Consider the following 115,343-nt stretch of genomic DNA (forward strand, 5'->3'; position numbering starts at 1 on the left):
CTCGATGGTAAGGGCGATGACCTGTACGGGCAGGGCGTGGTGGACACCGAGGGCTGGACGCAGGTCCTGTTGTCGGCCTTCCCCGACTCCGTCACCTGAGAGGGGGCGTGAAGGCCTCGGCACCTGCCGGGGCCTTCCGCATGGTGCGCCCAGCATGGGCGATTGCCTGGGGGTGAAAGTCCCGGGGAGGAAGAGGTGATGCTACCTCCGAGCCGGAGGCAAGGGCGTCGTCGCGAGGCGGGGTCTGGAGGAAGCCCGAGGCGAAACTTCGCACCGAGGGACACGAACCGCGTATGAGGCCGGACTGGGGTCGGTTGCGCTGGCGCCTGCGCCGCGCCGACGGTTCTGGCCGTGAGGTGAGGGCTGACCAGGCAGAAGTCAGCAGAGGCCGTAGTACCGGTGAGGCGCGCACTGGTCGAACGCGCAGAACAGCCCGTCGTGCGCCATCGAGTCGAGCACTTCGGATGCCGAGCACGCGGACACGTCTGGTGGTGTGCTCGATGACCGCCAGGATGTACTGGCGTTGCCCGCTGAGAGTGACGGTCTCGATGAAATCACCGGCCGGCACGGTGTCGGCCTGAGAGCGCAGGAAGTCGGCCCACGTGACGGACGCCCGCTCGGGCGCCGGATCAAGACCTGCCTGCTTGAGGGTCTCCCACGCTGTGGACGGTGTCACCTTGATGCCGAGTGTGGCGAGCTCTCCGTGGTCCCGCCGGTAACCCCAGCCGGGGTTCTCCCGCGGCGGGAACCGGATCGATCCGCGCGGTGACGACGAACCTGCCCGGTGGCCACTCGATCCGCAACGTGCCGCCGGCGCTCTCCACGCGCTCGCGCAGGCGCGCGAGCCCGCGCAGCGGAGAGCCGGCAGCGTCGATCACACCGTCGTTGGACACCTCCACCGCGCCTGGCGACGCCGTGATCGTGACGATCGTGGGGCGCACATGGCGAAGCAGATTGGTCGTGGCTTCGCGCAGCACGTGCGCCAGCAGAGGATGCGCAGACGTGCCGGTTCCGTCATCGAGCCGCGCCTCGACGGTGATGCCTGCGGCCTCGCACAGTCGCTTGGCATTCTCGAGCTCGGCCACCAGGTTCAGCTCGTAGCGCGCGTACGCCAGCGCCCGCGTCTCGGTGATGGTCTCGTCGGCGAGCCGAGCTCCGCCTCAGCTCGGTCTGCGTCCCTGGAGGAGGACGGCACTGGCGAGCTGGTGCGCTGGCTGGTGAATACTCCGCCGCTTTTCGCGCTCACGATCCTCGGGGTCAACCTCTTCCGGCTCAGCGCGCTGACCATCGTGCTTCCGTCACTCATCGTGCCCTTCGCGGGGCTCGTGTTCTCCGGCTACTGGTCGGTCGAGACCGGCATCACGCTCGTTCCGGCATCCCCCCCAGGGGCGGGTGGCACTCATCCCCCACTCGCTGACCCTCGTCGTCGAGTTCCAGGCGTACGTGCTTCTTCTGCTTGGCGCGTACCTCCTGGGCCGGCACTGGTTGTTCCCCCGCACCATCGGCGCGCAGAACCAATGCCAGGGCTATGTCCGAGGCCTGCAGCGGATCGGCCTGCTGGCGCTGCCGGCACTCGCGCTGCTCATCGTCGGCGCGGTGTGGGAGGCGTACTCACTGAGGTACTTCGTGCACCCGCTCAGTCAACTGCTGCTGTGATCCCACCGGCAGGCCGGGTGCTCACAGGCCGCCCGCGCACGCCGGTGGCCCTTATCTCGGCGGCGGTTGGGCCGGTGCCGGCGGCGGACGGGACCTACCAATTCACCGACGCCCCGCCGTCCATCGGGGCGTTCAAGTATCAGGTGTACTGGCCGGGCAACTCATGGTTCCGGGGTAGCGGCTCCTCGGTGACCGTCACGGTGGCCTTGTATGAGCCGACGCTCACCGTGGCCGGACCGACGACGGGCAACGTCGGCGAGCGACTCGAATTCAGCGGCACCTTCGGCGCCGACGGCATCACCTTCCCGCGGACGATCATCACCGTCTCGCGCAAGGTCGTCAGCCCGGATGGCACCGCCACCTCGAAGCACCTAGTGAGTTGATCCCCGCCGCCGACGGGTCGTTCAGCTTCTCCGAGATCGCCAAGGCGGCCATGGGAGTCCGCCTGAGCGCTGGCGCGCCACGACCATCCTCATGGGAGCGCCCATCAGCCTCAGCGGCGCGTGCGGTTCAGCATGACCAGCCCGGCGATGAACGACCCGAGCAGGGCCGGTGACAGGACCGCGAGGGCACCCCACGCGAAGAGGCCGAGATAGCCGAGCGCGGACGAACCGTACGTCGGGTCGGCGTCAGCGGCCGCGAACAGCCCCAGGCCGAGAACGACACCGGCCACCGTGAGCGCGATCGGCGTCCACAGGAGCACGTGGGCCCACACACGATACGTCCGACTGTAGACACGCCGGGCCGACGGCACGTTCGGCTGCGGGGGATAGCCGACGGATTCCCTCATGCCGCATTTGTATCAGCCCGCGTGGCCCCGCTCGTGTTTCTCGGCCACCGGTCACCCGCACCGGCGTCGGCGAGTGCGGTACTTGCTAGGCGAAGGGCTCCACGTCGCGCTCCGACCAGGACCGGCGGCGGCTGCGCTGCCACGCCTGGTAAGCCGGCATCGCCTCCGCCTGCTCCCGGTACGCCGCGGCGAGCACGTCACGGATACCTGGTACGTGCTCGGCGACCGGCGAGCCCGCCGACCACAGGAGCCGCTCCCGTACCCACATCGGGTCGCCGGCCAGTGGCCTGACCACCACGTTCTCGCGCTCGGCTGTGATCGCCCTGCACAGGGACACTCCGTGCCCCTGGCTGATCAGGGAGAACACCAGGCTGGCGTCGGTGCGCTGGATGCGCCGCGGCACGAACCCCGCGCGGCGGCCTGCCCGTGTTGGCGCGCGAGAAGTGGCTGGCCAGTGAACTCGGGCGCCTCCTTGAGTCTCGAGACGATGACGCCGCGCCACCGGTTTCCGGCGGCCGCGCCCAGTTCCGCCTGTACGAGCAGGTCGTCACCTTTATCGGCCAGGCCTCAGCGGAACGGCCGATGCTGCTCGTCATGGACGATCTTCAATGGATCGATGCCACCTCGCTCCAGTTGTTCAGCCATCTGGCGGCCCGGTTACCCACCGGCACCACGATCATCTGCGCCCTTCGCGACCGCGCACCCACGCCCGGCCCCGACCTTTCGCGGGTGCTGGCCACCGCCAGCCGGCTGCCCAGCCACCGCAGGATCCAACTCGGCCCGCTCAGCCTGACCGACGTGGCCGAACTCATCCGCCGCGAGACCGGCCACGAACCCGGCGCGGACATCGCCCGCAACATCCACGTTCGCACCGCCGGCAATCCCTTCTTCGTCCGCGAACTCTCGCGGCTCCTCAGCGACCGCGGCGCGCTCAGCGACGGCGACGCATCGGTCCGGTCCGGGGTGCCGTCGACCGTACGAGACGTCGTCCGCGATCGGCTGGCGAGTCTCGACGACGGCGCTCGCCACCTGCTGCGCGTCGCCGCGCTGATCGGCCGCGACGTCGACCTCGGTCTCCTCGCCCGCGCCGCCGGTGTCGACGTCGCTGACTGCCTCGAACGCCTCGAACCGCCGCGCGCGCTCGGCCTGCTCGAAACGGCGCCGGAGAACCCGTTCTCATGGCGCTTCGCGCACGACCTGGTTCGCGAATCGATCACGGAGACAACGGAGCAACTGCGGGCCGTCCGGCTGCACCTACGTGTCGCGGACGCGCTCGAAGAAAGCCAGGCGGAGGACGAGTCCATCACCGAACGCCTCGCCTTCCACCTGTCGGCCGCCGGCCCCCTCGCCGACCCGGTTCGTACCGTGGAGGCGCTGAAGCGCGCCGGTCGTCGAGCGGCGACCAAGCTCGCGTTCGCCGCCGCTGATCGGCACCTGGAATCGGCCGCCCAGATCGCGCGGACCGCCAAGCTCCCGGAACTTGAGCTCTCCGCCCTCTCGCTGCTCGCCATCGCCCCGCGCCGGCAGGCCGGGTTCGGCGGCACGACGTTCGATCTGCTGGAGCGTGCGGAACACCTGGCCCGCCAACTCGGCCGCGAGGTGGACGCCGCCGGCCTGCTCTTCGCTCGCCTGTTCGGGGCCTACACCTTCCTGGAGTGGGACCGCATGCGGCTGGTCCGCAGGCTGTACGAGCAAGGGGAGGCGTCCGCCGATCCGGTCATCCGTGTGTACGGCCGGCAAGCCTGGGGCCTGCACCAGTGGGACATCGGCGACATCGGCGCGGCGTACCGATGCTTCAGCGAGAACAACCCCGCCCTACTCGACGGGGTCGTCTCCGCGCACAGCGAGACCCCGATCCGGCGTGACGTCTCAGGTGAGTGGCCCGGCTGGCGTGCCGTCGTGACGGCACTGCACGGTGACGTCGGGACGGCGGAGACCATCATCGACAAGTGGAACGGCCCCGACGACTCGTACGCGGTCGCGACCTGGGCCTACTACACCACGATCATCGCGTCGATAGCCGGTGACGCGGGCTGGGTGATGCGCGCCATCGAGCGCTGGATGGCCGTGGGCACCGGCCGCGCGGCCATCCAGCAGGAGCACTACATACGGCTGAACTGGTACTGGGCCCGTGCCCTCACCGGCGATGACCCGGCCGCCATCGCGGCGGAGGCCGACCAGCTCCTGACCGGGACGTTGGTCGACCCGCCGCGGTGGGGCGTCGCCTACCATCACGCACTGATCGCCGAGATGTGGCTGGCCGCGGGGATGCCGGACGAGGCGGGCATCGCCCTCGACCGAGCGGACCAGGCCCTCGACGCCTACGGTCAACGCTACGCCGAAGGACTTGTCCTGCTGCTGCGGGCGCGCCTGCTCAACGCCCGTGGCGAACCCGCGGACGTCGTACGAGCCGCTGCGGAAAAGGCCCGCGACCGGTCCCATGAACGCGGGTCTCACCTGTTCGCCCGCCGTGCCGAGAAGTTCCTCGCGGCATTCGGCCGGGGCGGCGAGTAGACGCTCCAGATGTGAAAGCCCAGCCCGATGCCCCAAAAGGCCATCGACCACACAGGCCAGAAGTGGCTTTTCGCGTCGTAGCGAAACCACACCACGACCTGGGTCAGATTGGACAGGACATAAAGAGCCAGGTGGATCCGTAGACCCCATTTCCTGGCCGTCTCGCTCTTCTGTGTGTTCATGCCCGCAGGCTAGATCGACGTACTTGCCAAAGACTGAGGCGTACTTCCCGAAGACTGACTTACTGGGTTCAGCGATCGTCAACTATTCGAGATCTACTCTGACCAGCGATCGAGGTGCCAATCGCAAACCTTTGAAAGGACCACGCTATGACGACGACCCGCCGAGCGGTGCTGGCCGGATCCGCCGCGGTCGCGACCGGTGCCCTGCTGGGAACGTCCAAGGCGCAGGCGGAAGCCAAGCCCAAACCCACTGTGGTGCTCGTGCACGGCGCGTTCGCCGATTCCTCCGGCTGGAACGAGGTCAGCGCCAGGCTCATCCGCGAGAACTATCCGGTGATCGCCCCGGCGAACCCGCTGCGCGGCGTGGCGGCCGACTCCGCCTACCTGGCCTCCCTTCTCGCCACGCTCAGCGGCCCGATCGTCCTGGCCGCGCACTCTTATGGCGGAATCGTCATCACGAACGCCGCGACTGGTAACCCGAACGTGAAAGCGCTGGTCTACGTGGCCGCGTTCGCCCCTGACCAGGGTGAATCGCTGCTGGATCTGCAGAACAAGTATCCGGGGAGCAAGCTCAATGAGGCTGCGCTGGACTTTCGTCCTTATGGTGATGGGCTCGTCGAGGGATACATCAAGAAGGAGGTATTCCACGGCGTCTTCGCCGGGGACGTGCCGAGGGCGACCACTGAACTGATGCAGGCCGGCCAGCGGCCCGCTGACACGCGCACGCTCGGAGAGCCGTCCGGCACCTCGGCGTGGAAGACCATTCCCTCCTATTACCTGATCGCCAGGAACGATCAAGTGCTCCCCGTCGCGGCCCAGCGGTTCATGGCGCGGCGGGCCGGGTCACGGGTCCACGAGGTCGGCGCCTCGCACGTCGCGATGATCTCGCAGCCCTCCATGGCCGCCGACCTCATCAAAAGCGCCGCGCGCTGACGTCTCAAGGGGTCGAGCCGACGGCCGGTCCCAGTGATTTGGCGCGTCCTACTGTTCCGGCCCGGTACGACGGAGGAACCACATGAACGAGGGTGCGGCGCGGCGCGGGCCGGTCCTGAACGACGAGCAGTTCCGCCGGCTCGCCGCGTACGGGGAGGTGGAACACGCCGAAGCCGGTCGCGATCTGTACGTGTCCGGCGACGACTCCTACGACTTCTTCCTGCTCCTGACGGCGACCGTGGACATTGTCCGGGACGCGACGGCGATCGAGCCGGAACGTCTGATCTTCCACGGTGGCCCCGGCGACTTTCTCGGCGAGCTCAACCTGCTGACCGGTCAGCACGTCTACCTGACCGCTCGGGTGGTGTCCGCCGGGACAGTCGTGCGAATCGGGGCGGCGAAGCTGCGCCGTGCCCTCGCTGAACAGGATGACATCGCCGACCTCGTACTGGCGGCGTTCCGGGAACGGCGCGAGGTCATCCGCTCGGCCGCCGGCGAGGTCCTGGAGATCGTCGGTCAGCCGGAAACCGCGGCGACTTTGGAACTGCGCACCTACGTGACGCAGATGCTCCTGCCCCACACCTGGCGCAGCGCGACCTCCCACCCAGGACGCTCGCTGATGACAGCGGCCGGGCTCACGGCAGACGATCTTCCGGCGGCGATCGTCGGTGGTTCGGTGCTGCGGCGCGCGACGTCGAGAACGGTCGCGGAGCTGCTCGGCCTCATCTACCGGGCCGACGCGTATCCGGTCGATCTCGTCGTGGTGGGCGCCGGCCCGGCGGGGCTGGCGGCCGCCGTGTACGGGGCGTCCGAAGGTCTCGTCACCGTGCTGCTGGATCGAAGTGGGCTCGGCGGCCAGGCCGCCAAGAGCGCCCGGATCGAGAACTACCTGGGCTTTCCGCACGGTGTCAGTGGTGCGAACCTGACCCGCCTGGCGATGATTCAGGCACTCAAGTTCGGCGTACGGATCCACTCGCCGTGCGCGGTGACAGGCCTCGATCTCTCCGACGATCGACGGCCGACCGTCCTGCTGGAGGACGGCGTACGCATTCCGTGCCGCGCGGTGATCGCGGCAACCGGAGCCCATTACCGCCGTCTCGACATTCCCCAGTGGGCGACGTTCGAGAAGTCCGGCTGCATCCGGTACGCGGCGACCGAGCTGGACGTCCGCGAGTACGAGCACCAGCCGGTGGCCGTCATCGGGGGCGCCAACTCGGCCGGGCAGGCAGCCCTGTCCCTTGCCGCTCACGGCGCGACGGTGGACTTGATCGTTCGCGGCGGCGAGCTCGAGGCCGGGATGTCTTCCTACCTGACCCACCGAGTCCGTGCCCATCCGCGGATCCGGACCCACACTCGTAGCACGGTCCGCGAACTGGCCGGAGATGACACCCTCACGTCGATTGTCGTCGAGAGGCCGGGCGAGCGGCCGAAACGACTGGCTTGTCACGCATTGTTCTGCTTCATCGGAGCCGACCCCGTGTCAGGCTGGCTGTCCGGCGTCGCCAAGGCCGACGACGGCTTCGTCCTCACCGACAGTCGGCTGCCCACCGGCTCGTCCGGCCCGCGCCTTCCGTTCCAGACGAGCGCTCCCCGGGTCTTCGCGGTCGGCGACCTCCGCTCGGGCTCGACGAAACGAGTAGCCACGGCAGTCGGCGACGGCGCGAGCGCGGTCTCCTCCGTACACGTGGCGCTCACCGGCGACTGACATGTCCATCGACCGTCCTGACCTCCATGGAACCGACGACCAGCCCATGCGCAACCTGCGCCCTTAAGGAGCATCAAATGCCAACCCGCGTGAACCGGCAGACCGTCGATCTGTCCGCCTATCCAGACCTCCTCGTCCTTTACCTCGGCATGCGAGTGAATCGCCTGTACGGGATCCGGACCTTCTTCAGCTTCGGCCGGAAGATCAGCGGCTCGGTCGCGGGCAAGCCGGACGGGCTGCTGCTGCACGAGCCCGTGTACTACTCGTTCTTCCCGATGAACATGGGGATGCGCCAGTACTGGCGGGACCTGCCGTCGCTGCTCGCCTTCGCCCGCTCCGAGCCGCATCGGGAGTGGTGGCTGGACTTCCTGCGGGACTCGGGCGGCACCGGTTTCTGGCACGAGACGTACTCGGTCAGGGGTGGCATGGAGGCCGTCTACGACGACGTTCCCAAGCCGCTCGGGTTTGGCCGGTTCGCCGGAATCCGGCGCGCTCGTGGACCCATGTTCGGTTCCGCGGCCCGGTTGGGGCGCTCCGATGACAGCAGACCGGTCCTGAGCGAGACGGAACTCTACGAGTCCTAGCCGGCTCGAACTACACCAGCGCCTGCTGAGCCCGCACCGCGGTGCTTGTTCCTTGCGCGCGCCGCTGGGCCTCACTTCGATAGGCCGCTGACGTTGGCGGCCTGAGCGAGCGTACGGTCCGATGGCTCGCCCACAAGCCACCCGGAAACCTCACATTCATCTACAAACACGATGATGAGCTTGAAACCCGCAAACAACACAATGTCGGACGATCAGCAACAAAACCTCCCAAGACTCGCCTCCAGCAAATCTTGGAGGTATGTGTTGGGGTACAGCAGACGCGATTTCCTGTCCGCCGTCGGTGTTTCCGGCGGTGCGGGCGCGCTCTTCGCGACCATGGGCGCGCTCGGGCTCGCGCCGACCGCGGAGGCGTCCGCGAAGGAAACTTTCGACCCGCCGCAGCAGTCTGACTTCTCCCTCACCGGGCGGTCGGCGAAGAAGGTGGTGATCCTCGGCGCGGGGATAGCCGGTCTTGCCACGGCGTACGAGCTGGGCAAGGCGGGCTACGACTGCACGATCCTGGAGGCGCTCGACCGGGTGGGCGGCCGGAACTGGACCATCCGCGGCGGTGACCGCGTGACCGAGCTGGACGGCTCCACGCAGGTCGCGAAGTTCAGTGACGGCGTCTATCTCAACGCGGGACCGGCCCGGCTGGCGCAGTGGATGGTCACCATGGACTACTGCCGCGAGCTCGGCGTGGACCTGGAGGTCTTCACCAACTCCAACGCCCAGGCGTACATCTACCACCAGAACATGCGGGCCCCCGTCCGTTGGCGTACCGCCAAGGCCGACGTGTACGGGTACGTCTCGGAGCTGCTGTCGCGGGCGACCGACGCGGGGGCGCTGGACGCCGCGCTCACCGCGCAGGACAAAGAGCGGCTGATCGCCTTCCTGTCGAGCTTCGGAGGGGTGGGGAACAAGGCGAGCGGATTCAAGTACTCCGGAGGCGACCGCCGCGGCCACAGCGTGAACCCGGGCGCGGGTGAGCAGCCGGGCACGCTCCTTGAGCCGGTGCCGTCGCTGTCGGAGGTGCTGGCGAGTGGCGTCGGGCAGCGGTTCTCGTTCGAGTTCGGCTACGAGCAGGCGATGCTGATGTTCCAGCCAGTGGGCGGCATGGACGCGATCCCGCGGGCCTTCGCCGGCAAGATCGGGCGGCAGCGGATCCGGCTGCGCGCCGAAGTTACCAAGATCACCGATCTGCCGGATGGCGTGGAGGTGGAGTACCAGGACCGCCACGGTCGTACGCAGAAGATCAAAGCGGACCTTTGCGTCGCGGCGATGCCCCCGCACATCCTCGCCAAGACCGCGCACAATCTCGGCCCGGACGTCCAGGCCGCCCTCGCCACCCCGACCGTCACGAACGCGGGCAAGATCGGCCTGGAGTACCGCCGCCGCTGGTGGGAGACCGACGAGGATATCTACGGCGGCATCACCGCCACCGACCTCGACCTGGCCACGATCTGGTACCCCTCCTACGGGTACGGCGCCTCGCGCGGCATGGTCGTCGGCTACTACAACTTCGGCGCCCAGGCCGATGCGTACGCCGCGCTGAAGCACGCGGACCGCGAGCGCCGCGCGATCGAGCAGGGCGTGAAGATCCATGGCGCGAAGTATCGCGACGAGCTGGCCTCGTCGGTGTCCATCGCCTGGAAACTCCAGCCGCACATCGAGGGCGCCTGGGTGGGCTGGCCGTCCCGGCAGGGCGCGTACCAGCTCCTCAACAGACCGGCCGGCCACGTGCACTTCGCGGGGGACTGGCTGAGCTACATGATCGCCTGGCAGGCGGGAGCCCTGGAGTCCGCCCGCAAGGTGGTCACCGAGCTGCACCAGCGCGCCTTGAGCACCTCCTGAGAGGACACCTCCGCATGAAGATCCGCACCATCGCCCTCTCCGCGGCCGTCGTCCTCGTCCTCGGCACCGGTACGGCCGCCGCCAACCCCACCTGGTCGCCCCGGCCGCAGGAGGTCAAGCCCTTCCTCCCGGCCGGCACCACCAACCCCGCGATCGCCGACGGCGTGGCGCTCGGCAAGCAGGTGGCCTCCTACACCGCCAGCGGCCTGGGCCCGGCGGCGGCCAACACCGGGGCTCCCGCCGACTCTCCCGAGCGCTACGTCGACTTCCCCGGCGCTACTTTGCCCCCTGGCGTCACCATCACCGAGGCCCAGGCACTCAACGTGCTCAAGCGCATCAAGGCCAACCTCTCCGCCGCTGGGCTGGGTCTGGCCGACGTCGTCTCCATGCGCGCTTACCTGGAGAAGCCTCCCGGAGCCGAGTCGGCCGACTTCGCCGGCTGGAACCGCGCCTACCGCCAGTTCTTCGCCAACACGGACCTGGCCACCGGCCAGCCCGTACCCGTCCCTCTCGGCACCGCGCCCCCCGCCCTGCCCATGGAGGTCAACCCGGCCCGCCCGGCCCGCGTGACGATCGAGATCGCCAACCTCCCGGTCGCGGGCTGGCTCGTCGAAGTGGAGGTCGTCGCCGCATACAAGCACTGACTTCAAGCACTGACTTCAAGCCCTGACCGCCGCACAGGGCTGCGGGCGTGTCCGGCTGATGGATCCGATCCAGCAGCCGGACACGGATGCTGCCCGGCGAGAACCGCACCGGACCCTCGGGGCGGCCTTCGCCGTGCTCCGCGCGTGCTCGTACGCTCCGGAACGCACCGTCAGGATCCGGCACGATATGACATCGACGCCGGTGTGATGAGGGCCGAATCATCGCTTCCAGGATCGACTCCATCGCCGCGATGTGACTGAACTGCCCGCGCGGCAGGTCTGGCCGTATAGTGACATCACGCGTCGTCCGTATCGATCAAAAGGGAGCTATGGCCAAGGTCGGAATCAGTGACGTCGCCGCTCGTGCCGGGGTCAGCGAAGCGACCGTCAGCCGTGTGCTCAACCGTCGGGGTGTGGTCGCCGCCGGCACGCGCCGTGTCGTGGAGGACGCGATCCGCGAGCTGGGATATGACCGCGGCGGACAGAGTCAGCTCGTCATCGTCCTGACTCCGGGCCTCGCCCAGCCCTTCTTCGGGCGGCTCTGCGAGCTGATCGAGTCGGCGTTGGCGCCCCAGGGGTTCAAGGCCGTCGTGTGCTCGACGACGGTGGGCGGGTTGCAGGAGATCGACTTCATCACCTCCACCATGGATCTGGGCATCGCGGGCGCGGTCTTCGCCTCGGCGAGCAACACCCTGATCGGGGTGGACCCGGCACCATACCGGCTGCTGCAGGAACGCCAGATCCCGTTCGTCTCGATGAACGGCGCGATCGAGGGCCTCCCGGCCCCCAGCTTCTCCACGAATGACAAAGTGGCGGCGGCGCTGGCCGTCGAGCACCTGTGGAACCTCGGCCACCGCGACATCGGCATGATCGTCGGCCCGGTGGGCAACCGGCCCAGCGAGCGGCGCCTCGACGGTTTCGTCGAGGCGATGAGCTCACGTGGCGTGGATGACCCGCGGCGACTCGTCGCGCGCCAGGTCTACAGCGTCGAGGGCGGAATGTCGGCCGCCGAGACCCTGCTCGACCAGGGTGCGACCGCGATCGTCGCCGCGAGCGACTACATGGCCTTGGGTGCGATTCGTACGGCGGGTCGCCGCGGTCTGTCCGTGCCGGGCGACGTGTCCGTCGTCGGCTACGACGACTCCCAGATCATGGGATTCGTCGATCCGCCCCTGACCACGGTCCGGCAGCCGATCGAGCGGATCGCGCAGGCGATCTCCGCCACCATGGTGCATCTGGTCAACAGGCGGCCGGTGCCGGCGGGGGAGCTGATGTTCGACCCCGAGCTGATCATTCGCGGCTCGACGGCCGCCCCACGCGCATAGCTAGTCGCCGATCGATCGCGGCACAGCAGGCCGACCGCTGCCGCTCGCTGATCGCCTAATTCACCGGATTCGCCCCATTCGTCCGATGTCGCCAGCGTGACGGCATCGGCGATCGTACCTGATCGCGGGTTGTGTCCTCCGCCGACGGCTGCCCGGACAGCCGGTCATTGGAGGCTGCCCGCCGCCACGGCAGGCTACGTGACTCCTGCCGAGCCCACGGTGGACTGTCGCCCGCGACGCGGGCTCCCTGAGCGCGTGGCCGTCCTGTAACGCACTGCGTTGCCCTACTGTTGACGTGTTTATGACGTGTATGTAACACTCGCTTTTCATGACGAGGCAGTCACCACCTGCGGCGCTTGCCGCGCAGTCCGGTCAAAACCACCCGCCATGGCACCTTCGAGTTGATTCGAGCATGCACGATCTTGTCGAATCTTTCATTTGGGCGTCACGTCGTTCGCGTGAGTGGGTTCAGACCGGACGGGACCCGAGATATCTCCCGAGTTACTGGGCCGGTTTGACGGACCGGCCGATGTTCTATTCGAGGGACCTCGCCCACCAAATGCTCGGCGCGCATCTGCTGGGACTGGACGCGGAGAACCTTTCGATGCTCCGGCATTTCGCCGGATCGGCGAACGACGCCCGCGGCTGGTATCCGTTGTGGGCGTTCGACTTCGACGGCACGCCGGCCGCCATCGACTACCACTCGGATGACGACTTCGTACGAGAGGTCCCGGCGCCATTCGAACTCGTCGAGAAGGCGGTCGAGCAATATCGCTGGACGGCGGACGACCGATTCCTGCTCACTCCGGAGATCGCGGCGTTCGTACGCAGCACGATGACGTCGTTCGTCGACGCCCATGATCCCCTCGGGACAGGTGTGGCGGGTGAAGGCGGCAGCGGGGACATCTTCCGCGGAACGGCGACCTACAACGAGGGGGAGCGGCCACCGCACCTCCTGGTCGCCGCCGACGGGATCGCCAGCCAATGGGCGGCCCACCTGGCACTCGGCTCCGTCACCTTCGACGAAGAGTTCGCCGTGTGGAATCGTGCGCGGGCCGAGCAGCTGGCCGAGCACTTCTCGACATCGTGGTGGTTGCCCGGCGACCAGCACTACACCGCGGGCTTCACCGCCGACGGACCGACCGGCGGGTTCCGGCTGGAGAGCACCTGGTTCCCCGCGCTCAAGGGGATCATGCGCGACGACCAGCGTTCGAGCGCGCATCTCGACTTCCTGCGATCCGGCCTCGCGGCAACGCCGCCGACCAATATTGAGGCATTCACGTACCTTCCGGAGGCGTTCTTCCGTTACGGGTGGGACGACGAGGCGTTGCGCTGGATGCGCTACCTCGCGGACTCCAGGGCGGACTATCCGGAGGTCCCCTTCACGCACGTCGCCCACGTCGCGGTCGGCCTGACCGGGTTGGAGCCGGGCGCCCGCGAGGGCGTCGTCCACACCCGCTCGCATCTGCCGGCCGGGGAGTGGATCGAGGTCGGAGATGTTCCGGTCGGTGGTTCCGTTGTCGGGCTGCGGCACGAGGCCAGGGAAGCCACCGAGTTCGAGGTGACCGGCGGACCAGGCGTGACCTGGACCTCCGTCTGGGACGACGGGCACGTCACCACGGTCGACGTGCCGAACGGTTCGCGCGTACGCGCAGCTGCCGACGGCAGCGTCGTCGTGCTTCGCGGGCAGCGATAGATCACTGATAAAGGAGACCCCCCTTGCACCGAAAGGCACTCGCTGCCGTCACCGCCGCCTCGTTCCTCGCGCTCGCCGCTTGTAGCAGTGAGACCAGTGGTGGAGGAGGCTCGGCCGGGACCACCACGATCAGTTACGCCTTCTGGGGGACCACCGACGAGGCCGCCACGATGAAGGCGATGATCGCGGCGTTCGAGAAGGCCAACCCGACGATCAAGGTCGAGCCCAACTGGATCCAGAGCGACTACGAGCAGAAGCTCCAGACGTCGATCGCCGGCGGCGACGCCCCGACCGTGGCGGAGATCTCCGACACCTCGCTGCCGAGCTTCGCCAACGCCTTCAAGCAGGTTGAGGTCGACAAGAGCGTCTACTACTCGCCGGCCGTCCAGAGGGCGGGGACGTTCGGCGGGGCCGACTACGCGGTGCCCTTCGTCGCGAAGAGCAAGGTCTTGGCCCTCGGCAAGGACGCCTTCGACAAGGCCGGCGTCGCCGTCCCGTCCGGCGCGACGCCGATGACGACCGCGGACTTCGTCTCCGCGGCCAAGAAGCTGACGTCGGGATCGGGCGCGAAGAAGGTCTATGGCTCCGCGCCCCTCTGGTACGACGGCTGGCTGATCGCGGAGGGCGGCTCGTACTACAGCGCGGACGGCAAGCAGTGCACAATGGGCAACCCCGACGGGATCCGCGCCGCCCAGACCGTGGTGAACGCCGTGAAGACCGACGGCTTCGCGCCCAGCCAGGCCGACGCCCAGGGGCAGGACATGTTCCAGTGGCTCGCCGACGGCAAGGTCGCGATGCTGCCCGACTTCGGCCCGTGGAACATCGCCAAGATCGCCGCGTTGGACTCCTCGAAGTTCCTCATCGTGCCGTTGCCCGGCAAGGGCGAGCCCATGGAGGTCGACAGCCTGGGCATCGCGAAGGACGCGAGCGATGCGGAGACCGCCGCGGCGAAGACCTTCACGAAGTTCATGAGCTCGACCCCCGACGCGCAGAACCTCCTGGCGACGACGGAGTCCGCGCTCGGCATCCCCGTCATCCAGGGATCGCTCGACGCCTTCAAATCCATCGCCCCGAAGGTGAACCTGCAGGCCTTCATCGACGCCGTCAAGAACGCGGTCACCACGCCCGCCGTCAAGGACAAGGTGCGGATCGAAAGAGCCTTCTCAGATGACCTGAACTCACGCACCGCGATCGGCTCCGGCACCGAGGATCCGGCCGTCGTACTGCCGCAGCTTCAGGCCGAATGCCAGAAGTTGCTGGACGCGGCGCAGTGACGGTCACCGAGCGGATGGCGTAAAGGGGGATCGCGGCATGTCAGGCATCATGGATGGGCTTGCGGGATTCCTCGAACGGCTGCGCGTCGCCGAGGGGCTCAGGCCCATCCTCTCCCTGGTCATCATCTTGGCCATCGTGTTCGGCCTCATCGGTGCCGGTCTGTGGGGTGCCCTCCGGGCGCGCTGGATCTCGCGGAACACCGCCGCGTTCTGGCTCTTCGTCTCTCCGTGGATCGTCGGCTTCGTGATCTTCACGGGTGGGCCGATGGTGTACTCCCTGATCCTGTCGTTCATGGACTGGGACCTGATCGATCCGGCGAAGTTCACCGGGCTCGCCAACTACGAGGAAGCGCTCTCGGACCCCGCGCTCGGTCAGGCGATCAAGGTCACCTTGACGTACGCCGTCGTGAGCGTTCCCCTGCAGACGTTGCTCTCCCTGGGCGTCGCGCTCCTGATGAACGTACGGGTCCGCGGGGTCAACGTGTTCCGGACCATCTGGTACCTGCCTTCGCTCGTGACGGGAGTGGCCCAGGCGGTGCTGTTCATCTGGGTCTTCCACCCCAGTTACGGCCTCGTCAACGGGGTGCTCCGCCTGTTCGGCGTCGATGGACCCAAGTGGCTCTTCGACGCCGACTGGGCCCTGTCCGCGGTGATTCTCATGAGCCTCTGGACGGTCGGCGGGAACATGATCATCTATCTCGCCGGCCTGCAAGATGTGCCGAAGAGCCTCTATGAGGCGGCCTCGATCGACGGCGCCGGGCGCTGGCATTCCTTGTGGCACATCACGCTTCCCCAGGTGAGCCCCGTCATCTTCTTCAACGTGGTCACGGGTCTCATCGGTGCGATGCAGACCTTCACCCAGGGCTACGTGGTCACGCACAACGGGGGCGGCCCGTCCGACTCGCTGCTTTTCTACGTCCTGTACCTGTACCAGAACGCGTTCTCCTTCTTCCAGATGGGATACGCGTCCGCCCTGGCCTGGATCCTGTTCGCCATGATCATGGTGCTCACGGCGCTGGTGTTCCGGGGGAGCGCTTTCTGGGTCTACTACGAATCGCAACGGCCGAGGGAGCGGAGACGGCGTGTCCATGTCAGCTAGTGCGGAGGGGGTGCGACCCCGGCCGCTCGGGCCCAGGGTCTTCGCGGTCACCCTGCTCGTGGTCGGGTCCGTCGTCTTCGTCTACCCCTTCCTCTGGATGATCGCGACCGCGCTGCGGACGCAGGCGGGCGTGTCGCAGGGCGGGGTGTCGCTCTGGCCCATCCAGTGGCAGTGGTCCAACTTCTCCGACGGTCTCGGGTCGTTTCCCTTCTGGACCTACCTGCGCAACTCGGTGCTGAGCACGCTCGTCCCGGTCGTCGCGGTGGTCTTCTCGTCCTCGCTCATCGGGTTCGCGTTCGCGCGGATCCGGGTCCGGGGCTCCGGGGTGCTGTTCGCGATCGTGCTGTCGACGATGTTGCTTCCCGGAGAGGTGACGATCGTCCCGCAGTTCATTCTTTTCAAGAATCTCGACATGATCGACACGCTGTGGCCGATCATCATCCCGACCTTTTTCGGCTCCTCGTTCTTCATCTTCCTCTACCGGCAGTTCTATCTGCGATTGCCGGACGCGCTGACGGATGCCGCCCTCATCGACGGCGCGGGCTGGTTCCGCATCTGGTTCTCGATTTACCTGCCGCTTTCCCGGCCCATCGTCATCGCGACCGCGGTGTTGCAGTTCATGTCCTACTGGAACAACTTCTTCCAGGCCGCGATCTACCTTTCGACGGAGCGGTGGAAGACGCTGCCGCTCGCCCTGGCGGGTTTCCAGTCCGTACACGGCACGAACACGCCACTGCTGATGGCCACCACCCTGGTGGTCACCTTTCCCTGCGTTCTTCTTTTCTTCTTCGCGCAGCGTCACATCATCGGCGGAATATCATTCACGGGGATCAAATGACGGAAATCGAAACGCCTGCCACGGGTGCCTCCTGGCTACCGGGGTGGACCCACTCGGAGCCTGAGGAGCCTGTCCCGCTGGGCGCCGATCACTCGGGCGTGGGGCTCCTGCTGCGGGCGACGCGGCCGGGTGACGTGCGCGAACTGCGGGGCGGAGTCTTCGAGGTCGTGTTCAGCACGCTGGGCGAGCCGCTCAGTCTTACCGTGACGATCCCCGCGACCGACGCGAGCGCGTGGTGGCGCCCGGGCAGCACCGAGCCGCACGCGACGATCCCGCCGTCGTGGGGGGCGCCGGTCGACGCGACCGCCCTGCGGGGCCTTCCGCTCGGGGCCCTGCTCGGCTCGCGCGAGGTCACCCGTCTGGTGTACGCGGTCGACACCGGGCATAGCGCGACACAGGTGCTGGCCGGTCTGGTGGAGGAGACCGCCGACTTCGTGATCAAGATCGCCGTCGGCGGCTCTGGTACGACGGGCGACGTGCGGCTTCTCCTGGACGTGTCCGGCGGCACCTTCGCGCGAGCCGTTCCCCAGGCGGGGCGCTGGCTCCAGGGGGAGGAAGGCCATCGCGTGGCGCCGGGGGCCGAGGACCCGGTCCTGTGCACCTGGTATTTCGCGCACCAGCACGTCACGGCCGCCACCGTACTCGCGCAGGCCGATCGCGCGGCCGCGATGGGGTTCGGCACCGTGATCATCGATGACGGCTGGCAGACGAACTCGCACGGCCGGGGATACGGATCGTGCGGTGACTGGGAAGTCACGGAGGACAAGTTCCCCGATGCGGCCGGCCTGGTCGAAGCGTTGCGCGCCCGAGGGCTGCGCACCATGTGGTGGATCGGCACACCGTTCCTGGGCTATCGGGCCAAGGCCCGCGACCTGGGGCTTTCCACGCTGCGCGACAAACCCGAACTGGAGGCGGAGGTCCTCGACCCGCGAGACCCTTTCACCCGCGCCTACCTGGTCGGGCGGATGGAGGAGATCATCGCGCGGACGGGTGCCGACGGCCTGAAGCTCGACTTCCTGGAGGAGTTCCAGGACCAGGGGGCGCCGGGGTCCGTGGCCGCGGCCGTCGACACCGTGTCCGAGATCGTCGACAGGCTACGAGGACTCGGAGCCGAGCCGTTGATCGAGTTCCGGGAGCCGTACATTCATCGAGAGCCCGCCAAGTACGCCTCGATGATCCGCGTCGGCGACTGCCCGCTGAACGCGGTCCAGAACCGCGTCGGCATCTTCGACCTGCGCCTGAGCCGGCCCGGCATGCCGATCCACAGCGACCCGATCATGTGGGCCGAGGGCGACAGCCCGGAGCGGGTCGCCCATCATCTGATCAACTCACTGCTGGGCGTACCGCAGGTCTCCGTGGACCTGACGTTGCTTCCCGATGGCCAGTCCGAGGCGCTCACGTTCTGGATCGGTGTCTGGCGCGAGCACCGCGACCTGCTGCTGCACGGCCGGCTGGTGCCCGAGCGCCCCGAACTGATGTACCCGGTGGCCCGCGTTCACGACGGCGGCCGGCACTTCGTCGTGAGGTACGCGCCGCACGCCATCCGGATTCCGGCCGACGACTGGACAGAACTGCTGGTCGCGAACGCCGACGACAGCTCCCCGATCCTGCTGAACGAGGGGGACGAGGTCAGCGCCCGCCTGGAGATCTGGGACGCCAGGGGGCGGCGGGTCGTCGACGGGGACATCGTTCTGGCCGCCGGGCCCCACGCGCTGGCCGTTCCCTCCGGCGGGCTCGCCCGGTTGCGCCGGGCCCTTTCCTCGATGCCCTCGACATGACGGAGGCGACCTGCGGGCCGCACGCACGGCTTGTGCTCGATTTCGCGGGCGAGGGGGTCTAGCTCGGTGCCGGCGACGCTGGACGTCACCGACTTCGGGGCGGCTCCCGGCAGCCGCTCCGATGCCGCGCCCGCGGTCGCGGCGGCCCTCCGCGCCGCCGGCGCCGTGGCGGGGCCGCTGGTCCTCCGATTCCCGCCGGGTGACTATCACTTCTGGCCGGACGGCGCTCAACGTCGCGAGCTGTACGTCTCCAACACAGTCGGGGACGATCCGCGGTACCGCGAGAAGAGGATCGCCATACTCGCCGAGGCGATGGACGATCTTGTCATCTCGGGGAAGGGCGCCCGCATCCTGCTTCATGGGCTCCAGACGACCTTCGCCGTCATCGACTCGCGGCGGGTGCGCGTCGAGGGACTCGAGTTCGATTTCGCGGTGCCAACGGTCGTCGACGCCACGGTCGTGGACGCCGGCGTCGAGGCGGGGCGGGCGTACCGGGTGATCCGGGTGCCCGAGGTCACGCTGTTCTCCGTCGAAGGACGCTCGATCCGCTGGCACGGTGAGTCCCTCGGCGCGGGTGCCGTCGCCTGGGAGGGGCGTGACGCGCTCGAGTACACGCAGATACATGATCCGTCCGGCCACAGCACGCGGCGCGGCCCGAACCCGCTCTTCGACGACGTCCGGTCGATCAAGGCGGTGGGGGACCGCGAGATCCGGATTGACTACAACTCTGGCGAGGAACCGGCCGACCTCGGCGTCGTCTATGAGATGCGCCTGACGACACGTGATCATCCCGGCGCGCTCGTGCTCGACAGCTCCGGCGTGCGGTTGTCCGGGCTGTGTTTCCGGTTCCTGCACGGCTTCGGCGTCGTGGCACAGGCGAGCCGTGACGTCACGATCGAGGGCTGCGAGTTCCGAAGCCCACCGGACAGCGGGCGGCACACGGCGGGTTTCGCCGACTTCGTGCAGTTTTCCGGATGCTCGGGAGTCGCGGCCGTTCGCGACTGCCTCTTTGACGGGCCGCACGACGACCCGATCAATGTGCACGGCACCTACCTCCGCGTCGCCGATCAGCCTGATCGCCGCACGCTGGCGCTCGAGTACGCGCATCCGGAGACGGCCGGGCTCCCGCAGTTCTCGCCCGGCGACCTGATCGAGATCGTCGAGCGGGCGACGCTCCAGCCGATCGCGACCGCGACAGTGGAGCGCGTACGGCAGCCGAGCGGGCGGGACCGAGCCCACCCGCTCAGGGTCATCGTCCTGACCGTCGCCTCCGAGCTGCCCGGCGACCTCACCGGGCGGGCCGCGGTGGAGAACGTGACCCGGACGCCGGCCGTACACATCGCCCGCAACGTCTTCCGGAACGTGCCCACGCGCGCCGTGCTCGTGACCACGCGGCGTCCGGTGATCATCGAGGACAACCGGTTCGAACGCCCGGGAATGGCCGCGGTCTACGTCTCGGGCGACGCCGCCGAATGGTGGGAGTCCGGGCCGGTACGCGATCTGATCGTCCGCGGGAACGAGTTCGTCGAACCAGGTGGGCCGGCGATCTTCGTCGATCCGCGGACCGACTCCGCGTCCCCGGTCCACCGTGGCGTCGTCGTCGAAGGAAATCGTTTCGTGCTCCGTGACGTCCCGGCACTCGATGCCAAGAGCACCCAGGGCATTCGCTTCAGGGACAACAGCATCGTGCGCTCCGGGCCGGAGGCATGGGACGTCGTCCTCCGATCGTGCACGGACACGGACATCGACGAGCCGACGCTGAGGGTCATCACGTGGCTCCGGTGAGCTGGGCGTGCAGGCGCTTGCACTCGTGGACGAAGCGGATCGTCCGGCCGCTGCGCGCGTACTCGGCGACGACCGGGATCTCCCCGCGCGCGCCGGTCCAGCGGGCCACGTCGGCGGCGAAGGCGACGAGTTCGGCGTGGGTCACGGTGATGCGCTGCCCCTCGCCCGGCAGTATCCCGGGCAGCAGGGCGCGCAGGATGCGCCATACCTCGTGGTGGCCGCCGGCGTCGGCCAGCTCGGTCAGGGCCGCGATGGCGGGGCGGGTCTCCAGCCAGGTGCGACGCAGCACCAGCGCGAGCTGGCGGCCGATCGCCTCGGCGGGCAGCTCGCCCCTTGCGGCCAGGCTCAGGACCAGCGGGATCATGCTGGGCACGTTGTCGGCCAGGAGGAAGGCGAGGATCACCGCCGTGGACTCGCCCATCGGGCCCTGGGCGATCTCCAGGCCGGTGATCTCCGCCGGAGCCAGCCACATGCCCCAGTGGCCGCGCGGTATGAAGGGCAGGAAGTTGACGGCCACGACCTCGCGGTGCGAGGGCAGCATGGCGGGCCACGCCCTGAGCGAACCGCCCAACTCGTCGTGCGTCCAATCGAACGGCTGGCGCAGCAGCACCTCGTCGATCAGCCGATGGCCGGTCGGGGCCGTCACCCGCAACACCGGCTGCAGCCTGACCTCGGTGAAGTGTTCCGGTTCGCCGTCGCCGAACTCGACCATGGACGCGCCGACCATATGACGCCACACGTGACCGCACTCGGGATCGGCCATGCCGCCACCGGCGAGCCAGCGGGCGGCCGAGCGCGCCGCCTCCGAGTCGACCTTGGCGGCCCGGTCGGCCGCGGCCTGGTGGCCGCCTCGGGGCAACCGCAGCAGCGCCTGCGCCAGGTCGGCCGGGAGCGGCTCCACGCCGGCGGCGGCGCAGGTCTCCAGCCGGTCGACCAGTACGTCGGGGTCGAGGTGGCCGCTCAACCAGGTCGGCGTGGCCAGCAGCACCGGCGGCAGGGTGCCGTCGCGAAGGGCCTCGGCGAGTTCCGCGTAGCGGTGCAGCAGGAAATCGTGAAGCGGGGAGACATGATTGGGGTCGGGCAGGCGGTTGCGCCGCCGCCACTCGTCGTTCTCGGGCAGCGCCTCGGGCATGAAGGAACGCAGCCGGGGCGGGACGAAGACGACGGTCACCTGCACAAGCGGCTCGTTCGGGCCTGGCGGGGGTACCTGCTCTTCCGCCCGCATCGCCGCGATCCGGGCGGGGTCCACACCGAGTTCGGCCATGCGCTCGTAGACGTCGTCGAGGACGAAGGACGGCATGGCCTCTTCGGAGTCGTCGTACAAGACGCCGGGCCTCTTCCGCACGGGCCGGAGGTGATTAGGCGGTCCGTCGTCGGTGGAGGAGTCGTACAGGTGGATCCGGCCCTTGGCGAAGGGGATCTGCCGGTCGCCCTCGTGGGCGACCGGCCCGTCCGGGCCGTCGTCGCTGGTCCAGGTGATGGAGAAGGCGCGCAGCGGGGCATCGTCGTCGAGGTAGCGGCCAGGCTGCCAGGCGCCGCCCACCACGATCCGTCGGGGCGACGGCTCCGGCTCGGGCTCCTCGCCACGGGTGAGGGCGCGCACTCTCACGGAGTAGCTTGCGTCGTCCCAGAACTTCTTCGGCCCGATCGGCGGTAGCTCCGGCACGCTGCCGGGGGCCACGAGCTCGGCGGACAGCGCCGACTGCCAGTCATCGGGGTCGAGCCGCACCTTGCTGGACCGCCAGTGGCCCCGGTCCTGCTTGACGTGCGGCTTGAGCTTGCGGCGTAGTTCCGCCCGGTCGTCGGCGATCCCGGCGACGAAGGCCGCCAGCCAGCGCTCCTGGCCGATCCAACGCTCGTGGTAGTCGTGGTTGGGGAAGACCGACGGCTCGGGGAACCGTCGCGCCTCCGGCGGCTCGGGCAGCGGCGGGAACTCCTTCCGCTCCAGCACTTCCTCGACCGGGGTCTCCCCGCCGAACCGCTCGGCCAGCTTCGCGCCCAGGTCGGCGGGGAGGTGGCGGACGCCGTCGAGGATCGCCTCAGTGTGGTCGGCGAGCAGGCCGGCGTGTTTCAGGGTCAGCTCGGCCGCGCGGTTGCGCACGTCGAAGGACTTGTGCGCGTACGCCGTGGTCAGCGCGGTCACGAAGTCGGCGGCCGCCTCGGGCGTGGCCCGGATCGCCCGGTCGAGCCAGCGCAGACCGGTGGCGGCGAGCTTGGCCTCCTCCCGGAAGGTGAGCGCGTCGACCGCCTCGACCAGGTCGGCGTGGTCGATCGGCATCGCTCCGCGTACCTGCCCGGCGGCCAGCTCGGCGACCGTGCCCGGGGCCGACGGCAACAACCGCAGGTAGTCGCGCAGGCGGGGCGCGGACTCCGCTGGCGTGGGGTCGAGCAGCGTGTGCAGCCGGACGAAGAACCGCAAGTCCTGCGCCTCGCCGCCGCGCAGGAAGCGGCTCACGCAACCGTCGAGCAGCTGCTCCCTGGGCAGCTCGCGTACGGCGGCGGCCAGCCAGCGGGTCGGCCGGGGCTCCAGCCGCTCGTCACGGAGGACGCGGCCCGCGCCGTCGGCGTCGAAGACACGAGGCAGCAGTACGGGGGTCAGCGGGTCATCGGCCACGTTCGGCGCGGCCAGCCAGGCGGCCACCAGCGGGTCGTGCTCGGGTGGCACGGCGCCGGACTCGCGCAGCAGCGCCACGGCCAGCGGCGCGACGCGGTCGGCGGGACGGCGCACCCGCTGGGCCAGCCGGACCGCGACATCGCGGCGCCACTCCAAGGGGCGGGTGGCCGCCACCCGGCACACCTGGGCGACGTTGAGGTCCTCGGCCCAGCGGCGGTTGACGTCGCGGCTGGTCATCCACGTCACGGCGGCCGCCGGGCCGGTGATTACGCCGACACCGGTCAGCAGCAGCGCGCCGGCCAGTTCGTCGAGCAGTTCGCCGACCTCCCAGGAGACCTCCTCCTCGAAGTCGTCGGGATACTGGGCCCGCACCTGCTCGGTGCGGGCGCGGCGCAGCTCCTTGACGAGGCCGGGCAACCGCCCGCCCAGCTCGGCGCGCTCCTCCTCGGTGAGCGTGACCAGCCGGTCGGTCAGACGGGTGACCTGGTTGCGAGTGACCAGGTCGCAGATCTCCGTCCAGAGGGTCATCGGGAGACCTCCACGGCGGCGCGGGCGACGATCCGGGCGGCCAGCACGTGTTTGCACGGCCCGCGGGAGCCACGATGGTCCCACCACCACTCGCAGGTGCAGGAGCCGTCGGTCAGCGAGACCCGGCGCGCGCCGCCCGAGGTGTGGACGGTGGCCAGCTCGCCTTCGAGGCGTACGGCGCCCGCGTCGACGAGTTTGCGCGCCTTGGCCAGTCGTGGGTTGAGCAGGAGCACGTTGTCCTTGTCATAGGGCAGCTCACGGTGGAAGTGGGCGGCCTCCGACAGGTCGTAGCCGACCCGGCCGGCGACGCCGAGCTGCGTCAGCGCGGCCCGCACCCGGTCGGCGGGGATGCCCGCGCGGTCGGCCAGCAGGCCGATCTCGATCTCGGGCTCGAAGTTGAGCAGCATGCCCACCACGTCGGCGTCGTTCTCGGCCTCGTCGGTGGCCAGGTCGTCGAGCACCGCGCCCTCGCCGGAGAAACCCCGCCAGCGCTCGGGCGAGAGGGTGAGCGTGTAGCGCATGCCCGGCAGCTCCAGCTCCCAGGCGCTGGAGGCGCCCTCGGCCGGACCGTACACCCGGAGGGACTTCGCGAAGCGCAGCAGTGGCAGGAGGGTGGCGAGCCGGTTGGGGCCGGCGAGCTGGACCGCGCCCGGAACCTGACGGTCGGAGGCCTTCAGCTCGCGCCCCGTCTGCGCCACCCATACCGTCTCTCTCTTGGGCAGCCCGCGCAGGAACCGTACCGCCGCCATGCCGGCCAGCTCACCGCGCTGGTCCATGCCCGAGGCGATGACCTGCACCTCGGCGAAGCCGCGTAACCAGCGCTCGGGCAGCGGCACCTTCTTCTCCACCACCGCGCCGTCCATCGTGGTCACGACCAGCTCGTCGAGCCCGACCCCCAGGTGCAGCGGGTCCCGCGCGCCGATGCGCGCCAGCGCCTCCCGGAGCGGCGCGTTCACGTCGACGTTGGTGGTGCCCCGGTCGAACACCTCACCGTCGAGCGCGCCGTTCAGCAGGTCAAGCCGGGCGTACACCCCGCCACAGGCCGAGAACGACTCGAACCGCAACCGGTCTCCGTTGCACGTCACCACCGGGTCGCGTACCCAGCCGGGCCGCGCCTGCGGCTGGTGGTAGCGGGCCAGCGCCACGTCGGCGACGCCGAGCAGGGCCGCCGCGGCGGGGGCCGCCTGGGTCACCACGCCGCTGAAGAACCGCGGAGCCGCGGCCGGGCCGGACAGGGCACGCCCGCCGGAGGTCGCCAATCCGAGACGACCGTCGACAAGGGAGGAGGGCGCGGCGTAGGTGTACGCCTGCGTCGTTGAGGTCATGGCCGGGACACTAGATCGCCCCACCGACAAACCGGCGTGCCGTGATTCGAAGAGTTCGCGTCGCCCACTCCGGCCAGGGTGCCGACAGGTGTTACAGCAGGGATCCGGCCAGCGGGATGTTCTGTGTCCGCAGGGCACCGGTGACCAGCCGGGCGATCCGACGGGCGCCGTACGCCTCGAAGTGGGTGTGGTCGTTGCAGAAGAACTGTCCGACCGGCCCCGAGGTGTAGTCGCCGTTGTTGGGGCACAGGCCCAGCGAGTTGTAGTAGTCGACGCTGAGGGTCTGCAGGTCGATGATCGGTGAGCCGGTGGCGACGCCGGCGGCGGTGGTCTGGGAGACGAAGCCGCGGTTCTTGACCGCGGTGCTGCCCGAGCAGGTGATGGCCGCGACGGCGGTGAGCAGGATCGGGTGGGCGCCGCGATCCTTCGCCGCCTGCGCCATCATCGTCATCAGCGCCTGGTAGCGCGCGGTGCCGACGTGGCGCGGGCAGGTCGTCGAGCTGTCGTTGATGCCGAACTGGATGAACAGGTAGTCGCCTGCCTTCATGCCGGTGAGCATCTGTTGCCACCGGGAGGAGTAGGTGGTGGAGCTGAGGACGCACTCGCCGTTCGAGCCGATCGTGGAGGTCACGTTCCCCTCGTAGAGCCAGGTCTGGATGCTGCGCCCGGCGACGGCGAGGTTGTCGACCACGATGTTGGTGTGGAACAGCGAGTCGAATTCGGTGGCCCAGCCCACGGGGCAGGTGGAGCTGGGGTTGGCCATGGTCGAGTCGCCGGCCATCCAGACGGTGGTCGTCGCCACCGCGGCGGTCGCGGCCGCGTTGGCGACCCGGGCAGTGCACCCGGTCGCGCTGGTCACCGTGGCCGAGGCGGGGCTCGGGGCGGCCAGCGACAGGGAAGCAACCAGGGCAGAGACGATGGATAAGAGGACCTTACGCATGGTTTCTCCTGTCACCTCAGATGGCGGACTGTGGGCGCGGCTGAGTCAGCACCAGGACAGCAGGGAGGTGTAGCTCGGCAGCGAGATCCGGGCGCCGGCGCTCATCGTGCCGTTGCCGCGCACGACGATTCGGATGGGCTGGCGGCGTGGCGTGCGTCGCTGGAGATTCCAGTCGGCATTGTGAGCGCTAACATTCAAGGGAGTAATCCCTTCGTGGGCGCCATTGAGGGATAGCGGTGATGGCACAGAGCAAATATGACGCCGCCGAGGCTTGTCAATTGCGGTGTCAGATCTCCGGCCCCGGCCGATCGCGAAGGTCTTCTTACCGGGCATTGCCCCGCTCACGCGGGGCGTACCCGATGAAAATTTCAGTGGTCGTGGCAGCAGGCGACCCGGGCTGCCTCAAGCTCGGCGGGGTCGTTCCACCAGTGGCTCGCCGCGCTCTGGTGGACGGGGACGCGGGCCTTGACCTTGCCGGAAGGCGCGGAGGCCGCGGGTGTCGCCTGGTCGGTGGTGGTGGAGGACGGGAAAGGCGCGAGGAGCTGCTCGACGGTGTGGTGTCTCCCGCCGACGACGACGGCGGTGACGTTGGCGGCGTCCTCGATGCGGGACAGCGGATCGCCGTCGATGATGGCCAGGTCGGCGTACATCCCCTTGGCGATCCTGCCCAGCGGGAGGCCGAGGTAGGCCCCGGACGTGCTGGTCGCGGAGGTGAGCGTTTCCCGCGGCGTCAGGCCGTACTTGACCATGGCGCGCAGGTTCATGTGCAGGCTGATCCCGAGGTGATCGATCGGCGCATCGGTGCCTGCGGTGACCACGCCGCCGCCGCGGATCATCGCCGTGAGCTGCGCGACCTGGTTGGCGAGGTTCGTCCGGATCACCTGGACCGCCGTCGGGTCGGCGGTCTGGGCCGTGGTGACCGTCGCCCGCAGCGCGGCCATCCGCCAGTTCGGGTAGAGCCGGCGCACTCGTTCGTCGGTGACCAGCGAGGTGTCGTCCCGGTAGAGGGTCGAGGAGTTGAACAGGGTGGGGGTTCTGGCCATCTTCGAGGCGTTGAACATGGCGATGACGTCCGAGTAGGCGGAGCCGACGTTCGTGACGGTGCGTGAGTAGCCGAACCGGTTGGTGGCGCCGACGTGCTCGGTCTGGTCGCCGCCCATGGCGATCGCCGGATAGTGGTAGTGCGAGCTGACCGGCTTGCCCTGGCGGTGGGCCCAGTCGATGACCTCCTTGTGCCAGACGACCGGTAGCCGTACGTAGCACTTCACCATGTCGTAGTCGAGGGCGGCGGCCCGCCGCAGTTCGAGCAGCAGCTGGTCGTGGGAGTATGTCGGGCGCATGAAGTTGTAATAGATGCGCGGCCCGTCGACGGCCTCGCCCGTGCTCAGGTAGCGCGGTGCCAGCCGGGCGCCGGACTGCACCGACTCGCGCTCCTCGACCATGTGGTACGCCGGTGAGCCAGGTGAGCGCGTCGTGGTGACGCCCAGGGCGAGCCACAGCGGACCCTGTCGCGAACCGTACGCGTAGCCCTGCATCTCACGGTGATGGTGGATGTCGATCAGGCCGGGCATGACGAACCTGTCGCGGGCGTCGATCCGGGTGCCGGGCCTGCCGTCCCGGTGCGGTTCGATCGCGGTGATGCGCTGGCCTCGTACGATGATGTCGACGTCGCGGACGACGCTCTTGGAGACGCCGTCCCACATGCGGCCGGCGTGAATGACGACCTGATCGGGGCCGGTGTCGTTGCGCCAGGTCAGCTTCATCGGAATCGACCGGGCGGGCTTGCCGTCGAGGCGCACGCTCTTGAGACGTCCCTCGTTCAGGTAGAGGAGCGTGGCCGAGTCGCCCGCCCAGACAGGGGCGTCGGAGACCTCCCGGGTGACCTGACGGGCGCTGCCGGTGGGCCGTCCGGTCTTGTCGACGGGCAGGACCCACAGGACCGACTCCATGGCGAAGGCGAGCATGGTGCCGTCAGGTGACCAGACGGGTCCGTCGTCGCCACGGGTCTGCAAGGACCGGTGTGGCGCGGGGTCGATGTACGTGCCGGCACCCGTGGCCCGGTCGACGAGCAGGATCTTGGACAGCCCCTCACGGTAGCGTCGTGAGTACGGCACCACCGCGGCCAGCGCGAGAGTCTTGCCGTCGGGTGACCAGGTCGGGCGGCCTGGTTCGAAGGTGGCGTCGAAGATCTTCTGGATGTCGCCGGAGGAGACGTTCACCGCCCACAGGGCGCCGTCCTGGTCCAGGTAGGCGATCTCCCTCCCGTCGGGTGACCACCGGACCGACAGGGCGGCCGAGTCGGTCAGGTGAGTGATCTGCCGGTCGGCGCCGGTGCTCAGGTCGCGGGCCCAGATGTTGAGGGTGCCGGTGCGGTCGGTGACGAAGGCCAGTTGCCGCCCGTCCGGGGAGAAATCCGGGTCGGCTTTCCACCAGTGGTCACGGAAAAGCGGTTCCGGCGTGCCACCGCCGCGCATCAGATAGATGTCGTTGAGCGCGCGGAAGGCGATGGCGGACCCGTCCGGGGACACGGCCGGGCTGCCGATTCCGACGACGGGGAATGACCCGGGCTCGTCGAATACGCGGACCTTCTTCTTGTACTTCGGCGTCGTCGTCGTCAGCGCGGCGGTGAAGCCGATGGTGCCGACGGACGCGGAGTTGAGGCGGCGGACCTTGATGGTGCCCGCTGAGGTGTAGTAATAGCGTCCGTCCGGGGCGAACCGGGCACGGAACGGGAAGACCTCCTCGCCACTGACGAGGGTGCCCGCGGTGCCGGCCAGATCATTGGCGCCCGAGTGGAAGAGGTGGTAGGCGAGGTCGGTGCCGTTCGGCAGCCAGGACGGCTGGTGAATGACCTGACCGGCCGGGACCGTGACCGCGGTGCCGCGCGTGCCGGTGGCGACCTCGATGACGTCGATCCTGGTGTCGGCGACGACGAACGCGACCCTGCTGCCATCGGGTGACCAGGCCGGCTCGTACTCCTCGGCGGAGGTGTCGGTCAGGACGCGGGTCGCTCCGGTGGCCACGTCGAGCAGGTGGATCCCGTAGCTGCCCCCGGCGTCGGAGGAGTAGGCGATGGTGCGCCCGTCCGGGCTGTAGCGGGGCTCGCGGTGATCGTATGGGCCGGTGGTCAACTGGGTGATCGCGGACCCGTCGGGCCGGATCGTCCACAGGTTGAAGACACCGTCGCGGTACGACTGGAACACGATGGTGCCGCCGTCCGGGGACCAGTCAGGCTGGGCGATGTCGTACAGATCGCTGGTGAGCCTGCGGGCGGTGCCCCCGGAAGCGGAGCAGACCCACAGGACACCGAGCAGGTCGAGGGCGAGCAGGCGGCCGTCGGGGGAGGGCGCGACGGCGTAGTCGGTGCCGGAGGCTACGGCTGTCTTGCCGGCGTTGTCCGCTACGCCTGCCCTCGCCGGCGCGGCTGGGGCGAGCAGGGCGGCACCGGCGCCCACCAAGACGGCCCGGCGGGACGGGCGGGACATCGATCCGGAGGCGGAGGTGAACGCGTCGGGAGAAACCGGCGAGTGAGACATGGGGGGATTTCCACTCCACTATTCACGCATGGTCAGGTGGCCGTCGAGCAGAGGCGGGCTGACGCGTTCAGTGAGGGCGGAGGGACCTGGTTGACCAGAGTGCCTGCATAGGAATGTACATACGTCGGTCAACAGAATTGGTCAAGAGGAGCCGGCGGCTCAGCCTGAGGAGGCTCGCCCGCCCATGCGGTACGCAGGAGTTCGGTCAGAGCTTCCGCGGTGACCTCGACCGGGTTGGCGTACGGGTTGGCGAGCACCTCGTCGACGATCCGGGGGATGTCCGTCTCCGCCATTCCCAGCTGCCGCAGCGACCGCGGGGCGCCGAGTTCGCCGGCGAGCTCCCACAAGTGGCGCGCCGGGTCCGGGGTGCCGCCGAGCGCGCGGCGCAGCGCGGCCACGGCCTGTGGCGCGCCCGGCTGGTTGTAGGGGAGGACGACCGAGTGCGTGGGGGCATGGGGAAGGTTCAGCGTCTCGCCGAGGCTGTGGCACAGCTTGTGATGCAGCGACATCGTGGTGGCGCCGAGGCAGGCGCCGCTCAGCCAGGCTCCGTACTGGGCGTGCTCGCGGGCTTTGAGGTCGCCGGTGTCGCGTACTAGGGCGGTAGAGCGGTGGTGAGGGCTCGGACGCCCTCCTCGGCCATCAGCGAGATGATCGGGCTGGTGTCGGGCGCGTCGGCGATCGTCCGGCCGGTGGACTCCTGCTCGGGGCCGCAGAGGACCAGCGCCCGCCGGTGTCCCAGGTGCTCGATCTCCTGGGGCAGCGACTTCACGGCGCCGACGCCGAAGACCACCCGCATCGGCAGGGCTTGGTAGCTGAACGGGGTCACGGCCGGGGCTCCTCAGGTCGGAGCACCACGTCGAAGTGGACGGTACGGAACGGGTTGGGCAGACCGGCCTCTGCCGCCCGGGCGGGGTCGTCGATGGTGGGAAACTCGCGTACGAGGCTGTCCTTCACGCCGAAGACCGCGTCGGAGTCGATGTAAGGCGTGTCCGCGACGAACAGGTGGGTGACCAGGGGCCGGAAGCCGGTGGCCCGGACGTCGAAGTGCACATGGGCGGGCCGGTTCGGGTGGCGCCCGGTCGCCTGGAGCAGCCGGCCGACGGGCCCGTCGGAGGGGATCGGGTAGTACCGGGGCACGATCGACCGGAACCAGAAGCGTCCCTCGTCGTCGGTGGTGAACAGCCCGCGCAGGTTGCGCTCGGGTTGCCGCTCGGGCTGCTGAACGTCGTAGAAACCGTCCGCGTTGGCCTGCCACACGTCCACGGCGGCGCTGGGCACGGGAGTGCCATCAGTTGCCCTGACCGTGCCGGTGACCAGGCACGGCTCGCCCTTCCCGTCCAGCGCGATGTCGGCGCCGAGCGCACGTGGTGGCGACTCGACCACGTGGAACGGCCCCTCCACGGTCGACTCCGTGGCCTCGCCCGCACGGTTGTTCATGGTCTCCACCAGCATGGACACGCCGAGAACGTCGGACAGCAGGATGAACTCCTGCCGGAGCGGCGTACAGGTCTCGCCCACCTCGGTGAGGAAGCCGATCGCCGCCGTCCACTCCTCGATCGTGGGCTCGACGTCCTTGACGAACGCGTGCAGGTGCCGTACCAGCGAGGTCATGATGTCGCGCAAGCGCGGGTCCGGAGTGTCGGCGAAGGTCGCGGCGACGATCTCGGCGGAGTGCTCCTCGCTGAAGTGCGCCGCAAGTGCGGTCATGTCGGTTCGATCCTCACGTGATGATGCGAACTAGTATTCCGGTTAGCAACTTGAGGTTGTCGCTACACTTTCGCAAGCGGCTACAACCACGCGGCCGAGCGCGACGCGCTGGTCGCCGACTGGTTCGCCGACCACCTGATCTCCGGATCCTGAGGTCCTTCACCCGGCAGGTGATCGACGGGTGGCAATGCGGGTCACCACGGGTCCGAGCCGACCCAGCCGTACCAATGCCCGGTGAGATGCCGGTAGGTGTCGTCGGCCGTCTCCTCCGGCTCGCCTATGGGGAGCAGAACGAAGTTCGTGTTGCTGCCGAAGGCCCATTCCTCGCCGATTAGGCAGACGCTGCCGGGAACGTATTCGCCGTCCTCCGACCGGGGGTAGGGGAATGCGTCGCATATCCGGTACAACCCGAGCCATCGGCAGGAGATGTTTTGTTGTGTCTCGGCTGTCACAGTTCGGGCGTAGGCCTCCATGCTCGGTTTCGAGATCGTGAACCGCAGCCAGAAGGGCGCGTCCGCCACGAGCGCCACCGTGACGCCCGCGACGATGAACCAGGGCGTCATCCAGCGCCCTAACCGGCCGTACGCCGTGCCGTTGCCGGCCGCCGTGGCGTAGCGGACCGTCCAGATGATCAGCAAGGGAAGCCCGACGAAGAAGACGAGCAGGAACATCTCGATGATGTACCAGTAGGGGACGCTGGCAAGGTACAGAATGACGCACGCCATGGCCGAGAGCACGGTGAGGAACAACCATCCGGGCGGCTTGCTGATCATGCGTCACCATAGCGTCCCCGGCTCGGGGGGAGCGGCCCGGGTGCGGGTGTCAGGTCGTGCCGAGGGCCTTACGCAGGACATGGATGGCCTGTTCGACGGCGCCCGTGGTGGCGGCGGTCTGCCGGAGCGGGTTGAGCATCATGAAATCGTGCAGGATGCCGTTGTAGCGCAGGCTCGTCGTACGCACTCCGGCCGCCAGGAGCTTGCGCGCGTACGCCTCGCCCTCGTCCCGCAGCACGTCGTTCTCGTCCACGATCACGAACGCCTCGGGCAACCCGGTGAGGTCCTCCAGGCTCGCCCGCAGCGGCGAGGCGGTGATCTCCGCGCGCCGGTCGTGGTCCGGCAGGTACGCGTCCCAGAACCAGGCCATGGCCTTCGCGGTCAGGAAGGGCCCGTTGGCGAACTCCCGGTAGCTGTCGGTGTCCTGGGCGGCGTCCGTGACCGGGTAGTAGAGCGACTGGTGGACGAACCTCACATCGCCGCGCTGCTTGGCCAGGATGGCCAGGGCGGCCGTCATGTTGCCGCCGACGGAGTCGCCCGCGACCGCGAGGCGGGCGGCGTCGAGCCCCTCGGCGGCACCGTCCCGGGTGATCCAGCGGGCCGTGGCGTAAGCCTGCTCGATCGCCACCGGGTAGCGCGCCTCCGGCGAGCGCTCGTACTCGACGAAGACCACGGCGGCCTTCGCCCCGACGGCCAGCTCGCGGACGAGCCGGTCGTGCGTGCCGGCGTTGCCGAGGATCCAGCCGCCGCCGTGGACGTACAGGACGACGGGCAGCGCGCCGGTGGCGCCCGGGGGCTTGATGATGCGGACCCGTACGTCCCCGACCTCGGCCGGTACGGTGATCCACTTCTCCTCGACGTCGAGCTTGTCGATCGGGGCGGCCTGGATGTCGTCCAGGACCTTCCGGGCGCCCTCGGGGCCCAGTTCGTACAGGAACGGGGGCTTCGAGGTCGCGTCCGCGATCTCCTGCGCCGCCGGCTCCAGAATGTGCTCAGTCATGAGACGTCCCCCCTGGTCGTCATGGATGCTCGAGCCCCCCGGGCTCACGTACCCGCAATCCGGGGGCGAACGCACGGTCATCGTGACCCTTGCCAAGGAGGCGTCTCATTGACCCGGCGTAACTCACGAACCTCCCGCGGAGATCTGGGCGCGTGTCACGAGGATGCCGTCGTCATCACTGAACAGCTCGGCCCCTGGATGGAAGGTGACACCGCCGAAAGCGACAGGGATGTCACGCTGGCCAGTGCCCTCCTTGCCGCTCTTACGTGGATTGGCGCCCAGCGCCTTGACGCCCAGGTCCAGTTCACGCAGGGCGGCGACATCTCGTACCGCGCCGTTGATGACCACGCCGGCCCATCCGCTGGCGACGGCCAGGCCGGCGATGATGTCACCCATGAGGGCGGTGTGCAGCGAGCCGCCGCCATCGACCACCAGGACGCGTCCCTCGCCGGGCTCCCCCAGGACGGACTTGAGCAGCACGTTGTCCTCGTGGCAGCGGACGGTGACGACCGTGCCGGCGAAGGCCCGGCGGCCGCCGTATTGGGAGAGCTGAAGGTCGCAGGAGTCGAGCTCGTCGCCCCGCTCGTCGTAGAGGTCTGCGGTCACGATGGTCACAGCGCGGCCTTTCTGCGAATCGGCGAGGTGCCAGTGGTGAATCGCCGCCGCTGACACCCCGCCGTTGTGGTTTGGTCAAGACGGTGCTCTGGTCAGCGTAGGTGCCCATATGCGGGCATCCGGGCGAAACGCCTGATCAACGGCCAGATGAGGATGATGGCGTAGATGCCGAAGCCCGAGCAGTCCGAGCACGAGCAGCAGGATCAGGTCGAACGGCTGGGCATTGATGGCATAGGCGCCCATGGAGGCGAAGAACAGGATGCCCGCGTACAGGTAGGGGCGCGGGATGCGCAGCAGCCTGGCCCACACGGGCGCGAGCGGCAGATTGAGGACGAGCTGGCGCCGTGGCCGAACTCCTCCGGCCGTTTCTCGGTGGCGTACGACAGGAAGGTAGGGAGCTCGGCGCCGCCGGCGGGCAGGGCGCCGAAGGGGAAGCCGAGCGCGGTGCCGCGCAGCCAGGGCTTCCAGGAGCGCCGCCAGTCCTCCGCACCCATCCACGGCCGTCCGACCGGGACGACGGGGACCGCCTTGCGGCGCAGGTGCGCGGCGACCCACAGTGCCTCGCCGACGGCGAAGATGCCGACGGCGACGAAGGCCAGCAGCATGATGGCGAAGTAGTCGGGACCGCCGAGGCTGATGGCGAAGCTGACCACGAAGGGCGGGACGAGCACGAGCGCCAGCAAACGAGCGCTCCGCGAGACCGGCGGCACGCTGTCGGCCACCGAATGCGCCGCCCAGGTGGGCATCTCCCGAGTCAGCGCCCGCCGCTACCTCGAACACCTCACCGCCATCGGCCAGGTCGAGGTCTCCCTGCGCTACGGCGGCACCGGCCGCCCGGAACGCCGCTACCAGTGGCACCACCCAGCGTAAGACGGTCTCAGGAGGCCGTGGAATGGCAAGCGCGCTCGTCCCCCGTGCGAGCTACCCGCGAGTGTCCACTGCGCGGTGACGATTCCCGGTCGTCGGATCCCTAGCGTTCTCGACGTAGCCGCGGCGCTCCGGTCGCGGAACTCAGGGAACCTCTCAGAGGAGTCGTCATGCGGCTGTTGAAGCAGCTCGTGGCCGTCGCGGTGGTCGCCTTCGTCGGCAGTCTGGGTGTGGGCGCGGTACAGGGGAACGCGTTTCTCACCCTGGTGCTCGGTGTCGCGACGGCCGTGCTCGCAGTGTTCGTGTACGCCCGGGTGGTGCGGTGGTCCGAACACCGCGAGCCGGTAGAGGTGGCCGCGAAAGGTGCCCCCACCGCCGTCGGCCGAGGGGCTCTGGTCGGTATCGGGTTGTTCACGGCTGTCATCGTGAACATCGCCCTCATGGGCGGCTACCGGGTCGACGGCGTTGGCTCGGTGGCGGGCGCTGTTGGAATGGTCGGGTTCATGGCCGCCGCCGCCGTGACGGAGGAGCTGCTCTTTCGCGGCATCCTGTTCCGGATCGTCGAGGAACGCACCGGCACGTGGATAGCGCTGACGCTGACGGGTCTGGTGTTCGGCATGGCGCACCTGTTCAACCAGCACGCCAGCCTGTGGGGCGCGCTCGCCATCGCTATCGAGGGCGGTGGCATGCTCGCCGCGGCGTACGTCGCCACCCGCACCCTGTGGGTGCCGATCGGCCTGCACTTCGGCTGGAACTTCGCCGCGGCCGGCATCTTCAGCACCGAAGTCTCCGGCAACGGCGCGACAGAAGGGCTGCTGCACGGGGTGACGTCAGGTCCGGCCCTGCTCACCGGTGGCGACTTCGGGCCGGAGGGAAGCCCGTACTCGGTCGTCTTCTGCGTGCTGGCGACGATCGCGTTCATGTGGCTGGCCCGCCGCCGCGGCAACCTGGTCCCTCGCCGGCGCGGCGCCCGGCCCGGCACGACCGCTACGCTCTCCCAGTGATCGGTCTCCATCGGGTCCCGGATCTGTGGCGGCGGTGTGACGTCACGGTCCGGGATTCTCCGCTCGCGCTGTTGTTGGCCGTCGCGTCGTTCCTGCCGGGGTTGCAGAGTGCCGGGACGCAGGTGGGCGACATGCCGCTCCGCCCCTACGACGCGCTGGCCGTCGTGGCGGTCGCCCTCCAGAGCCTCCCGATCGGCGTGCGCCGGCGGTGGCCGGCCGTCTGTCTCGTCCTGGTGTCGCTCGGCTTCGCGCTCGACCAGCTGCGCGGCTACCACGCGTTGGCGGGCACCGGGCTGCCCATCGCGCTGATGAGCGCGGGCGCCCATCTGGAGCGTCACCGTCGCGTCATCGTGGTCCTCCTCTCCGTGGCGTACGTGCCGCTGGCGGTCGCGCTGGACCGGCCCGGCGGGCCCGAGCGGCCGGAAGGATTCGTGCTGTTCTACCTGGCGCTGGTGCTCGCTTGGGGCATGGGGGCTTGGCTGCGCTCCACCCGGGCCGCCGAGGCCGAACTCCGCCGCCACGTCGCCGAGGCCACTCGCACCGCCGAGCGCACCCGTATCGCCCGCGAACTTCACGACGTCGTGACTCACCACGTGACGGCGATGGTCGTACAGGCCGAGGCGGCCCGCTACCTGACCGCCGTACCCGATCGCCTCGACGAGACGCTGAGCGCCGTCACCGACACCGGCCGGCGGGCCATCGCCGACCTGCGGCACCTGCTCGACCTGCTCAACCCCGGCCACGACACCGACTTCAGGACGCCGTCCGTCGGCGAGCTTCACACGCTCGTGGAGCAGACGCGCCAGGCCGGGCAGCCGGTGGAGTTCACCGAGGAGGGCCGGCCGGCGGAGTCGGCCGGCAGCGCCGAGTTCGTGACCTACCGAGTCGTGCAGGAGGCTCTGACGAACGCCCTCAAGTACGCCCACGGCAGCCGCACCGTGGTCCGCGTGCGCTATGGCCGGAAGGAGATCAGCGTGGAGGTCAGCACCGATGGTTCCGGCGCACGGAGGGGCTCTCCTGGTGGGAGCGGGCGGGGTCTCGCCGGGCTCCGGGAACGGGTCGACGCCCTGGGCGGCGAGTTCAGCGCGGACCGGCCCGCGGGCGGCGGCTTCGTCGTGCGGGCACGCGTCCCCGCGGGGAGCCCGTCGTGAGCGCTCCGGTTGTTCGGGTCCTGATCTGCGACGACCAAGCGCTGATCCGTACCGGGTTCGCGACGATCATCGGTGCGCAGCCCGACCTCGAGGTGGTGGGGGAGTGCGGGGACGGTCGCGCCGCGGTCGACCTCGCCCGCCGGCTGAAGCCGGACATGGTGGTGATGGATGTGCGGATGCCGGTGCTCGACGGGATCGAGGCGACCCGCCTGCTGGCCGGTGCCGGGGTGGCGGATCCGATCAAGGTGCTCGTCGTGACGACGTTCAACCTGGACGAGTACGTCTACGAGGCGCTGCGCGCGGGCGCGAGCGGGTTCCTGCTCAAGGACGCCCCACCGGCGCAGCTGCTGAGCGGCATCCGCACCGTCGCGACGGGTGCCGCGCTACTGGCACCCGAGGTGACGCGGCGGCTCGTCGGCAGGTACGCGTCGCGGATCCGTCCCGCCGAGGACACCCCTGACGGCATCGCGCTGACCCCGCGCGAACTGGAGGTACTGCGCCTCATCGCCGATGGCCTGTCCAACAGCGAGATCGCCGCGACCCTGGTGATCAGCCAGGAGACCGTCAAGACGTACGTGTCGCGCATCCTCACCAAGCTCGACCTGCGTGACCGCGTGCAGGCCGTGGTCTACGCCTACCGCAGGGGTCTGGTGACCTGAGACGCACCACGCGAGATGTGACGACATCGGGCCAGAGGCGACACCCTCAATCGGCGACGAGCCGGGCTTCGCCGGCCTGCTCGCGCTGGCGCCGCAGCTCGTAAGTGCCCGGTGCGATGCCGGTGAAGGCGTGTTCGGGGTGCGCGAGGTAGGCGGTCGCCCCCTCTGCGACGGTCAGCACACCGAGCACCATTCCACCGCCGAAGCGCTCCGGGCTGAAGAACGCCTTGCCGGTGGCGAGCAGGAGGTGGGTGTTGGCCTCGGCCTGGCCGCGGACGATCGGGACGCCGGTCTCGGGGACGGGGGTGCGGGCCGGATCCCGGTTGGCCGGTACGACGGCGACATCGCCCTGGAACTGCAGGCCGGACAGGACGGGGATCTCGGCGTGCCGGTCGAGGTGCTCGTCGATGGTGACGCCGAAGGTGGCGATGGCCTGTTCGATGGTGGGCATCTTCTCGGGCTCCTTTGCCGGTGGGCGGAGGGTCAGGATCGTCGTTGTGCCGTGATGTACTGCGCGGAGGTGAGGCCGTAGGTCCAGGCGGCGGCCTGGATGGGGTCGGTGCAGTCCGCGGGGACGGTGAGGCCGAAGCGGCGGCGGGTGCCGTCCCGTTCGACGGTGCCGTTGGTGCACAGCAGGACCCGCACGCGTGTGGCGTAGATGTCCGCGGGGACCTCGTGCAGGGTGAGGGTCTGCCCGGGGTTGCCGGGGTCGGGTACTGCGGGGCCGACCTGGGCAAGGCGGGCCTCGGTGATGAAGCGGTCCCAGCCGCGACGTTCGATGGCACAGCGGCGGATCTCGACGTTGGTTTCGCGGAGGATCTCGTCGGCGGTGAGGGTGTCGTCGATGACGGCTCGGGTGACGTGCGTACCGTGCCAGAAGTACAGCCCGAACCCGTCGGCCCAGACGGCCGTGGGGCCGTCGGCGCGGTGCGGCCGGTGCATGGCTCCGGCGCCCTCGCCGACTTGCTCGAGGTACAGCTCGGCCGGGCGCGGACAGAGCATGACAAAGTCCCGGAAAGGCCACCACCACCAACCGGCGCCCTCCAGGTGGGCCCGCCACAGCCGGCGCACCTCGCCGCGGATCGTATCCTGCCGCGGGCCGCCCACCGCCGCGTCCACCGCCGCCCCCACGGCCGCTTCCGACGCCGTGGCAAGCGTGGCCAATGCGCCGGTGGGCACATTCCGGCTCGTCGGCGGTGCCGGCTCCTCGCGGGCAGGTGTGGCGCGCGCACTTTCCCGCATCGCCGCGGCCATCGCGGAGCCCATCGTCTCGGCGATCTCGGTGTGCAGGGCGGTGGCCGCCGCGCCGTGCACCGGATCGCTCACCGCGCCGTCGGCCGCGACCCGGACCGCGGCGCGCACCGCGTGGCCGACGGCCTCACCGGCGGTATCGTCCACCGCGCGGTAGACGGAGTCCAGGACGCGGTTGTTGCGGTGGCCGGTGCTCAGACAGGCGGCGATCGGTGCGGCGAACGCGCCGACGAGCGGTGAGGACACCCACACGACCCGTTCGGGGAACGGGAGCCCGATCTTCTGGTAGCAGGCACGGGCCGCGGACTCCCACGCCCGCCTCTCGGCGGCGGTGTCGTCCCGGCCGCACTCGGCCCGGGGCATGCGCTCCGCATCCCGATCGTCGGCTGCCGAAGGGGCTGAACCCGGTGGATTCACGGTGGAGACCTCCAACTGAGGCGAGCCTCTGACTCCGTCCGAGGACGCCAGAATGCACTCGTGCCGGTTGGGGCCGCCCACCCCAGCGATCATGTACTCGGCGCAGCAGGATACCTGCCCGTGAGGTCGCTCGGGGTCCGTTTGCCGACGGCGTGCGGCGCCTTGACACATCTGTCGATCTCCGTACATTCGTACGAATGCAAGTGACCGCCGTCGAAGACGCGTTACGGGCTCATCCCGATGACCTGGCCTCGTGGCGTGCCTACAGCGACCGGCTGCTGGAGCACGGCGACGCCAGAGGCACGCTGATCCGCCTCGAGCAGAGCCTGGCGCGCACCCGCCCCGCCGATCGCCCGGCCGTGGAGCGCCAGATCGCTGACCTCATCGCGGAGCACGAGGAGGGCTGGGACGACGGGTTGCCGGCGACGGCGCGGGTGCTGGCGCGCCGGTACGGGTTCGCCGCGGAAGTGGTCGTCCAGTGGTCGGACGACGTCCGCGAGGTCGTTGAGCAGGTGCTGCACGGGCGGTTCGTCACCACGCTGAGAATCATGCCGAAGGCGGCGGCCGGCGAGGACGACGACTGGGACGACGAGGACGACTGGGACGACGAGGGGGAAGGCGCCCCGGCGGCCGAGCCGCGCCCTGGCACCTTGGACATGCGGCTTCTCGACGGACTGGATGTCGGGCGACTCGTCGAGCTTGACCTCTCCTATCTGGATCTCGGCCCCGACGGCGCCGAGATTCTCGCCGCCTCGCTCCGCACCGACCGGTTACGGGCGCTGGAACTGCGGTATTGCCGTATCGGCGACGCCGGTCTGGCGGCACTCGGGGCGTCCCCGCACCTGGGCGGACTGCGCCGCCTGCGCCTGCAGCGCAACAGGGTGACCGCCGAGGGCGTGCGTTCCCTGCATCGGTTTCCGGAGCTGACCGAGCTCGACCTGCGCTACAACGACATCGGCGAGGCGGGCGTGGAGGCCCTGCTCGCCGCCCCGTTCGTCGGGTCCCTCGCGCGGCTGTGGCTGTACGGCTCCGATGTGGGCCAGGCCGGCGTGCGGAAACTGGCGCACGCCGCGAACCTTCCGTCGGGGCTGCGTAGCTTGTGGAGGTGCGTGTGAGCATCGAACTTCGGGATCGGTTCTTCGTCCTGTCGACCAGGGATGCGGCCACCGATGAGGCCGCTCGATATCGGGCGGAGGTGGACGCGACCGATGCCGAGCCGGCCGCGACGGTCGATGGATTGGACATCTCGTGGCATCCGTCGGCGCGGTTCAAGGCGGTGCGGTTCATCGACGCCGAGCGAATCGACGAGCGGGTGCGGGATCTGTTCGCCCGTCCCAGCGCGGACGCGCCGTACCTGGCGGCGGTGTTCGTGGATCCGCACGAGTTGTCCTTTCGCACGTTTGAGAACATCGTCCCGCTGGACCGCCTGTTCGAGGACGTGGCGTTGGAGGCGGAACTAACCGAGCGGGTGGAGCACACGGAGGGGGTGTTCTCGTTCTCGCTGCGGTTGCCGGCGCAGGCCCGGGCCCGGCTGGCCCAGCTGGATGAGTTGAACCTGTACGTGCCGCCGCTGAATGCCGCGTCCCGGGGCGGTGAACGGTTCATCTTCCACTCGGCGCTGCTGGCGGAGGCGTTGACCGCGGCGGTGGCCGACGCGTTGCCTCCGGCGACGGCGGAGGGGTTCTCGCACGTGAACCCGGTGTTCAGGTGCAACCGGTTCGAGCCGGGTGACGCGAACTTCCACCGGCATCGGGACACGCCGTATTTCGACGCGGCGCGGCGGCACATCTCCCGGCACACAGTGCTGCTGTACCTGACCGGCGGTACGGGATCGCCGGCGCTTGACCTGGTCGGCGGCGCCGCGCTCAGCGAGATCGGCGACTTCACGTGTGTGATCTTCGATCAGCGGTACGAGCACGAGGGCGCCCCCTACCGCGACGGCCGCAAGGTGTTCCTGCGTACCGAACTCATCTTCACCGCCGACGAGGTCACCGAGGCGCCGGAGATCGGTGAGCTGTTCAGCAAGGCGTGCTACCTGACCGGTGAGAGTGTGTTCGCGCCAGAGTTGGCCCGGTCCGCCGACGCGTACTACAACCAGGTCGCGGCCGCCCACTGGAGCGGCTTGGGGAGAAGCCGCAGCCGCGAGACCTTCGTGCACAAGGAGTTCCGTGGCGCGCACTTCGTGGCCAACGGCTACGACTTCTGGTTCCCCAAGACCGAGGCATTGTCGCTGGCGGAGTGCGCCGCGCTCACCCTTCTCGACTACTTCAACTGCAAGCTCGGCGACACCGCGTTCCGGGCGCTCTGCCGGACAGAGGTGATCGAGTCCGACAATGCCGACTGGATCCCGGAGTTCCTGCGGGCCCGGCATAGCGGGTCGGCCATGACACGGGTCGACAAATCCGTGTTCTTCCCCGAGCCGGAGCGGCCCAACGGCCAGATCTGCTGCCCGTTCCACTCCTCCGGAGGCTACGACCCCACGCGCCACGACGAGATCATCGAGCTCTACACCGACGCGCAGTCCTTCGCCAAAGCGCACATCCTGCCCGCGCCGATCCTCATGCTCGGCGAGGACGTGGCCCTCGACCCCGACCGGTTCGTCATCCAGGACACCCTCATCCACGTGCTCGGCAAGGGCGCGCTCAAGCCGGTGAACTTCGCCGCCTGCTGGAACGACGAATCCATTCCCGAGGACTACGTGATCGTCGCGGGCAAGGTCGGCGTGACGAAGTTCCTCGTCCCGCCCATCATGTACACCGAGTCCGCCGGCTGCTACCACCTCAAGTTCGACTTCTTCCGCAACTCCTGGATGGTCGACCACCGGCGGGCCACCATCCCCATCCCGAGGATCACCGACGAGGATTGGGCCGACCCAGACGAGAGGGGCGCCTGGCGCCGCTCGGTGGACAGTTCCCTCATCGATGACGAGCACCCGCTGGCGGCGAGCGACCTGTGGTGGGACGACGAGGAGGACGACTGGGACGATGAGGACGACGCCGAGGACGACTGGGACGACGAGGACAGCACCGAGGACGATTCGGACGATTCGGACGACGCCGAGGACGATTCGGATGAGCAGGATGATGCGGACGAGGAGGACGGCTGACGCGGCGAGGACCGTCGCGATGCCGCTTCTGCGCGGCTGTCAGTGGCCGGCGCTCATGCCTCCGTCTACGTGCATAATCTCCCCGGTGACGAACGGGGCCGTCTCGAGGTAGACCACCGCGTCGGCGATGTCGCTCACCTCACCCATCCGCCCGACCGGGTGCAGCGCGGCGAGGGTCTGGTGGATCTCGTCCGGGTGCATCGGGGTCTTGATCGTGCCCGGTGAGACGGCGTTGACGCGAACCCCGCGAGTCGCGTACTCGATGGCCAGGGACTTGGTGGCGGACTGCAGGCCGCCCTTCGTCAGCGAGGCGAGCACGGAAGGGACGTTGGAGTCGGCGTTGTCGACCAGGCTGGTGGTGATGTTGACGATGTGGCCGCCGCCTTGGGCGAGCATGTGCGGGATGGCCAGCTGGGTGATCTGGAAGAACCCGGTCAGGTTCACACCGCTCACGGCGGCGTAGTCGGCGGCCGTGTAGTCGGTGAAGGGCTTGGCGATGAAGATCCCCGCGTTGTTGACCAGCGTGTCGATACGGCCGAAGCGCTCGATGCCGGCGGCGATGACGCGCTCGGCGGTGGCGGGGTCGGCGATGTCGCCCTGGACGGTCACGACGTCGGCGTCGTCGGCGGGGGCGATCGTACGGGAGGTGGCGACGACGCCGTAGCCGAGCTTGCGGTAGGCGGCGACGAGTGCGGCTCCGATGCCCTGCGACGCTCCGGTGATGACCGCGACCTTCTGGCTGCTCATGATGACCTTCTTGGTGAGTGAGGATGTCGCCGGACGGATTACTAGCCGACCGGTCGTCTATTTGCAACGTAGACGACCGGTCGACAATCCGTCAAAGTGAGATGGGACACCCCGATGGGGCTGATAGTCGACCGGTCTAGTAAGACGTACACTGAGGGGTATGGGACGAACCAGTGATGCCAAGGAGAGGATCCTCAGCGCCGCGCAGACGCTCATCGAGCTGCGTGGCTACTCCGCGCTGGGCGTGGCCGAGATCTGCAAGGCGGCGGGCGTGCCGAAGGGTAGTTTCTACTACTTCTTCAACTCCAAGGAGGAGCTCGCCCTGGCCGTCATCGACGAGCACTGGGCCGGCCAGCACGGCAACTGGAAGCGCATCCTGGGCAGCGATGACCCGCCCCTCCAGCGGCTGCGGCAGCTGTTCGAGGCCACCGAAGCCGATCAGCGCGCCGGGCAGCAGAGCTGTGGCACCGTCTCGGGCTGTCTTTTCGGGAACCTGACCCTGGAAATGAGCAACCAGACGGAAGCCCTCCGCGAACGCCTGCAGCAGATCTTCGAGTCGCAGGTCGACATGGTGGAGAAGGTCATCACCGAAGCCCAGGAGCGCGGCGAGGTCACGGTCGCCGATGCCCACGAGGCCGCGCGATCCGTCGTCGCTCAGCTCGAAGGTCAGGTGCTCTTCGCCAAGCTCTACAACAACACCCAACGCCTCGACGCTCTGTGGACGAACTGCCTGGCCCTTCTCGGCGCCACCGCTCCCGCCCAGTGATGAACGGACATAAAACATTTGTGTATTTCGCTTAACGAATGAGCTCGGCGAATATGAACAGATGATTTCCGGAGGTGCGGTCGTATCGCCCTTACCTGCGGGTTTTAAATAACAGCCGACGTGGATATCAACGCGGCCGAAACCCCCTATATGGTGGGGTCTCGCATGATCGGGCGGGCATGGCGGCCTGTCGCGATAACTGATAATTGATAGGTCGGGGAGTTATTGGTGAGCGGCGACACCCTCCGCGAGGAACAGGCGATCCGCCGGACCACCGACCACCTGGTGCAGGTCTTCGCCGGCACCCATTCCGCCGAGCACGTCGAGAGTGTGATGCGGGCGGCTTATCGCCGCTTCGACGGCCTTCCCGTCCGTGACTTCGTCCCCGTCATGGTCGAACGCATCGCTCGCGGTGAGCTGACGGCACGGGTGGAGGCGCCCGCGCCCACCGAGCCCGCGCCCACCGAGCCCGCGCCCGCCAAACCCACGCCCGCCGAGGCCGCGCCCCCCAAGGCCGCGGCGTCTCCGGCCGCAGCGCCGTCAGGCAAGCCTGCGGACGTTCGGCCTGAGACGACCACCACAGTCGCCCAACCGGCCGCCGTGCTGGCGAAATTGCCCAGCCGCAAGGTGCTGCTCCCGATCGGCCTGGGCGTCGCGGTCGTCGTGGTCGCCGCCGTGGTGGTCGTGAACCTCGGAAAGACGGAGGCCCCGCCCCCGGCTCCGCCGCTCACGGTCGTGCGCGGCGTGATCGGCTCCGAGAAGAAGGCGTTCTTCGAGGACCCGCAGGTGGTGCGGGCCTTCGCCGACGAGGGCGTGAAGGTCGAGATCGAATCGGCCGGTTCCCGGCAGATCGCCACCTCGGTAGACCTCAGCCGCTTCGACTTCGCGTTCCCGTCGAGTGCGCCGGCGGGTGAGTTCATCCAGCGCAAGCGCAAGGTCAGTACGAAGTACACGCCGTTCTCCTCGCCCATGGCGATCGCGACGTTCCAGCCGATCGCGGACCTGCTCACCAAGGCGGGCGTCGTGAAGCAGGGCCCCGTGCCGACCTTCAACATCGGCCGCTACCTCGAACTGGTCACCACGGACACGAAGTGGGATCAGCTCACGGGCAACTCCGACTACCGCGTCGACAAGAACATCCTGATCTCCACGACGGACCCGCGCACCTCGAACTCCGCGGCCATGTACCTGGCGATCACCAGCTACGTCGCGAACGGCAGCAAGGTCGTGCACGGCGCCACCGCCGAGAAGAACGTGCTGCCCCTGGTGACCCAGCTCTTCACCAGCCAGGGCTACACCGACAACACCTCCGAGGGTCCGTTCAACGAATACCTCACGGTGGGCATGGGCCCGTCGCCGATGGTCTGGATCTACGAGGCGCAGTTCGTCGACGCGGCCACGCGAGGGCAGATCAAGCCGGGGATGGTGCTGATGTACCCGTCGCCGACGGTGATATCCAAGCACACGCTGGTGCCGCTCAACGCGTCCGGCGACCGTGTCGGACGCCTGCTCAGCACCGATTCGCAGTTGCAGCGGCTCGCCGCCGAGCACGGGTTCCGCTCGGCGGACGCCGCCGACTTCGCCAAGGTCGCCGCGGACCACAAGGTAAGCGTCGCGACCGACCTCATCGACGTGGTGGACATCCCCTCCTATGACACTCTGGAGAACCTGCTCGACAGCGTCGGAAAATCGTACGGCTAGCCGCGCCGCCGGCCGCTGCGGCTTCCGGGCATGGACCCCGGCGCGGGAGATCCGCGCCGGGGTCGCGCCTTCCCAGCCGAGGCGAGAGATCAGTCGAGGCGAGAGATCAGCCGAGGCTGAGAGAGATGCGGTCCAGGTCCGGGGCCGGGGTCGTGTCGTTGTGGAGCTTGATGATGTTCGGGCCGGCCTTCAGCGTGACGGGGACGCTGACGGTGTAGAGGGTGTTGTTGGTCGCCCCGTTCACCTTCACCTCGGTCGGCGGGCCGCCGTTGACCGTCACGGAGTACGACTTGGGGCCGTTCACCGTGAAGTCGATGTACAGCGTGTACGCCCGTGCCTCGGGGACCGTGACGTCCTCGAACAGCACATAGGCGTTCGGCTCGCTGCCCTGGTCCGGTCCGCCGCCGATGTTGCGTACCTTCTGACCGCCCGAGCAGGCCGCGCAGGCGGTGATCCCGGCTTCGCCGATCTTGTTGCGTGAGTCCTCGGCCTCCCGCATGAACACCCGGTCGGCGGGGCGCAGACGCACTCCGACCTGGTTCGTGACCGTGTAGGGGCGGCCGAGCGACTGGAAGGTGGCGGTGATCGGGATGTCCGTCGCGGTCACGTCCATGCCAGGGGGCGAGGTGAGGGTCCACGAGCCCGCCAGCGTCTGCCCGAGCCGTACGGCCGACGCCTTGATCGGCTCGCCCTCGACGGTCCAGCCCGCCGGGACGGCCGGGGCGAACGCGACCTGGTCGAGCACGTCCTCGCTGTCCAGACGCAGTGTGGCCGAAACCCGCAGCGTCTGCTGGCCGGGGCTGACCCACTGCAGCCCGGCCGGGTCGACGGTCATGGTGGTCTTGGGGGTGTACGAGGCGGGCGGCATCGGGGCGACGGCCAGGCGGTCCACTCCCGCGTCCCCGGACAGGGTGATCGTGTTGGTGCCCGCCTTCAGCGTGACGGGCAGGGCGCTGGAGGCGGGGACGCCCTTGTTGTCGCCCGGCACCCGCACCTGGAGCGGTGCCGCGCCGTTGACGGCGACCGACAGCGTCGCGGGCGTGGCGGAGGTGTGGTCGATCTGCAGGCGGTACTCGCCCGCCGCCGGGACGCCCACGTCGCGGTAGGTGAGTGTGCCGTCCCGCAGCCCGACCACCTGGGCCCCGCCCGAGCAGGCGGCGCAGGACTCGACGCGGGCCTGGCCCGTCCGCTGCTGGCGCTCCGCCTCAAGCGGCAGGCTGTCGCGCGAGACCGGGTAGGAGTCCGCGACCTGGATCTCGTCGATCCGGAGCTTGCGGTGGAAGCGGGGCGCCTGCGCGCCCGCCCAGGTGTTGAGCACCTCCAGCTTCACGTAGCGGCCGTGCTGCTCGCCGAGGTCGAGGACCTGCGTGCCGCGGGCGCTGCGCATCGCGCCGGCCCGCACCGGCTTGTCCCAGCGGCGGCCGTCGTCGCTGACGTAGACGCGGTAGTCCTTGATCCGGGCGGAGTCCTCGGGCCGCCCGAAGGTCACCCTGGCCAGGACCGGCGACCATTCGCGCTGGTTGACCGCCAGATAGGCGACCTTCTTCCGCTTACCGAGATCCAGCGTCACCGAAACCGGCAGGTTGCCGTCGGAGTCCCAATATTTCGTGAAATCACCGTCTACCAGGGCGGCGGCGGGATGCTCGGCCTGCTCGGCGGACGCGGTGGCCTTCACCCCGGTGAGGAAGCCCTGGCGGCCGGCCGTCTCGACCTTGAACACCGTGTCGTAGTCGTCCCACCGCGTGATGCCGAGGATCGTCAGGGAGCCGCCGGACTGGGTGAACCGCATCCGCTCGCCCGTACGCAGGTCGCTCACCCCGGTGACGCGATAGCCATTGTCGCGCAGGCGTACGCGGTCGGTGCTGGGCTTGGTCAGCACGTGGACGTACTGGACCTTCCCGCCGTCGTCGCGCCGGACGGTGATCACGCCGTGCGCGCCGTCGTTCCAGAAGCCGGGCTGCAGGCCGCCGTACATGTAGCCGCCGCCCTCGGTGGCGTGCAGCGACTCCTTGATCGGCGGGACCCACGTGGACATGAAGGAGTTGAAGGCCTCCTGCTGCGGTGGGAACTTGCCGTTCACCATCGCGGTCTCCGCCATCAGCGACTTCATCGACGAGCCGGCGTTGGTGATGTACCGGCCGGTGGACAGGCGGGCGTCCACGGGGTGGTCGGCGCCGTCGTACCACCAGTCGCCGACCGTGGGCAGCTTGTAGTCCGCCTCGACCAGGCGCGGCATCGGGGTCCACGCCGCCTGCGGGTAGTCGTAGGCGGGGGTCATGCCGGTCTTCTGCTCGTTGCTGACCGTGTCCATGATCGGGGTGTCGGTGTTGTTGTTGCTCAGCAGCCAGTCCGGGCGCCGTTCACGGACCTTGTCGTACAGGCCGTTCTGCTGCCAGTACTCGTTCTCGTTGTCGATCCAGAATCCCGCCAGGTCCGGATATTTCTCCATGACCTCCAGGAAAAGATCCTGGCTGAACATCCCGAAGCCGGGTCGCGTGGTGATGTCGACCTGCCGGCCCTTGTAGGCGGAGTAGGCGGCCGAGTCGAGCATCTCGACGCCGGTGTTGTTGTGCCATTGCGGGTCGTCGGTCATGTAGAGCATGACTCGCACACCCTTCGCCTTCCCGGCGTTCACCAGCTCGCCGAGGAAGTCGCGGCGGGTGGCGCAGCTGCCCGGGATCGCCGACGGCCAGGGGCGGGCGTAGCCCAGCGCGCTGTGGAAGGTGGCCAGGACGATGTACGAGGCGCCGAGGTCGCGGGCCTGGTCGATCCAATAGTCAGGGGTCCAGCCGCCGTCGGTGACGTCGCGCTCCCACGCGGCGCAGTCCAGGTGCCGGGGCGCGGTGAACATGCCCCAGTGCAGGAACAGGCCCGCGGTGGAGTCGCGTAACCACTGCTGGCGAGGATGGACGACTTCGGCGTGGGCCGGTACGGCGGTGAGCAGACCGACCAGCATCGCGAGGGCGAGGATGGCGCGCAGGCGCATACGGATCTCTTCCTACTTGACGCTACTTGGCGCTATTTGACGACGCGCTATTTGGCGACGCGCTGGATGGCGGCGACCGCGGTGGTGGCGGCCTCGCCCGGGGAGGACTGTCCGGCGAGCACGGCGCTCCACGCCTCGGCCACCGGCTTGCGCATCTGCGTCAGCTCGGTGCCGAAACCGGGCAGCAGGTACGGCACGCCGTTCTCCAGCGCCTTGTTGAACTGGGTGTAGATCGGGTCCTTCATGCCCTCGGTGTCGGCCAGGTCCTTGCGCACCGGCATGCTGCCCGCCTCCAGGGCGGCGAGCTCGCCCTCCTTGCTGAGGAACATGGCGGCGATGGCGTCGAAGGCGGCGTCCTTGTCCTTGGTGAACGCGCTGACGTGCACGTTGTCGCCGAACTGGTAGACCTTGGCCGGGGCGCTCCCGTTGGGCACGGGCACGACCCCGTACTTGAAGGAGGCGGCCTTCTTGGCGTTGCCGTACTGCCAGTTGCCGCCGAGCACGAAGGCCATGCCGCCGGCGGTGAACTTCTGGAAGGCGACGTCGGGGGTCCAGGTGGCGGCGTCCCTGGGCACGTAGCCCTTCTCGGCCCAGCCGCCGACCAGCTTGAGCGAGGTCTCCAGGGCGGCGGCGTCGGGCTTGGCGTAGTCGAAGCCGTACGCGGTGATGAAGGAGAAGGCGTTGACGTCCTGGTCGCCCTGGCCGGGCAGGCCGATGCCGACGTACTTCTTGCCGATCTTCTCCAGGGCGGCGGTCAGCTCGTCCATCGTGGTGGGCGGTGTGATGCCCAGCTCGTCGAGGATCGTCTTGTTGTACCAGAGGGCGGTCGTGTTGTTGAAGCCCTGGACGCCGTAGACCTTGCCGTCCTTCTTGATGACGTTCGCATCGGGGATCTGCGCCTTGTCCGGGAACTTGTCGTACTGGGCGGTGATGTCGGCGATCGCGCCGGCCTTGATGAGCTGGAGCAGGTCGGCGCCGCCCTGGACGAAGACGTCGGGGCCCTGCTTGGTGGCCGCCGTGGCGATCACCTTCTGGGTGAGCTGCTCGCCGGGCACGTACACGCTGTTCAGCGGCTTTGACAGCTTGGCCTTGGCGTAGATGTCGCCCAGGTCCTTGGTGAACTTCGCGGTGGCGGGGATGCCCTGGGCGTAGTAGTGCCAGAACGTGACCTTGTTGGCGTCGCCCGAGCCGCCGGAGCCGGAGGTGCCGCACGCGGCGAGGGCGCACAGGGCCGCCGCGGCGGCGACGACGCGGAGTCTTGCAGAGATCAACGAACGCTTCCCATCGTGATACCGCCGACCAGCAGGCGCTGCCCGAACAGATAGATCAATACAGTCGGGACCGAGACCAGGACGGAGACCGCCATGAGACCCGGCCAGTTCACCCCGTAGGAGGACATTTGCTGCGCCAGCAGCGCGCTCACCGGGTACTGGCCCGGGTCGTTGAGAAAGGTGATCGCGTACAGGAACTCGCCCCACGCGCCGATGAAGGTGAGGGTGGCCACGGTGGCGATCCCGTTGCGGGTGATCGGCAGCACGATCTTGACGAACCGCTGCCACCTGCTCGCGCCATCACTGGCGGCGGCCTCCTCGATGGCGATCGGCACGCCGGTGAAGAACGGCCGCAGCAGCAGCATGCTGAAGGGCAGGTTGGTCGCGGCGATGGCGAGCGCGACGCCGTACAGGTTGCCGGTCAGACCCCATTGGGCCAGCAGCCGGTTCAGGGGAATGAGGGTGGAGGTGGCCGGCACCATCTGCAGGATGATCAGCGCGGCCAGCCCGCCGGTCACCACGGCGCCGTTGAGCCGGGCCAGTCCGTACGAGGTGGGCACGGCGACGACGAGCACGATGACCGTGGTGGACACGGCGATGATCACGGAGTTGACGGCGGAGGTGGCGAAACCGCCGTTCCACACGTCGATGTAGGCCTGGAGCGTGGGCTTGAAGATGACCGCCGCCGATCCGGCGAACACGTCCTTGAGGCTCTTGAACGAGGTGGCCAGCAGCCAGTACAGCGGCAGCGCGTAGATCGCCAGCAGGAGGACGCAGCCGAGCACGGTGACCGGGGTGTTGCGCTTGGCGTCGGTCATGAGCCCTCCTTCGTCGGTCTCATGACCAAGGTGCTGTGCTTATTGATGACCTCGACAAGCTCGGTCATGTCTGCTCCTTACGGTTCATCCGCAGGTAGACGGCGCTCAGGAAGAGCACGATGACCAGCGACAACGTCGCGGTGAACGACCCCTGGCCGAACTCGTAGAACTTGAACGCCTGCTGGTAACCCAGGTATGGCAGCGTGGTCGTGGAGGTGCCCGGCCCGCCGCTGGTCATCACGAAGATGAGGTCGAACGAGCGGAAGGCGTTGATCACGACGAGCACGCCGAGGATGGAGATGACCGGGCGCAGCAGCGGCAGCACGATGTGCCTGGTCACCTTCCAGCCGGCCGCGCCGTCGAGCGCGGCGGCCTCCAGCAGCTCCTGGGAGACGTCCAGCAGCGCCGCGCGCAGCACGAGCGCGCAGAACGGCACCACCATCCAGGCGTTGACCAGCCCGAGCACGACGATCGCCAGCGTGCCGTTGGCCAGCCAGGGGATCGGCTGCTGGATCAGGTGCAGCCAGAGCAGCACCGAGTTGACCGGCCCGCCGGACTCAAGCAGAAATTTCCACAGATTGCCGGCGACCACCGCCGGCAGCGTCCACACGAACACCATCGCGCCCAGCGTCACGCCGCTCAGCCGGGTGCGCGGCCGCAGGACCAGCGCGGCGGCGAACCCGCCGGCCAGCCCGACGACCAGCACGATCACGACGATGGCCAGCGTCTGGAGCACCACGTGACCGAACGACGGGTCCTCGATCACCCGCCACATGTTGTCCAGCCCGTTGAACGGCCGCTCGCCCAGCAGGTTCTCGGCGGTCACGTCGGAGAACGCGGTACGGAACAGGTCGATGAGCGGGTAGACCGACAGCACCGCGAGATAGATCGCGCCCGGCAGCAGGAACAGCATCGTCTTGGGGCCGAACAGCGTGCTGCCCGCCCGCTGCCGCGCTCGGCGCGTCGCGACCCGGTCGGCGGCGGCCGTCACCACCGCCCGGCCCTCGTCCGCTGTCCAGCACGAGCGGAGGTCACCATCGCTCGACCCTCGCCCGCTGCCCAAGTAGGGGCGGAGGTCACCATTGTTCGACCCTCGTCCGCTCCCCGGTACGGGCGGAGGTCAGCGCGGCCTCCAGCATCGCGACGCTGTGCGCGTTGTCGGCGGCGGGCGAGGTCGGCTCACCGGTGCCCGCCACGGCGTCGACGAACGCCCGCAGCACCCCGGCCCGCTCGAACAGCGGCAGCTCGGACACCTCGACCGCGCGCACGTTCCCGGCCGCGTCGGTGATCGACACGGCCCGGTGGTCGTCCGGCGCGGCCCCCCAGGTCAGCAGCCCTTCGTCACCGGAGATCCGCCACACGCCGGGCCACGGCGTCTGCGGGCCGACCCCCTGACTCGACAGGACGTAGTCGATCGTGGGCCCGCCGTCCAGCTCGACGATGAGGCTGGCTCCGGGGGTGTGGTCCTGGGCCGAGCGTATGGGCGTGACCGGTACGCAGGTGATCGCCATCCCCTCCCGCCCGAACAGGTACCGCATCAGGTCGAAGTGGTGAATGGCCAGCTCGATCAGTGAGTTGGCGTCCCGGACACCGGCGTGGTCGCGGTGCCATTCGACCGAGACCCGGCGGACGACGCCGACGGCTCGCCGGTCGAGCAGGTCGCGGACGACCGGGGCGCCGGGGAAGATCCGGTAGTTCTGGTCGATGCCGAAGACCAGGCCCTTCCGTTCCGCGAGGCCGGCGAGCTCCCTGGCGCTCGCGGCGTCCAGGGTGAACGGCTTCTCCAGCAGCAGATGCGCGCCGGCCTCCAGGACCTGCCGGGCGACGGCCGCGTGCGCGCCGATCGCGACCGGCGCGATGGCGGCCACGGCGCCGGTGGCCGCCAGCGCCTCCTCAACGGTGGCGAACACGTTGTCGTCGCCGGTCTTGGCGGTGAACGCGGCCCGTGCCTCGGGGGAGGCGTCCACCCAGCCGGTCACCCGGACGTCGGGGAGCCGCGGGAGGATGTTCGCGGCCCAGTCGAGCCCCCAGGGGCCCAGGCCGATCTGGATCAGGTCGGTCATGCCTCGGCCCACCAGTTCCGCGGCCATTCGCCCTTCCTGGTGACCTTCGGCTGGGGCTGGGTGGGCGGCGTGGCCCACTGGACCGCGTTGGCCAGCACGCGCCTGATCTCCGGCTGGAAGTAGATCGGGGACTCCTCGTGGCCGGGGGCGAAGAAGAAGATCCGGCCCTTGCCCCGCTGCCACGCGCAGCCGCTGCGCAGCACCTCGCCGCCCTCGTACGAGCTGATGAAGACGAGCTCGTCCGGCTCGGGGATGTCGAGCGGCTCGCCGTACATCTCGCCCTTGGGGATGACGACCGGGTTGGGGACGCCGCGGACGATGTCGTGGCCGGGCAGGATCGTCCAGAGCAGCTCACTGTCGTCGTGCCGCCAGCTGGCGATCTTGCAGGAGGTGCCCAGCAGGGCCTGGGCGACCTTCGACTCGATGGCGGAGTGCAGGATGAGCAGGCCCATGCCGTCGAGCACCCGCCGCCTGACCCGCTCGACGACCTCGTCACCGACCTCGTCGTGCTTGAGGTGACCCCACCAGAGCAGGACGTCGGTCTCGTCCAGTACGGCCTGGGTCAGACCGTGCTCGGGCTCCTCCTGGAGCGCGACGCGTACATGTGCCTCGGGGCCGAGGTGTTCGGCCAGCGCCTGCCCGAGCACGACGTGCAGCCCGTCGGGATAGACCGACGAGACGCTGGGATACGTCCGCTCCTCATAGAACTCGTTCCACACGGTCACGTTCATTCGTTCGCGCACCCATCCGATGTTTCTGTGAGCCTGCCTCTATTTATGCAAGGCTTCTGCATATTAAGATGGGGTGACTCTAGGCACAATGCCGGGACTTCAGCAAGGTGAAAGGTCTCACATCGTGAGACTTGTGGAAGTTGGTCCGCTCTTCGCGAGTGTGATGATCTTCACTTGAGACATCCGATGACATAACGAAGAAAGGTCAGGATGACGAAGACCTCTGACGCCGCGCGGCACGTCGTTCAGCTCCGAGCCGCCGGCGTGGCCCTGATCCTCGACCTCCGGTCCGCCGGGCTGCCCACGGTCGTTCACTGGGGTGCCGATCCGGGCCCGTGCGACCAGGCCGAGCTGGACGCGATGGCCGAGGCCGCCATCGCGCCGCACGTCATCAACCTCATCGACGGACCCGTCTCGCACTCGGTGCTGCCCGAAGGCCACACCGGGTGGTTCGGCATTCCCGGGCTGTCCGGTTCCCGCTCGGGGGCGGCGTGGGCGCCCCGCTTCACCGTGAGCAAGGCCGTCAAGGAGGAGGGACGGCTCACCGTCGAGGCGGCCGATCCGGGCACCGCGCTCGGGCTGTGCCTCGTCATCGAGCTGACCGGCAGCGGGCTGGTCCGGTTGCGCACCTCCGTACGCAATGACGGGGATGACGACTACCGGGTGGACGCGGTGTCGGCCGTCCTGCCGGTGCCCGAGCGGGCGGCGGACCTGCTCGATCTGGCCGGGCGCTGGTCACGGGAGCGGCAGCCGCAGCGGGGGGCGTTCAACGTGGGTGTGCACCTTCGCGAAGGGCGGCGCGGCCGGACCGGGGCCGACGCGGCGACCGTGGTGGTGGCCGGAGTGCCCGGGTTCGGGTTCCGGTCGGGGGAGGTGTGGGCGGTGCACACGGCCTGGAGCGGCAACCACCGCACCTGGGCCGAGCGTACGGGCGAGGGCTTCAGGACACTGGGCGGCGGCGAGTCACTGCTGCCCGGTGAGATCGTGCTGCGGCCGGGGGAGAGCTATGAGTCGCCCGAGCTGTTCTTCGGGTACGCCGACGGGCTCGACGAGCTGGCCGCCCGCTTCCACCGGCACCTCAGGGAACGGCCGCACCATCCCGGCTCTCCCCGGCCGGTCAATCTCAACGTGTGGGAGGCCGTGTACTTCGACCACGACCTCGGCAAACTCCTCGCCCTGGCCGAGCGGGGAGCCGGGATCGGGGTGGAGCGGTTCGTGCTGGACGACGGCTGGTTCCACCGCAGGAACGCCTCCGACCGGGGGCTGGGTGACTGGTTCGTGGACGACCAGACCTGGCCGGACGGGCTGCATCCGCTGGTCGACCGGGTCAAGGAGCTCGGCATGACGTTCGGGCTGTGGTTCGAGCCGGAGATGGTCAGCCCGCTCTCGGAGCTCGCCGTCAAACACCCGGAGTGGATCATGCGTGCCCGCCCTCAGCTGCCGCCGGCCTCGCGCTGGCAGCAGGTGCTCGACCTGGCGCACCCGGAGGCGTACGAGCACGTGCTCACGCGCATGTCCGAGGTCATCGCCGAGTACGGCGTCGGCTACCTCAAATGGGACCACAACCGCGACCTGATCGAAGCGCCCCACGTCCACCGGCAGACGCTGGCCGCCTACCGGCTGATGGACGAGTTGCGCGCCACCTTCCCCGGCCTGGAGATCGAGTCGTGCTCGTCCGGGGGCGCCCGCGTGGACCTCGGCGTCCTGGAGCACACCGACCGGGTGTGGGCCTCCGACTGCATCGACCCGCTCGAACGGCAGACCATCCAGCGCTGGACCAGCCAGCTCATCCCGCTCGAACTCATCGGCGGCCACGTCGCCTCCACCGTCTCGCACACCACCGGCCGCCGGCACGACCTCGCCTTCCGGGCGATCACCTCGCTGTTCGCGCACTTCGGGCTGGAACTCGATCTGACCAGGCTGGACGACGCCGAGACCGCGGAGCTGGCCGAGTGGATCGGGATCTACAAGCGCTACCGGGCGCTGCTGCACTCCGGCACACTGGTCCGCGACGAGCACCCGAGCACGGGCCGCTGGCTGACCGGCGTGGTGACGCCGCGGCTGGGGCTGTACTCGGTGGCGGCGGTGCGCCGCTCCGATGAGGAGCCGGCGGGGCGGGTGACCTTCCCCGGGCTCGACCCGGCCCTGCGCTACGCGGTACGGCTCGTCGGCCCGAACCGGGACGACCTCGGCCCCCGGCCCGGCTGGCTGGACGCGCCGGGCCTGCTCAGCGGCGCGACGCTCGGCACGGTCGGGGTACGGCTGCCCACGCTACGGCCCGAGACCGCCATGCTCATCGAGATCGCGGCACACCCGACACTTGACGGGCAAGCTGTAGGCAACGCCGCGTTGGAAACAGAGCAGAAAGCGAACGGATGACCTCCTCCAGGGTTCGGCCGAGCACGGGCACGCAGCTCGGTGGCGACACCTCCGCGCTGCGGACGCTCAACCTGCGCTCCGTGCTGCGCGTGCTCTACGGCGGCGGCAGCCACACGATCGCCTCGATCGCGGCGACGGCCGGCATCTCGCGCCCGACCACGACCCAGGCGATCTCCGACCTGCTCGCCGCGGGCTGGATCCAGACCGCCGACCAGGTCATCGACAAGGTCGAGAAGAAGGACGGGCGGGGACGGCCGGCACAACGCTTCGAGTTCCGTCCGGGCGCGGGCCATGTGCTCGGGGTCGACATCGGCGGTCACAAGGTGCTGGTGCTGGTCAGCGACCTGTCCGGGGAGATCGTCGCCGAACGCCGTGAGAGCCTGCGCCCGACCTCTCCTCGCTCCAGGCGCCTGACGATCATGAACGAGGCGATCACCGCGGCCCTGGACGCGGCGGGCCTGTCCGCTGCCGACATCTCATGCGCGGCGATCGCCACCCCCGGCGTCGTCGGCCCGGACGGCAAGGTCGCGCACGCCCCGGCCATCCCCGAATGGGCCGGCGTCGACCTGGGCGGTCACGTACGGAACCGGTTCGGCATCCCGACCCAGGTCTTCAACGACATGCGGATGGCCGCGCTGGCCGAACACTGGAAGGGCGTGGCGCGTGACGCCTCCGACGTGGTGTACATCCACGTCGGCCGCCGCATGGGCACCGGCCTGCTGGTCGCCGGCCGGCCGCACGCCGGTCGCCACGGCGCGGCGGCCGAGATCGGTCTGTGGCGCGGGCTGCCGTGGGCGCACGCGTACGAACGGCTGCTGGACCTGGCACCGGGGCGAAGTACGGACCACGAGGACGCGATCCAGGCCATCTTCGAGGCGGCCAAGGCGGGCGACGCGGCCGCCCAGGCGGGCATAGACGGGTTCGCCGACCTGCTGGTGGAGGGGTTGGCACCGGTGATGGTGACGATCGACCCCGAGCTGGTGATCATCGGGGGCGGCATCTCGGCCGCCGGCGAGGCCATCCGCGAGCCGGTACGCGTCCGCGTCGAACGCGAGACGGACTTCCCGCCCAAGGTGGTCTGCTCGGTGCTGGGCGACCATTCCTCCGCGATCGGCGCCGTGCGTTGCGCACTCGATGTCGCGGAGGAACGTCTCTTCGCCGAGCTCAAGCCGGGTCCGGGAACGCCGGCTCAGCAGGGGGCAGGGGTGGCGGTCAGCAGGGGGTGAAGTAGTACTTCGCCTGGCCGTCCGTCGTCCCCCACTGGCCGGGCGGCTGAGAGCAGCCGGACCAGCGTTGTCCGACGATCTGGTCGCCCACGAAGTAGCTGATGACGAGGAGGAGGTCGCCCCCCGGCGGGGGAGGGGGAATCGCCTGGGCCGGGGTGGAGCCGAGGGCGAGGGCGCTGATAGCCAGCGCCACCACTAAAACGCCGCGCTTCATTTTCATGCAGGTTCCTCCAGATCAGCCGAGTTTCGGGCCAGAGCGAACACCGAAGCTATTTGCCTGAATGAGATCACGATAAGCGCTGTCGATCAAGGTGTCGGCAGCAGTCGCCTCATTTTCGGGACTCGATGAAAGTTTCACCATTTTTGGCGTGTTTCCCCAGCTCAAGCGCATCCCAGCTTGACCGGCGGCCGCTCTGCGAGGACGTTCGTGTCGAACCTTCTGAGTTGGGAGTCCGATGAGTCACCCCCGTCGCCGGTTGCTCGCCATTCTGCTCTCCGCCTTCCTGGTCGCGCTGGGCGCCTTGGCGCCCCTGACGGAACAGTCCGCCAGCGCGGTCAGCGACCCGCCCGGCCCGGTGACGGGCAACGCCACCTACTTCGACGGACTCGGCATGCCGTACGGCGGCTGCGGCCTGCCCCAGGCGAACATCGACTCACCGGACTTCGTCGCGCTCAACGTCTACAACACGCCCGGCGACTACTCCTTCTACCCCCGGCCGCTGACCGGGGCCAACCTCAGCAAGGCCGGGCTGTGGAACAACGGCCTGAACTGCGGCCGCTACGTGCAGGTCGAGATCGGCGATTACTGCACAGGCACCAACGACGGCGCGCAGAACCAGGCGTTCTGCCGCAACGGCTCCTGGGTCGCCGACGCGTACAAGGGCGCGAAGCTGACCATGCTGGTCGCCGACAGCTGCGGCGACTCCAACGCCTGGTGCCGCGACGATCCGTACCATCTGGACCTGTCCAAGGACTCGCTCAACCGGTTCGTGAAGAACGGCGCCCCGATCGGCGACATGTATCCCAGCCATTGGAACAACCGGCACGTCACCTGGTCGTTCGTCCCCGCGCCCAACTACAGCGGCGACATCAACATCGGCTTCCTGCAGTCCGCCCAGGTCTGGTGGCCCGCCATCTCCGTCTCGCACCTGGCCAACGGCATTCATGGCGTCGAGTACTTCGCCAACGGGGCTTGGCAGACGGCCCAGATGAACGGCGACATGGGCCAGTCGTACATCATCGGCGGGGCCACCTCGGGTGGTAACCAGTACCAGATCCGGGTGCGCGACGTCACGGACACGCTGATCAACGGCGGGCGCGTGTACAGTTTCACGCTTCCGTCCACCTGCAACCCGTGCGGCACGCCGTACACCAAGGTCGGCTACACCACCTCGACCGGCTCGACCTCCACCCCCACCCCGACCCCCACCCCCACTCCCACGGGCGGCACCGGTGTCTCGTGCGGCGTGGACTACCAGGTCCCCAACGCCTGGCAGGGCGGCTTCACGACCAACGTCACCGTACGGAACACGGGCACCACGACCTGGAACAACTGGACGGTCACCTGGACCATGCCGTCCGGCGTGACCCTGACCAGCGCCTGGAACTCCACCATCACGCCGTCGGGTACCACCTGGACGATCAAGGCTCCGAGCTGGGCCACGACGCTGGCACCGGGCGCGTCGACCACCTTCGGCTTCCAGGCCAACGGCCCGTCCACACCCGGCCCGACCAACATCACCTGCTCCTAGGCCGGCCATGTCCGCACAGGGCGTCGTCAGCCCGGGAGGCGCCAGTTGCAGAAACCCTTGACGCAGAGCTCGGTGGTCGTCTTGCGGCGGTCCGGCGCCTTGATCGACACCTTGCCACCCCAGCGGCTGTAGCGGGTGTCGACGTGGAAGGTCTTGCCCACCAGTTCGTCCGTGCCTTCGGTCAGGGTGTACGCGCTCCGCACCCGGCCGATCAGTCCCGCCGAGGTCAGCGTGAGAGTGTAGGAGAGCTTCGTATTCTCGCCCCAAGAACTGTGGGTTGAGTGGTCGAACCAGAGGGAGACCTTACGGAGCTCCTTGAAGCGGATCACGCCGGTGACGGTGTTGCTGCTCCGCTGCCCGTGCTTCAGCAAGGCGGCCAGAGTGGCCGGCTCGGCCGGGTTGATGAGCTGCTCGTCGTCACCGAGCAGCTCGGTGTGCCAGAGGTGAAACTGGTGAGAATCCTTCCACCAGGTCTTGCCCTTCGCCAGCCACTTCCCTATGAGGCCGCCGGACCGGTAGCCGGTACCGCCGATGTCATGGTTGAAGCACTGCCGCTCGGGGAGGCCGACCTGATCTGCCGGCGCGGTGTGTGGCTGCTGCAGGTCGCGCTCACCCTGCCGAAGCCGGTGGCGCGTGAGCCGGTTGGCGGCTTCGTCGGGGTGGATCAAGGGGTGGCGAACCTGGCGGTCACCTCCGATGGCGTGGTGCTGCCCGGCCCGGCCCTGCCGGGGCCGGTCGGCGGTAACGGCCACGTCCGCACCCTGCGGGAGCGGCGCCATCGTCAACGCCGCCGGCTGCAGAAGAAGGGCACGTCTGCGGCGCGGCGGCTGCTGCGCCGCCTGTCCGGGCGTGAACACCGGATGATGACCGACCTCAACCACCAAATCTCGAAGTTCGTGGTGCGCGAAGCCGAACGCACCGGCCGCGGCATCGCCCTGGAAGACCTTCAGGGCATCCGCGATCGGGTAAGGGCTCACCGGCTCCAGCGGCGCACCCTGCACAACTGGGCCTTCGCCCAGCAGATCACCTTCACCCGCTACAAGGCCGCGCGAGCCGGGATCGCCTTCGTCCTGGTCGACCCCGCCTACACCTCGCAGGCCTGTCCGGACTGCGGGTATGCCAGCAGGGCGAACCGGCCGGCGCGGGGCCGGTTCGTCTGCACAAGGTGCGGCCTCGCTGGGCACGCCGACCACATCGCAGCCCGCAACATCGCCACACGCGGCGTCGCGGGCTGGGCTGTCATCAACCAGCCACACGCTACCGGCCTCCCTTCCGCCAGACGGGACCGCGAGAGCAAACCACCAGATTCAACCAGTGGTAGTTGATGCCGTTGTACTCGCCCGCGATGTAGATGCTCCACATGCGGTTGAGTTGCTCCCTGGGAAGTGGGCCCAGTCGGCGAGCACCCTGGTGATTGCGTGCTCGGTGGGAGTGTTAACGATCTCGTCGTACCCGTCAAGGCGCCGAGACGGCACTCTCACTCTGACAGTCGTTTTGACCCTTTGAGTACTGGGATTGACCTTATTGATCTATTCACTTCGACGAACGATCATCGAGGGCAGTAGCGCTTCCGCACCTCAGGAAGGATCTTCATGATTCGCCGCGCATCGCTGGCCGTCCTGGTCGCCCTCGGCGCCCTCACCGTCATCAGCTCGCCCGCGCACGCCCGCGCCTGCATGATCGACTATCACTGCGAGACGTACTACTACAGCGACTCCACCCGCACCACGCTGGTGGGGGTCAAGTACGAGAACTGCGTCGGGGATGAGGAGTGGGTGGGCAGACGCGGGTCGTACCCGGTGTTCAACGAGACCCCCTGCTGAGACCTTGTAAAAAGCCCGCTCTCAGTCCAGGTTGAGGCGGTCGCGCTGGGCCGCGTACAGGTCGGTGACCCGGGGTCGGGTGCCGTGGTCGGCGAGCAGGTTCTCCAGGTCCCCGGTGAAGTCGGGAGCCAACTCGCTGACCGTCCCCGTGGTGCCCTGCACCCCGACGGTGAGGCTGCGCGGCGCGACGTCCGCGATCGTGATCGCGTACGGGCTGCCGCCGGTGATCCGGATGTTCCAGTGCGTGATCCGCGCCCCGAACAGCGGGCCCGAGGCCGCCGAGCCGCCGACCCGGCCGTTGTTGACCAGGGTGATGTTCGTCCGCGCGTTCTCGAACGGCAGCGCCCGATGCGAGTCGAACGTGCCCTCCGTCATCGTGCCCCGCCGCCAGACGTTCCCGGATGACAGTCCCTCCAGGTTGAGGCCGTGGTGGACGGCCCCCGCCGGGACGGGCGCGGTGAACGCCTCGATCTCGAAGTCGTCCACGAGGTTGTCGTGCGACTGCATCCGGCAGGCGAAGCTGTGGTGCGCGGAACGGCCGCCGACCGTGACTCGGGTCAGGGTGTTGGACTTGGCGGTGGTGAAGCCGAAGCCGAGGTCGCAGTTCTCCACGCGTACGTCCCTGGCCCAGCAGTCGTGGACGGCCTGGAAGCACACGCCGTTCGAGCCGGGGTGCTTGTTGTGGGCGGTCATCGGGACCAGCTCGTTGCGGATCGTCAGGTCCTCGACGCCGCTGTCGTGCACGGTGGGGCCGAGGGCGCGCAGCCGGGCGGGCCAGCCGGGGCGCAGGTCGTACCTGATCGGCTGGGCCAGCCTGACGAGGCGGGTGCCCAGAACGGCCTCGATCCGCACCGGCCATTGCAGGAGCGCGTACTGGATGTACTGGCCGCCTGATCCGGTGACGAGCTGGGGCGCGCGGCTCGGCCAGTCGTAGGACCGAGTGCCCGGAATGTCGCCCGCCAGGTGCTTCAGCAATGTCGCGTCCGGCGGGTTGTCGCATTCGAGCACGACCAGGTCGCCCGCGCGCAGCTTGCTCGTGTCGGACACCAGCAGGGTCCGCTGGCCCCGCGAGGCCGCGCCGACCTCGGCGAGTGTGTCGCCGAGCAGCCAGCCCTCGGTGCCCGCGTAGTCCTCGGACTCGGAGCGGGCGCGCCGCTCGGCCGCGATGAACCAGACCTGGCCGCCGGTCCACGACCAGCGGCTGTTGCCGTTGGACTGCCTGGCCGGCCGGTAGCCGTCGTCCAGTGTGCGGGTGAAGCGCAGGATGGTGGAGTCGCGCCCGGCGCCGCGCAGGACCACGTTCGACCAGTGCATGAACACCGGCGACGACAGAAGGTAGGTCCCGCCCGGCACCAGCACCGCGCCGCCACCCCGTTCACCGGCGGCGCGGACGGCCGCGTTGAAGGCGGTGGCGCAGTCGGTCGTCCCGTCCGCGCGGGCGCCGAAGTCGGTCACCTTCGCCACCACTCGGGGGCGCGGCGGCCGAGCCCCGTGCCGGTAGCCGGCCCGCGCGATGTCGGGCACCAGCGGGTGCCCGCCTTCCGCCGCCGCCCACTCCTCCAGCAGCGCCGCCGACGTGTCGCCCTGGCGGGCTCGGGTCTCCGCCTTGGCGGGGGACAGGGGAAGCGCCGGTACGGCGGCGACGCCGCCGATCAATGCTCGGCGGCTCAGCGTGAAAGGCTCAGGCACACATCGGAGGATTACATCAGCAATGGTCGCGGTCAAGCCACCATGACCAATGGAACGCGGCAATCCATCGGATGACTTGGCGGTCAGGACGTGGTCATGAGGGTCAGGCTTTCGTCCTCCACGGAAGCCGCGATGTCACGGGTGACGCGGTATCGGGCCAGGTCGGGGCCGTCGCCGTGGGTGATCTCCTGAGCCACGAGGCGGCCGAGCTCGGGCGCCAGGTTGACGCCGCTGTGGGTGACCAGGTGATAGAGACCGGGGACGTCGGGGTGGGTGCCCGCCAGCGGTAGACCATCCGTCGGCACCGGCCGGACGCCGAGACGGACCCCGGCCAGGCGGGCGCCGCGCAGCGCGGGAAGGATGCGCTGGCCGCTGGCGTGCAGCCGTTCCGCCAGGGCGTCGTCACCCTGGCCGGGCAGCAGCGCGTCGACCGGCCAGGAGATGGAGCAGATCCGGTCCCCGGGGGCGGGGCGCAGGTCCACCTGGGGCGTGGCCAGGATCGCGCCGAGCCGGAGACCGGGGATGGGAGTGCTCTCTCCGACCAGCCCGGGGATCCGGGTCATGGGGAGGTCGGTGCCGGCGAGCGCCGCGACGCGGTCGGCGTCCGGGCCGGTGCAGTTGACCACCCAGTCGGCCTCCCAGCGTCGCGTGCCGGTCTCGACGCCGGTGACGGTGTCGCCGCTGCGGATCAGCGCCTCTGCCCGCAGACCGTACCTGATGTCGGCGCCGAGCGTGGCGGCGCGATCGAGCAGGCGTTGGACGAAGAGCGGGGCGTCGTACCACGCGCTCTGGTCGTGCACGACGAGCTCACTCGCCGTGCACGCCGCGGGGTCGACGTCGGGGGCGAGTTCGCGCAGCTCGGACGGGTCGGCGATGCGGCAGGCATGCCCCCAGGACTTGAGGCGGACGGCCCGCTCCCTGAGGCTGCGCCGGCTCTCCTCGCTGTCACCCCACTGGATGGCGGGCATGGGGTGCCGCCACGACGGGCCCCCGAGCTCCTCGGCCAGCGTGGTGTGCAGGGCGGAGCTGGCGCGGTTCAGGTCGTAGTAGGTGCGCGGGGTCTTCAGATGGGTGACGTCCATGGAGAAGGTCGCGCTGGAGGTCCCCGCGGCTGGGCCGCCGGCCTCGATGACGACGACCTGGGCCCCTGCGACGGCCAGATGGTAGGCGACGGAGGCACCGAGCACTCCGGCACCGAGAACGATGACGCGGGACACGTGGATATCTTTCCTTCGGAGTCTTCAGGGTCTCTTCGAGGTCTTCGAGGTCTTCGAGGTCAGAGGACCTTGCTGAGGAATGCCCGGGTGCGCTCGTGCCGGGGCTCGCCGAGCACGGCGCTGGGCGGCCCGGATTCGACGACGACCCCGTCGTCCATGAAGACGATGGTGTCGCACACCTCGCGGGCGAATCCCATCTCGTGGGTGACGATGATCATCGTCATGCCGTCCTCTTTCACCAGGTCGCGCATGACGTCCAGGACCTCGCCCACAAGCTCGGGGTCGAGGGCCGAGGTCGGCTCGTCGAACAGCATGAGACCGGGCCGCATCGCCAGGGCGCGGGCGATGGCGACGCGCTGCTGCTGGCCGCCGGACAGCTGGTCGGGGCGGCTGTGCGCCTTGTCGGCCAGTCCCACCCTGGTCAGCAGGGCGTGGGCGCGCTCGCGTACCTCGGCCTTCGGCTCCTTCTTGACCATGATCGGCGCCGTCATGATGTTCTCTAGCGCGGTCATGTGCGGGAAGAGGTTGAAGCGCTGGAAGACCATTCCGATGTCCACCCGCTGGGCGGCGATCGCCTTGTCGGGCAGCTCGTAGACCTTGCCCTCACGCTCCTCGTAGCCGATCAGGCGCTCGCGGAAGTAGAGGCGGCCGGCGTCGATGCGTTCGAGGTGGTTGACGCAGCGCAGGAAGGTGGACTTGCCGGACCCCGAGGGGCCGATCACGGCCAGCACCTCTCCCTCCGCGACCTCCAGGTCGATGCCTTTGAGCACGTCGACCGTTCCGTAACGCTTGTACACGCCTTCCGCGCGGACCAGGGTCTTCATCGGCTGAACCGCCGTTCGATGTAGTGCTGCCCGGCGTTCAGGACGGTCGTGGCCACGAGGTACCAGAAGCACGCCACCGTGAGCAGGGCGACCTGCTGGAAGTTCCTGGAGTAGATGCCCTGGATCGAGGTCAGGAGCTCTGGTACGGCGATGGCGAAGACGAGGGAGGTGGTCTTGAGCATGGAGACCACCTGGTTGCCCGTCGGCGGGATGATGACCCGCATCGCCTGCGGAAGAATGATCTTGCGCAGGGTCTGGAAGCGGGTCAGCCCCAGGGCGTGGGCCGCCTCCGTCTGACCGGAGTCGACGGAGGTGATGCCCGCTCGTACGATCTCGCCCATGTAGGCCGCCTCGTGCAGGCCGAGGCCCAGCACCGCAGCGGTGAGCTGGGTGATGATCATGTTGGTGTCGAACTCGACGAACGTCGGTCCCCAGGGCACGCCGAGCCCGATCGTCGGCACCACTGCGGACAGGAAGTACCAGAACAACAGCTGCACCAGCAGTGGCACACCGCGGAAGATCCAGATGTAGAACCCGCTCAGCGCCGACAACAAGGGGTTGGGTGACATGCGCAGCACCGCGAGGACGATGCCGCCCGCGACGCCGACGACCATGGCGAGCACCGTGAGCAGCAGTGTGGTGCCGAGCCCGGTCAGTACCGCCGGGGAGAAGAGGTACTCCCCGACGACCTTCCACTCCATGCGCGGGTTGGCCACCCACCCCTGCAGCAGGAAGATCGCCAGGAAGCCGAGGACGCCCGCGCCCACCCAACGCCCCGGATGACGGAGCGGGACGGCCTGGATCCGCGTCCGCGAATCCGGGCCCGCCGTCTGCCGGGTCGTGGTCACGACTCGCCGCCGTTGATCACCGCTTTGTCGAGGGCGCCCGACGCCATCTCCCACTTGGCGAGGATCTTGGCGTAGGAGCCGTTGTCCATCAGCTTCTGCAGTGCCTGCTGTACGGCCTTGGTCAGGTTCTGGTCCTCTTTGTTGACGAGGATCCCGTAGGGGAGGAAGCGGTAAGGCTGCCCCACCTGCTTCATCCGGCCACTGGACTGGGCGGCCTGGTAGGTGATGGTGGGGGTGCCGCCGATGAAGGCGTTGGCCCGGCCGGTGGAGACGGCCTGCAGACAGCCCGCCGTGTCGGGGAACACCAGCACCTTGACCGCCGGCTTGCCCGCTCCCGTGCACTTCGTGTTCTGCTGCTCGGCGTCGTCGGCCTGGGCGGTGCCCTGCTCGACGGCCGCCGTCTTCCCGCAGAGATCTTCGAGGGACTTGATCGCCTGAGCGTCCTTCTCCTGGACCAGGAGCGAGCTGCTGGTCTTGAAGTAGTCGACGAAGGTGACCTTCTCGCGGCGTTCGGGCTTGTCGAGCATCGCCTGGACGGCCAGGTCGTAGCGGCGGGCCTGCACGCCGGCGATGAGGCTGTCGAAGCTGGCCTGGTTGAAGGTGACCTCGACGCCGAGCACCTGGCCGATGGCCTTCATCAGCTCGGGTTCGAGGCCGATGACCGTCTTGTTGTCGGTGTCGAGGTAGACCAGGGGCGGGTAGTTGTGGCCCGCCGCGACGTTGAGCGTGCCACTCTTCTTGATCTTGTCGGGCAGAAGCTCGTGAAGCTCCTGATTCTTCTGCTGCGCTGGCGCGGCTGCCTGGGACGTGCCGCTTCCAGAACAAGCTGTCAGGGACAGGAGTCCCACCAGGCCGAATGCGGCGGCTGCTTGGGTGAACCGCATGGAGCAGGACACCCCCTCTCAGGCGTAGTGACGTTCCGTAAACACCAATATTGGGGGTCCGTTTGGAAACGACAAGGTGAGCGAGCATTCGCATTGGTGCACAGGCTGTTCAGTCGTGCTTATCCTTATACCCGGCTCCACCAGCCAGCCGGCCCAGGTGGTCGGTCGCATCGCCTCTTGTCGGCTCACGGTCTGGTGATGCTAGTCGCCGGACTGTTAAGTTGGCCCGATGCTTACCCCGGGCCAGTTGCAGGCGATCCGTGAAGTGGTCGCCACCGGTTCGCTCAGGACTGCCGCCAAGCGCCTCGGGTTCACCCCGTCGGCCATCTCGCAGCAGGTCTCCTCGCTGGAGCGGAGCCTGGGGGTCCAGCTGTTCGAGCGCCTGCCGCGCAGTATCCGGCCCACAGCGGCGGGGGCCGAGCTGGCCCGCAAGGCCGCCAGGCTGCTGGCCGATCTTGAAGCTGCGGAGGAGGAGATGCGGTCCTTCGCCGCCGCGCACCGGGGCAGGCTGCGGCTCGGCAGCTTCTGGTCCGCCGGGTTCCGGCTGGCGCCCGCCGTACTGGCCGAGTTCCTTCGCGACCACCCCAACGTGGACATCCGCTACGAGGAAGGCGATCCGCACCGGACCATCCCCGCCGTGAACGAGGGACGGCTCGACCTGGCCATGGTCTTCGAGTACGGCATGGTGCCGCACAGCTGGCCGAAGGACCTGAACATGACATTGATCATGGAGGAGCCGCTCTACGTGCTCGTGCCGACCGGTCATCGGCTGGCCGCCCGCAAGCGCATCCAGTTCGGCGAGCTGTCGGCCGAACGCTGGATCTCCTATACCGAGGGGATGGACGCCTCGCTCAACCTGTCGCACATCTGCGCGGCCAGCGGCTTCGACCCCGACGTGCTGTTCCGGACCAACGACTACAACCTGCCCTTCGAGCTCGTACGCAAAGGGCTGGGGGTGGCGATCGTGCCGGAGCTGGCGATGATCGAGTCGCACGACGTGTGCGTGTTCCGGCTCGGCGACACCTCTCACATCCGCCGGGTCTTCACCGTGTGCCGCGCCACCGACCCCAACCCCTTGCTCAGCCACGCGACGAGCATGCTCATCAGCGCCGCCGAATCCCTGCACCGGCGGACGGATCTCCCCGTCGCCGTATGAGCCCGGCCGCTTGGTCAACCGCCCTCAGGGGCCGCTTCAGCCGGCGAACCTCTGCGCGACGTCCCGCGCCCATTGCGCGGCCTTGGCCGCATCGTCGCCCGAGACGGGTGCGCCGGGCATCCGGCTCAGGCGCTCCACCTGCTCGGCGTAGCGCAGGTGCTCCTGATGAGCGTGTTCGCGGCAGGTGAGGCAGGTGACGCTCTCCGGACGCGGCGAGGTCATCGCATAGGGCACCTGGAGTCCGCAACCGGTGGTGACGACGCTCGGTGCGTCGGGCACGCGGCCCAGCATCGACACGATCGCATTGCGGTAGGCGGCACCGGCCTGCATCACCTTCTGCTCGACGTGGATGTGCGGATCGGCCTCGCTCATCTGCGTTCGCGCCTCCGTCCGAGTCGTCCGGGAATCAGCCTAACGCGCGGACTCACGTGGGGCGCCTGACCAGTCCGGCAGCGGTTCGCAGCTGCTTCTCCACTGCGGCGGCAGTTGAGTGTGCTCGGCGGCCGCGATGATCCCGCCGACGATGGCGCACGTGGTGTCGACATCCCCGCCGGCCGCCGCCGTGGTCCACATGGCCGTCGCGAAGTCGTGGCGTTCGCGAGCCGCCACCCAGAGGGTGAACGGGACCGTGTCGTGCGCGCTGACCTGCCGGCCGTTGCCGAGCATTCGGGCGGCCAGCGTGGGATCGCTGATGGTGAGGAGCTGCCTGGCCTCGGCGATGCCGTCGTGGACCATGCTCGCGGGCACGTGTTCGCTGACCCGATCGAGGAAATGCCCGGCGGACAAGTCGGGCTCTTTTACGGTGACGGCGGTGGCCACGGCGACGGCTATGGCGCCGGCCACCGCTTCGGGATGGGTGTGGGTCACCTGGGCCGACAGGGCGGCCTGTCGTACGACGTGGGTCAGGTCGTCGGCGAGCCAGGCGCCGAGCGGAGCCACGCGCATCGCGGCACCGTTGCCCCACGAGCCCATGCCGTCGAACAGCTCCGCCGAGAGCGTCCGCCAGTCGCCGCCCTCACGCACCAGCCGGAGCATCCGGTTCGTCGCGGGGCCGTAGCCGCGGTCGAAGTCGTGGCGGGCGGCGAAACTCGTGGCGAGCTCGTCCTGGTCGATGGTGCCGTGGTCGGCCAGAACGCGATAGATGGAGCAGGCCATCTCGGTGTCATCCGTCCACTGCCAAGGGCCGGGCGGAAGGAGGCGGGAGGAGAGGGCGTGCCGATTGTCTGGAACGAAGAATTGGGAGCCGAAGGCGTCGCCGAGAGCCAAGCCAAGGAGAGAGGCGGTGCTCCGCGCGAAGAGATGAGCTGACATCACTCCCATTGTGCGGCACTTTCAGCGCCGCCACTCGGGAGAGCGGCGGCGCCGGGCGCGGTACGGCTGGCCCTCGACCAGGTCGAACAGATGATCTTCGGGTGACCGTACCGGCGTTCAAACCGGCGCTCGACGCTTCGGGCCTCCACCCTGGCCGACCGCACCACTGGCGCTTCATCTCCTGACACGCGATCACGGGAGTATGGAGCGCCTCGTGCTCACACCTGCGCCGTCACCTCAATGGCGGCGCCGGGGCAGACGGCGGCGGCCTCTCGGACCGCGCTGTGCTGGTCGGCCGCGGGCTCGGGTTCGAGCAGGATGACGATGCCGTCCTCGTCGCGCTGGTCGAACACCTCCGGCGCGATCAGTACGCACTGCCCGGCGCCGCAGCACTTGTCCTCGTCCACGATGACTTTCATCTTGGAACTCCCCTTCTCGTTGATCAAGATCACCAGCGGACCGGCACCGTACGCAGGCCGCCGACCGCCAGCCCTTCCACGCGCTCCAGCTCCTCCACCGGCACCGCCAGCTCCAGCGTGGGCAGCTTGCGCAGCAACACCTCCAGTACGACCTGCAGCTCGGTGCGGGCCAGCGCCTGACCGAGGCAGGAGTGCGCGCCGGAGCCGAAGGCCAGGTGGGGGTTGGGGCTGCGGGTCAGGTCCATCTGGTCGGCGGCCTCGAAGGCGCTCTCGTCCCGGTTGGCGGCGGCCATGCTGCAGATCACGGTGGTGCCCTTGGGCAGTACGGTGCCGCTGACCTCGGTCTCCTCCTTGAGGTAGCGCGGCAGGCCGAAGCCGGAGTTGGCGTCGAGGCGCAGCGTCTCCTCCACCGTGGAGCGGATCAGCGAGGGCTCGGCCAGCAGGCGCTCCCATCGGGTGCGGTCGGCCAGCAGCATGGAGACCATCTTGCCGATCATGTTGGCGGTGGTCTCGTGACCAGCGACCAGCAGCGCCATGCCGGTGACGAGGATCTGGATCTCGGCCAGCCCACCGTCTTCTGGGCCGCCGGCGGCGATCAGCTCGCTCAGCAGGTCGTCGCCCGGCTTGATGCGCTTGGCGGCGAGATGGTCGGACATGTACTGGAAGAACTCGGCCTGGGCGGCCTCGATCTCCTCCTTGCTGTAGCGGGTGAGGTTGAGCAGCGTGTCGGACCAGTACGAGAACCGGTCCCGGTCCTCGGCGGGCACGCCGAGCATGTCGCAGATGACGTACACCGGCAGCGGGAAGCCCAGGCCCGCCCTGAGGTCGCCGGGGGCGCCGTGCTCGACCATGTCGTCGATCAGGCCCTCGGCGATCCGCGCCATCTGGGGCCGCAGGGCGTTCATGCGCTTGGCGGTGAACCACTTGCCGACCAGGCGCCGCCAGTGCAGGTGCTCCTCCCCGCTGTCGGGGATGATCGCCGCCATGTCGCTGTTGAACAGCCCGCCGTCGTCCGTGGCCGACAGCCGGGCCGCGTCGGGGGCGTTCAGCAGCCGGGTGAAGCGCGGGTCGGCCAGCACTTCCTTGACGTCCTCATAGCGGGTCAGCAGCGTCGCCTGGTCGCCGCTGGGCAGCTTCACGTGCGCCACCGGGCACTTGCCGCGTAGCTCGGCCCACTCCGCGGGCGGGTCCAGCGCAGCGTCGTTGGGGATCGGATAGCTCAGAACCTGCTCGTTGACGCTCATCGGGCATCTCCTCGTGAACGAACGGATGGATGGATGGTGGTCTTCTGGTCATGCGGGGTCGGGCGTGTGGGTTCTCACGCGGGTGTGAGTGGTGGGGCGGGCTGCCAGGTGCCCAAGAGCTGCTGCCGTAGGAGGCGGGCCTTGGGCATGTTCCAGCCGAGTACGCCGATGGCTTGGCCGCCCTCGCGGTAGACGGCGGCGAAACGGTGCTGCTCCGGGTCGCCCTCGGCGATGGTGACCTCGGCCGCCGGTGAGGGCAGGCCGTGGGCCTGGATCTTGATGTCGTACTGGTCGGTCCAGAAGTACGGGATCGGCGTGTACGGGCGGTCGGCGCCGAGGAGGTTGGCCGCCACCAGCTGGGCCTGCTCGGTGGCGTTGGTGCGGTTCTCCAGCCGCAGGCGCCTGCCGAGCCCGGCGTGCTCGAAGGAGGCCACGTCACCGACGGCGTACACGCCCTCGGCGGCGCGGCAGCGCGCGTCGCATTCCACCCCGTCGCCCAGGGTGAGGCCACTGCCGGTCAGCCCGTCGACCGCAACACCAAGTTGGTCGCCTGCGCCGGTCAGCCCGTCGACCGCGACACCGGGCTGGTCGTGGGTGCCGGTCAGTTCGGCGACCGCGACGCCGAGTCGCGGCCGGACCCCGCGCTCGGTGTGGGTACGGGCGAGGAGGCCGCCGACCAGATCGCCGAGCTGCTCGCGCAGCAGCGTTTGACCCATGCCGACCAGGGTGACCTCCAGGCCCATGGCGCGGGCGGTGGCGGCGAGTTCGGCGCACAGTACGCCCTCACCGACGACCACGAGCCGGGTGCCGGGGGTCAGGCGAGCGCGCAGGGCGAGCGCGTCGTCCAGGCCGCGCAGCACGTGTACGCCCGTCAGCCCGTCCTGGCCAGGCAGCCGGTACGGCGTCAGACCGGTGGCCACGACCACGGCGTCGGCCCGCAATACGCGGCCGGAGGCAGTGGTGACCGCTCGCTCCGCCGCGTCCAGCGCGACGGCGGGCTCGCCCCGGACGAACTCGGCGGCCAGGGCGTCGAGCTGGGCCGCGCTACGGAGCTGGGCGCGGGCCGGTTCCCAGGCGCCGGCCAGGACCTGCTTCGACAGCGGCGGCCGATCGTAGGGGAGGTGGGGCTCGGCGTCCACCAGGGTCAGCCGGCCCTCGTGGCCGAGCCGCCGCAGCGCCTCCGCGGTGCTGAGCCCGGCGGCGGAGGCGCCGACGATCAGTACGTGTCCGGGCGAGGTCACGAGGCGCTGCCCGGGGCGAGGGCCTGAGCTGCACTTATGCACATAAGTCGAGATCCCTTCGTCGTCCCGGTCACACATTAGCCTACAGCTGCAAGGAAACTTGCACCTGTAGGCGTTCGATAGGATGGCGATTGTGGACACCGCAAGAGAGAGCAAGGCCTCATCAGGTGACCGGCGCGTGCGCCGTACCCGGACAGCGCTGGCACGCGCGCTGATCCAGCTGGTCGAGGAGCAGGACCTGTCCCGGATCAGCGTCTCCGACGTCGCCGAAGGCGCCGGCGTGAGCCGCTCGGCCTTCTACGACCACTACCGGGACGTCCACGAGCTGGCCGAGGACGCCTGCACCACGATGATCGACGGCTTGATCGAGTCCTTGCCCGCTCCAGAGCTCGATTCGCCGGACCTAGTGCAGGAGGCGATTCGGTCGCTGGCGGCGTTCTTCGCCAGTCTCGCCGAGCACGCGGGGCTGTATCGCGCGCTGCTGGGGCTGGAGGGCAGCGCGCGCGTCGTCGGCCACATTCGCCACCGCATGGCCACGGTCATCCGTGAACACCTGGTCGCGGCCGACGCCGGGCAGCGGCCGGAGCTCGTCCCGCATGACGTCACGGCCGCGTTCACCGCCGGGGCGCTCCTCGGTGTGGCCGTCGACTGGCTTGAGGGCGGATGCGCCCGCACCCCTGCCGAGATGGCCGAGGTGATCTGGCCGCTCTTGAACGCGCACTACCGCATCAACGAGGGCGGACGGAGATGAGGCCGACGGGCCCGTCGGCTTCTGGACCGCTCAGGTCCAACGAGATGAGGCCGACGGGCCCGCCAGCCTCTGGACCGCTCAGGGCTTACACGCGCACGTTTCCCCCGAAGGAGAGCACCATATAGGTGAACAACGCCGGAATCTTCCCGGCTGTCCCCCTGCTGGAGATGACCGAGGAGACGTGGGACAAGGTGTTCGCGGTGAACGCGCGCGGCGTCTTCGTCGGCGCGCGTGAGGCGGCGCGGCGGATGGCGGCAGCGGGCACGGGCGGTGTCATCGTGAACATCGTCTCGACCGCCGGTTTCCGCGGCAGCGCCCCCGGCCTGGCCGCCTATGTCGGGTCGAAGCACGACCTCCCGCCGACCGACCTCATGCTGAACGGTCCGATCGGGCGGGTCGGCGTGCCTGATGACATCGCGCGCGTCGTCCTGTTCTGCGCGTCGGACCTGTCGACCTTCATGACGGGCAGCACGCTGCTCGCCGACGGCGGCGACACCGCCTGATCCGCCGCGCTACAACGCGGACACCTGCACCGCCCTCGTCGAACGCAACGGTCCGCGCTCGGTCAGTGCCAGTAGTCCCGTTCGGGCAGCCGCAGGTGCGCGTCCGGATCGGTGATCGCGCGGGCGCTGGTCGGGCGCAGGCCCGCGCCGGCGAAGCAGTAGGCCTCGGCGTGGCCGTCGTACAGGTATTTGAGCAGGATCTCCTCGGCCGAGTCATCGCCGGACACGTCGCCCCCGCCCGGGTGACCGTCCCACTCCATGACCTCGCCGTCGCGGTAGACGCTGCCCTGGTTGCCGCTCTTCGGGTTGGCGTACATGCCGTAGGCGACCGTGCCCGCCGACAGCGTCTGCATCACGACGGGAGTCGAGGCCATGTAGCCCCATTGCTGGCTGACGACGCAGCCGCCGGGCACGTCGGTGACGCCGATGAACCGCAGGGCATCCTCCTCGGACGGGTCTTCCATGATCTCTTCCAGCTCTTCCTCGTCGGCGGGTACGGCGGCTAAGCGCTGTATCGCCTCGGCGGCGCTGATGCCGTGCACACACGCCAGGCTGAAACCGTCCCACTCGATGTCGCCCAGCGCGCCGATCAGGCGTTCGGCCTCCGTCACGGTGGCGGTCTCGGCCTCGGTCAGGCCGGTATGACCCGGCGGGAACGGGAAGAACAGGCCAGGCGTGGGGCCCGCCAGGCTGAGCCGGCCGGGCGACCAGCCGGCCATCATGGGCCGCCATGGGTCCGCGCCGGCGGCGACCAGGGCGAGGGCGTTCTCGGGCTGGTCGTTGAAGACGGCGACCCAGAGCGCGGTGCGGCCCTCGCACTCCGCGTCGACGTCATCGACCCGGCCGGCCAGCTCGGCGACCACCTCCGGCGAACCGCGCTCCGCCGCCGCGTGCAGCGGCCGCTCGAAGAAATAGTCTCCTTCGTTCGGGTCGGCGCCCGCGTCGAGCCTGGCCTGCACGAGGGCGAGGTCCTTCCAGGAATTCCAGCTGAAATCTGACCATCCTGCGGTTTCCTGCGCCGTCATGACAGCTCCTTCGAGATCACGTACATGGACACGAGCGGGGCCATCATGACGGAGGGCAAGGACAATTTCGGCGCGTCAGCCGGACGCGGCGAACATCTGGGCGGCCATTCGGAGCGAGGCGTCGATGGTGTCGAAACCGCGCGGGAGCATGATGCGCTCGTAGGCGGCGGCCGCGTCGATGAGTGACTTGTCGCCGTGTGCGGCGGAGAGCAGCTCGCCGGCCAGGGTCGCGGCGTCCCGCAGTGCGGTGTTCGCGCCGACGCCGCCGGTCGGCGGCATGGTGTGGATGGCGTCGCCGAGAAGGGTGACCGGGCCGGACTCCCACGCGTCGACCCGCTGACCAGCCCGGATCGTGATCGGGAAGAACCTGTCCGAGTCGGCGTACGCGAACAGCTCGCGGAGCGCCGGATGCCAGTCGGCGGTCGCCTTGAGGGTGAGCTTCCACAGGGCCTCCGGCGAGAGCTCGAACAACTCCTCGTCCGGCGTGCCGAGCCGCTCCTGACTCGCGAGCAGGGTGACCATCAGGTAATCCGACGCGCCCTCCGGCCGGGAGCGGAACCGCACCGGCGCGAACCCGGCGCCGCACCCGCTCTCGTCGGAGACCCAGGAGAAACCGTGACTGATGGCCTCCGGGATGAGCGCCTCGGTGGCCTCGGTGAGCGTCATCCGGCCGTAGACGCATCGGAGGCCGATGTCTTTCACGGTGGCGTCCGGGAGCAACTGGCGGCGTACCGCCGAACTGACGCCGTCCGCGCCGACCAGCAGGTCGCCCTCGTCGTCGCCGCCCTCGGCGAACTCCACGCGTACCCGCCCGGAATCGGTGATCCGGTAGCCGGTCAGCGTCCGCCCGAAGTGGACGGTGTCGCCCAGGCCGGAGAGCAGGCCCTGCCGGAAGGTGTTGCGGTCCACGGCGGTGATCAGGTCGTCGGTGATTCCCGGGAAGGTCCGCGTCATCACCTGCCGCAGCTGGTGGGTGTAGCCGGCCACGACGTCGTCGTTGACCCCGCTGGTGCGGCGGACCAGGTCGAGGGTGTCCGCCGGCAGACAGGTGCGCAGCGCGGCGTTACCGTCCGTGTCGATGTGGATGCGGTAGCCCTGGCTGCGGATCTTCGGTGTGGAGTCCCGCTCGTACACGGCGACGTCCAGGCCGCCGTGACGCAACGCCTGCGCGAGCGCCAGCCCGCCGACGCCGGCGCCCGCGATGAGGATCCGTGGTGAATCTGGCATGTCATTGTCCTTCGCTGTCCAAGGGCTGTCCTCGCCATCGTCAAACGTCCGAAGGACTCTGTCAAGCGTTCATTTGATTAGGTCATAGGAGTGCTTGATATTGCCAGGCATATGTATAGTCCTGCGTGTGTCTCCGTCGTCGAGTCCTCGTAGGTCGCCCAAGCCGCAAGAGCGGCAGCGTGATCCCGAACGCACCCGCAAGCGGATCCTGGACGCGGCATCGGCGGAGTTCGGCGCGCACGGCTACGCGGGCGCCCGGATCAGCGCGATCTCCGCCAGGGCGGGCGTCAACGTGCAGCTGATCTCGTACTACTTCGACGGCAAAGAGGGCCTGTACGAGGCCGTGTCGCAGCAGTGGCAGCAGCGGCGCCGCGAGCTGGCGCCACCGGGCACGCCGCTGCCCGAGCAACTGCGCCGATACGCGATGGAGGCGTTGCACAACCCGGAGGGCACCCGCCTGCTCGCCTGGAACGGCCTGCAGTACACCGGTCCGGACGACGACCCCGACCACGCGCCGCGCACCAGAATGCTCGCCGAGAGCGTAGACGAGCTGCGCGCGCTACAGGCTGCCGGACGGCTTCCAGCTGACGTGGACCCGGCGAGCCTGCTGGTCATGCTGATGGCCGCCGCCATGGCGACCACCACGCTGCCGCATGTCATCGAAGGCGTCTGCGGCACCGATCCGACCTCGGCGGAGTTCATCGCGCACTTCGCCGACCAGGTCGCCGTCCTGGCCCGGCTCATCGGGCTCGACGGCGGTGAGCAGCGGTGAGCAGTAGCGGGGAAATGACCGCTATCGTCCCGGCCAGTACGGGCTGAGCAGGTCGAACTGGTTCGGCAGACCGAGCAGGTAGCGTGCGTCGTCGGTGTCGTAGAGCAGCTTGAACTCGCGTGGCAGATAGAGGCTGAAGAGCCGGGCCCGGGACGCGGAGGAGCCGGCGGCGTCGAGGATCCCGTTGGCCGCCATGCGCCCGGCCTCGTTGCCGCCCTCCATGGTGGCGAGGTTGATGCTGTTGCGGACGAAGTCGGCGGCGAGGAACAGGTTGGGGATCTGTGTCGTGGCGCTGGGGCGGTTGGTCCAGGACGCGGGCGTGTTGATGAGCAGCGGCTCGTCGTTGCCACCGCCGAGGTGGCCTCGCCGGTGATCGCCGGATCCACGAACCAGGACCGTACGATCGAGTCGGGCAGCAGCGCCGCACCACCGGGCAGGGCCGCGCGGACCTGGGCCAGGACCTCCTGGACGATCTCCGGCCGGGTGCACTGCCGGGCGGTCTTGCCGAACAGGACGCCGGGAGTGCTCCAGTCCGAGAGGTCGAGGGACAGGCAGTCGGTGACCGTGCCGTCCCCGTAGCTCGTCGCGAAGTCGCCGCGCCAGAACTGTGCCTGAGCCGACCTTGAACTGCACGCCGAGGCTGGTGAGGTAGCCGATCCAGGGGGTGAGCCAGACATCGTTGGACGGACGGCCGAGCACCCGGTCGGGCGGACCGTACGGGCCGAGGCCGAGCCCGCTGTAGACCAGCGCCTCGAACATCAGGCCCATTGTTCGGGTGTTGGCCTTGTTCGGCTGGGCCGCGACCAGGGACGCGGTGAACAGCCTGACCAGCAGATCCCGATCTTCCTGCGACATGATGCTCGCCTTGATGAAGTCGGCGAAGCCCATGTTCTCCCACTGGCCGAGCCGCCGGCGCGGGCCGCTGGTGACGAAGGTGACGAGCTTGGAGGCGAAGAACTCGACCTGCGGCGGCGGGACCGTCGTCACGGCCGTGAGAGCGCTGCGTAAGTAGTCCCTGATCGCGTCGGGAGTGAGGACTCCGCCGATGTTGCCCGGCACCGGGACGCGTAACTCCTTCCCCTTGTACGCGATCACCTCCAGGCTCGCCGGGACCAGGTTGTCGCGTACGGTGCCGCTGCCGGTGCCGTACGGGATGCGGCTCATGGTGTCGGGCAGGTTCTGGTAGAAGCCGGGGAAGAACCGGAAGCCGTGCTCGCCCGGCAGGTCCTGCCTGCCTCCGGTGCCGGTGCCCGGGACGGGGATGCTCCTGGACTTGCCGCCCAGGGCCTTGCGCTCGTACACGGTGACCTGGAATCCGCGTTCGGCCAGTTCGTGCGCGGCGCTCAGCCCGCCCATGCCGGCGCCGAAGACGGCCACGCTCTTGCCCGCGGCGCGCACCAGGGACGGCGCCGCCGCCTTGGCCGCCGAGGTGCCCCACAGGGGGCCGGTCGCCGCGGCCATCGCGCCCGTGACGAAGCTCCGGCGCCCGATCTTGTTCCGGTTCTCTTGCTGGCCCACGACGGAACCTCCCGCCTAACCGACACACCTGTTGGTTGAGTTAGGCGAACGATGAACGCGCGGCTCACGTCTGTCAATACGTGAACGTGAGCGTCACTTCCGGGGCACGCGAAGGCTCAGCGAACGTGCCGGTGCCAGGATCGTGAAGGCTCAGTGAGTGTCGGTGCCGGGGAGTTGCGACAGCCCGTTCCACACCACGAGCATGGCGGCGTCCACGAGTTCGTCCCGTGAGACCGAGGGGTGTCGCGCCCACCACTGGGCCAGGCCGTCGGTGCCCGAGATCAGCAACTCCACCACCGCCTGGGCGGCCTCGGTCTCGGGGTCGAGGCCGAGTCGGCGCAGGTCACGCCCGAGCATCACGGCCACCGAACGTGTGCGGGTCTCCCTGATGCCCCAGCGCACGGCCTTGATCTCGGGGTCGTCCTCGTCGGTGTGGTCGAACAGCAGGCGGCGCGCGGCGGAGTTGGCCTCGGCGAAGCTGAAGTAGGCGTTCAGCGTGGCCCGCAGCCGCCGGTTGGGCGAGCCCGAGCCGGTGATCCGGGCGCCGACATGCTCGACGAGCAGGGCGTTCTGCTCCTGCAGCACCGTGATCAGCAGCACCCGCTTGGACGGGAAATGGTCGTACAGGACCGACCGTGTCACCCCTGCCGCGATGGCGATCTCCTCCATCGCCGTGGCGTGGTAACCCCGGGTGGCGAAGACCTCCAGAGCCGCCTCGACGATGCGGGCTCGGCGGGCCGAGCCCGGCATGCGCTTCTTCAGCTCCTTGCTCGCCATGCCGTGCACACTACCGTCCGGCCGGCCGTTGACTCCGGACTTCGGGCCGCTTACCGTCCAATTAACCGACACACCAGTCGGTTAGCGGACTGTCCGCGAGGAGGCCCGATGGCCGAGCAGGCCGACGTCGTCATCGCCGGGGCACGCTGCGCGGGCTCGGCGGTGGCCACCGCCCTCGCCAGGGCGGGGCGTCGGGTGATCGTGGTGGATCCGGTCCGGTTCCCCGCCACGACGGTCTCCACCCACCTGCTCTTCGCCGGGGGTGTCGCGGAGCTGGCCCGCATCGGCGCGCTCGAACGGGTCGAGAAGATCGGCGCGCCGCGACTCTCGCGCGCCTTCATCGGCGGCCCCGGCCACGCGGCCGACGGCTCCTACACGCCGATCGACGGGATCGACTACGGCCTGTGCGTACGGCGCGCTCCCCTCGACACGGCCCTCGCCGAAACCGCGCGCGAGGCCGGGGCGGAGATCAGGCACGGACATCGCGTCACCGGCATCATCTGGCGGGACGGCCGCGCGATGGGCGTGCGCGTCCGCGACCAGAGCGGGCGCGGGTCCCACCGGAGCGCTCGCGGGTCCGACGAAGGCGGTCGGGAGTACGAGATCAGCGCCGATCTCGTCGTCGGCGCGGACGGTCGCCGCTCGACCGTCGCGCGGCTGGTCGGTGCCGAGCGTCCGCGCATCGCCCACGCCAACGGCCGGGCCTGCTACTACGCCTACTACGAGGACCCGCACCCGGAATGGCGCTCCACCGCCGCCATGTGGCTGACCGGCCGCGAGCTGGGCAACGCCTTCCCCTGCGACGGAGGGTTGTCGCTGGTGCTGCTGATGCCGCCGGTCGAGCGCGTCGCGGATTTCCGGGGGGACCTGGAGGCGGAGTTCGAGCGGACCGTGGGTCTCATCCCGGGGCTGGCCGCGCGCCTGGCGGGTTGCCGCCGGAGCACGAGGATCGTCAGCTCCGCCGAACACCCGTCGTACTTCCGCCGCTCGGCGGGCCCCGGCTGGGTCCTGGCCGGCGACGCGGGGCACTTCAAGGATCCCGTCACGGCCCAGGGCATCCGCGATGCCGTACGGTTCGGGCGGCTGCTGGGCGAGGGTGTCGCGCCCGTGCTGGACGACCCCGCCGCGCTCGACCGAGCCACCCGCGCGTGGGAACGCACCCGCGACGCGCAGTGCGTGGACACCTACCACTGGACGAACCTGCTCAGCCGCGGTGACGGCCTGGCGCACGTACAGTTCGAGCTGCTCCGCGCGCTGACCGAGCGGCCGGACGGCGTCCGACGCGTCCTCGACGTCTACTCCCGGATCCGCGACCCGCGCGAGACGCTCGCCCTGCCCGGTCTGCTCAAGGCGACCACCCGCGCGCTCTGGAGCGGCGCCGGCGCACGACCCGCCATCGTCCGGGCGGTCGGGGACACCCTCCTCGAACTCGCCGGTCACCGGGCGGAGGCCAGACGGCTGCTGACCGGTGGGGTGGCAGCCGTCCGGCCGTGAGCCCCGGTCTCCACCACTCCTCAGCTGCATGATCCAATTAGGGTTGACACGAATCTGGCGACCAGGTCATCCTGATCCGCGGCGTGCCCAGAAACTCGCAAAACTCAACAATCGGCAGGCGCGACAATGACGTCAGATGCATCACCCTTAGCATCTGTTCTGCAGCTTTATCAGGACCAGCTGTCCAGGGCCCCAGAAAGGGTCGCTGTTTCGGCCGGTCAAGAACATCTCACCTACCGAGAGTTAGATCGCCTCGCGAACGGCGTCGCCGCTCAACTGCTTCGTCTCACGATGACCGGGCAGCCCTGGGTGGCCGTGCTCGCGGGCCGGTCGATCCGGCTGGTCGCGGGCCAGCTGGGTGCGATGAAGGCGGGCCTCGCCTTCGCGCCGATCGACCCCGCCACGCCCGCCGAGCGGATCCGCGCCATGCTGGCGGGAGCCGCGGCCGTGGTCACGGCGCCGGAGTGGAGAGCTCTGGTCCCCGACGGTATCCCCGTGATCGACACGTCCGACGTGGCGGATGCGTCACCCCTGCCGGACGTCAAGCCCGGCGACCTCGCCTACGTCATCCACACCTCCGGCTCCACGGGGACTCCCAAGGGCGTGCTCGTCCCGCACCGCGCGCTGGCCAACCTGATCAGCTGGTCGCACGAGACCTTCGGGATCGGCGGCCGGGCCCCGCTGCTCACCAGCCCCAACTTCGACCCGTCGGTCTGGGAGATCTGGACGTACCTGACCGCGGGCACCACGATGGTCATCCCCAGCGAGCGGACCAGGCTCTCCCTGCCCGCGTTGCGCGACTGGATCGTGGATCAGGAGCTGACCACCTGCTACGCGCCCACGCCCATCGCTGAAGGGCTGCTCGGCCTGTCCTGGCCGGAGGAGACCACGCTGGCGACGCTGAGCACCGGCGGCGACCGGCTCACCACGTATCCGAGTCCCGAGCTGCCCTTCCGGCTGATCAACCTCTACGGCCCGGCGGAGTGCGCCGTCAACGCGATCGCCGGCGAGGTGCCGGTCGCCGACGGCCAGACCCGCCCGCCCGCGCTCGGCTCGCCGCTGCCCGGCGTCACCGTCCACCTGCTGGACGAGGCGATGCGGCCGGTCGAGGAGGGCGAGATCTACCTCGGCGGCGTCTGCGTCGGCCTGGGCTACCTCGACCGGCCCGACCTCACGGCCGAGCGCTTCGTCCATGACCAGGACGGACAACTCCTTTACCGCACCGGCGACTTGGCCCGCCGTGATCAGGTCGGCCGGATCGAGTTCCTGGGCCGCGCGGACGACCAGGTCAAGATCCGCGGCAACCGGGTGGAGCTCGGCGAGATCGAGACCGTGCTCGGCCGGCACCCAGGGGTCCGGGCCGCCACCACCGCCGTCCGCGGCCACGAACTGGTCGCCTACCTCGTGGGCACGGCGAGCGAGCAGGAGGCACGCGCCCACCTGCGCAGGTACCTGCCCGACTACATGATCCCCACCGCCTGGGTCTTCCTGGACGAGCTTCCACTGACCCATAACGGCAAGGTGGATCGCGCCGCGCTGCCCGACCCGGTCCGCGAGCCCCGCTCCATCACGCCGCCCAGCACCGCCACCGAACAGCTGCTCGCCGAGCTCTGGCAGGACGTCCTCGACGCCGGGCCGATCGGCGCCGACGACGACTTCCTGGCGCTGGGCGGCCAGTCGCTGCTGGCGATGCGCATCGCCGCCCGCGCCTGCGGCAGGCTGAACAAGTGGGTCGAGCCCCGGATGCTCTTCGAACATCCCACGCTCGCCGCGCTGGCCCGCGCGATCGACGACCTGCCGCGGATGACGTCGGTGACCGCCGCAGAAGGCGGGCTCACGCCCGCGCAGCGCCGGCTCTGGTACATCGACCAGGTGGCGTCCGGCGCGCAGTACAACGTGCCCATCCTGTACGCCCTGGACGGCCCCCTCGACACCGGCCGCCTGCAGCACGCGATCAACGAGATCGTGCGCCGGCATCCATCTCTGCGCACCCGTTACGAAGAGCGCGACAGCCAGCCGGTGCCCATCGTCGTCGAGCCGGCCGACGCGCTCATCACGATGAAGGTCATGGACGCCACCCCGCGTGGCGCGACCGCGCTGGCCCAGCACGCCGCCCGCGACCCCTTCGACCTGCGCAACGGTCCCGTGCTGCGGGCGCTGCTGCTCCGGCTCGCCGACGACCGGCACCGGCTGCTGGTGACCGTGCACCACATCGCCTTCGACGGCTGGTCGGCCGGGGTCTTCCTGGACGAGCTGGCCCGCCTCTACACGGGGGAGAGCCTGCCCGCGCCGATCGCGCCGTACGGGCGCAGGCAGGGCCTCGATGGCCTGCCGTACTGGCGGAAGGTCCTGGAGTCCGCGCCCGAGCGGCTGGGGCTGCCCGCCGACCGCCCGGGATCGACGGGGCCGCTGCGGCCCGGTGGCCGGGTCCGGGCCACGCTGCCGGACGGGCTGCTCGCCGAGGTGGAGTCGCTGGGCAGGAGCGCCGGGGCCAGCCCGTTCATGGTGCTGTTCGCGGCCTTCCAGGCGTTGCTGTACCGCTACAGCGGCCAGGACGACCTCGTGACGGGCGTGCCGTTCTCCGGCAGGGAGGCGCCGGGCGCGCACTCCGTGATCGGCTTTTTCGTGGAGACGCTGCCGATCAGGACCGGCCTGTCGGACGACCCCTCCTTCGAGCGCCTGCTGGCACAGGTGCGGGCGACGGTCCTGGCCACGCCCACGGACGTGCCGCTTGAGGACATCGTCCGGGAGCTCTGCCCCGACGGCCGGCCGCCCTTCGACGTGATGTTCGCGATGCAGGAGCCGCCGGAGGTCAAGCGGGGCGACGGAGTGACCTTCCGGATGCTCGAGGAGGTGGAGAACGGCGGCGCCAAGGCCGACCTGGTGCTCTACGCCGAAGGGCGCGAGATGAGCCTGGAGTTCGCCGCCGACCTGTTCGAGCGCGCCACCGCGGAGCGTCTGCTGGGACATTACCTGCGCGTCCTGGAGCAGGTGGCGGCCGACCCGGCCGCGCCGATCTCCACGCTGCTCGCCCGGGAGCACGAGCCCGCCGGTCGCGGTCCCGACCAGTGCCTGCACCGGCTCTTCGAACAGCAGACGGACAGGACGCCCGACGCGGTCGCCGTCGAGTTCGACGGCGCCGCCCTCACCTATGACGAGCTCGACCGGCGGGCCAACCAGCTGGCCCACCTGCTGCGCGGGCTGGGAGTGGGCCCGGAGGTGCCGGTCGCCCTGCACGTACGGCGCTCGCTCGACCTGCCCGTGGCGATCCTCGGCATCCTGAAGTCCGGCGGCGCGTACGTACCGCTCGACCCCTCCTACCCCGAGGGACGCCTCACCCAGGTGCTCGGCCGGGTCGACACCCCGGTCCTGGTGACGCACCAGGCCCTGGCCGGCGCACTGCCGCACGAGCGGCCCGTCCACGTCGACACCGACCTCGACGGCCGGCCGGAACACCGGCCCGACAGCGGCGTCACGCCCGACGACCTGGCCTACATCCTGTTCACCTCGGGCTCGACCGGTCAGCCCAAAGGCGTGGCGATGCCGCACCGCCCGGTCGCCAACCTCATGGCCTGGCACAGCGGTACGTACCGGAGCCTGCAGTTCACCGCGCTCGGCTTCGACGTCTCGGTGCAGGAGATCTTCAGCACCTGGGCGTACGGCGGGACGCTGGTCATGGTCAGCGACGAGGTGCGGCGCGACCCGGCCGCCCTGCTCGACCACATCGCCAGGACCCGGGTGGAGCGGATCTTCCTGCCCTTCGTGGCGCTGCAGTCGCTGGCCGGCGCCGGGATCGAGCCGCCCGCCACGCTGCGCGAGGTGATCACCGCCGGCGAGCAGCTCCAGGTCACCCCGCAGCTAGAACGGTTCATCAGGCCGTGGATGACGCTGCACAACCAGTACGGCCCCACCGAGGGTGCGATCATCGACATCGCCCACACGCTCACCGGCCCGCCGGAGAGCTGGCCGCGGCTGCCGCCCATCGGCAGGCCGGTCACCGGCATCCAGACGCCGATCCTGAACCGCCTGGGCCACGAGGCGCCCGACGGCGTCCCCGGCGAGCTGCACCTCGGCGGCGCCTGCCTGGCCAGGGGCTACTACAACCAGCCCGAGCTGACCGAGGAACGGTTCATCACCTGGCGGGACGGGCGCCGGCTCTATCGGACCGGGGACCTGGCCCGTCGCGACGGGGCGGGCGAGATCGAGTTCCTGGGGCGCGCGGACGACCAGGTCAAGATCCGCGGTTACCGGGTCGAGCCCGGCGAGATCGCCGCGGTGCTGGCCGGGCACCCCGCCGTCCGCGAGGCGTTCGTCATGGTCCGGGACGGCGGCCTGGTGGCCTACGTGGTCGCCGACGGCAGCCCCGAGTTACGCCCTTACCTGGCCGAACGGCTGCCCGAGTACATGGTGCCGAGCACATTCGTCACACTCGACTCCTTGCCGGTGAGCCCCGCGGGCAAGGTGGACCGGCAGGCCCTGCCGGAGCCCGGCCGCAGCGCGCGGGTCGTCACGGCTCCGGCCACACCGGTGGAGCAGGCCATCGCGGCCATCTGGCAGGAGGTGCTGGGCGGGCCCGTCGGGCGGCACGACAACCTGTTCGATCTGGGCGGCAATTCGCTCAACGCCACCCAGATCGCCTCCCGGGTGCGCGAGGCGCTGGAAGTGCAGGTGCCGCTGCGGACGCTCTTCGCCCACCCGACCGTCGCCGAGCTGGGGGCGCAGCTCACGTCGCCGGACGTGGAGGCGGCCGCGGAGCTCTATCTGATGGTCGCCGCGTATTCGGACGAAGAGGCCGAGGCTCTGCTGCGCTCGATGGAAGGTAATCAATGAGCCTGTCAGCCCAGCAGCGCCAGCTCCTGGAAGCGTTACGCAAGAAGAAACAGCGGCAACAGACCGAACGGCCCAGGCCCGACCGGCTGCCGATGTCCTTCACCCAGCTGCGCGCCTGGTATCTGGACAAGATGGCGCCGGGCGCCGCGCACTATCTCATCCCGCTCGCCTTCCGCGTCGAGGGCCCGCTCGATCGCGAAGCGCTGCACCGGGCGCTGAACGCCCTGGTGGCCAGGCACGAGAGCCTGCGCACCACGTTCGCCATGGACGAGGACGGCCCGTACCAGATCGTGGCCGACTCGCTCACGGTCGACCTGGCGGACGTCGAAGACGGCACGCCGATGGACCTGACCACCGGCCCGCTCATCCGCGCCCACCTGGTGCGCGAGGGCGCGGAGCAGCATGTCCTGCACCTGTTACTGCACCACATCGTCGCCGACGCGTGGTCGCTGGACGTGCTCCGCCGGGAGCTGAGCGCGCTCTACAACGGCCAGGAGCCGCCGGCGCTGTCCCAGCAGTATCCCGACTACGCGATCTGGCAGCGGGAGAAGGACTACAGCGGGGATCTGGCCTACTGGCGCGAGCGGCTGGCGGGCGCGCCGCCGTTCACCGAGTTACGGACGGACCTGCCGCGGCCCGCCGTCCAGACGTACGCGGGCGCCGAGCTGCCCTTCTCCCTCGACCTTCCGCGCGAGGAGTTCGCGGCCTACTGCCGCGGCCTGGGCGCCACGCCGTACATGGTGCTGTTCGCCGCCTACCTGGTGGTGCTCTCGCGCCGCTCCGGCCGGCAGGACCTGGTGGTGGGCACGCCCATCGCCAACCGGGACCGGATCGAGTACGAGGGCCTGATCGGGTTCTTCACCAACACCCTGGCCATCCGCGCCGACCTGTCGGGCGAGCCGTCGTTCGCCGAAGTGGTCGAGCGGGTCAAGGAGGCGGTGCTCGACGCCCACGACCACCAGGGGATGCCGTTCGAGCGGCTGGTGGAGGAGCTCAACCCGGAGCGCCGCCTGGACCGTACCCCGGTGTTCCAGACGATGTTCAACATGCTGCCCGAGGCCACGGCGGCGCTGGACCTGGCCGGCCTGACGGTCACCTCCGTCGAGATCCCCGAGCACACGGCCAAGTTCGACCTGACCGTGGGCGTCCGCGAGACGCTGGACGGGCTCGTGGAGTACAACACGGACCTGTACCACGCCGGCACGATCCGCGGCCTGGTCGCCGACCTCCAGCAGGTGCTGGCCGGGGCGATGAGCGGGGACGAGACGCCGAGGGAGCTGCCGCGCCGCGAGATCTCCCAGCTCGTCACCCGGGCCTGGCGCGAGGCGCTGGGCACCGACGCCTTCGGCCCCGACACCAACTTCTTCGAGGTGGGCGGCCATTCGCTGCTGGTCCTAGAGGTGCACGAGCGGCTGCGCAAGCGGTTCAGCCTGACGGTCACCGACCTGTTCAGGTACCCGACGATCGCCTCGCTGACGGCCTACCTGAGCGACGACGGCCCGGCCCCGGCGGCGGTCTCGACCACCGCGCCCGCCGCCGACGGCGCGCTCGCCATCGTCGGCATGGCCTGCCGCTTCCCCGGCGCCACCGGCCCCGAGGAGTTATGGGCGGCGATCCGCGACGGCGTGGAAGCCGTCCAGGACTTCACCGACGAGGAACTGCTCGCCGACGGCGAGGACCCCGACCGGCTTTCGGACCCCGCCTACGTCAGGTCGGGTATGGTGCTGGACGGCATCGACCTGTTCGACGCCACGCTGTTCGAGTTCACCCCGCGCGAGGCCGAGATCCTCGACCCGCAGCAGCGGCTGTTCCTGGAGAGCGCCTGGGAGGCGCTGGAGGACGCGGGCTGCGACCCCGCCCGCCACCCGGGCCAGATCGGCGTCTTCGCCGGCTCGGCGATGAGCAGCTACCTCATCGAGAACCTGCTGGCCGCGCCGGACGTGCTCAAAGCGGTCGGCGACTACCAGGTCATGCTCGGCAACGACAAGGACTCCCTGCCCACCCGCACCTCCTACAAGCTCGACCTGCGCGGGCCGAGCATCAGCGTCAACACCGCCTGCTCCACCTCGCTGGTCGCGCTCCACCTGGCCAGGCAGAGCCTGATCGCGGGAGACTGCGACGTCGCGCTGGCCGGGGCGGTGCGGGTCAACGCCTGGACCCGGCGCGGCTACGTCTACCAGAGCGGCGGGATCGGGTCGCCGGACGGCCACTGCCGGCCCTTCGACGCCGAGGCCCGGGGCACGATCGGCGCCAGCGGCGTCGGCGTCATCGTGCTCAAGCGGCTGGAAGACGCCATCGCCGCGGGCGACACCATCCACGCCGTCGTACGCGGCTCCGCGGTCAACAACGACGGCACCAGGAAGGTCGGCTACACCGCGCCGGCCGTGGACGGCCAGGCCGAGGTCATCACCGCGGCGCTCGCCTCGGCCGGCGTCGACCCCGGCACGATCGGCTACATCGAGGCGCACGGAACCGGCACCGCGCTCGGCGATCCCATCGAGGTCGCGGCGCTCTCCCAGGTCTTCACCGGCGATCGGCGGATCGCCCTGGGCTCGATCAAGTCCAACATCGGCCACGCCGACGCCGCCGCCGGGATGGCCGGGCTGATCAAGACCGTACTGGCGCTCAAGCACCGCACGCTGCCGCCCACGGTCAACTTCGCGACGCCCAACCCGCGCATCGACTTCAGCCCGTTCTACGTGCCCACCGCCAGCGCGGAGTGGCCGCAGGGGCCGGGGCCGCGCAGGGCGGGCGTCAGCGCCTTCGGGATGGGCGGCACCAACGCCCACGTCGTGCTGGAGGAAGCACCCGCACCCGCACAGCTCCCCGCCGCACAGTCCCTCGCCCCGCTGGAGCCCCTCGCCCCGTCGGCGACCGGCCCGCACCTGCTCATCCTGTCGGCGGCCAGTGACTCGGCGCTGGGGGAGACGGCCACGCGACTCCGCGCCCACCTGCGCGCGCGTCCGGACACGGATCTGGGTGACGTCGCCGCCACACTCAGGCACGGCCGCCGTCAGCTGCGGCACCGCGCCATCCTGGTCGCCGAGGACCACGAGTCGGCGCTGGACGCCGAGCTCGTCACGGGCGAGTCACGCCCCCGCGAGGTCGCCTTCGTCTTCCCCGGCCAAGGCGCGCAACGCCGGGGGATGGGCTCGGGCCTGTACCGATCGGAGAGCGTCTTCCGCGCCACCGTCGACGCCTGCTCCGGCATCCTTGAGCCGTACCTCGGCCTCGACCTGCGCGAAGTCCTGTACGGCGAGGCCGGCGACCTCGACCAGACCTGGCTCACCCAGCCCGCGCTCTTCGTCACGGAGTACGCCTTCGCCCGCGCGCTGATCGAGCGCGGCGTCCGCCCGGCGATGATGGCCGGGCACAGCATCGGCGAGTACGTCGCCGCCTGCCTGGCCGGGGTCTTCACCCTGGAGGACGCCCTGCGCCTGGTCGCCGCGCGCGGCCGCCTGGTGCAGAGCCTGCCCCCTGGCTCGATGCTGGCCGTGCCGCTGCCCGAGTCCGAGGTGGGTGACCTGCTCGGCGCGGATGTCTCACTGGCGGCGGTCAACACCCCCGAAATGTGCGTCCTGGCCGGGCCGGAGGGGGCCATCGCGGAGGTCAAGCGGCGGCTGGAACGGCAGGATGTCGCCTGCCGCACGCTGCGCACCTCCCACGCCTTCCACTCCGCCATGCTGGACCCGGTGCTCGACGCCTTCGCCGCCGAGGTCGCCTCGGTGCAGCTGGGCACGCCCGAGCTGCCGTACCTGTCCAACGTCACTGGCGGCTGGGCCTCCGGCGCCGAGACCAAGGACCCCGCCTACTGGGTGCGCCATCTGCGGGAGACCGTGCGGTTCGCCGACTGTGCCCGCGCCCTCGTGGCGGCCGACGCCGCGGTGGTGGAGGCGGGGCCGGGCCGTACCCTGACCACCCTGGTACGCCGACAGGGCGGCCAGGCGACGGTCGCCACCCTCGCCCCCGCCCCCGCCCCCGCCCTCGCCTCCGCCGAGCCGGAGAGCGGGCGGACCGCCCTGCTGGAGGCCGTCGGGCGGCTGTGGGTGCACGGCGCCGACGTCGACTGGACGGCGTTCGGCCCATCGGGCAGGCGGGTGCCGCTGCCCACGTATCCGTTCGAGCGGCGCCGCTACTGGATCGGGCCGCGTACCCGGCGCTTCGAGGTCGCGGCCGCGCCGGTGGCGGAGGCGGTCCAGGAGCTCGACGTGGTCGCCGCCGTCTGGCGGGACGTGCTCGGCCTCGCGCCCACCGGACCGGAGGACGACTTCTTCGACCTGGGCGGCGACTCCCTCGTGGCCACCCAGCTCGCCTCCCGCCTCGGCCTGCCCATCGAGGCGGTCTTCGACCACCCCACGCTGGGCGGCCAGCGGGCGCTCGTCGCCTCTGCGGCCTCCCGTGAAGCGATCCCGGTTGGCGAGGAGCCCGCGCCCGTCTCGTTCATCCAGCGGCGCATGTGGTTCATCGACGAGGTGCACGGCTCGGCCGCCTACGCCGTGGCCACGGCGCTGGACCTGCGCGGCGAGCTGGACGTGGCGCGGCTGCACGAAGCCCTGCGCGAGCTGGTGCGGCGGCACGAGTCACTGCGGACCGTCTTCCGCGCCCCGGACGGCGAGCCGGTGCCGGTGGTGCTGCCCGCGGGGGAGACCCCGCTGCCGGTCGAGGACTGCGGCGACGCCGAGCGGGCGCTGAGCGCGGCCGCGACCGAGCCGTTCGACCTGGCGCACGGGCCCCTGTTCCGCGCCCGGCTGCTGCGGCTCGCCCCGGATCACCACGTTCTGTCGCTCAACTTCCACCACATCGTCGTGGACGGCTGGTCGATCACCTTGCTGAGGAGCGAGCTGGTCGCGCTGTACAACGGCGAGACGCTGCCCGAACCGCGGGTCAGATACCGCGACTACGCGCGCTGGCAGCGGGAGCAGGTCGCCGACCTCGGCTTCTGGAAGGAGCGGCTGCGCGGCATTCCGCACAGCCTGGACCTGCCCACGGACCGGCCACGCCCGCCGATGCAGACCTTCGAGGGGGCGGTCGCCACCCACGTGCTGCCCGTCGAGCTGGCCCAAGGGCTGCGGAAGCTGAGCCAGGAACGCGGCGCCACGCTCTACATGGCCCTGCTGACCGCGCTCCACACACTGCTGTACCGCTACAGCGGCCAGGAGGACATCTGCGTCGGCTCACCGGTGGCCGGGCGCACCCGCCCCGAGCTCGAAGGCATCGCGGGCTGCTTCATCAACACCCTGGTCATGCGGGCCCAGATGGACGGCGGCCTGCGCTACACCGAACTCCTGGCGCAGGTACGCGAATACGCGCTGGGCGCGTACGCCCACCAGGACGTGCCGTTCGAACGGCTGGTGGAAGAGCTCAACCCGCCCAGGGACCTGTCGCGCAACCCGCTCTTCCAGGTGCTGTTCAACCTGCTCAACCTGCCCAAGAGCGACCTGGACATGGCCGGGCTGGCCGTCGGGGAGCTGGCCGTGGAGGTCGGCACCGCCCAGGTGGACCTGGTGCTCTACGTCAACGAGCAGGACGACGAGCTGGAGTGCAGGCTGGAGTACAACACCGCGCTCTACGACCCCAGCACCGTCCAGCGGCTGCTCCGGCACTACGAGGCCCTGCTGTCCGCGATCGTCGCGGCGCCCGAGAGCACGCTGTCCGAGCTGGACTTCCTCACCGGTGAGGAGCTGGCCGAGCAGCTGGACAGCCAGGACGTCGAGGTGCCCGACCTGTGCGTCCACGAGCTGGTGGAGGCCCAGGCCGACCGGACGCCCGACGCCGTGGCCGTCAGCTTCGAGGGCGCCTCACTGACGTACCGGGAGCTGGACGGGCAGGCCAACCAGGTCGCCGGGCGGCTGCGCGCGGCGGGGGTGGGGCCCGAGACGCTGGTGGGTGTCGCGATGGAGCGCTCGGCCACGATGCTGGTCACTCTGCTCGGCGTGCTGAAGGCGGGCGGCGCGTACGTGCCGCTCGACCCGATGTACCCGCAGGACCGTCAGGACTACATCCTGGACCACTCCGGCATCGGCGTCCTGGTCACCGAGCGCGAGCTCGCCGGGCGCTACACCGGCTTCCAGGGGGAGCTCATCCTGACAGATGAGGGTTTCTCGGGCGAGAGCCCGGAACGGCCGCCCGCCCTGGCCACCTACGAGAACCCCTGCTACGTCCTGTACACCTCCGGCTCCACCGGGCGGCCCAAGGGCGTGCGCGTCCAGCACTCCTCGGTGGTCAACTTCCTCACCTCCATGAGCCGCGAGCCCGGCCTGACCGGCCAGGACACGCTCCTGGCCGTAACGACGACCGCCTTCGACATCTCGGTGCTGGAGCTGTTCCTGCCGCTCACCGTCGGCGGCCATGTGCTGATCGCGAGCCGTGAGGCGGCCTACGATCCGCTGCGGCTGGCCGCCCTGCTGGACGGCGCGACGGTCATGCAGGCCACTCCGGCGACCTGGCGGCTGCTGCTGTCGTCGGGCTGGGCGGGCAAGCCGGACCTGAAGGCCCTGTGCGGCGGCGAGGCGCTGCCCGCCGACCTGGCCGCCGACCTGCGTGGCCGGGTGGCCGAGCTGTGGAACATGTACGGCCCGACCGAGACCACGATCTGGTCCACCCTCACCCGGGTCACCGACGGGCCGATCACCATCGGGCACCCGATCGCCAACACGCAGATCCACCTGCTCGACGCCGCGATGCAGCTGGTGCCCACCGGCGTGGTCGGCGAGCTCTACATCGGCGGGGCGGGCCTGGCCCGCGACTACCTCGGCCAGCCCGAACTGACCGCCGAACGCTTCATCACCTGGCGCGACGGGCGCCGGCTCTACCGGACCGGTGACCAGGCCCGCCGCCGGGCCGACGGCTCGATCGAGTTCCTTGGCCGGGCCGACGGCCAGGTGAAGGTGCGCGGCTACCGGATCGAGCTGGGCGAGATCGAGTCGCTGCTGCTGGCGCATCCCGCGGTCCGCGAGGGGGCCGTGGTGGTGCGCGGCTCGGACGATGACAAGAGCATCGCCGCCTACCTGGCCGCCGACGCCGAGCACGACTGGCGCGAATACCTGCGGCGCAAGCTGCCGGACTACATGATCCCCTCGGCGTTCGTGCTGCTGGACGCCCTGCCGCTCACCCCGAACGGCAAGGTGGACCGCAAGGCCCTGCCCGAGCCGGTCGCCCAGGTACGCGCCGAGGGCGCGGCGCCGCGGACACCGGCCGAGGTCAAGCTGGTCGAGCTCTGGACGGCGATCCTGGGTGTGAAGGGGATCGGGATCGACGACGACTTCTTCGCGCTGGGCGGCGACTCCTTCAAGGCCGTACGCGCCGTCCGGGACTCGGGGATCCAGGCGACCGTGCTGGACCTCTTCAAGAACCCCACCATCCGCACCTTCGCCACACTCGACGGATCATCCCGAAATATCGGGTTATTGCATGAACTGACGCCACCACGATCCGCGGCCGCGCTGACCCTGGTCTGCGTGCCGTTCGCGGGCGGCGGCGCGATCACGTACCAGCCGCTGGCCTCGGCGCTGCCCGAGCACATCACCATGCTCGCGCTGCAGCCGCCGGGCCACGAGACCGGCAACCCCGGCGAGCCCGTGCTGCCCTTCCACGAGCTCGTCGAGGGCTGCGTCAAGGAGATCAAGGAGAAGGTCGACGGCCCCCTCGCCCTGTACGGCCACTGCATGGGCGGCGCGCTCACCGTCGAGCTGGCGCGCCGGCTGGAGGAGGAAGGCGTCGCCCTGGAGAAGGTGGTCATCGGCGGGCACCTGCCCGCGCCCCGCCTGCCGGGCAAGACCTTCGCCTGGTTCCGCAAGGTCTTCCCGATGGAGCGGTGGACCTCCAAGCGGCAGGCGCTGGAGTTCCTGCGGGCCATGGGCTTCTTCACCGAAGCGCTGGACCCCGCCGAGCGCGACTTCATCATGGGCGTCTTCCTCCACGACACCCAGGAGGGCGAGGACTACTACACCGAGCTCTACCAGGCGCCCATCAAGAAGCTGGCCGCGCCGCTGGTCTGCGTGGTCGGCGAGAGCGACCGCGCCACCGAGCTGTACGAGGAGCGCTTCCGCGAGTGGGAGTCCTTCTCCGACGAGGTGTCGCTGGTGGTGATCCCCAAGGCCGGGCACTACTTCCAGAAACACCAGGCGCCCGAGCTGGCCGAGATCCTCGATGCCGGGGACCGGTCACCGGCGCCGCTGCCGCCCCGCTACCAGCAGGCCAGCCTGAAGACGTTCTTCCTGGTGGCCTTCGGCCAGCTGGTGTCGCTGATCGGCACCGGGCTGACCACGTTCGGCCTGGGTCTGTGGGTCTACCAGCAGACACGGTCGATCTCGATGTTCGCCATCGTCTCGGTCATGGCGCTGCTGCCCGCCGTCGTGCTGGCGCCGGTCGCCGGAGCCGTGGCGGACCGCTGGAACCGCCGGCTCGTCATGATCACCGCCGACTCGGCGGCCGGGGTCTCCTCCGCCTCGCTGGCCGCCCTGCTGTGGACGGGCGGACTCCAGCTCTGGCACGTCTACCTCATCGTCGCCGTCGGCGCGGTGTCGACGGCCTTCCACCAGCCCGCCTACATGGCGGCCGTGGCCCAGCTGGTGCCCAAACGCTATTACGGCAAAGCCAGCGGCCTGGCCCAGCTGGGGCAGGCCGCGGGAACCGTACTGGCGCCGTTGCTGGGCGGCGCGCTCGTGGCCGCCATCGGGCTGCACGGCATCATCGTGATCGACCTGTCCACCTTCGCCTTCGCGGTCACCGTGACCCTGGCGGTCCGCTTCCCCAACACGCTGTTCAAGAAGCGGGAGGAGACGTTCTGGCAGGAGATGACGGGCGGCTGGCGCTACATCACCCGCAGGCACGGGCTCCTGGCGATCATCCTGTTCACCTCGTTCCTGAACTTCCCCTTCGCCATGGTCGAGGTCCTGTCCACGCCGCTGCTGCTCAGCCTCACCGACACCCGCGGCCTGGGCATAGCCCTCTCGATGACCGGTATCGGGCTCCTGGTGGGCAGCGTGATCATGACGGTGACCGGGGGCCTGGCCCGCCGCACGTACGGCATCCTCGGCTGCTTCATGGCCCTGGGCCTCTCCTTCGCCGTCATCGGGATCGCGCCCAATCCGGTGCTGCCCGCGATCGGGCTGTTCTTCATCGGGCTGTTCACCGCGCTGCTGAACGCGCACTGGTTCGCCATCGTGCAGCAGAAGGTCGGGCTCGACCTGCAGGGCCGGGTCATCGCCACGAACCTGATGCTCAGCTGGGCCATGGTCCCGGTCGGGTTCCTGCTGGCCGGGCCGCTGGTCGAGCGGGTCTTCGACCCGATCGCCGGCGCCGCGCAGGGCAGGGGGATCGCCCTGCTCACCCTCGTCGCGGGCGCGGTGACCGTGGTGATCGGCCTGGCGGCCTACCGCTACCGGCCGGTCCGCTTCCTGGAGGACGACCTGCCCGACGCGATCCCCGACGCGGTGGTCATCACCGACAAGGACCTGATCCAGCGGGCGGCCGACAAGCAGCTCGTCGCCTGAGCTCTATCCCGGACGGGAAACGCACCACGCTTCCCGTCCGGGATATTGCCGTCCGGGATATTGACGGTCCTGACGCAGGAAGTTACGTTTCGTCGGCAGATCGGGGGCCCGAGCGTCACACAAGGAGCCAGCCCATGATCCGAAGAATGCTGACATTCTGCACGATCGCCATCGCGTTAGCCGCCGGACTCCCCGCTCCGGCCTGGGCGGTCGACGCGACCCGGACGCCGGGCTCGGCCTCCTACACCGTGAACCTCACCAGCAACGCCTCGGGCACCACCTGGACCGGCCACGAGAGCGTCAGCTTCACGAACCTGTCGGCCGATCCCCTCACCGAGGTCTACCTGCGCCTGTGGGACAACTACCACGGCAGCTGCCCGTCCACCCCGATCACGGTCACGAACGTCACCGGCGGTACGGCCGGCTCGCTGACCGTCGCCTGCACGGCGCTGAAGATCACCCTCCCCGCGCCGCTGGCCCAGGGGCAGAACGGCTCGGTCGGCTTCGACCTGAGCATCGTCGTGCCCAGCGGCGCCGACCGGTTCGGCCACGACGGCGCGTACAACTTCATCGGCAACGCCCTCCCCGTCCTGGCCGTACGCGACGGCGCCGGGTGGCACCTGGACCCCTACACCAACAACGGCGAGTCCTTCTACCAGCTCGCCAGCGACTACCGGGTCACCCTGGACCACCCCAGCTCGCTGCTCGTCCCCGCGACCGGCACCTCCGTGGACACCCCCGGCAGCTCCGGCCGGACGATCACCACCGCGACCGCGAGCCACGTCCGCGAGTTCGCCTGGGGGGCCGGCGCGTTCACCAAGACCACCGGCACGACCACCACGGGCGTCACCGTGAACGTCTACCGCGTCAGCGGCATCAGCGCCGCCAGCGCCACCTCGATGATGAACACCGCCAAGAACTCGCTCGTCGCCCACGCCGGCCGCTTCGGCGCCTACCCCTACGGCGAGGTGGACGTCGTCCTGGACAACAACTTCTGGTTCGGCGGCATGGAGTATCCGGGGTTCGTGCTCGATCTGGTCAGCTCCACCGCGCTCGCCCATGAGCTGGCCCACCAGTGGTGGTACGGCATCGTCGGCGACGACGAGTACAACACCCCGTGGCTGGACGAGTCCTTCGCCGACTACGCCACCGACCTGTACCAGGGCATCAGCGGCACCAACTGCTGGAACAGCGTCTCCTGGCAGTCGTCGGCCGAGAAGATCAGCAACTCGATGGCCTACTGGGACGCCCACTCCAGCCGCTACGGCACGGTCGTCTACACCTACGGCAAGTGCGCCCTGCACGACCTGCGCCGCCTGATCGGCACCACGGCCATGCAGACGCTCCTGCACGACTACGCCGCTTCACACTGGTACGGCATCTCCACGGTGGCCGACTTCAAGGCCGCCGCCCAGGCCGCGACGACGGTCAACCTGTCGTCGTTCTGGACCACGCACCGCATCTAAGAGTCCTGCCGGTGCGGCAGGAGACGCCGGGCGGCCGTCCGGTCCAGGGGTTGTGCAGAACACTCAGAGACGCACCGCGACATCGTGGCTTCGGCTGAGGGGCTCCAGGGCTGTCGCCTCTAAGGTCAGAGCGAACCGGTGCTGTCATTCCCACTGGCAGGGAGACCGGTCGGCGGAACTCTAGGTGCAGGAAAGGCCGATGACGGAGAACGACGCTGCCAACATTGACCAGGCCAGGAATGACGAATCTCCCCTGGCCGGCATACGAGTAATTGCCCTCGAACACGCTGTCGCCGCCCCGCTGTGCTCGCGTCACCTTGCCGATCTCGGGGCAGATGTCATCAAGGTCGAAAGCCCATCCGGTGGAGACCTGGCCCGCCACTACGACTCCGTAGTGGCGGGGCAGTCCGCCTATTTCGTGTGGGCCAACCGCAGTAAGCGGAGTGTCGCCCTCGACCTGAAGTCGGATGAGGGCCAGAAAGCGTTCAGCGGCCTGCTCGCACGCGCCGACATATTCGTTCACAACCTCGGACCTGGCGCCGTGGAGCGACTGGGGTTCGGCCGGCAAGAACTGCGGAGGCGATTTCCCCGGCTGATCAACTGCGCCATATCGGGTTACGGCTCAGACGGGCCGTACCGGGACCGCAAGGCCTTCGATCTCCTCATTCAAGGTGAGGCCGGCCTGCTGTCGGTCACTGGCGAGCCCGAGCGTCCGGCGAAGGTCGGGATCTCGGTGGCCGATATGTGCGCGGGGATCTACGCGGTGTCGGCGATCCTCGCCGCAGTTCTTCGCCGCGAGCGGACCGGTGCCGGCGCCTTCATCGACACCTCGATGTTCGAGTGTCTCAGCGAGTGGATGATGGCGCCCGCCTACCACCAGCTCTATGCCGGCGTGCAACTGCCGAGGGCTGGTGCGCGCCACAACATGATGGTGCCCTATGGCGTCTACCCCACTGGCGCTGGTGAACACGTCAACTTCGCCGTGCAGACCGCTGCGCAGTGGGCACGGTTGTGCGAGCAGGTTCTCGACCGCCCCGACCTCATCAACGACGAGCGCTTCGCCACCAACGAACTGCGTGTAAGGAATCGCGTAGACCTCGAATCGGTGATCGAGGCGAAGCTGGCCGAGCTTGGCACCTCCCAAGTCACGAAACGACTGACTGCCGCAGGTATCCCGACCGCGGCCGTGAACGACCTCGACGACCTCGTACACCACCCGCAGCACGAGGCGCGGGCGCGATGGACACAGGCGTCCTCTCCCGAGGGGCCGGTCCGCGTCCTGCGATCACCGTTCAACCTGGACGGCCTCGAGGAACCGATCACCGCGATCCCGGGCCTGGGCGAGCACACGGAGACCATCCTGGCCGAGCTGCGGCAGACCGACGGCAAGGCAGGCTGACCGGGAACACCCGAAAGCCACAACGTCGCGGCTTCGGTGCTGTGCGTTCGCCCAATGGCTGTGGTGTGGCACACCGATATGTTCAGCGGGACAAACGACGTCGCGGTCCAACGTCACCACGGTACGGGCTGCGGCGGCCACGACGTGAGATTCGAATTCGCCGATCGCGTCGTCCGCAAACGTCGCGGCGGTAGATGATCGAGCCCGATCTGCCGACATCTGTGCCGGACTTCCTTCTCAGCAAAAATTCCCTCATTACGCCGGCGCGGTCGACGCGCCGGTAGCTCCAGCATCACGAGGTTGCTCATGACTACGTCCTCAGGAACTCCGAACGGAAATTCGTCGGCTTCCATGCGTAAGGTGGCCTTCGCCAGCTGCGTGGGCACGACGATCGAGTTCTACGACTTCTTCATCTACGCCACGGCAGCGGCTCTCGTCTTTCCCAAGGTTTTCTTTCCCGCTCTCGGCTCGACGGCCGGTACTGTGGCGTCCTTTGCGACGCTCTCGATCGCCTTCATCGCCCGGCCTGTAGGATCCGTGGTCTTTGGGCACTTCGGTGACCGTCTCGGGCGTAAGCGCTCCCTCATCATGACGTTGCTGATCATGGGCATCGCCACCACGCTGATCGGTCTTCTGCCTGGATCGGCCACCCTCGGTGTCGTGGCTCCGATCATCCTCGTACTTCTGCGTGCCGCCCAGGGCTTCGCTGTCGGCGGCGAGTGGGCAGGAGCCACCCTGTTGGCCGCCGAGCACTCACCCGCCGGAAGCCGCGGGCGCTACGCGGTGTATCCGCAGCTGGGACCGGCCCTCGGTTTCCTGCTGTCGAGCCTGACGTTCCTGGTAACCGGAAATCTCTTCGGCCACACGAACGACATGTTCCTCAACTATGGCTGGCGCATCCCCTTCATCCTGAGCATCGCCTTGGTGGGCCTCGGGCTGTGGGCACGGCTCTCCGTCACCGAGACGCCGGAGTTCGAGCGAGCCCAGGCCGCTGCGGGCCGGGCCGGCGCACCGCGCGTGTCCCCGTTTGTCGATGTCCTGCGCAACCAGCCCCGTGAGGTGCTCCTGGGGGCTGGTGGAATCACGATGCAGTACAGCTTCTTCTACATGGGAACCGCGTACCTCACGAGCTACGGGACCAGCCCGGCCGGGATGGGGCTGAGTCGGTCCACCGTTCTTGGCCTGGGCATCTTCGCATCGGTCATGTTCGGGGTGGCGATCATAGCCGCGGGCCGTGCCTCCGACCGCTTCGGGCGACGTGCCATCATCACGACCTCCTGCGTGGCCGGTCTCGTGTGGTCGCTGGTCCTGTTCCCGCTTCTGGATCTGGGCGGCGTGTTCGCCTTCGCCACCGGGCTGACCATCCTGCTGGTCATCTTCGGCATCTGCTTCGGCCCCGTGGGTGCGTTCCTGCCTGAACTGTTCGAGACCCGGTTCCGCTACACGGGTGCCGGCCTGACATTCAGCCTCGGAGGCGTCCTGGGCGGCGGCGTCGTTCCCCTGGTGGCTCCGGCTCTCTTCGACGCATTCGGTGGCATGGCGGTAGGAGGCATGCTCGCACTCACCTCGCTCGGCAGCCTGATCTGTATTCGCACCCTTCCGGAGACGAAGGATCGCAACGTCGCGGACCGGACGACAAGCCGTTCGCTGCAACACCGATGAGGCGGATGGGGGGCTGACGTGGCTCTCCCCAATCTGCTGAGGGGCGTCGAAAAGTGCGTGCCGACCAGGCAAGTTGCCTGCCGACACGCACTTTTCAGCTGCGAGAGTGGATTTCCGCACCCGGCAAGACGCTCGCCCGCAGCTGGAGCTCCAGCGCCAGGCGCTGTGACGGATCCTCCAGATCGATCCCGGCGATCTCCGTAAGCCGCGTCAACCTGTGCCGCAATGTATTGGGGTGGAGAACGAGCCGTTCGGCCGCGGCAGATGTCGACCCGAATACCTCCAGGTAGACCCGCAGGGTCTTGACGAACTCCGTGCCGTGTCGGCGGTCATGTGCCAGGAGCCGACGCAGATGCTCAGTCAGTTCCGGATCTCCTGCGGCGACCGCCCGCTCGGCGGGAAGCAGTGTCATGTCCGCCCACAGCATCTCCTTCGTGCCGATGACTCCAGAGCTTTCCCGGCGTCCGAGCAGCAGGAGTTGATCGTCCACATCCCCCCGTGACGTGGGGACCTCCTTGAGGTTGGTAGTCCGTCTCCCGACCGCCGCGCACGCTTCGATGTCGAGTCGTCGAAGCTGGGCGATGGCGGGCCTGAGCCGGGTCGCGAGCTGCTCGTGGGCCGTCTGCGTCGGCACCGGGATGAGCGCGTAGTAGGCGCCGTCGATCGCCACCACACCGGCTGCCGGATCAAGGCTGTGGACCTGCAACGACAGCAGATGTATCAGCCGTTCGGCGAAGACCTCCGCCGATGTCGCGTCGGGCCGGCCTTGCACCCGCATGATGAACCCGACGGTGGTAAGCCCGCGGCTGGGGTCGAGACCGGAGCCGACCGCTTGGGCCTCCAAGGCGGGATTTCCCTCAAGGAGGCCGCGCAGCAACTGCTCCCGCGCCGTTCGGTCGGTGTCCTCGGCAACGCGGTGGCGCAGCATGAACGGTGCCGCGAGGCTGGCCGCATGCTTGAGGGCCCTCTCGGCCTCGGCACCGAGCGGCTGCCGGCCCTCCGCTACGGAGATCTCGCCGAGGATCTCCCCACCCGCATGGACCGCGATCCGCAGCCGAGTCCGCATTTCCTCGTAGGAGTCGACCCTGATGACCTCGTCAGGGTTGCGGAATGTCTGATAAGCCGATCTGTCTATGGTGAACCGCTTGATCCATTGCTCAGGGGTCCGCTTGCCGAGGATGGCATCCCGCCGTACATTGTCGATCTCGTGGCCCTGAACGGCGTAGGCGATCACCCGGTGAGCTCGGTCGTAGAGCACGACCGAGCCGCCGACCATCACGGCGATCGCGTCCGCGAGACCGTGCATGGAGCTCGGCACGGGATGGTCGGTTGATTCCGTGGCCGTCTCGTCCTGCGCGGCGGAGGTCAGGGTGCGAAGCAGCAAGAGGAGTTGCGCCCAGCCGATGTGGGCGTCGGCGAGAAGGACAGACGTCCGGGTGCCGGGCGGCACGGTATCGATGGTCTCCTCGGCGCGGAAGACGATGGCGGCAGCTCCTTCTCGTTCCGCCTCAGTGGTGAGCTCCCTTGCGGCAGGCGTCCCCCATTGGACTCCGACGGCGAGAATGACCTGACCGGCAGCCGGCGGACACGCGGAGTCGACGATGACGACGTCGCTGATCTGAGCCAGTCCACCGTCCACGAAGTGGACTGTTCGCAGCGGGCCTGGCCCCGTCGCATCCAACAGATCGGACAGCCTCACGTCGGTCTCCTGTCGTGCTGATCGGCAGCTGACATGCCGGCACCTCTGGGTACATCACGCATCCGCGTGCAGGTCAAAGACGATAGACAAGCCCGGCGACAGCCCGGATGTCCTCATCTTGAAGGATACGTACCTGGGCGAACACCGATCGGCGCGTGGCGTGCTCTGCCAGCGGTACCACTGTGACCGGCATGGCGGCGTCGGTGCCGCTCAGAAAACGCATGGTCCCGGAGACCAACCGGGGGCGGGATCTCTCGTCGCGCGCGATGGCGCAGTGGGCCGCCAAGGCGAACAGCACTCCGCCCTGTACGGCGCCCGCGCGGTTGGTCATCGCCGGCGTCGGGATCAACTCGTACCCGTCCGGACTGCCGGTCGTGGCCTCCATGACCAGGTGGTCCCCCCACGACCGGTCCGTTTCCTGTGCTGCGAGCACGGAACGCAGGAGCAGCTGATCGTCGTCGCTGAGGTCGCTCGGCCGCAGCGGGGCGGACGTGCCGTGCTGGTGGGTGCCCTCCGGGTTGTCCCAGGGAAGTTCTTCTTGCCGGCCACGCGTAGGTATCGCGAACGTCGCCGCGCAGTGTCCGACGACCGTCCGCGGCCCGCGCAGTGAACCGGCCGCGGTCCCGACGCCGTCTCCGACGGCGATGTCATGCGCCACCGCGGTCACAGAGGAGCCTTCGTCGCCGTGGGGGCCTGCGAGGTCAAGGGTGAGGCTCAGCGTGGGCAGCGGCCGGGTACGGCCGACTTCCTGACGGAGAGCTCCGCCCATCGTCAGGTCGGCCAGCATCGCCATCTCCACCAGGCCCAGCCGTTGCGGCGCAGGTTTCTCGGCGAAGCCCAGCGCGAACGACCCCAGCGCTGCTGGAGCGGCCTGGAGCCCGGCCAGGCAAGCCAGGACAGGAGCCCCCGTCGCCCGTGCGAGTCCGAGCGCGCGAAGCGTCCACTCGGTGCGCGAATTACCAGGATCAGGTGAAGCGGTTTGAGTCCCCACGATGGTCACTGTTCCTCATCCGTGTGGCCCGAGCGAGGTGGAAGTCACCAATCACGGCGACCTGACCTCGGGCTTTCCTCCGATGTCGGCCGGGTGGGGGCTGCCTAGCGTTCCAGTCATCCGATTTACCACTTGTCCTAAGGAGGGCCGACGTGACTGAGCAGTCCGAGCCGCTGGCCAACGTCAAGGCGCTGATGTTCGACTTTTACGGCACGGTCGTCGACATGCAGGGCAGCCTGATCAAGGCGATCACTCCGTACCTGGAGTCGAAGAACTACACCGCGCAGCCGGCGAACCGGGTCGTGACCTGGTGGCGACGGACGCACTTCGAGAACTCGATGATCGACGGTCTGCTCGGGCGTGCACACATCCCCTACCGGGAGATCGGCCGTCAGGCCGTCGACTACACCCTGACCCGGGCGGGCGTTCCGCACACGATGGACGAGGTCCGGGCCCTCGTCTCGGAGATCGAGCGGCTCGAGCCGTTCCCGGACGTGATCGAGGCCCTGACGAAGCTGAAGGACGCCGGGTTCAAGCTCGTCATCCTGTCCAACGGAGACCCGGACATGCTCGAGTCTGGTGTGAAGTTCTCCGGTACCGAGGACCTGTGGACGCGGGTGGTGTCTGTGGCGGCGGCCGGCGCATTCAAGCCGCACTTCAAGACCTACGCGACCGGCGCCAAGGCCGTCGGCCTCGACCCGTCCGAGGTACTGTTCGTGGCGAACCACGCCTTCGACTGCGTGGGGGCGAAGGCCGCCGGTATGCACACGGCGTTCGTCGACCGCCGCAAGCGCCCCTTCGGTAACGAGTACTACCCGCCGACTCTGGTCGTGGACGACTTCGCGGACCTCGCCCGCACGGTCGTGGACCAGACCAAGGGCTGACATGTCTCCCGCGGCCGGGGGTCGGCTTTGTAGCGCGCCCCGGCCGCGGAAATCCAGCACGCCCTCATCAGGTTTTCCCGCTGCCGTCACCGATCCACCGCGTCTAGGAGACCCGTGTCGCTCTCTGCTCCTTCTGAACATGACCTCGCCGCGGCCCTGAAGGCCGCCGGGCTGGCCGAGGTGGATGTCTCGCGCCGCGCACGAGCGGAGTTCTCCAGCGACGCCTCGATCTACCGTGTCGCGCCTGCCGCAGTAGCTTTCCCCCGCTCGGCTGACGAGGTGCTCGCCGCTTTGTCCGTGTGCCGGGAAGCGGGCGTGCCGATCACTGCCCGCGGCGCGGGCACATCCATCGCGGGCAATGCCATCGGGACCGGGCTGGTGCTGGACTTCTCCCGGCACATGAACCGCGTGTTGGGCCTCGATCCGAAGGCCGGTACCGCCCGCGTGCAGCCCGGGGTGGTGCTGGACGCGCTGCAGCGGCAGGCGGCACCGCATGGCCTTCGGTTCGGGCCGGATCCGTCGACGCACAGCCGTTGCACCATCGGCGGCATGATCGGCAACAACGCCTGCGGTTCGCGGGCGTTGGGCTACGGCCGGACCTCGGACAACGTGCAAGGCCTGGTCATGGTGGCCGGGACGGGGGAACGACTCGACCTGCGGCGCGGCACCGGCCCGAACTCCTCCCCAATCCTGCGGCAACTGCAGCGGATCGTGCACGACAACCTTGCCGTCATCCGGACCGAACTCGGGCGCTTCGGTCGGCAGATCTCGGGCTACTCCCTCGAGCATCTGCTGCCGGAACGCGATTTCGATGTCGCCCGGAGTGTGGTCGGAAGCGAGGGCACCTGGGGACTTCTGCTGGAGGCAACCGTCAACCTGGTGCGGCGCCCGGCTCATCAGGCGCTGGTCGCCCTGGGCTACGCCGACATGGCGGCGGCCGCCGATGCCGTGCCAGCCCTCCTCGGCCACCATCCGGTGGCCGTCGAAGGACTCGACAGCAGGATCGTCGACGTGGTGCGGGAGCGGCAGGGCGCCGCCGCCCTGCCGGATATGCCGCGCGGCGGTGGATGGCTGCTGGTGGAGATCACCTCAGACGCCCCCCAGCTGCTGCCGGATATGGCACGGCGGGTGGTGGCGGACGCCGCGGCGTGGGACCACCGTGTCGTCACCGACCCGGCCGAGACAGCCGCGATCTGGCGTATCCGTGAGGACGGCGCGGGCATCGCCGCCCGGCCGAGCGGCGGCCGCATGGCCCACGCCGGGTGGGAGGATGCCGCTGTCCCGCCGCAGAAGCTCGGGCCCTACCTCCGTGACTTCGATGAGCTGCTGTCCGAGCACGGCCTGCGCGGTGTCCCCTACGGTCATTTCGGGGACGGCTGCGTGCACACACGCATCGACTTCCCGCTGGACACACCGGACGGTGCCACCGCGTTCCGCGCGTTCATGGAGTCCGCAGCGGCCTTGGTCGCCTCCTACGGCGGATCCATGTCCGGCGAGCACGGCGACGGACGGGCCCGCAGCGAGCTGCTCAGCACGATGTACTCTCCCACCGCCCTGGCCGTGTTCGCCGCGGTGAAGGCCGTGTTCGATCCCGGCAACCTCCTCAACCCCGGGGTCCTGGTCGCCCCCCGCCCGATCGACGCCGATCTGAGGCTGCCCGCGGCTGCCCCCCTCGACCAGGGGCTCGCGCTCGCCTTCGACGACGACGCCGGAGACTTCTCCCGTGCCGTGCACCGCTGCACCGGGGTGGGCCGCTGCCGTAACGCCGAGGGCACCGCCTCCGGGCAGGTCATGTGTCCCTCCTACATGGCCACGGGAAACGAGAAGGACTCCACCCGGGGTCGCGCCCGGGTCCTGCAGGAAATGGCCAATGGCACGCTCGTCTCCGGCGGGTGGCGCGCCCCTGAGGTGCACGAAGCACTGGATCTGTGCCTGTCCTGCAAAGGATGCGCGTCGGACTGCCCCACCGGCGTGGACATGGCAAGCTACAAGGCGGAGGTCCTGCACCAGGCCTACCGGGGTCGGCTCCGGCCGCGCACCCATTACGCCCTGGGGTGGCTGCCCCTCTGGGCCCGCCTCGCGTCGCGGCTACCGCGGCTGACCAACTGGCTGATGCGTGCGCCCGGCCTGGCCCGGTTGGGCAAGTTCGCCGCCGGCGTGGACCAGCGCCGGGATCTGCCCGAGTTTGCCGCCCGGTCCTTCCGTTCCTGGTTCGACCAGCGCGCTGTCCGGGCTGACGGGGATCCGGTGCTGCTGTGGGTCGACACGTTCACCGAGGTCTTCTCCCCTCAGGTGGGGATCGCCGCCGTCCGTGTCCTAGAGGACGCCGGATACCGCGTGGAGCTCAGTCCGCGGGGTCTGTGCTGCGGGCTGACCTGGATCAGCACGGGGCAACTCGACACGGCCCGCAGAACCTTGGGGCGCAGCGTCACCGCACTCGCGCGGTCGGCTGCCGCGGACACCCCCATCGTTGCCCTTGAGCCCTCGTGCGCGGCCGTGTTCCGTGGTGACGCCGTCGAACTCCTCCACCGCACCCACGGTGCTGAGGCACGATCCGTCGCATCAGCCACCCGTACGTTGGCCGAACTGCTCGCCGCCCGCCCCGGCTGGCAGGCGCCCGACCTCACCGGGACGACGGTGGTGGCGCAGCCGCACTGTCACCAGCATGCGGTGATGGGCTGGGACACGGACCGGTCGCTGCTCACCAGCGCCGGGGCCGACGTCACTGCTGTGGGCGGCTGCTGCGGGCTCGCCGGAAACTTCGGCGCCGAGAAGGGACACTTCGACGTGTCCGTCGCGGTCGCCGAGACCGCCCTGCTGCCCGCGGTCCGGGCCGCCACGGACGACACCGTCGTGCTGGCCGACGGCTTCTCGTGCCGCACCCAACTCGACGCGCTCGCGCCCCGTGCGGGAAAGCATCTAGCGGAGCTCCTCGCCGAACGCCGCACGGAAGAGTACAACACCGGCCACTGAGGCCGAGTGGAGCACCCGCCGGTTCGCCCCGCAGCGGCCGGGACGGGCAAGACCAGTTCGAGGACCCGGCGATCAGCCCAGCCGGAAGGGATCGCGGCTGACACCGGACAGCTCGGTCCACACCGCCTTGGTCTCGGTGTAGGAGGCCATGGCCTCGTAGCCGTTCTCGCGGCCGATGCCGCTGGCCTTGAATCCGCCGAGAGGCACGGCTGGCGACACCGTGCGGTAGGCGTTGATCCACACGGTCCCAGCCTCCAGCCGGGCCGCAATCCGGTGGGCGCGCCGGATGTCGTTCGTCCAGACCGCCGAGGCGAGGCCGTAGGGAATGTCGTTGGCCAGTGTCACGACCTCGTCCTCGGTCTCGAAGGGGATGATCGAGGCGACCGGACCGAAGATCTCCTCCTGCGCGATCTTCTGGCCGTTGCGCACGTTACCGAAGACGGTGGGCTCGACGAACAGGCCACGGCGGAGGTCTTCTCGATCGGATCGCCGACCGCCGGCGAGGAGCTCGGCACCCTCGCCTGTGCCGGCCTCGATGTAGCCCATGACCTTGTGGAGCTGGGCCTCGAACGCCAGGGGGCCAAGCTCGGTCTCGTCCAGGACGGGGTCTCCGATGATCAGGTCGCGGGCGCGCTTGGCCAGCGTAGAGCTGACCTCGCCGAGGATGCCGCGGTGCACGAAGAGGCGCGAGCCGGCCATGCAGGTCTGTCCGCCGGCGGCGAAGATGCCGCTGACCGCCCCGTTGACAGCGCTTTCGAGGTCCGCGTCATCGAAGATGATGTTGGGCGATTTGCCGCCGAGTTCGAGGGTCACCCGGGTCAGGTTGTCGGCTGCGGCCTTCATGACGTGTTGTCCGGTGGCGGTCGACCCGGTGAAAGCGACCTTGTTGATGCCTGGGTGGGAGACCAGCGCCTTCCCGGTCTCGCCCGCGCCGGTCACCACGTTGAAGACGCCGTCGGGGAACCCGGCTGCCTTGACGAGCTCGGCGAGCAGCAGGGTGGATGCGGAGACGTGTTCGGACGGCTTGACGACGAACGTGCACCCGGCCGCGAGGGCGGGAGCCAGCTTCCAGGTGAGGAGGATGAGCGGTGAGTTCCACGCGGTGATGGCCGCGACCACGCCCACCGGCTCGTTCCTGGTGTAGACGAGGAAGTTCGACTTCTCCGGGATGATCGAGGCGCCCCGGGAAGTCTCGGCGAGCCCGGCGAAGTACGTGTAGTACGACGGCAGTGACTCGGCCTGCCCTCGCATCTCACGGAGCAGTTTGCCGTTCTCGATCGTGTCGGCGAGCGCGAGTTGTTCGGTGTTCTCGGCGATCAGGTCGGCGAGGCGGCGCATCAGTGCCGCGCGCTCGGCACCGGTCGTCTGGCGCCACGGCCCCTCGTACGCTCGCTGGGCCGCGGTCACGGCGCGGTCAACATCTGCGGCGCTGGCCTCCGGGAACGTGGCCCAGGTCTCGCCGTTGTACGGGTCGATGCTGTCGAACCGGACGCTGGTGACCGATGACACCGACTCGCCGTCGATGAACATGTCGAAGGCGCTCACTTCGTGATGCTCGTGACGCACGTGAGCTGGGTTGATCGACGTCAAGGATCCTCCTCGGCTTGCGCTGGCTGAAAGCGCGCAAATTGCTGGTAAGGCACCCGCCCCAGTCCACGCGGGACTGGCTCGTATGTTGCTCGGCACGTGCTGCGCCAGCGCGAGCGTCGACGGAACCGTTGCTTGACGCTAGTGCCGTGTCTGCCTGCGCGACCACGGGGGAAACGACAGGGCGCTGACCACGATGTTGGGCGTTTGACCGATGGCAGGTGGGGCGGGATTGCCAAGGATGGGACGGCGAGTTCAGGAGCCTTGTGGCCGCGGCCCGGGGCACACCCCTGGAAGAGTCCGATGACAGAGGTGAATGTGGTGATTGTGCGATGAGCGGTGCGTCATCCGGGATCGTTCCGTCGCGGCTCGATTGGCAGGAGGACGTGGCGAAGCTCCTGATCGAGGGCGGAGTCACCGTCGCCGTCTACGTCCCTGATTCGCGGCTGGACGGGATCCTTGCCCACTTGGCCGAGAGCGGTCTTCCAATGAGGTCCCTCCCACGAGAGGAGGAGTGTGTCGCCTATGCCGCCGGTCAGCGAGTCGCCGGGCAGAAGCCGGTGCTGTTGATGCAGAGCTCCGGCGTCGGCAACGCACTCAACGCCTTGAGCACGCTTGCCGTGCAGTACCGGCTGGGGCTGCCGATGATCCTGTCGATGCGCGGAACGCTCGGCGAGACCAACGCTTCGCAGATCACCATCGGCAAGGCCACGACGGCGCTCCTCGCGACCATCGGCATCCAAAGCTTCGGGATGAAGCGGCGTGACGAGGCGCCGGCGCTCGTGAAGGGCCTCCTTGCCATGGCATGGGGAGCCGAGGAGACGGCCGCGATCACGCTCGACGCGGAACTGGGAGGAAATCGTGCAGGTCACTGATGTTGTCGAGACGATCGTCGAAACCTACCCGGACGCCGTTCTGGTTTCGTCCCTGGGCACGGCGACCTCGGCGGTTCTGAAGGTCAGCGACGACGGGCCCCACTTCTACCACGGTGCAGCCATGGGGTCGGCCGTTCCGAGTGCGCTCGGTCTGGCCGAGGCCGTGCCCGACAAGCAGATCGTCGCCGTCGTGGGTGATGGCGACCTGCTCATGGGGATGAGTTCGCTGTGGTCACTCTCGGCGTACCCCGTAAGTAACCTGATCGTCGTCGTACTCGAGGACGGCGCATACTCGATCACCGGTGGGCAATCGCTCTCCGTGCCCCTTCATGTTGCCGATGTCGCGAACACGCTCGACCATCTGTCCGGCGGGACCGCCGTCGACCAGGCCGAGCTGCGCACTGCGTTGAAGACGATCGGTCAGCCCGGCATCATCTCGGCACAGATCTCGAAGAAGGTCTGGCCGGGCCCCTCACCATTCGTGAACCCGGCACGCGTCTCTTGGCGAGTTCGCGACGCGCTGCGGAAGTAGCTCGGAAGCGAGACCCTGGCTGATCGCGCTGTTGAGAACTCCAACGCGGTGTTGCGCCTGTCGTCGACATGCCCAATGAGTCGAAGCCCGAGCGACGCATAGGTTCATCGTCAAGCGTGACGGAGGCCACACGCCTAACTGGCCAAAACGGACCCCCCACGGAATCGGCGCCTCAGGCGCCGGACTTCGGCACATCGATGCGGCTGGCGCCTTCCGGTATGCCGAGCTGAGCCCGTACTGCCTCAGACCTGAAAGGCACACCATGAAAGCGCGCACTGAACCTCCACGTGGCCGCGTCCTCGCGAATGGGATCCGGGCAAGTCTCGGCAACTTCCTGGAGTACTTCGACTGGTTCATCTACGCGAGCTTCAGCCTGTACTTCGCTGCGAGCTTCTTCCCGTCCGAGAATAAGACAGCACAGTTGCTGTCCACTTCACTGGTGTTCGCGCTCGGGTTCCTCATGCGACCGATCGGCAGCTGGCTGCTGGGACGGTTCAGTGACGCGGCCGGCCGACGCGCGGCGCTCACGCTCTCGGTGGCGCTGATGTCCGCCGGCTCGCTGCTCATCGCCTGTACCCCGAGCTTCGCGACCATCGGTGTCGCGGCGCCGATCCTGCTCACCGTCGCCCGCCTCCTGCAAGGTCTCTCCCTCGGTGGTGAGTGGGGCTCATCTGCCGCCTACCTGGCCGAGATCGCCGGGCCCGGTCGCAGGGGGCTGTTCTCCGGCATCGGGTACGTCGCAGTGGTCTTCGGGCAGTTGCTGAGCGTGGGCGTCCTCCTTGTGCTGCAACACTTCCTGACCCGTGAGGAACTCCAGGCATGGGGTTGGCGGATCCCGTTCCTCCTCGGCGCCGCGATGGGCCTGGTCATCTTCTACCTGCGCCGCGCGATGGACGAGTCCGACCAGTACGAAACCCACAAGCGCGAAGCGGCCGAGCTGGAGCAGACGGGAATCGCACCCGAGAAGAAGGGCCTGCTGGCTGTCGTCGCGGAGTACCCCAAGCAGTTCATCGTCGCGATACTTCTCGTCACCGGCGGAACCGTCAGTTACTACACGTACACCATCTACATGTCCAAGTACATGGTGAACACCGCCGGCTTCGACGAGAACACCGCAGCCACCGTCAGCTTCGCCGCACTCTTCATCTTCATGGCGTTGCAGCCCGTCACAGGCGCACTCTCCGACAAGATCGGACGACGCACGATCCTGCTCATCTTCTCCGGTGGCATCATGCTGGTCACGGTGCCCGCCTTCATGATCATCAGCCAGACCGACAGCGCCCTCGTCGTGTTCGGGCTCATGTCGCTGGGAGTCGTCCTCACCACGGGCTACTCGGCACTCGCGGGCATCGTGAAGGCCGAACTCTTCCCCACGAAGATTCGCGCTCTGGCGGTCGGCCTCTCCCATGCCGTCGGCAACGCGCTCTTCGGTGGCACGACCGAGTCGGTCGCCCTCTCCTTCAAGGGGGCGGGCCACGAGAGCGGGTTCTACTGGTATGTCGTTCTCTGCGCGGGCATGACGTTCTTCGCGGCGCTCTTCCTGTACCGCGACACCTCCAAGCAATCCGTGCTGGACACTCCGAGCGTATTGAGCGATGCGGCCGCGGACAGGCTCGGCACCCCGGCAGGTGAGGCTGCGGCCCGGCCTGGTCCGGGAGCGTGACGGCGAGGCAGAAGGAGAAGGGACACAGCCGTATGAGCCGCGCGACCCGAAACTTGGTGTACTTCGAGAGTTGGTCCGACGACCGGACAGCACTGAGCATTCTCGCCAATCACGGCACCGTCGACGTAAAAGCACTGCGCTACGATGCCGAAGCCACCGAGAACTTCGCCGCCCTGCGCACCGCACACGGATACCAGATCGCTACTCGCGGACAACTGAGGCGGCCATGGTTCGGCGACGCCGGCCTCCTCCGCGCGTGCCCGTCACTGCTGGCCATCACCTCGACCGGATCCGGTTACGACATGATCGACATCGACGCGTGCACCGAGGCCGGTGTCATCGTCTGCAACCAGACCGGCAGCAACGCGACCGCCGTCGCCGAGCATGCCGTCGGACTCATGCTGGCGGTTTCTAAGAAGATCAACGAGGCCGACCGCGCCCTGCGTAACGCCGATGAGCGCGACCGCTTCGGGTACGGATCGATCAATCTGAGCGGAAAAACTGTCGGGATCATCGGTCTCGGCGAGATCGGCCGGCGGACGGCCGCGTTGTGTCGCGGCTTCGGCATGCGTGTCCTGGCCCATGACCCGTATCTGACGACTGCCGAGATCGAGGCGCGCGGCGCACACGGCACACCGCTGCGCGAGCTTCTCGCAGCCTCCGACTTCGTCACCGTTCACTGCCCGCGCACGGATGAGACGATGGGCATGTTCGACCGGTCCCTGTTCGAGACCATGAAGCCCACCGCGTACTTCATCAGCACCGCCCGCGGCGGCGTCCACGACGAGGACGCGCTCTACGAGGCACTGCGGTCGAAGAGGCTGGCCGGCGCCGGCTTGGACGTGTTCCTCGAAGAGCCCCCCAGTGCGGACCACCCGCTGCTCACTCTGGAGAACGTGGTCGCCACCCCGCACATCGCCGGCCTCTCGGCCGACGCACTCAAGACAATGGCGTCCTACGCTGCGACGCAGTGGCTGGACATCTTCAGCGGCAAGGTGCCGCCGAGGCTGGTCAATCCAGAGGCGTGGCCGCTGTATGCACGTCGCTTCGAGGCGCAGTTCGGCTTCAAGCCCGACGCACTTTAGCGTGTTCCGCGGGTAGTGCCGGGCAGCGAAGGTGCCGGGAGTCGTGGTTCGGCCAGAGCCGAACCGGTCCGGTCACCTCCCTGCTCGGCCACCTGGTCCATCCCGAGACCTGGCCCCTCACGCCTCCAGGGCGAAGAGCATCCAGGACTGGCCCGGAGCCAGGCCGGCCAGTTCACGGCCGCACTCCTGAAGCACCTGCGGGCCCGAGGTGATGTGCTGGGTGCCGGCGTGGACGTCCCTGAACAGCCGCTGGATCAACCCGTCCCGCAGCGCCGAGGTGCCGCCCGACGCGTAGACGAACCGGGCCACCTCGGCGATCGTCGACGTGATGTGGTTGAGCGCGAGCCGCACCATGGTCTCCTGGCGTACGTCGAGGGTCCGGCCCGCGTCCAGGGTGCGTTCGGTGTCGTCCCAGGTCTCGTGGACCAGGGCCTTGGCCGCACGGAACGCCGCCTCGGCGCGGGCGAAGTCGGCGTGGAAGGCATCGCTGGTGGCGATCTGGCCGGGCCGCCCGGCCCGCGCCCCGGCGTGTCGGCTCAGCTCGTCGAGCAGCCGGCGGCCGACGCCGAGCGCCCAGCCGGAATGACAGATCAGCGCCTGGTCGAGGACGCCGAGCCGGAAGATCGCGCCGCCGCGCAGCGGTTCGTTGTGCGTGAAGATGTGAGTCTGCGACTCCGGTACGAAGGCGCCGTCGATGGAGTAGTCGATGCTGCCTGTGGCGCGCAGGCCCAGGACGTCCCAGTTGCCGAGCATCTTGACGTCTTCGATCGGGGTGATGAAGATCCGGGCCTCGTCGGTGCCCTCGACGGCGCCCAGGCTGTGGGCGTACTGGGCGTGCGGCATGCCCGAGGCGAAACCCCACTGGCCGCTGAGGCGGAAACCGCCGTCTTCGCGTACGGCGGTGCCCGGCCGGGTGCCCTGGCCCGCGATGACCGGCATCCGCGGGCCCGTGAAGATCCGTGCGACGGCCTCGTCACCCAGGTAGGCGCCGGCCGTACCGTTCTCCAGGGTGGTGGCCATGACCACCCAGCCGGTCGAGGGGTCGGCGTACGACAGTTCCTCGAAGACGGCGAGCAGTTCTCTGGGGGACGACTCGGCGCCGCCGAGCGGCGTAGGCACCCATATGCCGAAAAGTCCCGCCTCATGCAGGGCATCCACGACGGGTGTGGTGAGCCTGCCCTGTGCCTCGGCGGCGGTCGCCTCACGCTCGATCAGTGGGCGCAGGTCACGGGCTCGCTCCAGCAAGGTGGGGCCGGCTGTGTGAAGGCGCAGCGTGTCGCTCATGTCCAGGTACTCCTGTTCGTGATCGTTGACGCTCTTACTCCGTCAGATCACGTCGGCAGCACATTGTCCAGAGCCGCGGCCGTTCTTCCTCCCCGTACGGATCTGGCGCGGCCAGTAGTTCTACAGAAGGCGCCCGTAGCCCGGGACGGCATGCTTTGAGGCATGCAAAACGTGAACATCTGGAGCGAAGAGTTCGGCGCCGAGACGGATGCGCCGATCCTGTTGATCATGGGTTCGATGTCGCAGGGCGTCCTGTGGCCAGACGAGTTCGTCGGCCGGCTGACCGCCGGGGGCCGCCGGGTGATCCGGTACGACCACCGCGACACCGGCATGTCGGGCACCGTCGACTTCGCGGCGGATCCGTACACATGGGATGACATCAAGAACGACGTCTACCGCGTGATGGATGACCACGGCCTGGCCAGCGCGCATCTGGTCTGCCACTCGGCGGGCGGCCTGCTCGGCCAGTTCGTCGCGGTGGAGCGGCCGGAGCGGGTGCGGTCGCTGACCGTCATCGGCTCCTCCCCGCTGGGCGGCGGCGAGGGCCAGGTGATCATGCGGGCCCTGCTGGGGCAGCCGCAGCCCGAGGGGAGCCTGCCGGAGCCGGCACCGGAGTTCACGGCCTTCTACCGTACGCTGATGGCCGCCCCGCCACCGGCCGACCGGCGCGCGCGGATCGACGGCATGATCGCCGAGCAGCGGCTGCTGCACGGCACCGGGTTGCCGTTCGACGAGGACGCGGCGCGGCGGCTGCAGGAACGGATCTACGACCGGGCCCGCGACCTGTCGGCGGTGGCCAACCACCGGCTGGCCGCCATGGCCAAGCCCGACTTCGAGCCGGCGGGCGTACTCCATCAGGTCAAGACGCCCACCCTGGTCATCGAGGGCAGCCACGAGCCGGCCAAACCGGGCCACAGCGCGATCATCGCCGAACAGATCCCAGGGGCGCGGCTGATGATCGTGGCGGGCATGGGCCACACGCTCCCGCCCGAGGTGCACGAGGAACTGGCCGCCGCCATCCTCGCGCACACGGCCGAGTGAGGCGTGTTCAGGGGGCCCGCCATCGCGCCGACGCGATCTCACCCCTCATCTGGGCGGGCTTCAAGGAATGGCCGGACATTTAGCTCAGATGATGACAAAAGTTGGGTACTTTCTTCAGATGATCTCCTACCGCCCTACCATCTCCGCCGACCTCGACCGCGTGACCGCGTGGAGCGTGACCGAGCCCGTCGGCTGGATCCCCGCCGACCGTTACCTCGCGGATCTGGCCGAGAACATGTACCGGCCGGGATGGACATGGATCGCCGAGGTTGACGACCAGGTCGTGGGACGAGCGCTGTGGTGGGGGCCGAGGGACAGCGCGCACCCGGTCGCGCTCGACTGCCTCGACGTGGACCCCGCGGTGGGTGACCGCACCGCCGTCGCCGCCGAGCTGATCAGGGCCGCGCTGGCCGGATTCCCAGAGCCGGTGCAGTACGCGATCAAGGCGGCCGGCGGCTGGCGCGCCGATCCGGCCACCTCGATGGCCGTGGAATGGCGGCGGGCGGCAGCACACGCGGCCGGCCTCACCCAGGAGGTGGAGCGGCTGCAGTTCGAGTGGGCGCCGGCCGACGGGGTGCCCCCGGCGGCCGGGACGCTGCGGTTCGCCGAGGCGTCCGATGAGGAGTTCCTGGCGGTGTTCACGAGAATCGCCGAAGGCAGCCTGGACTTCCAGACCCGAACGAGCGTGGCGGCCAAGGGCGTGGACGCGACCGCGCGCGAAGAGATGGACTTCTATCTCAGGGCGCCGGGCAAGCGGGAGTGGTGGCGGATCGCCTATACGCACCAGGGCGAGGTGGCGGGAATGGCGATACCCTCGGCGACGCCGTACAACGTGAACGTCGGATATCTGGGGGTGGTCCCGGAGCTCCGGGGGCGCGGCTACGTGGACGAAGTACTCGCCGAGATCACTCGCATCCACGCGGCCAACGGAGAGCTCCGCGTCACGGCTACCACCGACGTGGGCAACGCCCCGATGGCGGCCGCGTTCGCTCGCGCCGGATACCGCAACACGGAGATCCGGATCAACCTCTCCAACGATCTCCGGCCCTAGCCCGTCCGCTGCCGATGGCCGGCCGTCATGCCGCCTGGCCTGCCTCGGCGGCCGTCAGGGGAGTGGCGATCTCCTCCAGGCCCTTGCGTTCGGCCTTGACGCCCAGGAAGAGCTCCACCAGACCGGCCGCGATCATGATGATGGCCCCGATGGAGAAGGCCAGTGCCGTGTCGCCCGGCACGCCCGTCTCGACCAGGTGGGCGAAGACGAGCGGGCCCGCGATGCCGCCGGCCGCCGTGCCGATGGCGAAGAAGAACGCGATGGCCATCGCCCGCGTCTCCATCGGGAAGATCTCGCTGACCGTCAGATACGCCGAACTGGCTCCCGCCGAGGCCACGAACAGCACCACCGACCAGCAGGCCGTCAGCGTCACCGCGGTGAGCATCCCCTGGTTGAAGAGCCAGGCCGTGCCGAGCAGCAACAGCCCCGATCCGATGTACGTGGCGGAGATCATCGGGATCCGGCCGACCGTGTCGAAAAGCCGCCCGAGCAGCAGCGGGCCCAGGAAGTTGCCGACCGCGATGACCGCGAAGTAGTAGCCGGTATGCGTGTCGATCTTGAAGAACGTGGACAGGATCTGCGCGTACCCGAAGGTGATCGCGTTGTACAGGAACGCCTGGCCGATGAAGAGCGACAGACCGAGCACCGTCCGCTTGGGATAGAGCGCCACCATGGTGTGCGCGATCCGGACGAACCCGATGGACTTGCGCTGATGAATCGTCATCGACTGCGCCGGCTCCGGCAGGTCCCCGCCCACCTGGCGCTCGATGTCGTCGACGATCTCCTCGGCCTCCTGGCCACGGCCGTGGATGAACAGCCAGCGCGGGCTCTCCGGTACGTGGCGCCGTACGAGGAGAATGGCCAGGCCGAGCACCACGCCCAGCCCGAAGGCGACGCGCCAGCCGATGTTGACCGGCAGGTCGTTCAGCAGCGGCACGGTCAGCAGGGCGCCGCCCGCCGCCCCGAGCCAGTAGCTGCCGTTGATGATGATGTCGATCCGTCCCCGGTGGGCGCTCGGGATCAGCTCGTCGATGGCCGAGTTGATCGCCGCGTACTCCCCGCCGATGCCGAAGCCCGTCATGAACCTGAACAGGAAGAACCACCACGCGTCGAACGACAACGCGGTCATCAGGGTCGCGACCAGGTAGACGACCAGGGTGATCAGGAACAGCTTCTTCCTGCCGAACCGGTCGGTCAGCCAGCCGAAGAACAGCGCCCCCGAACAGGCGCCCGCGACATACAGAGCGGCGGCCAGGCCGGCGACCTGCGCCTGCGTGATGTCCAGGCCACTGCCGGGTTTGGCGAGCTGGGCCGAGAGGTTGCCCACGATGGTCACTTCGAGCCCGTCCAGGATCCAGACGGTGCCGAGGCCGATGACGATCATCCAGTGCCAGCGTGACCAGTGCAGCCGATCGAGTCTCGCGGGCACCTTGGTGGTGATGGTGCCAGTCTCCAGGTCGCTCATGAAGTCAACTCGCTACCCCGAGGCCGGCTCGCAAACGTGCCACGAAACTGCCG

93 protein-coding genes are annotated in these 115,343 nt (G+C 69.2%); 46 read left to right on the plus strand and 47 right to left on the minus strand.

The window, feature by feature from the left end; all coding sequences use genetic code 11:
- Nucleotides 1–629: 629 nt before the first annotated feature.
- The gene (locus AB0J16_RS27515) at nucleotides 630–1,085 is read right to left on the minus strand and encodes a hypothetical protein (protein ID WP_358544589.1); all 456 of its coding nucleotides are present in this window, start codon (nucleotides 1,083–1,085) and stop codon (nucleotides 630–632) included.
- Nucleotides 1,086–1,392: 307 nt separating this feature from the next.
- On the opposite strand from AB0J16_RS27515, the gene AB0J16_RS27520 reads away from it, so the two are divergent.
- Both AB0J16_RS27520 and AB0J16_RS27525 read left to right on the plus strand, forming a co-directional pair.
- Nucleotides 1,393–1,656: a hypothetical protein gene (locus tag AB0J16_RS27520; RefSeq protein ID WP_358544590.1), complete on the plus strand. Its 264-nt coding sequence runs from the start codon at nucleotides 1,393–1,395 to the stop codon at nucleotides 1,654–1,656.
- Nucleotides 1,653–2,039: a hypothetical protein gene (locus AB0J16_RS27525; RefSeq protein WP_358544592.1), complete on the plus strand. Its 387-nt coding sequence runs from the start codon at nucleotides 1,653–1,655 to the stop codon at nucleotides 2,037–2,039. Before AB0J16_RS27520 ends, AB0J16_RS27525 begins: the two co-directional genes overlap by 4 nt.
- A 110-nt stretch (nucleotides 2,040–2,149) precedes the next feature.
- Here AB0J16_RS27525 and AB0J16_RS27530 read toward each other — a convergent pair whose 3' ends face one another.
- On the minus strand, nucleotides 2,150–2,446 hold the full coding sequence (locus tag AB0J16_RS27530; RefSeq protein WP_358544593.1) for a hypothetical protein: 297 nt from the start codon (nucleotides 2,444–2,446) through the stop codon (nucleotides 2,150–2,152).
- Nucleotides 2,447–2,531: 85 nt separating this feature from the next.
- On the minus strand, nucleotides 2,532–2,849 hold the full coding sequence (locus AB0J16_RS27535; protein ID WP_358544595.1) for a hypothetical protein: 318 nt from the start codon (nucleotides 2,847–2,849) through the stop codon (nucleotides 2,532–2,534).
- Between the two features lie 26 nt (nucleotides 2,850–2,875).
- Between AB0J16_RS27535 and AB0J16_RS27540 the strand changes: the two genes are divergently transcribed.
- The gene (locus AB0J16_RS27540; RefSeq protein WP_358544597.1) at nucleotides 2,876–4,960 is read left to right on the plus strand and encodes an AAA family ATPase; all 2,085 of its coding nucleotides are present in this window, start codon (nucleotides 2,876–2,878) and stop codon (nucleotides 4,958–4,960) included.
- Here the strand turns inward: AB0J16_RS27540 and AB0J16_RS27545 are convergent.
- On the minus strand, nucleotides 4,900–5,142 hold the full coding sequence (locus AB0J16_RS27545) for a 2TM domain-containing protein (protein ID WP_358544598.1): 243 nt from the start codon (nucleotides 5,140–5,142) through the stop codon (nucleotides 4,900–4,902). The genes AB0J16_RS27540 and AB0J16_RS27545 overlap by 61 nt on opposite strands.
- A gap of 147 nt (nucleotides 5,143–5,289) precedes the next feature.
- On the opposite strand from AB0J16_RS27545, the gene AB0J16_RS27550 reads away from it, so the two are divergent.
- From AB0J16_RS27550 to AB0J16_RS27605, 12 genes are all read left to right on the plus strand, one after another.
- Nucleotides 5,290–6,075, plus strand: a complete 786-nt coding sequence (locus AB0J16_RS27550; protein ID WP_358544600.1) for an alpha/beta hydrolase — start codon at nucleotides 5,290–5,292, stop codon at nucleotides 6,073–6,075.
- Nucleotides 6,076–6,157: 82 nt separating this feature from the next.
- Nucleotides 6,158–7,780 (plus strand): FAD-dependent oxidoreductase, encoded by a 1,623-nt coding sequence (locus AB0J16_RS27555; RefSeq protein WP_358544602.1) that lies wholly within the window; start codon nucleotides 6,158–6,160, stop codon nucleotides 7,778–7,780.
- Nucleotides 7,781–7,857: 77 nt separating this feature from the next.
- A complete protein-coding gene (locus tag AB0J16_RS27560; RefSeq protein ID WP_358544604.1) occupies nucleotides 7,858–8,364 on the plus strand; it encodes a DUF4188 domain-containing protein in 507 nt (168 codons plus the stop codon).
- 264 nt (nucleotides 8,365–8,628) lie between these two features.
- Nucleotides 8,629–10,215, plus strand: coding sequence for a flavin monoamine oxidase family protein (locus AB0J16_RS27565; protein ID WP_358544606.1), 1,587 nt, complete (start codon nucleotides 8,629–8,631; stop codon nucleotides 10,213–10,215).
- Nucleotides 10,216–10,229: 14 nt separating this feature from the next.
- Nucleotides 10,230–10,859: a Rid family hydrolase gene (locus AB0J16_RS27570; protein WP_358544608.1), complete on the plus strand. Its 630-nt coding sequence runs from the start codon at nucleotides 10,230–10,232 to the stop codon at nucleotides 10,857–10,859.
- A gap of 329 nt (nucleotides 10,860–11,188) precedes the next feature.
- Nucleotides 11,189–12,184, plus strand: a complete 996-nt coding sequence (locus AB0J16_RS27575; RefSeq protein ID WP_357953826.1) for a LacI family DNA-binding transcriptional regulator — start codon at nucleotides 11,189–11,191, stop codon at nucleotides 12,182–12,184.
- 529 nt (nucleotides 12,185–12,713) lie between these two features.
- A complete protein-coding gene (locus tag AB0J16_RS27580; protein ID WP_358544610.1) occupies nucleotides 12,714–13,880 on the plus strand; it encodes a hypothetical protein in 1,167 nt (388 codons plus the stop codon).
- A 23-nt stretch (nucleotides 13,881–13,903) separates the two neighbouring features.
- Nucleotides 13,904–15,154 carry an extracellular solute-binding protein gene (locus tag AB0J16_RS27585; protein ID WP_358544612.1) on the plus strand — a complete coding sequence of 417 codons (1,251 nt, stop codon included), beginning with the start codon at nucleotides 13,904–13,906 and terminating at the stop codon, nucleotides 15,152–15,154.
- 37 nt (nucleotides 15,155–15,191) lie between these two features.
- Complete coding sequence (locus tag AB0J16_RS27590; protein WP_358544614.1) at nucleotides 15,192–16,253, plus strand: sugar ABC transporter permease; 1,062 nt, start codon at nucleotides 15,192–15,194, stop codon at nucleotides 16,251–16,253.
- Nucleotides 16,243–17,091 carry a carbohydrate ABC transporter permease gene (locus tag AB0J16_RS27595; RefSeq protein ID WP_358544616.1) on the plus strand — a complete coding sequence of 283 codons (849 nt, stop codon included), beginning with the start codon at nucleotides 16,243–16,245 and terminating at the stop codon, nucleotides 17,089–17,091. The genes AB0J16_RS27590 and AB0J16_RS27595 overlap by 11 nt, the downstream gene beginning before the upstream one ends.
- Nucleotides 17,088–18,869: an alpha-galactosidase gene (locus AB0J16_RS27600; protein WP_358544618.1), complete on the plus strand. Its 1,782-nt coding sequence runs from the start codon at nucleotides 17,088–17,090 to the stop codon at nucleotides 18,867–18,869. Before AB0J16_RS27595 ends, AB0J16_RS27600 begins: the two co-directional genes overlap by 4 nt.
- Before the next feature lie 66 nt (nucleotides 18,870–18,935).
- The gene (locus AB0J16_RS27605) at nucleotides 18,936–20,654 is read left to right on the plus strand and encodes a right-handed parallel beta-helix repeat-containing protein (RefSeq protein ID WP_358544620.1); all 1,719 of its coding nucleotides are present in this window, start codon (nucleotides 18,936–18,938) and stop codon (nucleotides 20,652–20,654) included.
- Here the strand turns inward: AB0J16_RS27605 and AB0J16_RS27610 are convergent.
- From AB0J16_RS27610 to AB0J16_RS27670, 13 genes are all read right to left on the minus strand, one after another.
- Nucleotides 20,638–23,796 (minus strand): DUF6493 family protein, encoded by a 3,159-nt coding sequence (locus AB0J16_RS27610; RefSeq protein ID WP_358544621.1) that lies wholly within the window; start codon nucleotides 23,794–23,796, stop codon nucleotides 20,638–20,640. The two genes, AB0J16_RS27605 and AB0J16_RS27610, sit on opposite strands and share 17 nt — an antisense overlap.
- Complete coding sequence (locus AB0J16_RS27615; protein WP_358544622.1) at nucleotides 23,793–25,121, minus strand: SWIM zinc finger family protein; 1,329 nt, start codon at nucleotides 25,119–25,121, stop codon at nucleotides 23,793–23,795. Before AB0J16_RS27615 ends, AB0J16_RS27610 begins: the two co-directional genes overlap by 4 nt.
- Before the next feature lie 91 nt (nucleotides 25,122–25,212).
- On the minus strand, nucleotides 25,213–26,061 hold the full coding sequence (locus AB0J16_RS27620; RefSeq protein WP_358544623.1) for a hypothetical protein: 849 nt from the start codon (nucleotides 26,059–26,061) through the stop codon (nucleotides 25,213–25,215).
- Between the two features lie 45 nt (nucleotides 26,062–26,106).
- A complete protein-coding gene (locus AB0J16_RS27625; protein WP_358544625.1) occupies nucleotides 26,107–26,259 on the minus strand; it encodes a hypothetical protein in 153 nt (50 codons plus the stop codon).
- Between the two features lie 170 nt (nucleotides 26,260–26,429).
- Nucleotides 26,430–29,597 carry an amidohydrolase family protein gene (locus tag AB0J16_RS27630; protein WP_358544627.1) on the minus strand — a complete coding sequence of 1,056 codons (3,168 nt, stop codon included), beginning with the start codon at nucleotides 29,595–29,597 and terminating at the stop codon, nucleotides 26,430–26,432.
- A gap of 128 nt (nucleotides 29,598–29,725) precedes the next feature.
- A complete protein-coding gene (locus AB0J16_RS27635; RefSeq protein ID WP_358544879.1) occupies nucleotides 29,726–30,136 on the minus strand; it encodes an iron-containing alcohol dehydrogenase in 411 nt (136 codons plus the stop codon).
- Between the two features lie 53 nt (nucleotides 30,137–30,189).
- A complete protein-coding gene (locus AB0J16_RS27640; RefSeq protein WP_358544628.1) occupies nucleotides 30,190–30,423 on the minus strand; it encodes a hypothetical protein in 234 nt (77 codons plus the stop codon).
- Nucleotides 30,420–31,304 carry an intradiol ring-cleavage dioxygenase gene (locus tag AB0J16_RS27645; RefSeq protein ID WP_358544630.1) on the minus strand — a complete coding sequence of 295 codons (885 nt, stop codon included), beginning with the start codon at nucleotides 31,302–31,304 and terminating at the stop codon, nucleotides 30,420–30,422. The genes AB0J16_RS27640 and AB0J16_RS27645 overlap by 4 nt, the downstream gene beginning before the upstream one ends.
- 194 nt (nucleotides 31,305–31,498) lie before the next feature.
- Nucleotides 31,499–32,077 carry a hypothetical protein gene (locus tag AB0J16_RS27650; protein WP_358544632.1) on the minus strand — a complete coding sequence of 193 codons (579 nt, stop codon included), beginning with the start codon at nucleotides 32,075–32,077 and terminating at the stop codon, nucleotides 31,499–31,501.
- 49 nt (nucleotides 32,078–32,126) lie between these two features.
- Complete coding sequence (locus AB0J16_RS27655) at nucleotides 32,127–33,077, minus strand: alpha/beta hydrolase (protein WP_358544634.1); 951 nt, start codon at nucleotides 33,075–33,077, stop codon at nucleotides 32,127–32,129.
- 123 nt (nucleotides 33,078–33,200) lie between these two features.
- Nucleotides 33,201–33,692 carry a ribonuclease E activity regulator RraA gene (gene rraA / locus AB0J16_RS27660; protein ID WP_358544635.1) on the minus strand — a complete coding sequence of 164 codons (492 nt, stop codon included), beginning with the start codon at nucleotides 33,690–33,692 and terminating at the stop codon, nucleotides 33,201–33,203.
- Nucleotides 33,693–33,767: 75 nt separating this feature from the next.
- Nucleotides 33,768–34,001 (minus strand): tripartite tricarboxylate transporter permease, encoded by a 234-nt coding sequence (locus tag AB0J16_RS27665; RefSeq protein ID WP_358544637.1) that lies wholly within the window; start codon nucleotides 33,999–34,001, stop codon nucleotides 33,768–33,770.
- On the minus strand, nucleotides 33,896–34,363 hold the full coding sequence (locus tag AB0J16_RS27670; RefSeq protein ID WP_358544639.1) for a tripartite tricarboxylate transporter permease: 468 nt from the start codon (nucleotides 34,361–34,363) through the stop codon (nucleotides 33,896–33,898). The genes AB0J16_RS27665 and AB0J16_RS27670 overlap by 106 nt, the downstream gene beginning before the upstream one ends.
- On the opposite strand from AB0J16_RS27670, the gene AB0J16_RS27675 reads away from it, so the two are divergent.
- The 4 genes from AB0J16_RS27675 (at nucleotide 34,329) to AB0J16_RS27690 (ending at nucleotide 37,373) form a co-directional block, all read left to right on the plus strand.
- Nucleotides 34,329–34,562, plus strand: a complete 234-nt coding sequence (locus tag AB0J16_RS27675; RefSeq protein ID WP_358544641.1) for a helix-turn-helix domain-containing protein — start codon at nucleotides 34,329–34,331, stop codon at nucleotides 34,560–34,562. The two genes, AB0J16_RS27670 and AB0J16_RS27675, sit on opposite strands and share 35 nt — an antisense overlap.
- A 167-nt stretch (nucleotides 34,563–34,729) precedes the next feature.
- A complete protein-coding gene (locus AB0J16_RS27680) occupies nucleotides 34,730–35,563 on the plus strand; it encodes a type II CAAX endopeptidase family protein (protein WP_358544643.1) in 834 nt (277 codons plus the stop codon).
- A complete protein-coding gene (locus tag AB0J16_RS27685) occupies nucleotides 35,560–36,714 on the plus strand; it encodes a histidine kinase (protein WP_358544644.1) in 1,155 nt (384 codons plus the stop codon). The genes AB0J16_RS27680 and AB0J16_RS27685 overlap by 4 nt, the downstream gene beginning before the upstream one ends.
- Nucleotides 36,711–37,373, plus strand: a complete 663-nt coding sequence (locus AB0J16_RS27690; RefSeq protein ID WP_358544646.1) for a response regulator transcription factor — start codon at nucleotides 36,711–36,713, stop codon at nucleotides 37,371–37,373. The genes AB0J16_RS27685 and AB0J16_RS27690 overlap by 4 nt, the downstream gene beginning before the upstream one ends.
- Before the next feature lie 46 nt (nucleotides 37,374–37,419).
- Here the strand turns inward: AB0J16_RS27690 and AB0J16_RS27695 are convergent, their stop codons facing one another.
- Both AB0J16_RS27695 and AB0J16_RS27700 read right to left on the minus strand, forming a co-directional pair.
- Entirely contained in the window at nucleotides 37,420–37,824 is a 405-nt protein-coding gene (locus tag AB0J16_RS27695) for a hypothetical protein (RefSeq protein WP_358544648.1), read from the minus strand.
- 32 nt (nucleotides 37,825–37,856) lie between these two features.
- Nucleotides 37,857–38,987, minus strand: coding sequence for a DUF6745 domain-containing protein (locus AB0J16_RS27700; RefSeq protein ID WP_358544649.1), 1,131 nt, complete (start codon nucleotides 38,985–38,987; stop codon nucleotides 37,857–37,859).
- Nucleotides 38,988–39,238: 251 nt separating this feature from the next.
- Here AB0J16_RS27700 and AB0J16_RS27705 point away from each other — a divergent pair, with 251 nt between their 5' ends.
- Nucleotides 39,239–40,156: a hypothetical protein gene (locus AB0J16_RS27705; protein ID WP_358544650.1), complete on the plus strand. Its 918-nt coding sequence runs from the start codon at nucleotides 39,239–39,241 to the stop codon at nucleotides 40,154–40,156.
- Entirely contained in the window at nucleotides 40,153–42,147 is a 1,995-nt protein-coding gene (locus AB0J16_RS27710) for a hypothetical protein (RefSeq protein ID WP_358544651.1), read from the plus strand. Before AB0J16_RS27705 ends, AB0J16_RS27710 begins: the two co-directional genes overlap by 4 nt.
- 39 nt (nucleotides 42,148–42,186) lie before the next feature.
- On the opposite strand, the gene AB0J16_RS27715 is transcribed toward AB0J16_RS27710, so the two are convergent.
- Complete coding sequence (locus AB0J16_RS27715; RefSeq protein WP_358544653.1) at nucleotides 42,187–42,894, minus strand: SDR family oxidoreductase; 708 nt, start codon at nucleotides 42,892–42,894, stop codon at nucleotides 42,187–42,189.
- Nucleotides 42,895–43,054: 160 nt separating this feature from the next.
- Here AB0J16_RS27715 and AB0J16_RS27720 point away from each other — a divergent pair, with 160 nt between their 5' ends.
- Together AB0J16_RS27720 and AB0J16_RS27725 are read left to right on the plus strand one after the other, a co-directional pair.
- Nucleotides 43,055–43,660: a TetR/AcrR family transcriptional regulator gene (locus AB0J16_RS27720; RefSeq protein ID WP_358544655.1), complete on the plus strand. Its 606-nt coding sequence runs from the start codon at nucleotides 43,055–43,057 to the stop codon at nucleotides 43,658–43,660.
- Between the two features lie 228 nt (nucleotides 43,661–43,888).
- Nucleotides 43,889–45,361 (plus strand): three-helix bundle dimerization domain-containing protein, encoded by a 1,473-nt coding sequence (locus AB0J16_RS27725; protein WP_358544657.1) that lies wholly within the window; start codon nucleotides 43,889–43,891, stop codon nucleotides 45,359–45,361.
- 106 nt (nucleotides 45,362–45,467) lie between these two features.
- On the opposite strand, the gene AB0J16_RS27730 is transcribed toward AB0J16_RS27725, so the two are convergent.
- From AB0J16_RS27730 to AB0J16_RS27755, 6 genes are all read right to left on the minus strand, one after another.
- Nucleotides 45,468–48,347, minus strand: a complete 2,880-nt coding sequence (locus AB0J16_RS27730) for a CBM35 domain-containing protein (RefSeq protein WP_358544659.1) — start codon at nucleotides 48,345–48,347, stop codon at nucleotides 45,468–45,470.
- A 47-nt stretch (nucleotides 48,348–48,394) separates the two neighbouring features.
- Nucleotides 48,395–49,618 carry an extracellular solute-binding protein gene (locus AB0J16_RS27735; RefSeq protein ID WP_358544661.1) on the minus strand — a complete coding sequence of 408 codons (1,224 nt, stop codon included), beginning with the start codon at nucleotides 49,616–49,618 and terminating at the stop codon, nucleotides 48,395–48,397.
- Complete coding sequence (locus AB0J16_RS27740) at nucleotides 49,615–50,436, minus strand: carbohydrate ABC transporter permease (RefSeq protein WP_358544663.1); 822 nt, start codon at nucleotides 50,434–50,436, stop codon at nucleotides 49,615–49,617. The genes AB0J16_RS27735 and AB0J16_RS27740 overlap by 4 nt, the downstream gene beginning before the upstream one ends.
- A 64-nt stretch (nucleotides 50,437–50,500) precedes the next feature.
- On the minus strand, nucleotides 50,501–51,430 hold the full coding sequence (locus tag AB0J16_RS27745; protein WP_358544664.1) for a sugar ABC transporter permease: 930 nt from the start codon (nucleotides 51,428–51,430) through the stop codon (nucleotides 50,501–50,503).
- 82 nt (nucleotides 51,431–51,512) lie between these two features.
- Entirely contained in the window at nucleotides 51,513–52,526 is a 1,014-nt protein-coding gene (locus tag AB0J16_RS27750; protein ID WP_358544665.1) for a Gfo/Idh/MocA family oxidoreductase, read from the minus strand.
- The gene (locus tag AB0J16_RS27755) at nucleotides 52,496–53,242 is read right to left on the minus strand and encodes a ThuA domain-containing protein (RefSeq protein WP_358544667.1); all 747 of its coding nucleotides are present in this window, start codon (nucleotides 53,240–53,242) and stop codon (nucleotides 52,496–52,498) included. Before AB0J16_RS27755 ends, AB0J16_RS27750 begins: the two co-directional genes overlap by 31 nt.
- Nucleotides 53,243–53,440: 198 nt before the next feature.
- On the opposite strand from AB0J16_RS27755, the gene AB0J16_RS27760 reads away from it, so the two are divergent.
- Nucleotides 53,441–55,609, plus strand: a complete 2,169-nt coding sequence (locus AB0J16_RS27760; RefSeq protein WP_358544669.1) for an alpha-galactosidase — start codon at nucleotides 53,441–53,443, stop codon at nucleotides 55,607–55,609.
- A complete protein-coding gene (locus AB0J16_RS27765; RefSeq protein WP_358544671.1) occupies nucleotides 55,606–56,835 on the plus strand; it encodes an ROK family transcriptional regulator in 1,230 nt (409 codons plus the stop codon). Before AB0J16_RS27760 ends, AB0J16_RS27765 begins: the two co-directional genes overlap by 4 nt.
- On the opposite strand, the gene AB0J16_RS27770 is transcribed toward AB0J16_RS27765, so the two are convergent.
- On the minus strand, nucleotides 56,822–57,055 hold the full coding sequence (locus AB0J16_RS27770) for a hypothetical protein (protein WP_358427814.1): 234 nt from the start codon (nucleotides 57,053–57,055) through the stop codon (nucleotides 56,822–56,824). The two genes, AB0J16_RS27765 and AB0J16_RS27770, sit on opposite strands and share 14 nt — an antisense overlap.
- A gap of 235 nt (nucleotides 57,056–57,290) precedes the next feature.
- Here AB0J16_RS27770 and AB0J16_RS27775 point away from each other — a divergent pair, with 235 nt between their 5' ends.
- Nucleotides 57,291–58,586 carry a cellulose binding domain-containing protein gene (locus AB0J16_RS27775; protein ID WP_358544673.1) on the plus strand — a complete coding sequence of 432 codons (1,296 nt, stop codon included), beginning with the start codon at nucleotides 57,291–57,293 and terminating at the stop codon, nucleotides 58,584–58,586.
- Nucleotides 58,587–58,612: 26 nt separating this feature from the next.
- Here AB0J16_RS27775 and AB0J16_RS27780 read toward each other — a convergent pair whose 3' ends face one another.
- Nucleotides 58,613–59,254: a hypothetical protein gene (locus AB0J16_RS27780; RefSeq protein WP_358544674.1), complete on the minus strand. Its 642-nt coding sequence runs from the start codon at nucleotides 59,252–59,254 to the stop codon at nucleotides 58,613–58,615.
- Here AB0J16_RS27780 and AB0J16_RS27785 point away from each other — a divergent pair.
- Together AB0J16_RS27785 and AB0J16_RS27790 are read left to right on the plus strand one after the other, a co-directional pair.
- Entirely contained in the window at nucleotides 59,213–59,911 is a 699-nt protein-coding gene (locus AB0J16_RS27785) for a transposase (RefSeq protein ID WP_358544675.1), read from the plus strand. The two genes, AB0J16_RS27780 and AB0J16_RS27785, sit on opposite strands and share 42 nt — an antisense overlap.
- 267 nt (nucleotides 59,912–60,178) lie before the next feature.
- On the plus strand, nucleotides 60,179–60,409 hold the full coding sequence (locus tag AB0J16_RS27790) for a DUF6289 family protein (RefSeq protein ID WP_358544677.1): 231 nt from the start codon (nucleotides 60,179–60,181) through the stop codon (nucleotides 60,407–60,409).
- Nucleotides 60,410–60,430: 21 nt separating this feature from the next.
- Here the strand turns inward: AB0J16_RS27790 and AB0J16_RS27795 are convergent, their stop codons facing one another.
- From AB0J16_RS27795 to AB0J16_RS27815, 5 genes are all read right to left on the minus strand, one after another.
- Entirely contained in the window at nucleotides 60,431–62,098 is a 1,668-nt protein-coding gene (locus AB0J16_RS27795) for a glycosyl hydrolase family 28-related protein (protein ID WP_358544678.1), read from the minus strand.
- Nucleotides 62,099–62,181: 83 nt separating this feature from the next.
- A complete protein-coding gene (locus AB0J16_RS27800) occupies nucleotides 62,182–63,315 on the minus strand; it encodes an FAD-binding oxidoreductase (RefSeq protein ID WP_358544680.1) in 1,134 nt (377 codons plus the stop codon).
- 59 nt (nucleotides 63,316–63,374) lie between these two features.
- On the minus strand, nucleotides 63,375–64,139 hold the full coding sequence (locus AB0J16_RS27805) for an amino acid ABC transporter ATP-binding protein (RefSeq protein ID WP_358544682.1): 765 nt from the start codon (nucleotides 64,137–64,139) through the stop codon (nucleotides 63,375–63,377).
- Nucleotides 64,136–64,987 carry an amino acid ABC transporter permease gene (locus AB0J16_RS27810; protein ID WP_358544684.1) on the minus strand — a complete coding sequence of 284 codons (852 nt, stop codon included), beginning with the start codon at nucleotides 64,985–64,987 and terminating at the stop codon, nucleotides 64,136–64,138. Before AB0J16_RS27810 ends, AB0J16_RS27805 begins: the two co-directional genes overlap by 4 nt.
- On the minus strand, nucleotides 64,984–65,871 hold the full coding sequence (locus AB0J16_RS27815; protein ID WP_358544686.1) for an ABC transporter substrate-binding protein: 888 nt from the start codon (nucleotides 65,869–65,871) through the stop codon (nucleotides 64,984–64,986). The genes AB0J16_RS27810 and AB0J16_RS27815 overlap by 4 nt, the downstream gene beginning before the upstream one ends.
- 229 nt (nucleotides 65,872–66,100) lie before the next feature.
- Here AB0J16_RS27815 and AB0J16_RS27820 point away from each other — a divergent pair, with 229 nt between their 5' ends.
- On the plus strand, nucleotides 66,101–67,027 hold the full coding sequence (locus AB0J16_RS27820) for a LysR family transcriptional regulator (RefSeq protein ID WP_358544688.1): 927 nt from the start codon (nucleotides 66,101–66,103) through the stop codon (nucleotides 67,025–67,027).
- 36 nt (nucleotides 67,028–67,063) lie between these two features.
- Here the strand turns inward: AB0J16_RS27820 and AB0J16_RS27825 are convergent, their stop codons facing one another.
- The 5 genes from AB0J16_RS27825 to AB0J16_RS27845 all read right to left on the minus strand — a co-directional run bounded on the left by AB0J16_RS27825 (nucleotide 67,064) and on the right by AB0J16_RS27845 (nucleotide 71,242).
- The gene (locus AB0J16_RS27825) at nucleotides 67,064–67,399 is read right to left on the minus strand and encodes a hypothetical protein (protein ID WP_358544690.1); all 336 of its coding nucleotides are present in this window, start codon (nucleotides 67,397–67,399) and stop codon (nucleotides 67,064–67,066) included.
- A 39-nt stretch (nucleotides 67,400–67,438) separates the two neighbouring features.
- The gene (locus AB0J16_RS27830; protein WP_358544692.1) at nucleotides 67,439–68,338 is read right to left on the minus strand and encodes an ADP-ribosylglycohydrolase family protein; all 900 of its coding nucleotides are present in this window, start codon (nucleotides 68,336–68,338) and stop codon (nucleotides 67,439–67,441) included.
- Between the two features lie 218 nt (nucleotides 68,339–68,556).
- Nucleotides 68,557–68,757: a ferredoxin gene (locus AB0J16_RS27835; RefSeq protein ID WP_358544694.1), complete on the minus strand. Its 201-nt coding sequence runs from the start codon at nucleotides 68,755–68,757 to the stop codon at nucleotides 68,557–68,559.
- Nucleotides 68,758–68,786: 29 nt separating this feature from the next.
- Nucleotides 68,787–70,001 carry a cytochrome P450 gene (locus AB0J16_RS27840; RefSeq protein WP_358544696.1) on the minus strand — a complete coding sequence of 405 codons (1,215 nt, stop codon included), beginning with the start codon at nucleotides 69,999–70,001 and terminating at the stop codon, nucleotides 68,787–68,789.
- Nucleotides 70,002–70,075: 74 nt separating this feature from the next.
- A complete protein-coding gene (locus AB0J16_RS27845; RefSeq protein ID WP_358544698.1) occupies nucleotides 70,076–71,242 on the minus strand; it encodes an FAD-dependent oxidoreductase in 1,167 nt (388 codons plus the stop codon).
- 124 nt (nucleotides 71,243–71,366) lie between these two features.
- Between AB0J16_RS27845 and AB0J16_RS27850 the strand changes: the two genes are divergently transcribed.
- Together AB0J16_RS27850 and AB0J16_RS27855 are read left to right on the plus strand one after the other, a co-directional pair.
- Nucleotides 71,367–71,993, plus strand: a complete 627-nt coding sequence (locus tag AB0J16_RS27850; RefSeq protein ID WP_358544700.1) for a TetR/AcrR family transcriptional regulator — start codon at nucleotides 71,367–71,369, stop codon at nucleotides 71,991–71,993.
- Nucleotides 71,994–72,118: 125 nt separating this feature from the next.
- Nucleotides 72,119–72,496 (plus strand): SDR family oxidoreductase, encoded by a 378-nt coding sequence (locus AB0J16_RS27855; RefSeq protein ID WP_358544702.1) that lies wholly within the window; start codon nucleotides 72,119–72,121, stop codon nucleotides 72,494–72,496.
- Nucleotides 72,497–72,558: 62 nt separating this feature from the next.
- On the opposite strand, the gene AB0J16_RS27860 is transcribed toward AB0J16_RS27855, so the two are convergent.
- Complete coding sequence (locus AB0J16_RS27860) at nucleotides 72,559–73,521, minus strand: ankyrin repeat domain-containing protein (RefSeq protein WP_358544704.1); 963 nt, start codon at nucleotides 73,519–73,521, stop codon at nucleotides 72,559–72,561.
- A 75-nt stretch (nucleotides 73,522–73,596) separates the two neighbouring features.
- Entirely contained in the window at nucleotides 73,597–74,748 is a 1,152-nt protein-coding gene (locus AB0J16_RS27865) for an NAD(P)/FAD-dependent oxidoreductase (protein ID WP_358544706.1), read from the minus strand.
- A 127-nt stretch (nucleotides 74,749–74,875) separates the two neighbouring features.
- Between AB0J16_RS27865 and AB0J16_RS27870 the strand changes: the two genes are divergently transcribed.
- The gene (locus tag AB0J16_RS27870; RefSeq protein ID WP_358544708.1) at nucleotides 74,876–75,520 is read left to right on the plus strand and encodes a TetR family transcriptional regulator; all 645 of its coding nucleotides are present in this window, start codon (nucleotides 74,876–74,878) and stop codon (nucleotides 75,518–75,520) included.
- 21 nt (nucleotides 75,521–75,541) lie between these two features.
- On the opposite strand, the gene AB0J16_RS27875 is transcribed toward AB0J16_RS27870, so the two are convergent.
- Together AB0J16_RS27875 and AB0J16_RS27880 are read right to left on the minus strand one after the other, a co-directional pair.
- The gene (locus AB0J16_RS27875) at nucleotides 75,542–77,038 is read right to left on the minus strand and encodes an FAD-dependent oxidoreductase (RefSeq protein WP_358544710.1); all 1,497 of its coding nucleotides are present in this window, start codon (nucleotides 77,036–77,038) and stop codon (nucleotides 75,542–75,544) included.
- 150 nt (nucleotides 77,039–77,188) lie between these two features.
- On the minus strand, nucleotides 77,189–77,815 hold the full coding sequence (locus AB0J16_RS27880; protein WP_358544712.1) for a TetR/AcrR family transcriptional regulator: 627 nt from the start codon (nucleotides 77,813–77,815) through the stop codon (nucleotides 77,189–77,191).
- 108 nt (nucleotides 77,816–77,923) lie between these two features.
- On the opposite strand from AB0J16_RS27880, the gene AB0J16_RS27885 reads away from it, so the two are divergent.
- From AB0J16_RS27885 to AB0J16_RS27910, 6 genes are all read left to right on the plus strand, one after another.
- Nucleotides 77,924–79,309, plus strand: coding sequence for an NAD(P)/FAD-dependent oxidoreductase (locus AB0J16_RS27885; protein WP_358544714.1), 1,386 nt, complete (start codon nucleotides 77,924–77,926; stop codon nucleotides 79,307–79,309).
- A 126-nt stretch (nucleotides 79,310–79,435) separates the two neighbouring features.
- Nucleotides 79,436–84,139 (plus strand): amino acid adenylation domain-containing protein, encoded by a 4,704-nt coding sequence (locus AB0J16_RS27890; RefSeq protein ID WP_358544716.1) that lies wholly within the window; start codon nucleotides 79,436–79,438, stop codon nucleotides 84,137–84,139.
- The gene (locus AB0J16_RS27895) at nucleotides 84,136–93,633 is read left to right on the plus strand and encodes an amino acid adenylation domain-containing protein (protein ID WP_358544718.1); all 9,498 of its coding nucleotides are present in this window, start codon (nucleotides 84,136–84,138) and stop codon (nucleotides 93,631–93,633) included. Before AB0J16_RS27890 ends, AB0J16_RS27895 begins: the two co-directional genes overlap by 4 nt.
- A gap of 134 nt (nucleotides 93,634–93,767) precedes the next feature.
- Entirely contained in the window at nucleotides 93,768–95,099 is a 1,332-nt protein-coding gene (locus AB0J16_RS27900) for a M1 family metallopeptidase (RefSeq protein ID WP_358544719.1), read from the plus strand.
- 199 nt (nucleotides 95,100–95,298) lie between these two features.
- Nucleotides 95,299–96,498, plus strand: coding sequence for a CaiB/BaiF CoA-transferase family protein (locus tag AB0J16_RS27905; RefSeq protein WP_358544721.1), 1,200 nt, complete (start codon nucleotides 95,299–95,301; stop codon nucleotides 96,496–96,498).
- Between the two features lie 351 nt (nucleotides 96,499–96,849).
- On the plus strand, nucleotides 96,850–98,160 hold the full coding sequence (locus AB0J16_RS27910; RefSeq protein ID WP_358544722.1) for an MFS transporter: 1,311 nt from the start codon (nucleotides 96,850–96,852) through the stop codon (nucleotides 98,158–98,160).
- Nucleotides 98,161–98,254: 94 nt separating this feature from the next.
- Here AB0J16_RS27910 and AB0J16_RS27915 read toward each other — a convergent pair whose 3' ends face one another.
- Both AB0J16_RS27915 and AB0J16_RS27920 read right to left on the minus strand, forming a co-directional pair.
- Nucleotides 98,255–99,799 (minus strand): helix-turn-helix domain-containing protein, encoded by a 1,545-nt coding sequence (locus AB0J16_RS27915; RefSeq protein ID WP_358544724.1) that lies wholly within the window; start codon nucleotides 99,797–99,799, stop codon nucleotides 98,255–98,257.
- 133 nt (nucleotides 99,800–99,932) lie between these two features.
- The gene (locus AB0J16_RS27920; RefSeq protein ID WP_358544726.1) at nucleotides 99,933–100,850 is read right to left on the minus strand and encodes a hypothetical protein; all 918 of its coding nucleotides are present in this window, start codon (nucleotides 100,848–100,850) and stop codon (nucleotides 99,933–99,935) included.
- 152 nt (nucleotides 100,851–101,002) lie between these two features.
- Here AB0J16_RS27920 and AB0J16_RS27925 point away from each other — a divergent pair, with 152 nt between their 5' ends.
- A complete protein-coding gene (locus AB0J16_RS27925) occupies nucleotides 101,003–101,734 on the plus strand; it encodes a haloacid dehalogenase type II (RefSeq protein WP_358544727.1) in 732 nt (243 codons plus the stop codon).
- A 114-nt stretch (nucleotides 101,735–101,848) separates the two neighbouring features.
- Nucleotides 101,849–104,707 (plus strand): FAD-linked oxidase C-terminal domain-containing protein, encoded by a 2,859-nt coding sequence (locus AB0J16_RS27930; RefSeq protein WP_358544729.1) that lies wholly within the window; start codon nucleotides 101,849–101,851, stop codon nucleotides 104,705–104,707.
- Nucleotides 104,708–104,779: 72 nt separating this feature from the next.
- On the opposite strand, the gene AB0J16_RS27935 is transcribed toward AB0J16_RS27930, so the two are convergent.
- Nucleotides 104,780–106,252, minus strand: a complete 1,473-nt coding sequence (locus tag AB0J16_RS27935; protein WP_358544730.1) for an aldehyde dehydrogenase — start codon at nucleotides 106,250–106,252, stop codon at nucleotides 104,780–104,782.
- Between the two features lie 374 nt (nucleotides 106,253–106,626).
- Here AB0J16_RS27935 and AB0J16_RS27940 point away from each other — a divergent pair, with 374 nt between their 5' ends.
- From AB0J16_RS27940 to AB0J16_RS27955, 4 genes are all read left to right on the plus strand, one after another.
- Entirely contained in the window at nucleotides 106,627–107,169 is a 543-nt protein-coding gene (locus AB0J16_RS27940) for a thiamine pyrophosphate-binding protein (RefSeq protein WP_358544731.1), read from the plus strand.
- On the plus strand, nucleotides 107,156–107,701 hold the full coding sequence (locus tag AB0J16_RS27945; protein ID WP_358544732.1) for a thiamine pyrophosphate-dependent enzyme: 546 nt from the start codon (nucleotides 107,156–107,158) through the stop codon (nucleotides 107,699–107,701). The genes AB0J16_RS27940 and AB0J16_RS27945 overlap by 14 nt, the downstream gene beginning before the upstream one ends.
- A 262-nt stretch (nucleotides 107,702–107,963) precedes the next feature.
- The gene (locus AB0J16_RS27950; protein WP_358544733.1) at nucleotides 107,964–109,364 is read left to right on the plus strand and encodes an MFS transporter; all 1,401 of its coding nucleotides are present in this window, start codon (nucleotides 107,964–107,966) and stop codon (nucleotides 109,362–109,364) included.
- A gap of 32 nt (nucleotides 109,365–109,396) precedes the next feature.
- Complete coding sequence (locus tag AB0J16_RS27955) at nucleotides 109,397–110,449, plus strand: hydroxyacid dehydrogenase (RefSeq protein WP_358544734.1); 1,053 nt, start codon at nucleotides 109,397–109,399, stop codon at nucleotides 110,447–110,449.
- Nucleotides 110,450–110,566: 117 nt separating this feature from the next.
- On the opposite strand, the gene AB0J16_RS27960 is transcribed toward AB0J16_RS27955, so the two are convergent.
- Complete coding sequence (locus AB0J16_RS27960; RefSeq protein ID WP_358544735.1) at nucleotides 110,567–111,733, minus strand: acyl-CoA dehydrogenase family protein; 1,167 nt, start codon at nucleotides 111,731–111,733, stop codon at nucleotides 110,567–110,569.
- A gap of 162 nt (nucleotides 111,734–111,895) precedes the next feature.
- On the opposite strand from AB0J16_RS27960, the gene AB0J16_RS27965 reads away from it, so the two are divergent.
- Together AB0J16_RS27965 and AB0J16_RS27970 are read left to right on the plus strand one after the other, a co-directional pair.
- Nucleotides 111,896–112,774, plus strand: a complete 879-nt coding sequence (locus AB0J16_RS27965; RefSeq protein ID WP_358544736.1) for an alpha/beta fold hydrolase — start codon at nucleotides 111,896–111,898, stop codon at nucleotides 112,772–112,774.
- Between the two features lie 118 nt (nucleotides 112,775–112,892).
- The gene (locus AB0J16_RS27970; RefSeq protein ID WP_358544737.1) at nucleotides 112,893–113,825 is read left to right on the plus strand and encodes a GNAT family N-acetyltransferase; all 933 of its coding nucleotides are present in this window, start codon (nucleotides 112,893–112,895) and stop codon (nucleotides 113,823–113,825) included.
- Between the two features lie 25 nt (nucleotides 113,826–113,850).
- Here the strand turns inward: AB0J16_RS27970 and AB0J16_RS27975 are convergent, their stop codons facing one another.
- On the minus strand, nucleotides 113,851–115,290 hold the full coding sequence (locus AB0J16_RS27975) for an MFS transporter (RefSeq protein WP_358544738.1): 1,440 nt from the start codon (nucleotides 115,288–115,290) through the stop codon (nucleotides 113,851–113,853).
- Nucleotides 115,291–115,343 lie beyond the last annotated feature (53 nt).

Origin of the sequence: Nonomuraea sp. NPDC049750 (assembly GCF_040659625.1) — a bacterium.
Classification (GTDB): Bacteria; Actinomycetota; Actinomycetes; order Streptosporangiales; family Streptosporangiaceae; genus Nonomuraea.

Excerpts from the sequence above, each read along its gene's own strand:
- AB0J16_RS27760 (WP_358544669.1), top strand. The coding sequence starts at position 53,441 with ATGACGAAGACCTCTGACGCCGCGCGGCACGTCGTTCAGCTCCGAGCC.
- AB0J16_RS27655 (WP_358544634.1), bottom strand. The coding sequence starts at position 33,077 with ATGACTGAGCACATTCTGGAGCCGGCGGCGCAGGAGATCGCGGACGCG.
- AB0J16_RS27940 (WP_358544731.1), top strand. The coding sequence starts at position 106,627 with ATGAGCGGTGCGTCATCCGGGATCGTTCCGTCGCGGCTCGATTGGCAG.
- AB0J16_RS27695 (WP_358544648.1), bottom strand. The coding sequence starts at position 37,824 with ATGCCCACCATCGAACAGGCCATCGCCACCTTCGGCGTCACCATCGAC.
- AB0J16_RS27720 (WP_358544655.1), top strand. The coding sequence starts at position 43,055 with ATGGGACGAACCAGTGATGCCAAGGAGAGGATCCTCAGCGCCGCGCAG.
- AB0J16_RS27885 (WP_358544714.1), top strand. The coding sequence starts at position 77,924 with ATGGCCGAGCAGGCCGACGTCGTCATCGCCGGGGCACGCTGCGCGGGC.
- AB0J16_RS27645 (WP_358544630.1), bottom strand. The coding sequence starts at position 31,304 with ATGACCGCACTTGCGGCGCACTTCAGCGAGGAGCACTCCGCCGAGATC.
- AB0J16_RS27550 (WP_358544600.1), top strand. The coding sequence starts at position 5,290 with ATGACGACGACCCGCCGAGCGGTGCTGGCCGGATCCGCCGCGGTCGCG.
- AB0J16_RS27770 (WP_358427814.1), bottom strand. The coding sequence starts at position 57,055 with ATGAAAATGAAGCGCGGCGTTTTAGTGGTGGCGCTGGCTATCAGCGCC.
- AB0J16_RS27730 (WP_358544659.1), bottom strand. The coding sequence starts at position 48,347 with ATGCGCCTGCGCGCCATCCTCGCCCTCGCGATGCTGGTCGGTCTGCTC.
- AB0J16_RS27530 (WP_358544593.1), bottom strand. The coding sequence starts at position 2,446 with ATGAGGGAATCCGTCGGCTATCCCCCGCAGCCGAACGTGCCGTCGGCC.
- AB0J16_RS27835 (WP_358544694.1), bottom strand. The coding sequence starts at position 68,757 with ATGAAAGTCATCGTGGACGAGGACAAGTGCTGCGGCGCCGGGCAGTGC.
- AB0J16_RS27570 (WP_358544608.1), top strand. The coding sequence starts at position 10,230 with ATGAAGATCCGCACCATCGCCCTCTCCGCGGCCGTCGTCCTCGTCCTC.
- AB0J16_RS27955 (WP_358544734.1), top strand. The coding sequence starts at position 109,397 with ATGAGCCGCGCGACCCGAAACTTGGTGTACTTCGAGAGTTGGTCCGAC.
- AB0J16_RS27895 (WP_358544718.1), top strand. The coding sequence starts at position 84,136 with ATGAGCCTGTCAGCCCAGCAGCGCCAGCTCCTGGAAGCGTTACGCAAG.
- AB0J16_RS27805 (WP_358544682.1), bottom strand. The coding sequence starts at position 64,139 with ATGAAGACCCTGGTCCGCGCGGAAGGCGTGTACAAGCGTTACGGAACG.
- AB0J16_RS27960 (WP_358544735.1), bottom strand. The coding sequence starts at position 111,733 with ATGAGCGACACGCTGCGCCTTCACACAGCCGGCCCCACCTTGCTGGAG.
- AB0J16_RS27820 (WP_358544688.1), top strand. The coding sequence starts at position 66,101 with ATGCTTACCCCGGGCCAGTTGCAGGCGATCCGTGAAGTGGTCGCCACC.
- AB0J16_RS27840 (WP_358544696.1), bottom strand. The coding sequence starts at position 70,001 with ATGAGCGTCAACGAGCAGGTTCTGAGCTATCCGATCCCCAACGACGCT.
- AB0J16_RS27700 (WP_358544649.1), bottom strand. The coding sequence starts at position 38,987 with ATGCCCCGGGCCGAGTGCGGCCGGGACGACACCGCCGCCGAGAGGCGG.
- AB0J16_RS27890 (WP_358544716.1), top strand. The coding sequence starts at position 79,436 with ATGACGTCAGATGCATCACCCTTAGCATCTGTTCTGCAGCTTTATCAG.
- AB0J16_RS27680 (WP_358544643.1), top strand. The coding sequence starts at position 34,730 with ATGCGGCTGTTGAAGCAGCTCGTGGCCGTCGCGGTGGTCGCCTTCGTC.
- AB0J16_RS27555 (WP_358544602.1), top strand. The coding sequence starts at position 6,158 with ATGAACGAGGGTGCGGCGCGGCGCGGGCCGGTCCTGAACGACGAGCAG.
- AB0J16_RS27950 (WP_358544733.1), top strand. The coding sequence starts at position 107,964 with ATGAAAGCGCGCACTGAACCTCCACGTGGCCGCGTCCTCGCGAATGGG.
- AB0J16_RS27975 (WP_358544738.1), bottom strand. The coding sequence starts at position 115,290 with ATGAGCGACCTGGAGACTGGCACCATCACCACCAAGGTGCCCGCGAGA.
- AB0J16_RS27790 (WP_358544677.1), top strand. The coding sequence starts at position 60,179 with ATGATTCGCCGCGCATCGCTGGCCGTCCTGGTCGCCCTCGGCGCCCTC.
- AB0J16_RS27610 (WP_358544621.1), bottom strand. The coding sequence starts at position 23,796 with ATGACCCTCTGGACGGAGATCTGCGACCTGGTCACTCGCAACCAGGTC.
- AB0J16_RS27705 (WP_358544650.1), top strand. The coding sequence starts at position 39,239 with ATGCAAGTGACCGCCGTCGAAGACGCGTTACGGGCTCATCCCGATGAC.
- AB0J16_RS27620 (WP_358544623.1), bottom strand. The coding sequence starts at position 26,061 with ATGCGTAAGGTCCTCTTATCCATCGTCTCTGCCCTGGTTGCTTCCCTG.
- AB0J16_RS27595 (WP_358544616.1), top strand. The coding sequence starts at position 16,243 with ATGTCAGCTAGTGCGGAGGGGGTGCGACCCCGGCCGCTCGGGCCCAGG.
- AB0J16_RS27865 (WP_358544706.1), bottom strand. The coding sequence starts at position 74,748 with ATGCCAGATTCACCACGGATCCTCATCGCGGGCGCCGGCGTCGGCGGG.
- AB0J16_RS27600 (WP_358544618.1), top strand. The coding sequence starts at position 17,088 with ATGACGGAAATCGAAACGCCTGCCACGGGTGCCTCCTGGCTACCGGGG.
- AB0J16_RS27900 (WP_358544719.1), top strand. The coding sequence starts at position 93,768 with ATGATCCGAAGAATGCTGACATTCTGCACGATCGCCATCGCGTTAGCC.
- AB0J16_RS27880 (WP_358544712.1), bottom strand. The coding sequence starts at position 77,815 with ATGGCGAGCAAGGAGCTGAAGAAGCGCATGCCGGGCTCGGCCCGCCGA.
- AB0J16_RS27970 (WP_358544737.1), top strand. The coding sequence starts at position 112,893 with ATGATCTCCTACCGCCCTACCATCTCCGCCGACCTCGACCGCGTGACC.
- AB0J16_RS27615 (WP_358544622.1), bottom strand. The coding sequence starts at position 25,121 with ATGACCTCAACGACGCAGGCGTACACCTACGCCGCGCCCTCCTCCCTT.
- AB0J16_RS27560 (WP_358544604.1), top strand. The coding sequence starts at position 7,858 with ATGCCAACCCGCGTGAACCGGCAGACCGTCGATCTGTCCGCCTATCCA.
- AB0J16_RS27630 (WP_358544627.1), bottom strand. The coding sequence starts at position 29,597 with ATGTCTCACTCGCCGGTTTCTCCCGACGCGTTCACCTCCGCCTCCGGA.
- AB0J16_RS27905 (WP_358544721.1), top strand. The coding sequence starts at position 95,299 with ATGACGGAGAACGACGCTGCCAACATTGACCAGGCCAGGAATGACGAA.
- AB0J16_RS27650 (WP_358544632.1), bottom strand. The coding sequence starts at position 32,077 with ATGATCAGCAAGCCGCCCGGATGGTTGTTCCTCACCGTGCTCTCGGCC.
- AB0J16_RS27765 (WP_358544671.1), top strand. The coding sequence starts at position 55,606 with ATGACCTCCTCCAGGGTTCGGCCGAGCACGGGCACGCAGCTCGGTGGC.
- AB0J16_RS27545 (WP_358544598.1), bottom strand. The coding sequence starts at position 5,142 with ATGAACACACAGAAGAGCGAGACGGCCAGGAAATGGGGTCTACGGATC.
- AB0J16_RS27825 (WP_358544690.1), bottom strand. The coding sequence starts at position 67,399 with ATGAGCGAGGCCGATCCGCACATCCACGTCGAGCAGAAGGTGATGCAG.
- AB0J16_RS27715 (WP_358544653.1), bottom strand. The coding sequence starts at position 42,894 with ATGAGCAGCCAGAAGGTCGCGGTCATCACCGGAGCGTCGCAGGGCATC.
- AB0J16_RS27815 (WP_358544686.1), bottom strand. The coding sequence starts at position 65,871 with ATGCGGTTCACCCAAGCAGCCGCCGCATTCGGCCTGGTGGGACTCCTG.
- AB0J16_RS27740 (WP_358544663.1), bottom strand. The coding sequence starts at position 50,436 with ATGACCGACGCCAAGCGCAACACCCCGGTCACCGTGCTCGGCTGCGTC.
- AB0J16_RS27775 (WP_358544673.1), top strand. The coding sequence starts at position 57,291 with ATGAGTCACCCCCGTCGCCGGTTGCTCGCCATTCTGCTCTCCGCCTTC.
- AB0J16_RS27590 (WP_358544614.1), top strand. The coding sequence starts at position 15,192 with ATGTCAGGCATCATGGATGGGCTTGCGGGATTCCTCGAACGGCTGCGC.
- AB0J16_RS27750 (WP_358544665.1), bottom strand. The coding sequence starts at position 52,526 with ATGGCCGCGGAACTGGTGGGCCGAGGCATGACCGACCTGATCCAGATC.
- AB0J16_RS27675 (WP_358544641.1), top strand. The coding sequence starts at position 34,329 with ATGGCGAAGCTGACCACGAAGGGCGGGACGAGCACGAGCGCCAGCAAA.
- AB0J16_RS27860 (WP_358544704.1), bottom strand. The coding sequence starts at position 73,521 with ATGACGGCGCAGGAAACCGCAGGATGGTCAGATTTCAGCTGGAATTCC.
- AB0J16_RS27580 (WP_358544610.1), top strand. The coding sequence starts at position 12,714 with ATGTTCTATTCGAGGGACCTCGCCCACCAAATGCTCGGCGCGCATCTG.
- AB0J16_RS27830 (WP_358544692.1), bottom strand. The coding sequence starts at position 68,338 with ATGTCAGCTCATCTCTTCGCGCGGAGCACCGCCTCTCTCCTTGGCTTG.
- AB0J16_RS27965 (WP_358544736.1), top strand. The coding sequence starts at position 111,896 with ATGCAAAACGTGAACATCTGGAGCGAAGAGTTCGGCGCCGAGACGGAT.
- AB0J16_RS27910 (WP_358544722.1), top strand. The coding sequence starts at position 96,850 with ATGCGTAAGGTGGCCTTCGCCAGCTGCGTGGGCACGACGATCGAGTTC.
- AB0J16_RS27575 (WP_357953826.1), top strand. The coding sequence starts at position 11,189 with ATGGCCAAGGTCGGAATCAGTGACGTCGCCGCTCGTGCCGGGGTCAGC.
- AB0J16_RS27850 (WP_358544700.1), top strand. The coding sequence starts at position 71,367 with ATGGCGATTGTGGACACCGCAAGAGAGAGCAAGGCCTCATCAGGTGAC.